The sequence below is a fragment of the Streptomyces sp. NBC_00631 genome (genome assembly GCF_045206895.1).
GTDB lineage: Bacteria > Actinomycetota > Actinomycetes > Streptomycetales > Streptomycetaceae > Streptomyces.
Genome location: NZ_CP107734.1, coordinates 4,737,684 through 4,853,026, shown reverse-complemented (window position 1 = coordinate 4,853,026; position 115,343 = coordinate 4,737,684). Strand labels below are relative to the sequence as shown.

Here is a 115,343-nt window from a genome sequence, read left to right as displayed (position 1 = left end):
GCAAAGGCACCGGATAAGGTTGCGGACATGACTCAGTCGCACCCCAGGATCAGCAAGGCTGTCATTCCCGCGGCCGGCCTCGGCACCCGGTTCCTGCCGGCCACCAAGGCCACTCCCAAGGAGATGCTGCCGGTCGTCGACAAGCCGGCGATCCAGTACGTGGTCGAGGAGGCCGTGTCGGCGGGGCTCGACGACGTCCTCATGATCACCGGGCGCAACAAGCGCCCGCTGGAAGATCACTTCGACCGCAACTACGAACTGGAGTCGGCGCTCCAGAAGAAGGGCGACGCCGGCCGGCTCGCCAAGGTGCAGGAGTCCAGCGACCTGGCCACGATGCACTACGTGCGCCAGGGCGACCCCAGGGGCCTCGGCCACGCCGTGCTGTGCGCGGCCCCGCACGTGGGCCACGAGCCCTTCGCCGTCCTGCTCGGCGACGACCTGATCGACCCGCGTGACCCCCTGCTCCAGCGCATGATCGACGTCCAGGAGCAGCACGGCGGCAGCGTGATCGCGCTCATGGAGGTCGACCCCGAGCAGATCCACCTCTACGGCTGCGCCGCCGTGGAGAGCACCGCCGACGGCGACGTCGTCAAGGTGACCGGTTTGGTCGAGAAGCCGGACCCGGCGGACGCCCCCTCCAGCTACGCGGTGATCGGCCGCTACGTCCTCGACCCGCACGTCTTCGACATACTGCGGCGCACCGAGCCCGGCCGGGGCGGCGAGATCCAGCTCACCGACGCCCTCCAGCAGCTCGCCCAGGACGAAAAGGTCGGCGGCCCCGTGCACGGCGTCGTCTTCAAGGGCCGCCGCTATGACACCGGCGACCGCGGCGACTATCTGCGTGCCATTGTCAGGCTCGCGTGCGAACGTGAAGACCTGGGCCCGGACTTCCGGACCTGGCTTCGCAGTTACGTAGCCGAGGAGATGCAGCAGAGTTGAGCAGCGCCGCGACCCGCCCCGCCGGCCCGGACCGCCTGTGGTCGGTGGACGAGCACCTGGAGGACATCCTCACCACGGTCCGCCCCCTGGAACCCATCGAGCTGCAACTCCTCGACGCCCAGGGCTGCGTCCTGGTCGACGACGTCACGGTGCCGCTCTCGCTGCCGCCGTTCGACAACAGCTCCATGGACGGGTACGCGGTACGGGTCGCGGATGTGGCAGGCGCGAGCGAGGAGTTCCCGGCCGTCCTGGAGGTCGTCGGGGACGTCGCGGCGGGCGCGGCCGAGCTGACCCCGGTGGGCCCCGGCCAGGCGGCCCGCATCATGACCGGCGCCCCGCTGCCGCCCGGCGCCGAGGCCGTCGTCCCCGTGGAGTGGACCGACGGCGGGCTGGGTGAGGGGCCGGTCGCCGGGATGCGGGCGCGCAGCCTCGCACCCGAGGGCGCCGAGGGGCACGTGCGCGTGCACCGGCCGGCCGAGGCACGCGCGCACGTACGCGCGCGGGGAAGCGACGTGAAGGCCGGCGACCTCGCCCTGGAAGCCGGCACTCTCCTCGGCCCGCCGCAGATCGGGCTGCTCGCCGCGATCGGCCGCGGCACGGTACGCGTGCGCCCGCGCCCGCGCGTGGTCGTCGTGTCCACCGGCAGCGAACTCGTCCAGCCCGGCGAGGGACTCGGCAGCGGGCAGATCTACGACTCGAACAGCTTCGCCCTCACCGCCGCCGCCCGGGACGCGGGTGCCATCGCCTACCGGGTGGGCGCCGTCGTCGACGACGCGGAGACCCTCCGTTCCACCATCGAGGACCAGCTCGTCCGCGCCGACCTGCTGGTCACCACCGGCGGGGTCAGCGTGGGCGCGTACGACGTCGTCAAGGAGGCACTGGCGCACGTCGGCGACGAGGACGAGCCAGGCGGCGGCATCGACTTCCGCAAGCTCGCCATGCAGCCCGGCAAGCCCCAGGGCTTCGGCTCCATCGGCCCCGACCACACGCCGCTGCTCGCGCTTCCGGGCAACCCGGTGTCGTCGTACGTCTCCTTCGAGCTGTTCGTCCGCCCCGTCATCCGCACCCTGATGGGCCTCGACGACGTGCACCGGCCCCGCACCACGGCGACCCTCCGGGCCGGCAAGGCGCTCGGCTCGCCCAAGGGGCGCAGGCAGTTCCTGCGCGGGGCGTACGCCGACGGCGAGGTGACCGCCGTGGGCGGCGCAGGCTCGCACCTGGTCGCGGCCCTGGCGCAGGCCGACGCGCTGATCGTCGTGCCGGAGGACGTGGAGGCCGTGGAGCCCGGCGCCGAGGTCGAGGTCGTCCTGCTCGGCTAGGGATGCCCGCCGGGCGGTCCTGCCCGGTGGAGTGCGCCCGCTTGGCGGTACCGTGTCGCGCACAGCAGGCCCGAGCGCCGCACCGCGACGGGCCCGGACCGGGAGCGCCACACAGCATGACTGAGCCCTTCCGGGGGGAGACCCCCGGACCCCCTGTGCCAGAGCGTCTGACGCACATCGACGACGCGGGCGCCGCCCGCATGGTCGACGTGTCGGGCAAGGACGTGACCGCGCGCACCGCCCGCGCGAGCGGACGCGTCCTCGTCTCGCCCCGCGTGGTCGAGCTGCTGCGCGGCGAGGGCGTTCCCAAGGGCGACGCCCTCGCCACCGCGCGCATCGCCGGGATCATGGGTGCCAAGCGCACCCCCGACCTGATCCCGCTGTGCCACCCCTTGTCGGTCTCCGGTGTGAAACTGGATCTGTCGGTCGCGGACGACGCGGTGGAGATCCTGGCCACCGTGAAGACGACGGACCGCACGGGCGTCGAGATGGAGGCCCTCACGGCGGTCTCCGTCGCGGCACTCACCGTGATCGACATGGTCAAGGCGGTCGACAAGGGAGCGGTCATCACGGACGTACGCGTGGAGGAGAAGACGGGCGGCAAGTCGGGCGACTGGAGCCGGACGTGACGGGCGGGCCTGCGGCCGGCAGCGCGCCGTACCGTGCGCTGGTCGTGACCGCCTCCAACCGTGCCGCCGCCGGCGTCTACGAGGACAAGGGCGGGCCGCTGGTCGCGGCCGGTCTCAAGGGCTTCGGGTTCGCCGTCGACGGGCCGCGGGTCGTGCCCGACGGGGAACCCGTGGCGGCCGCGCTGCGCGCCGGGGTCGAGGCCGGGTACGACGTCGTCGTCACCACCGGTGGCACCGGCGTCTCACCCACCGACCGCACGCCCGAGGCGACCCGCGCGGTGCTCGACTACGAGGTGCCGGGCATCGCCGAGGCCGTCCGCGCGTTCGGACGGGAGAAGGTGCCCACCGCCGCGCTCTCCCGGGGCCTGGCCGGAGTGGCGGGCCGGACACTGATCGTCAACCTTCCGGGGTCCACCGGCGGGGTGCGGGACGGTCTCGCCGTCCTGGAACCGCTGCTGGCGCACGCCGTCGACCAGATCCGCGGCGGCGACCACCCCAGAACCGGCAGCAGTGGGGGTGCGAGCTGAACAGCCCGTCCTGGCCCGTCGTGCTGGTGGACGGCGACGTCGTCCTCCGGCCCATAAGGGTGCGCGACCAGCGGGCGTGGCGTGAGGTCAACCGCCGCAACCGCGACTGGCTGCGCCCGTGGGAGGCGACCATCCCGCCGCCCACGCCCAGCGGGCCGATCGCGCACCGGCCGACCTACCGGCAGATGGTCCGGCACCTGCGGTCCGAGGCGAACGCGGGCCGCATGCTGCCGTTCGTCATCGAGTACCAGGGGGAGCTGGTGGGGCAGTTGACGGTCGCCGGGATCACCTGGGGGTCGATGTGCTCGGGGCACGTCGGCTACTGGGTGGACCAGTCGGTGGCCGGCCGCGGGGTGATGCCGACGGCCGTCGCGCTCGTGGTGGACCACTGTTTCCGCACCGTCGGTCTGCACCGCATCGAGGTCTGCATTCGCCCGGAGAACCGGCCCAGCCGCCGGGTCGTGGAGAAACTCGGATTCCGTGAGGAGGGGCTGCGGCCGCGTTATCTCCACATCGACGGCGCCTGGCGCGACCACCTGGTCTTCGCCCTCACCGCGGAAGAGGTGCCCGAGGGGTTGCTCGGCCGCTGGCAGCGGGCACGCTCCCAGAGCGCGTCCGCGAAGGCGCCTGGGCCGACGGGTACTCCTCCGCACGTGCCCCGCAATCCGCAGAACACCCCAGGGAATCCCGGCTAGCCGAGCAAATTGAATGCTTGTTCGAAATTGATCGGTTCTTGACCGTCTCAGGGCAATGAATTCGCGGCTCGGGCGGCCTGCTGATCGCATCGGTCACAAAAAAAGCTCGAAATATCAGCCGGATCGTGCGACACACCGACGCAATTGGCAGATGGCCCCACGCAAACCCCTCTACCGTGTGAGGCGTGAGCAGCAGCGGCCTCATCTACGCAGTCATTGTCGGGGCCTGGGCCGCCTACTTGGTGCCGATGTGGCTCCGTAGGCAGGACGAGCTGAACGAGGCCCGTCCGACGGAACGCTTCAGCACCGCCATCCGGCTGCTGTCCGGACGGGCGGGGATGGAGCGCCGGTACGCCAGGGACCTGCGGGCGCGCTCCGCCTCGGAGGGGGAGCAGGACGCCGGTGATCCGGACGTCACCAACTCGGTGGACGTCCGGGCCTTCGCCATGCCTCCGACCCGCCGTCAGGTCCGGGCCGAGGTGGAACCGGAGGCGCCCGGGCGTCAGGAACCGGGGCGTGACCACGCGGTCGCGCCGGCGGGCAAGTCCCCGTCCGCACCGCCCCGTCAGGCGGGCGCGGCGCCCGCCTCGGCGTCGGCAGCCGTCTCGGCGCCCGTCTCCACGTCCGCGCCCAAGTCCGGCTCCGTGTCCGGGCGCAGGCAGATTCCCAACCCACGGCGTCCGCCCTCCGCGCAGGCGGCCGCGGAACGTGCCCGGCGCTCGAAGGCGCTCGCGCGCCGTCGGCGCACCACCGTTCTGCTCTTCGTCGCGTTCACGCTGGGCACGATCGTCGCCGCCGTCGGGGGATTCGCGTTCCTGTGGGCACCGGGTGTGCCCGCCGTCATGCTCAGCGCCTACATCGCCTACCTGCGCGCGCAGGAGCGCCGGCGCTTCGCCTACCAGATGGACCGGCGTCAGGCCGAGGTCGCCGCACAGCGGTTGCGGGAGCGCCAGCCGCGCCGGCGCCCGCCCGTCGACCCCGCGGCCGGCGCGGACGAGCCGGAGGAGGGACCAGGGACCGGGACCGACCCCGGCCTGTCCGCCCTCGCCGCCGACCGGCGCGCCCTCGTCGAGCAGACCGACCACGCCGAGTGGGTCGACCAGCAGCGGGAGCGGCAGCGCCGCCCCGGGCACGGCGACAGCTGGGACCCGGTGCCGGTGCCCCTGCCGACCTACGTGACCGCGCCGGTCGCGCCGCGCGCCACCTCCGACGTGGACCTGGGGGCGCCGGACGCGTGGAGTTCGGCGCGGTCCAGCGCCGTCGCGCCGGAGCAGGAGGCCAAGCCGGCGGCGTCGGAGGCCGAGGCGGAGACGGAGGCGGCGGCCGCCGACGACAAGACGGCTGACGGCCGGACCGACGCCCGGCGTGCGGCCTCCGCGCGCCGCGCCCGCGAGCGTGGCCGCACGCCCCTCTTCGACCAGTACGAGGACGGCGAGCGCCCGCGCGCGGCCAACGAGTGACCTGGGACAGCGGGCGCGGGACGCCTCGGTACCCGCGCCTGACCAGTCAGGGAACGGATTTCCAAGCACCCCGACGGGGATGCTAGAGTTTCACTCGTTGCAAGGGCCTGTGGCGCAGTCCGGTAGCGCACCTCGTTCGCATCGAGGGGGCCAGGGGTTCGAATCCCCTCAGGTCCACTGCACGGTGAGACCCCGCATGATCGTGAAGATCGTGCGGGGTCTTCGTCGTTTCCGACGCCCGTTCAGCCCCGAGCGGCGGGGGCGTCCGACTCGGCGGGCTGGTACGCGGCTTGGGCCGGACGGACCGGGACGAACGCTGCGGCGAGATGGTCGAGCAGGGGCGTCGCGCGGGGGTGAGGGGTGCGGCGCGGTGCGATCGCGTAGATCCCACGGGCCGGGGGATCCACGAGGGGCACGGTGGTGATGCCGGTCCGCAGCGCGCACGTCAGCACCCCCGGAATCAGCGCGATGGCGTGACCGGTTGCGACCAGGGCCAGCTTGCCCAGCAGGTCGGCCGCCGTGAGGTCGATGCGGGCGCTGAACCCGGCGCGGGCGGCGTGCCGGCGCAGGAGAGCCGCCGAGCCGTCGTTGTCCTCGACCCAGGTCTGGTCGGCCAGCGCCTGCATGTGCACGGGACCGCGGCCGGCCTGAGGATGGCCCACGGGCAGCGCGACGACCATGTCGTCCAGCCCGAGGAACCGGCGTTCGACCCGCTGGTCGTGGGGCAGCCCGGGGGGTGCGTCGGTGACGACGGCGATGTCGAGATCGCCGGTGATCACTCGGTCGTACAGCTGTGCGCTCAGGCCGGGGAGCAGGCTCCAGCGGATGGACCCGGTCTGCTCCAGGAGGGCCCGGATGGCCTCGGGGACGATCCCCGCGGCCAGAGAGGGGGTCGCACCGACGGCCAGTGGCCGATCGAACGCCCCGTCACGGACATCGCGCACGGCGCGAACCGCGCGGTCGGCCTCGTTGAGCGTGGCCAGCGCATGGTGCCGGAACACCTCGCCGGCGGGCGTCGGACGCACGCCGCGCGCGTGGCGCTCCATCAGCGGCACGCCGAGCTGCCGCTCCAGTCCGGCGATCTGCCGGGAGACGGCCGACTGCGTGTGATGGAGTTCGGCGGCCGCCGCCGACAGCGACCCGAGCCGGCACACGGTCACGAAGGTCCGCCACACCGTCAGCTCCATGGCACGAGTCCAGCCAGCCGGTATGCGGGCTCAGCAGGGCTGACGTGCGAGATCCGCGCTTGTCGCAGCCATCCCGCTGCAGCACTGTGGCGCCTATGACCGCACCCCTCATCGGCCGGAACCGGAACGTCGTGGTCGAGTCCGGCATCGCCATGGCCGCCACCGACCCCGCCGCCGACGCCGCCGTGCTCGAACCGCTCCACGCCTACATCCGCGGGCACGCCACCGGTGACCCCGCCCACTTCCGCGACGCGTTCCTGCCCACCGCCCACATCGAAGGGATCCGGGACGGTGCGTTCGTCTCGTGGTCCCTGGACCAGTACTGCGCCCTCTTCCCGGGCAGGGCCGCCCGGGACGAACCGACGCGCTCCCGCCGCATCGACGCCGTCGATGCCCACGGCACCGTCGCCACCGCGACCATGACGCTCTTCCACGGCCCGGACACGTTCACCGACCTCCTCCTGCTGGTCCGCGACGACGACGGCTGGCGCATCGCCAACAAGGCTTATCACCGGCACTCCTGAAGACCCGTCTCATCCGCCGGGATGGAAACGCCACCGGCCTTCGGAAACGACATCCACCTTGCCGTCCCTGACGCGAACGGCCGTCTCGTCGTCGATGAAGTAGATCGGGAAGTCCGCCCGCGCGGCGATGCGGTCAGCCCAGGCGTCGTCCCGCTCGGGGAAATTCGGCGAGTACAGGTGGGGCTTGAGATACCAGTCGAAGAGGCCGAACGGCGGCTCCACGGTCGTCGCGCCGAGCACGTGGAGGTCCGCGGCGTCCCCGATGACGTCGGCGGAGTGGCCGGTGAGATTCCGGCTGAAGATCATCGATCCGGCGCTGACCCCCACATAGACCCGGTTCTCCAGCGCCTTCAGGAAGCCGTCGGTCAGGCCGTTGCCGGTGATGCTGCGCGCGAGGTGGTAGTGGCTGCCGCCCTCGACGTGGACGACGTCGGCGTGGAGCAGCCGGTCGAGCACCATCTGCCGGGGCAGGCCGTTCAGCTCCAGGACGTCGAACTCCCGCCAGCCGAGGCCGTACAGCCGGTTCATGTCCGCGACGAACCATCCGTGGTCCCCGGGCTCGGCGACCGACGCCGTGGGAACGTACACGACGTTCGCCGAGCCGAACGGCTTTCCCAGCATGTCCCGCAGCGCATCCCGCAGCGTCTCGTTGCGCAGACCGCTCGCCGTCAACAGAAAGTTCATCGGACGACCCAAGCACGACCGGCGGACGCGCGCAACGAACCAGGGACCCACCGAGAGTGCACCCACCCGGCAGGTGCGCGAAGGGGGCCGGCGCCTACAGCTCCGCCGGTGCGTCCGCCCGCAAGGCCTTCGCGAAGCAGCGGCTCGACTCGTAGTGGCGGTAGTAGCCGAACTTGGTGCACGGTTCGTAGCCGCTGGAGGTGTACAGGGCGATGGCCTCCGGCTGCTTGGTGCCGGTCTCCAGGACCATACGGAGGCGGCCGGCCGCGCGGGCGTCGTCCTCCAGGGCCGCGAGCATGCGCCGGGCCAGGCCCCGGCCGCGCATCGCCTCGATGACGAACATGCGCTTGAGTTCGGCGTCGCCGTCCTCGTTGCCCTCGCCGTTCGCGTCCTGGCTGCGCCAGCCGCCGGTGGCCACGGGGCGGCCTGACTCGTCGTACGCGATCAGGTAGACGCCGTTCGGCGGGGCGAAGTCCGCCGTGTCGAGGACGGTGGCGTCGCCGCCGTCGCCGTAGCGCAGCTGGTACTCGGCCTGCACCTCGTCGTTCAGCTTGACGGCGTCGGGGTGGTCGAAGGCGACCGGACGTATATTCATGTGAGGCATCGTATATTCGTGCGGGCGGTCAACGCGGTGGACTTCGGGACTCCGTCCAGTGTGCCGGTATCGTTCCGGCGTGCTGACTGTGACCTCGGTGAATGTGAACGGGCTGCGGGCCGCCGCGAAGAAGGGCTTCGTGGAGTGGCTCGCCGAGACCTCGGCGGACGTGCTCTGTCTGCAGGAGGTGCGGGCGGAGCCCCAGCAGCTGCCGGAAGAGGTGCGCGCCCCCGGCGGATGGCACGTGGTGCACGCCCCCGCGGCCGCCAAGGGGCGAGCGGGCGTCTCCCTGTACACCCGGCGTGAGCCGGATCACGTGCGCGTCGGCTTCGGCTCGGACGAGTTCGACACGAGCGGGCGCTATGTCGAGGCCGACCTGCCCGGCGTCACCGTCGCCTCCCTCTATCTCCCCTCCGGCGAGGTGGGTACCGAGCGGCAGGACGAGAAGTACCGCTTCATGGGGGAGTTCCTCGCCCATCTGAAGGAACTGCGCGAGCGGGCCGCCGCCGACGGGCGCGAGGTCGTCGTCTGCGGCGACTGGAACATCGCCCACCAGCAGGCCGACCTCAAGAACTGGCGCGGCAACACCAAGAACTCCGGCTTCCTCCCGCAGGAGCGGGAGTGGCTCGGCGCCGTCCTGGACCCGGCCGGCGGCGGGTACGTCGACGTCGTGCGCGCGCTGCACCCGGAGATGGAGGGGCCGTACACCTGGTGGTCGTACCGGGGGCGGGCCTTCGACAACGATTCGGGATGGCGCATCGACTACCAGATGGCCACGCGCGGGCTCGCCGACAAGGCGGTCAAGGGTTTCGTGGAGCGGGCGGCCACGCACGCGGAGCGCTGGTCGGACCATGCGCCGGTCACCGTCGTCTACGACCTCTGACCGCCCTCCGCTGCCGCGGCTACGGCTTCTTGCGCAGCCGGCGGTCCAGGGCCAGTGACACCTCGGCCTCCACCACGCTGCGGGCCAGGGGGCGCAGGCGTTCCAGGTCCTCCTCGGGGCCGTGGCGCAGGACGAGTTCGGCGAAGAGTTCGGCGAGTGCGTCGGCATGCTCGCGGACGCTGCGGCCGGCCGCCAGGACCTCCGCGAGCGGGAAACCCTCGCGGACCAGGGCCGAGGAGGCGTCCAGCAGGCGGCGGCTGATGTGGACGATGTCGTCGCCGTCGGTGCCGAGGTAGCCGAGCTCCATGGCGGCGGCGAGGTTCTCCGGGGTGACCTCGCCCTCGAAGCGGGCGGCGAGCTCCTCGGGGGTCAGCCGGACCGGCTCCTCCTCGGTGGGGGTGTCGACCCCGAGCAGTTCGGCGACATCCCGGCCGTGGTCGAAGGCCTCCGCCAGCTCGGCGATGCCGTTCAGGGTGTGACCGCGTTCCAGGAGCGCCGAGATCGTGCGCAGCCGGGCCAGGTGGTGGTCGTCGTACCAGGCGATACGGCCCTCGCGGCGGGGCGGCGGGATCAGCTTGCGCTCGCGGTAGAAGCGCAGGGTGCGCACGGTGATGCCGGCCAGGGCGGCCAGTTCCTCCATGCGGTACTCGCGAGCGCCGCCCTGGTCGGAGGCCGTGGAGGTGGTTCGTCCGCCGTCGTCCGTCACGTGCGCAGCCTATGTTGTACCGCCGGTAACTTTAATCCGTCCGGGGCCTACCCATCAGTACGAGGCTGCTCTACAGTCCAACCGTGCCAGTGTTCACTGGCGTAATCGCGGGCGAGGTGTGGAGGCTCCGGGATGGCCCAGCACGAGCATGTACGGGTGGCGGTGATCGGGTCCGGCTTCGGCGGGCTGGGAGCGGCCGTGCGGTTGCGCAGGGAGGGGATCACCGACTTCGTCGTCCTGGAACGGGCCGGCAGCGTCGGTGGTACCTGGCGGGACAACAGCTATCCCGGGTGCGCCTGCGACGTCCCCTCCCACCTGTACTCCTTCTCCTTCGCGCCCAACCCCGACTGGCCGCGCACCTTCTCCGGGCAGGAGCACATCCGCGCCTATCTGGAGCACGTCACCGACCTGTTCGGGCTCCGGCCCCACCTCCGCTTCGACGCCGAGGTCAAGCGGATGACCTGGGACCCGGAGGCGCTGCGCTGGGACATCGAGACCGCCGCCGGCCCCTTCTCCGCCGACGTCGTCGTCTCGGCCACCGGACCGCTGTCCGACCCGAAGATCCCCGGGATCCCGGGGCTGGACTCGTTCCCCGGCAAGGTCTTCCACTCGGCCCGCTGGGACCACGACTACGACCTGCGCGGCAAGCGGGTCGCCATGGTCGGCACCGGCGCCTCGGCCATCCAGATCGTGCCCGCCGTCCAGCCCGAGGTCGCGCGGCTCACCCTCTTCCAGCGCACCCCGCCGTGGGTGATGCCGCGGGTGGACCGGGCCATCAGCGCGGCCGAGCGCCGGCTGCACCGGGCGCTGCCCTTCACCACCCAGGCCCGGCGCGGGCTCCTGTGGGGGATCCGCGAGCTCCAGGTCCAGGCGTTCACCAAACGGCCCGACGAACTCGGCCTGGTGGAGAGCCTCGCCAGGCGCAACATGGCCCGCGCGATCAAGGACCCGGCACTTCGCGCCAAGCTCACCCCGGACTACCGCATCGGCTGCAAGCGGATCCTGCTCTCCAGCTCGTACTATCCGGCGCTGGCCCAGCGGAACGTGGAGGTGGTGGCGAGCGGGCTCAGCGAGGTGCGCGGGTCGACGGTCGTCGCCGCCGACGGCAGCAGCGCCGAGGTCGACGCGATCATCTTCGGCACCGGCTTCCACGTCACCGACATGCCCATCGCCGAGCGGGTCGTCGGCGCCGACGGGCGGACCCTCGCGGAGGTCTGGAAGGGGGGCATGGAGGCGCTGCGCGGCGCCTCGGCCGCCGGGTTCCCCAACTGGATGACGATCATCGGGCCCAACACCGGCCTCGGGAACTCCTCCATGATCCTCATGATCGAGTCCCAGCTGAACTACATGGCCGACTATCTGCGCCAGCTCCGCGTCCTCGGGGGGCGGGCCGCCCTGGTCGCGCGCCCCGACGCCGTGGCCGCCTGGAACCACAAGGTCCAGGAACGCATGAAGCGCACCGTGTGGAACACCGGTGGCTGCACCAGCTGGTACCTGGACGCGAGCGGCCGCAACACCACCATCTGGCCCGGTACCACCACGGAGTTCCGGCGTGCGACCCAGCGGGTGGACCTCGCGGAGTACGACGTGATCCGCGCGCCCCTGCCGAGCGGCACCGGCGGCGAGCGGGCGGCGGACGCGGAGGTGGGCGCGTGAGCCGGCTCACCCACGTGACCACCGGGCCGTACGCCCCGCCCGTCCCGGCGCGTGAACTCACGGTCGTCTCCGCCGACGGCGCCCGCCTGCACGCCGAGGTGCACGGCCCCGAGGACGCGCCCCCCGTCGTCCTCGCCCACGGCTGGACCTGTTCGACCGCCTTCTGGGCGGCGCAGATACGGGAACTGGCCGTCGGCCACCGGGTCATCGCGTACGACCAGAGGGGGCACGGACGCAGTCCCGCGAGCCCCGCGTGCACCACCCAGGCGCTGGCGGACGACCTCGAAGCGGTGCTCGCGCAGACCCTCGCACGCGGGGAGCGTGCCGTGATCGTCGGCCACTCCATGGGCGGCATGACCGTCATGGCGGCCGCCGCGCGACCCCGCTTCCGCGAGCACGCCGCCGCCGTCCTGCTGTGCAGCACCGGCAGTTCCCGGCTGGTCGCGGAGGCGCTGGTCCTGCCGTTGCGCGCCGGTGGCCCGCGTACCTGGCTCACGGCGCGTGTGCTGGCCTCGCGCGCCCCGCTGGGACCGGTCACGCCCCTCGCGCTGCGCATCCTCAAGTACGCGACCATGGGCCCGGGTTCGGCCCCGCACATGGTGGAGGCGTGCGCCCGGATCGTGCACGCCTGCCCGCGCGCCGTGCGCCATGCCTGGGCGCGTGTCCTCGCCGAACTTGATCTCGACCACGGCGTACGGGAGTTGCGTGTACCCACCGCCATCGTCACCGGCACGGCCGACCGGCTCACGCCGCCCGTGCACGCCCGCGCGCTGGCCGCCGCGCTGCCGCACTCCCTGGGCCTCACCGAGCTGCCGGGCATGGGCCACATGACGCCGGTCGAGGCACCCCGGCTGGTCAACGAGAAGATCCGGGAACTGGTCGCCGCGTACCTGACCGGAACCCCCGAAGAAGCCGGCGCCGACGGGCCGGAGCGGATCAAGGAGGGCTCATGAGCAGGGTCGGACTCGAAGGACAGGTCGCGGTCGTCACCGGAGCGGCGCGCGGCGTCGGCGCGTTGCTCGCCCGCAAGCTCTCCGCGCGCGGGGCGAGCATCGCCCTGGTCGGCCTGGAGGAGGAGGCCCTCAAGGAGGTTGCCTCGCGGCTGCACACCGACAGCGCGCACTGGTACGCCGACGTCACCGACCACGAGGCGATGAGCCGGGTCGCGCGGGAGGTGAAGGAGCGGTTCGGGAAGGCCGACATCGTGGTGGCCAACGCCGGGGTGGCGAACGGCGGTCCGTTCGCCGACTCCGACCCGGTGGCCTGGCGGCGGGTGATCGAGGTCAACCTGGTCGGTTCGGCGGTGACGGCGCGCGCGTTCCTGCCGGTCCTCACGGAGAGCCGCGGCTACCTGCTGCAGATCGCGTCGCTGGCCGCGATCACACCGGCGCCGATGATGACGGCGTACTGCGCGTCCAAGGCGGGCGTGGAGGCGTACGCGCACAGCCTGCGCGCCGAGGTCGGCCACCAGGGGGTGCGGGTCGGGGTCGGATACCTGTCCTGGACGGACACCGACATGGTGCGCGGCGCCGACCAGGACGAGGCGATGCGGGAGCTGCGGCAGCGGCTGCCGTGGCCGGCGAACAAGACGTATCCGCTGGGGCCGGCCGTGGACCGGATCGTGGCCGGCATCGAGCGGCGCTCGGCGCATGTGTACGGGCAGTGGTGGCTGCGCGGGATGCAGGGAGTGCGCGGGTATCTGCCGGCGCTCATCGGCACGGTCGGGCAGCGCGAGATGAAGCGGTTCGCGCCCCGCTTGCAGGGCGTCCGCACGGGGCTCGTCGGTGCAGGTGGGGCGGCCGACGAGGAGGCGCGCGCTACGCACCGTCATTGATCGAAATGCGCGCGTAGTCGGCCCGTGTGAATCTGGTCGAGGCCCCACTGAGGGCCGATTCCCCTCACCCTCCACGGGAGTGAACCCACATGGGTATGAAGGACAAGGCCGGTAAGACGCAGGGACAGGCCAAGCAGAAGATGCACGAAGGCCAGCAGCAGGCCCAGAAGGCCCAGCAGGGCCAGCAGGGCCAGCAGGGCCAGCCGGGCCAGCAGGCCCAGGAGCGTGGCCAGCAGACGCAGCAGCGGGGCCAGCAGGCCCAGGAGCGTGGCCGGCAGACGCAGGAGCGTGGCCGGCAGATGCCTGAGCGCGGTCGCCAGAACCTGGACGACACCGAGCAGGAGATGCGGGACCGGTTCGACCAGGACTACGACGCTTAGTCGTTGCACTTGGCTTGACCGACAAGCGTGGGGCGCCCTTCGTCACGGAGGGTGCCCTGCGTTTTGTGCGCCCAAGGGGGTGCGGTGGGTCGGCGGGTGCGGCTGTGTGGGGGTGATCGCGCAGTCCCCGCGCCCCTGGCGGGGCGCTCATGCTGACGGGGCGTTCAAGTGGCCGTCGGCCTCGGGGGCAGCTTCGGGCGGGCTCTGTTCGGGGCTTCGCTGTAGTCCGGGGGGATCGCTGCCGGGTGGTCGGTCAGGAGGTCCAGGGCCAGTTGGATGGCGTCGTCCATCTCGACGTGGCGGCCCTCCGCCCAGTCCAGGGGGGTGCGCAGGACCTCCACGTCGGGGGCGACGCCGTGGTTCTCGACGGACCAGCCGTAGTCCTCGAACCAGGCCGCGTTCATCGGCACCGTGATCACCGTGCCGTCGCCCAGTTGGTGCCGGCCGGTCATGCCGACCACTCCGCCCCAGGTGCGCTGGCCGACGACCGGGCCGAGCCTCAGCAGCTTGATCGCGGCCGTGATCATGTCGCCGTCGGAGGAGGTGGCCTCGTCGGTGAGCGCGACGATCGGGCCGCGCGGGGCGTTGGAGGCGTACGACACCGGCTGGGCGTTCCTCGTCAGGTCCCAGCCGAGGATGGTCCGGGTGAGCTTCTCCACGACGAGTTCGCTGATGTGGCCGCCCGCGTTGCCGCGCACGTCGACGATGAGCGCGGGCCGGGAGACCTCTCCGCGCAGATCCCGGTTGAACTGGGCCCAGCCCGAGCCGCCCATGTCCGGGATGTGCAGGTAGCCGCACTTGCCGCCGCTCATCTCCCGTACCACCTCGCGGCGTTTGGCCACCCAGTCCTGGTAGCGCAGCGGCCGCTCGTCGATCAATGGCAGGACGGCGACGCGGCGCGGCGGCCCCGGCTCGCCCTCGCCCGGGGCGAACGTCAGCTCCACCGTCGTGGCCCCCGCCCCCGCGAGCAGCGGGAACGGCCCGGTCACCGGGTCCACCGGCCTGCCGTCCACGTGGGTGAGCACCGCGCCCTCCCGGATGCCGGTGCCGGCGAGCGGGGAACGCGCCCTGGAGTCGGAGGAGTCGCCGGGCAGGATCCGCTTGACCGTCCAGCCGCCGTCCCGGTGGACGAAGTTGGCGCCGAGCAGGCCCTGGAGGCGCTGGTAGTGCGGCGGGCCCTCGTTGCGGCGGGCCGGGGTGACGTAGGCGTGCGAGGTGCCGAGTTCGCCGAGGACCTCGCGCAGCAGGTCGGCGAAGTCGTCGGGGGAGGCGACCCGTTCGACCAGCGGGCGGTACTGGTCGAGCACCCCGTCCCAGTCGATGCCGCACATCCCGGGGTCCCAGAAGTAGTCGCGGATCAGGCGGCCGGCCTCGGCGTACGCCTGGCGCCACTCGGCGGACGGGTCGACCTCGTGCAGGATGCGGCGCAGGTCGATCCAGACGGTCGTGTCGCCGTCACCGGACTCGGTCGACGGAACGGCCCGCAGCTCGCCCTCGTCCACCACGACCAGCCGGCTGCCGTCGCCGCTGACCGTGAACCAGTCGAGGTGGTCCACGAGTTCGGACTTCTTCGCCTTGCTGATGCTGAAGTACTCCAGGGTGGGCCGGCCGCTGGTGTCGGCCGGGTTGACGAAGGTCTCGCCCAGCGCGCCGGAGATCGGCCAGCGCAGCCAGACCAGACCGCCGCCCGCGACCGGGTACAGCGCCGAGTACTTGGAGGCGGTGACCGGGAACGGGGTCACCCGGCTCTCCAGGCCCTCGACCTCGACCGTCACCGCGCCGCCCTCGCCGGGCTCCTCGTCCTCGGCGGGGTCCAGGCCGCCGGCGGCCGGGCGTCCGTCCGGGTTGAGGGCGAAGGGGGAGGGGGTCGCCGAGGAGAGCGGGACCAGGTAGGGGCGGCAGCCGAGCGGGAAGGACAGGTCGCCGGTGTGCACGTCGTACACCGGGTCGAAGCCGCGCCAGGAGAGGAACGCGAGGTAGCGCCCGTCGCGGGTGAAGACCGGGTTCTCGTCCTCGAAGCGGCCGTTGGTGACGTCGATGACGATCCGGTCGCTGATGCGGGCCATCTTGATCTGCCGGAGCGTACGCCCGATGCCCGGATGCGACCAGGTCAACCATGACCCGTCCGGGGAGAAGGCCAGATCGCGGACCGGTCCGTTGATCGACTGGATCAACTCGGTGACCACGTCGTCGGAGTCCGTGCCGTCAACAGGGTCAATGTCGGCAGGCTCGGCTCCGTCAACCTGGTCAATGTCGTCAACATCGTCAATGGCCGCGTCGATGAGCAGCAGCCGGCCGTCGTGGGCCGCCACGGCCAGTCGCTCGCCCAGGGGGTCCGAGACCAGTTCGAGCACCCGGCCCACCTTCCCGCAGGCCAGCCGTCGCGGTGGGCGGGCGCCGGTCGCCCGGGGCAGGTGGGCGATCTCGACCGCGTCCTCGCCCCCGGCGTCGGTGACGTACGCGATCTGCCCGGTCGAGCCGAGCATCTCGGGGAGCCGCACCCGTACCCCCGGGGTGTCCGCGATGGTGCGGGCGGGGCCGTCGCGGTGGGTGAGCCAGTACAGGCTGCCCCGTACGACGACGGCGCTGGCGCGTCCGGTCTCGTCGACCGAGACGCCGTCGACGTGCTGGGCGGCCGGCACCTGGTAGGGCCGGCGCCCCGCCCGGGGCCCGGAGAGGCGTACGTCGAGCCTGCGCGGAGCCGCGTCCGGGCCGAGGTCGTCGACGAGCCACAGATCGCCCGCGCACTGGTACACCACCCTGGTCCCGTCACTGGAGGCGTGCCGGGCGTAGAAGGCGTCGTGGTCGGTGTGCCGGCGCAGGTCGGTGCCGTCGTAGGCGCAGGAGTAGAGGTTGCCGACGCCCTCGTGGTCGGAGAGGAAGGCGATCCGGCCGCCGACGAACATCGGGGAGCACAGGTGGCCGCCGATGCCGTCGAGCAGCCGCTGCCCGTGCAGCCACAGCCGGCCCATGGCTCCGCCCCGGTAGCGCTTCCAGCCGGCCGGTTCGTGCGGCGGGGTGCCGGTGAGCAGCAGGGTCCTGCGTTCGTCCGCGATGTCGGCGACCTGGATGTCGGCGACCGGCCCCCAGGGCAGCTTCCGCCCCGGGTCGCCGTCGGGGGACACCTTGTAGGCCCAGGTGAAATAGGAGAACGGCTGCCCGTGCGAGGCCACCGCCAGGATGTCCGCCGTGCCCTCCCGGTCGGGGGGCGTCCAGCCGCACACCTGGGTGTCGGCGCTGCCCCAGTACGTCAGCTGCCGGCCGGGTCCGCCGTCGACGTCGGCCAGGTGGATCTCGGGCACGAGACTGCGCCAGCTCGTGTACGCGATCCGGCGGCCGTCGGGGGAGAAACGCGGATGACCCACTTTGGTGCGGTCGACGGTGAGCCGCCAGGCGCGGCCCGGGGTGTCCAGCGAGGTCAGCCAGAGGTCGTCCTCGGCCACGAAGCACAGCAGGTCGCCGCTGAGATGGGGCAGGCGCAGATAGCTCACCTCCCCATGCTTTTCCGGGGGCGGAGGGCCAGCAACTCGTGGGAGCTCATCTGTTTCTCAGACACGTGAGACAGCACACGTACGAAACGGTTTCGTTTCTGTAGATTGCAGGGTATCTTCGAGGTGTACACACGAAGATGCCGGCGGAGCAGTGAAGGGTGAGCGGAATGACTGAGATCGCAACGGCGCGTCGCAGTCGCATCACGCCCGAGCGCGAGGCCGAGCTGTACGAGGCCGTGCTCGACCTGCTCCGTGAGGTCGGCTACGACGCCCTCACCATGGACGCCGTCGCCGCCCGCACCAAGTCCAGCAAGGCCACCCTCTACCGCCAGTGGGGCGGCAAGGCCGAGCTGGTGGCCAGGGCGGTGCGGTACCAGAAGCCGGGGGGTGTACCCGGCGAGATCGACACCGGGTCGCTCCGGGGCGATCTGCACGCTCTCACGCTGCGCTCGGACGACTGCGAGATGGAGCAGAACTCCGCGCTGATGCGGGGCCTGGCCATGGCGATCCACGGCAACCCGGATCTCCTGCAGGCGTTCAAGGAGCATCTGATCGAGCCCGAGATGGCCGGGTTCCGCCAGGTGCTGCAACGGGCGATCGACCGGGGCGAGGTCCGTGCGGACAACCCGGCGATCGAGTTCGTGATGCACATGATGATCGGTGGATTCGCCGCTCGCTCGCTGATCGACGAGCAGCCGCCCACCCAGGCCTTCCTGCTGTCGTACATCGACGCCGTGGTGCTCCCCGCCCTCGGCGCACCCACCTGCTGACCCTTCCCCGCAGCCAGCCCACCTGACGCCTCCGCTCACGTCGTCGGGCCGATCACGCCTGCCACCCACCAGGCCGATCACCCCTGCCCTGAAAACCCCACGACCTGACCGGGAGTACGCCCTCGTGGCCACGTTCCTCTACAAACTGGGCCGGCTCGCCTTCAGGCGACGGCACTTCGTCGCCCTCCTGTGGGTGGCGCTGCTGACCCTCGCCGGTGTCGCCGCCGCCTCCGCCCCCGCCGCCGGCTCCAGCTCCTTCTCGATCCCCGGCACCGAGGCCCAGAAGGCCTTCGACCTGCTGGACCAGCGCTTCCCCGGCTCCAGCTCCGACGGCGCCACCGCGCGCGTGGTCTTCAAGGCGCCGGCCGGCGAGAAGATGACGGACAAGCTCAACAAGGCGACCGTCAGGAAGACCCTGAAGGAACTGGCCGACGGCTCGGAGGTCACCTCCGTCACCGACCCCTACAAGCAGCACGCCGTCAGCAAGAACGGCACGGTCGCGTACGCCTCGGTGCGCTACGACGTCTCCGGCACGGAGCTCAAGGACTCCTCCCGCGACGCGCTGGAGGCGGCCGGCCACGACGCCCAGAAGGCCGGACTGACCGTCGAGGTCGGCGGTGACGCGCTCCAGTCCGGGGCCGAGGCCGGCGGCGCCGGTGAGGCCATCGGTCTGGCCATCGCCGCCGTCGTCCTCGTCATCACCCTGGGCTCGCTGGTCGCGGCCGGACTGCCGCTGCTGACGGCGATCATCGGCGTCGGCATCGGCGTCTCCACCATCACCGCCCTCGCCAAGACGCTCGACCTCGGTGACACCACCTCCACACTGGCGCTGATGATCGGTCTCGCGGTCGGCATCGACTACGCGCTGTTCATCGTCTCCCGTTACCGCGGCGAGCTGGCCGAGGGCCGCGACCGCGAGGAGGCCGTCGGCCGCGCCGCCGGTACGGCCGGCTCGGCGGTGGTCTTCGCGGGCCTCACGGTCGTGATCGCGCTCGCGGGTCTCTCGGTCGTCGGCGTGCCGATGCTGACCAAGATGGGCCTCGCGGCGGCGGGCACGGTCGTGGTCTCCGTCCTCATCGCGCTGACCATGATCCCGGCGATGCTCGGCTACGCCGGCCGGCGGGTCAGGCCCGCGGGCGAGAAGCGCCGGACTCGCTCGCGTGCCGCCCGGCAGGACAGGCCCGGCCTGGGCGCCCGCTGGGCGAGCTTCGTGGTCCGCCGCCCGGCAGCCGTGCTGCTGCTCGGCGTGGTCGGCCTTGGCACGATCGCCCTCCCGGCCACCCAGCTCGAACTGGGCCTGCCCGACGACGGCTCGCAGCCCACGTCCACGACCCAGCGCCGGGCGTACGACCTGCTGTCGGAGGGCTTCGGCCCCGGCTTCAACGGGCCCCTGATGATCGTGGTCGACGCCAAGGACAGTGACACCCCCAAAGCCGCGGCCACCAGGGTGGCCGACGACATCAAGGGCCTCAAGGACGTCGTGACGGTGACCCCGGCGGCCTTCAACAAGGCCGGCGACACCGCGACGATCACGGTGATCCCGGACTCCAAGCCGTCCTCCGTGCAGACCGAGGACCTGGTGCACGCCATCCGCGACCAGGGCGCCGACGTCAAGGCCGACACCGGCGCGCGGGTCCTGGTCACCGGCACCACCGCGATGAACATCGACTTCTCGCAGAAGCTCAACGACGCGCTGATCCCGTACCTGGCGCTGGTGGTCGGACTCGCCTTCCTCCTCCTGATCGCGGTCTTCCGCTCCATCCTGGTCCCGCTGAAGGCGGCCCTCGGCTTCCTGCTCAGCGTGCTCGCCGCGCTCGGCGCCGTCGTCGCGGTCTTCCAGTGGGGCTGGCTCGGCGGCCTGCTCGGCGTCGAGCAGACCGGCCCGATCATGTCGATGATGCCGATCTTCATGGTGGGCGTGGTCTTCGGTCTCGCCATGGACTACGAGGTGTTCCTCGTGACCCGGATGCGGGAGGCGTACGTCCACGGCGAGACGCCCGGCCAGGCCGTGGTGACCGGCTTCCGGCACAGCGCGCGGGTCGTGGGCGCCGCCGCGATCATCATGATCGCCGTCTTCAGCGGCTTCATCAGCGCCGGCGAGTCCATGATCAAGATGATCGGCTTCGGCCTCGCCATCGCCGTCTTCTTCGACGCGTTCGTCGTCCGCATGGCGATCGTCCCGGCGGTGCTCGCCCTGCTCGGCAAGCGCGCCTGGTGGCTGCCGAAGTGGCTGGACCGGGCGCTGCCCAACGTCGACGTCGAGGGCGAGGGCCTGCGCACCCTCGCCGTCGAGAAGGACGAGGACGACGAGGACCGGGAGCTGGTACGCGCCTGACGTACGGCTCGTGACAGACCGCCGGTGAGGGTCCGTGGGGACGGGGCGCCCTCACCGGCTTCGTCGTGCCCGCAGCCCCTTGACCACTCTTAACCACTCGCCGTCACTTCCCCGCTTGGCTAGCGTGCCCCCATGACGACGACAGCCGCCACTGACGCCGACACCGGGGGCACCGGTGCCCATCCTCGATTCGCCGCCGCTCTGCAGGAGCTCGGCCTCGCGGAGCTGACCACCCGGATCCGGCGGTTCCCGGACGCCACCAGTACCGCGGCCGAGGCCGCCGCCGCGGTCGGGTGCGAGCTGAGCGAGATCTGCAAGTCGCTGATCTTCGCGGCCGACGGGGTGCCGGTGCTGGTGCTGATGGACGGCGCCTCCCGGGTCGACGTGGAGCTGGTCCGCGCGGAACTCGGCGCCGGGAAGGTGACGAGGGCCAAGGCGGACGTCGTACGCGAGACGACCGGGTACGCCATCGGCGGCGTGCCGCCCTTCGGGCACCGCACCCGTACCCGCGTCCTCGCCGACCGGGCGCTGCTGCGGCACGACGTGGTCTGGGCCGCCGCCGGCACCCCCCACGCCGTCTTCCCGATCGCGCCCGCCGCCCTGGTGGCACACGCCGGCGCCACCGTCGTGGACGTACGCGAGCCCACCGCGTGACCCCTGCCGTCACCGCGGCCGTCCTGCTCGCCGCGGTCACGCACGCCAGCTGGAACGCCATCGCCCACCGGATCACCGACAAACTCGTCGGCTCCTCGCTGATCGCCGGCGGAGGCGTGCTGATCGGGCTGCTGCTGATGCCGTTCTCCGCCGTGCCGGCGGCCGGCGCATGGCCGTACCTGACGGCCTCGGCGGTGGTCCATGTCGCCTACTTCGCGCTGCTGATGCTCTCCTTCCGGCTCGGGGACTTCGGGCAGGCGTACCCCATCGCGCGCGGCACCGCGCCGCTCCTGGTCACGCTGTTCGCCGCCGTGTTCGCGCACGAGGTGCCCTACGCCCCGGCGGCCGCGGGCATCGCCGTGTCCTGCGCCGGACTCACCGGGGTCGCCCTGTGGGGGCTGCGCGGCCGCCGCCCCGACTGGACGGCGATCGGCGCCGCCCTCGCCACCGGCCTGACGATCGCCACGTACACCGTCCTGGACGGCCTCGGAGTCCGGGCCTCGGGATCCTCCGTGGGCTACATCGCCTGGCTGGTGGCCCTGCAGGGCCTCGCGATCCCGGCGTACGCCCTGTACCGCAGACGCGGCGAACTGCTCACCGCGGCGCGCCCCTTCGCGGCCCTGGGGCTCTTCGGCGCCCTGCTGTCCGTCTTCGCCTACGGACTGGTCCTGTGGGCCCAGACCCGCGCCGAACTCGCGCCGGTCGCCGCGCTGCGCGAGTCGTCGATCATCGTCGGCGCGGCCATCGGAGCGGTCTTCTTCAAGGAGCGGTTCGGGGCACCCAGGATCGCGGCGGCCGGCCTCGTGGTCGTCGGGATCGGGCTGATGCTGCACGCCGGATAGCCGGATAGCCGGATAGGCGACCTAGCCGTACGGCCCAAGGGCGTCCATGAGTTGTCCGGATTTGGCCGGAAGTCGTCTCCTCCTGTCCGGACTTGCCGTTGCCTTGACGAACCGTTCGACCGGCGTTCAGGCAATTGTCTGTGGCTGGGTTGTGTGTCGTCCATAAGGTCCCTGCGGATTGCGGAAGAAGGGACGCATGGGACTCATGGACACACTCCGCGCAGTCCGGGCCCGCGGCATCACCAAGTGCTTCGGCGACGTCGTCGCGCTGGACGCCGTGGACCTGGACGTGACGCAAGGTCAGATCCACGGCCTGGTCGGGCCGAACGGCGCCGGCAAGACGACGCTGCTCGGCCTGCTGCTGGGGCTGGCCGTCGCCGACGCCGGCCGGCTGGAGATCCTGGGCACGCCGGTCGAGCGGGCGCTCACCGCGCCCGACGGCGTCGCCGGTTTCGTGGACGCGCCCGGTCTCTACCCCTCGCTCACCGCACGGCAGAACCTGGCCGCGCTGGCCGCGCTGCGCGGTCTCGGCACCGGGACCGCGGGGATCGACGACGTGCTCGCCGAGGTCGGGCTCACCGACGTCGCCGACGACAAGGCCCGCGGCTTCTCCCTCGGCATGCGCCAGCGGCTCGGCCTCGCCGCCGCCCTGCTCACCCGGCCCCGGCTGCTCGTGCTCGACGAGCCCGCCAACGGCCTCGACCCGGCCGGCAAGAGACAGGTGCACCGCGTCCTCACCCGGCTCGCCGCCGACGGCACCGCCGTGGTGCTCTCCAGCCACCGGATGGACGACCTGGAGGCGCTGTGCTCCGAGGTCACCATCCTCGCCACCGGACGGGTGGTGTTCTCCGGCCCGCTGGGCAAGCTGGCCGCCGAGAACCGCGAACTCGACTACCGGCTGCGCACCTCCGACCCCGCGACCGCGCGCCGGCTCGCCGCCGGCACGGCCGGCCTCCGTATCGCCGGCGACACCGGCCCCGGCCTGCGGCAGGACCCCGACGTGCTGGTCGTACGCGGCCTGGTGCCCGCCCTCGACGAACTCGTCGCCCAGGTCGTGCGCGCGGGCGTCGCGGTGCGCGAACTCGCCCCCGTCGTGTCCCCGTTGGAAGCCGCGTTCCTCGCCCTCACCGAGCACCAGGAGACCGGCCGATGACCACGACCACCGCCCCCGCCGTCGCCGAACCCGCCGTCGCCCGCCGGGTCCCGGTGTCGCGCGGCTACCGCTTCGAGCTGGTGAAGCTGGTCTCGCAGTGGCGGATCCGGCTGCTGGTGCTCGCCTGCTGGATCGCGCCGGGGCTCTTCGTCGCCGGGGTCAGCCGGCAGAGCACGCTCCCCGCCGACACGCTCTTCGGGCGCTGGATGCACGCCACCGGCTGGGCCGGGCCGCTGGTGATCCTCGGTTTCGCGGGCACCTGGGCGCTGCCGCTGCTGACGTCGGTGGTCGCCGGTGACGTGTTCGCCGCCGAGGACCGGCTCGGCACCTGGCGCCACCTGCTGGTGGCGGTCCGCTCGCCCGCACGGATCTTCGTGGCGAAGTCACTGGCCAGCCTCACCGTCATCCTGCTGCTGGTGGCCGGACTGGTCGCCTCCAGCACGCTCGGCGGGCTGGCGTCGGTCGGCAACCAGCCGCTGGCCGGCCTCGACGGCCACCTGCTGTCCCCCGGTGACGCGGCCGGCCGGGTCCTCCTCGCCTGGCTCGCGGCCCTCGCCCCGACCCTCTCCCTCGCCGCGATCGGACTGCTCGGCTCCATCGCCCTCGGCCGCTCCCCGATGGGCCTGCTGCTGCCCCCGATCGTCGCCCTCGCGATGTCGGTCGCCCAGATGCTGCCGCTGCCCGTCGTCGTCCGCCTCGCCCTGCCCGGCTACGCCTTCATCTCCTGGAACGGCCTGTTCATCAGCCCCGCTCAGCTCGCCCCGCTCCTCATCGGCGTCGCGGTGAGCCTGGCATGGGCGGTGCTCGCCACCGCCCTGGCGTATGTGCTGTTCGTACGGCGGGACTTCACCAACCCGGCCTACGACGGCTCCGGGCGCCGCGCGCTCACCCTCGGCGTGCTGCCGCTGGCCGCGCTGACCGCCGTCACCGTCGGCGCGGTCGCCGTGGCCACCCCGTCGACGGGCTCCGGGATCGAACAGGCGAAGGTGCAGAAGTCCCTCGCCACGGTCTTCGCCCACCTCTACCGGCTGCAGACCGAACAGCTGCACCGGCCCGCCGTCACCGAGGCGCAGCTGAAGGCCACGGCCGCCTGCACCAAGAGCGACGGCCAGGCCGCCCAGGAGGGCGCGGGCAACGACTGGCGGTGCGTCGTGAGCTGGCACCTGCCCGGCGTCCCGGTCACCGGGACCGCGATCTATCAGCTCGACATCACCTCGGACGGGCGGTTCGTGGCCGACGGCGACGGTCCCAAGGAAGTCAATGGCTACTTCCTCGTACGGACCTCGACCGGCGACGCCCCGAATCCGCTGTGGCAGTTCGACGGCAACGTCGACCTGCTCGACACCCAGTGAAGGGAAACAGTTCCGTGCAGGTAACACGCCAGCGCCGGATCAACGAGAAGAAGCAGTTCCGCCTCTTCGGCAGACACGTCGGCCGCCGCACGCTGCTGGTGACGTCGGGTATCGCCGTCGCCCTCGGTGTCACGGGCACCGCGGTCGCCTCGACCTACCAGTTCGGCACCCAGCAGGTCGGCCAGACCACCGCCAACGGTCAGGTCGTCTCCGCCGACCAGTACATCAACCCCTACGGCACCCGCAGCGTCATCAACGACGGCAAGATCATGTCGTCGACGGTCAGCCCGGACGGCACCCACCTCGCCGCCTCGATCGCCGACGGCGACGCCTCCCTGGTCGTCGTCGACCTGGCATCCGGCCAGGTCAAGCAGAAGATCGGCACCTCCGCCGCCGACGACCTGCGCATCAGCAGCGGGGCGGTCGGCCAGGAAGGCCCGACCTACTCGCCCGACGGCAAGCAGCTGTGGCTGGGCCAGGCGAACGGCTACACCAGGTTCACCGTCAACGCCGACGGTACCCTCGCCAACCCGACGGCCGTCAGCATCCCGGCCGACGGCTCCAAGCAGGCCCTGGTGGGCGCGGCCGTGTTCTCCGCCGACGGCTCCACCGTGTACTCCGCCGTCAACGGCCAGAACAAGGTGGTCGCCATAGACGCGGCGACCGGAACGATCGAGCAGACCTGGGCGGTCGGCAACGCCCCGCGCGGTCTCGCCCTGGTAGACGGCAAGCTCTACGTCAGCAACGAGGGCGGGCGCCCGGCCAAGGCCGGCGACACCACCATCAACTCCTACGGCACCGACGTCGTGGCGAACCCGAAGACCGGCGCCAGCACCACCGGCACCGTCAGCGTCATCGACACCGCGGACCCGTCCGCCGCCGTCTCCACCGTCGACGTCGGCCTGCACCCGACCGCCGTGTACGCGAGCAAGGGCGCGGTGTTCGTCACCAACACCGCCGACAACAGCGTGTCGGTCATCGACAGCCGCAAGGACAAGGTCGTCCAGACCATCGCCACCCAGCCGTGGCCCGAGGCGTCCGTCGGCTACGAGCCGAACGCGGTCACCCTCACCGACGACGGCCGGCTCCTGGTGACCCTCGGCCGCGCCAACGCCGTCGCCGTCTACCGCTACAGCTCCCCGCAGCAGCCCGCCCGCTACGTCGGCCTGCTCCCCACCGACTACTACCCGTCGGGGATCACCGCCATCGGCAAGAAGATCGTCGTCGCCAACACCCGTGGCATCGACGCCCTGCGCCCCGACGCCGCCGGCCACAACACGCACGACACCACGTCGAGCCTCACCCAGTTCACGATGGCGAGCGACCAGGTCGTCAGGTCCGAGACGGCCAAGGTGTTCAAGCAGAACGGCTGGACGTCCAACTCGGTCAGGACCGCCAAGAGCAACAGCCACAAGAAGGCCGTCCCGGTCCCGAAGCGGATCGGCGACCCGTCGACGATCAAGCACGTCTTCCTGCTCGTCAAGGAGAACCGCACCTACGACCAGGTCTTCGGCGACCTCCCACAGGGCAACGGAAACTCCTCGCTCACCCAGTTCGGCGAGAACGTCACGCCGAACCAGCACGCGCTGGCCCAGCAGTTCGGCCTGTACGACAACTTCTACGACATCGGCACCAACTCCGCCGAGGGCCACAACTGGCTGATGCAGTCGGACAACCCGGAGTACACCGAGTCGTCGGCCGGCGAGTACACGCGCAGCTACGACACCGAGGACGACGTCCTCGGCCACCAGAAGACCGGGTTCCTGTGGACCGGCGCGCAGGCGGCCGGCCAGACCGTCAAGGACTTCGGCGAGTTCCAGTCGTACGAGAGCAAGCCGGCTGGCGCGACCTGGCAGAACCTGTACTGCGACAGCAAGAACATGGCCGCCACCGGCGCGCAGACCGCCTACCCCATCAAGACGGGCTCGGCGATCCCCTCGCTCAACGACGTGTCGGTGCAGGGCTTCCCGCTGTTCGACCTCAACGTCCCGGACATCTACAAAGAGCAGATCTGGAAGCAGGACTTCGAGAAGAACGGCCCGGCGAACCTGAACATGTTCTGGTTCTCCAACGACCACACCGGTGGCCCCGCGAACGCGGCCGCCGAGGTCGCCGACAACGACCTCGCGGTCGGCCGGATGGTCGACGAGATCACCCACAGCAAGTACTGGAAGGACTCGGCGATCTTCGTCGTCGAGGACGACTCCCAGGCCGGCCTCGACCACGTCGACGGCCACCGCGCCCCGGTCCAGGTGATCAGCCCGTACGCCCAGCACGGCACGGTCGACGACCGCTACTACTCGCAGATCACCATGGTCCGCACCATCGAGCAGATCCTCGGGGTGCACCCGATGAACCAGCTCGACAGCGCGGCCACCCCGATGTTCGGGGCGTTCACGAACAAGGCGGACGACACGCCGTTCACGGCGGTCCCGAACCGGACCTCGCTGACCCTGGGCGTGAGCCCGCAGCCGGCCTGCGGCTCGGACACCCCGGCGGCCCAGGACGCCCACGCGGCGGCCGCGCCGACCTCGGTCTCCGTCCCGGCGGCCGAGGCCAAGGTCGCGGCGCAATGGAAGACGTGGGCCTCGCACCAGCGGCTGACCGGCAAGAACGCGGTGCCGGACTACGCGAACCCCACCCAGATGAACCGTTACACCTGGTACCAGACCCACAACTGGACCAAGCCCTACCCCGGCGACAAGAAGATCTACACGCCGGACGACGTGCCGGGCGCCTACCTCCCGTCCGCGGAGAACGACGGCTGACCCAGCCCGGCCCGCCCGTCTCAGGGGACCCCGGTCGGCGGACCGGGGTCCCCTGCGTTTTCCGGCGCGCAGCGGGGATACCTGGGTGCCGCGCGCCCGGCCGGCCCGCGGTACGCCAAGCTGGCTGCGGAACGTACGAGGACAGGGAGACGTCATGACCGACAAGCCGACCGTCGGCGTGCTGGGCACCGGCATCATGGGTGCCGCGATGGCCCGCAACCTGCTGAAGGCCGGGCACACCGTCCGCGCCTGGAACCGCACCCGCGCCAAGGCCGAACCCCTCGCGGCCGACGGCGCCCAGGTCACCGGGACCCCGGCCGAGGCCGTCGAGGGCGCCGACGTCGTCCTGACGATGCTGTACGACGGTGCCACCGCCCTGGAGACCCTGCGCGAGGCGGCCGGATCGTTGCGTCCCGGGGCCGTCTGGGTCCAGTCGACCACCGCGGGCCTCGACCAGATCCCCGAACTGGCCGCGTTCGCCCGCGAGCACGGCCTGGTCTTCTACGACGCCCCGGTCCTCGGCACCCGCCAGCCCGCCGAGGCGGGACAGCTCACCGTCCTGGCCGCGGGGCCCGAGGAGGGCCGGGAGAAGGTCACGCCCGTCTTCGACGCCGTCGGCGCCCGCACGGTGTGGACCGGCGACGACGGGTCCTCGGCCGCCGCGACCCGGCTCAAGCTGGTCGCCAACAGCTGGGTCCTCGCGGCCACCGCGGCGACCGGCGAGGTGGTCGCGCTGGCGCAGGGCCTCGGCGTGGACCCGCAGCGCTTCTTCGACCTGATCGCGGGCGGCCCCCTCGACATGGGCTACCTGCGGGCCAAGGCCGGGCTGATCCTCGACGGCGGGCTGACTCCGCCGTCGTTCGCGGTGGACACCGCGGGGAAGGACGCCCGGCTGATCGTCGCCGCCGGCACCAGCCACGGCGTGCGCCTGGACGTCGCCGAGGCGGCCGCCGAACGCTTCGCCCGCGCCGCCGCCCAGGGGCACGCCGACGAGGACATGGCCGCCGCGTACTTCGCCAGCTTCGAGGACAGGTAGCGGACGGCCGGCAGCGGGCCGAAGCGCCTGGGCCGACGTGACGGTCCGGGCCTTCGAGGAGCACCCTGGAAGCAGCGATTCCGGAGGTGGTCCCGTGATGAACATGATGAATACCGCTGTGGGATGGCATGTCGAGCTGGAGTTCCTGGAGGACGACACGCACACGCGCGCGGTGGCCCTGGTCCGCCTGCCCGACGGCACCGAGGTACGGGCGCACGGCCACGCGAGCCGGCACGAATCCGACAGCAACCAGCCCAGAGTCGGCGAGGAGATCGCCGGCGCCCGCGCCCTGAACGAACTGGCCATGCAGTTGCTGTCCAAGGCGCACGGCGAGATCGACGCGTTGTCGGGGCGGCACTCGCACCCGATCAACGTGTGAGCGGCAAGCGGGCAAGCGCGGGTGCGTGCGGCGGTTACGACAGCGCCGTGCGCACCGCGCGCACCAGCGCCTGCGCCCGCGGGTCCGCCGTCACGCTCTTGCGGAACCCGTTGGTGACATAGCCGAAGGCGATGCCCGACTCGGGGTCCGCGAAGCCGAGCGCGCCGCCGCGGCCGGGGTGGCCGAAGGACGCGGGGGAGAGCAGCGGGGACGCGCTGCCGTGCAGCATGTAGCCGAGCCCGAAGCGGGTGGCGACGACCAGCACCCGGTCGGGACCGGCGGACTGCTCGGCGCGGGCCAGCTCCACGGTCTCGGGCGTGAACAGCCGCCTGCCGCCGTCGGTCTCGCCGATCAGGCAGGCGTAGAAGCGGGCCAGGCCGTCGGCGGTGGCGATGCCGTTGGAGGCGGGCAGGGCGGCCGCGCGGTAGGCGGGGTCGTTCTCGTCCGGGAGCGGGCTGATCGCGCCGAACGCCCGGCGGGTCAGCGATCCGGGGTCGGCGTACGCCTCGGAGACGGCGCGCTTGGGCCGGGTGCGCAGCGCGCCGGCGGTCTCGGGCGCCGCCACGGGCCCCACGCGCCCCACGCGCGCCCGCTCCGCCGCCGGCAGCCCGAGCCACAGCCCGGCGCCGGCCGGCCCGGCGATCTCGTCCGCGATCCACTCGCCGACAGCCCGCCCGGTCACCCGCCGCACCAGCTCACCGGTCAGCCAGCTGTAGGTCTGCGCGTGGTAGCCGTGGTCGGTGCCCGGCTCCCACACCGGCGCCTGCGCCGCCACGGTGGCCGCGCCGAGATCGGGGTCGGCGGCCTCCGCGGGTGTGAGCGGCCGGTCCAGCACCGGCACGCCCGCCCGGTGCGCGAGCAGCTGCCGCACCAGCGTCCGCTCCTTGCCCGCGGCCTTGTACTCCGGCCAGTACTCACCCACCGGCGCGTCCAGGTCCAGCTCCCCGCGCTGGTGCAGGAGCAGCAGGACGGCGGCGGCGACGCCCTTGGTCGCCGAGCGCACGATCTGGGCGGTGCCGTGCTCCCACGGCGCGTCGCCGGCGTCGCCGTCGAAGTCCCGGGCGCCACCCCACAGGTCGACGACCCGGTGCCCGTCCCGGTACACGGCGACGGCCGCGCCCCGGTCCCCGAGCAGCTCGAAGTTGCTCGCGAACGCGTCCCTGACCGGCTCGAAGCCCTCGGCCACAGTGCCGTGCACGTCCACGTCCGGATCCCTCCACCCACTCGTCTGGCGACGGTGAGTGAAACATGGCCGTGCGGCCTCGGATTCCGCGGCAGGACGTGGTCTGCGGCACGTCCCCGGGGGTCAGCCGAGCACGATCGTCACCTCGATGTTCCCGCGCGTCGCGTTCGAGTACGGGCACACCTCGTGGGCGGCGTCCACCAGCTTCGCCGCGATGTCCGCGTCCAGCACCGGGAGCGAGACGCTGAGGGCGACCGCGAGGCCGTAGCCGCGCTGCTTGTTGGGGCCGATGCCGACCTTCGCGGCGACCGTGGAGCCGGTCAGGTCGTAGCCCGCGCGGTTGCCGACGAGGATCAGCGCGTTGTGGAAGCACGCGCTGTAGCCGGCCGCGAACAGCTGCTCCGGGTTGGTGCCGTTGCCGTCCCCGCCCAGCGCCGGCGGCATCGCGACCTTGAGGTCGATCTGGCCGTCCTGACTGCTGACATACCCGTTCCGGCCGCCGTGCGCGGTCGCCTCGGCGACATACATGATCTTCGTCGGACGAGAGTCGACGGTGGCGCCTTCGATCACGGCGGACCTCCCCCAGGGCGGAAACGGTGGTGGGCAACACGGCAGTGTGCAAGCACATCGTGCACAAGGTACCGACCGGTAGGAAGCCTGGGGAGGGGCAGGGGGGTGGAAACCGTGGGTAACAGGTGTCGGCTAGGACGGCCGGGAGGCCGCCCGGCCCGCCCGCTCCGCGAGCTCCCGCAACTCCTCGCGCAGCCGCGCCACGCCGGCCCCGTCGAGCCCGGTCGCGGTGAGCAGGGCGCCGGGGACGCGCGCCGCGCGCTCCCTCAGTTCCTCCGCGCGCCCGGTGCAGGCGACGAGCACCGAGCGCTCGTCCCGCTCCGAGCGCTCCCGGCGCACCAGACCCGCCCCCTCCAGCCGCTTCAGCAGCGGCGACATCGTGCCGTAGTCGAGCCGGAGCGCCGCCGCCAGCTCCTTCACCGTGGTCTCGCCCCGCTCCCACAGGACGAGCAGCACGAGGTACTGCGGGTAGGTGAGCCCGAGTTCGTCGAGGAGCGGGCGGTAGGCGGCGGTCACGGCGCGCTGCGCCGCGTACAGCGCGAAGCACAGCTGGTCGTCCAGCCGTGGCGGCTCGGCGAGCGGCTCTGCGGCCCGGCCGTCGGCCGGGCCGGCGTCCTCTTGATGCGTCACGCGCCCATTGTCCCGGACCCGCGGACGCGCGGGACGGCCGTCACGCAATCGCGTCACACGCTTCCGGGCCGGGTGCCCCCGCGCCCCCCGTCGCCGCGCGCGGGTCGAAACCGAAGGGCAGTTCCAGCCGGTGCGCGCGCATCAGGGCGTCGTCGGCGAGCAGTTCGGCGGTGGGCCCGTCGGCGGCGATCGTGCCGTCGCTGAGGACCAGGGAGCGCGGGCACAGCTCCAGGGCGTACGGCAGGTCGTGGGTGATCATCAGGACCGTCACGTCCAGGGAGCGCAGGATGTCGGCGAGTTCGCGGCGGGAGGCCGGGTCGAGGTTGGAGGAGGGCTCGTCCAGGACCAGGATCTCCGGCTCCATGGCGAGGACCGTGGCCACCGCCACCCGGCGGCGCTGCCCGAACGACAGGTGGTGGGGCGGACGTTCGGCGAAGTCGCCCATGCCGACGCGCTCCAGGGCGGCACGCACGCGTGCGTCCAGTTCCGCCCCCTTGAGGCCGGCCGCCGCCGGTCCGAACGCCACGTCCTCGCGGACCGTCGGCATGAACAGCTGGTCGTCCGGGTCCTGGAAGACGATGCCGACCCGGCGCCGGATCTCGGCCAGGTGCCGCTTGCCGACGGGCAGCCCGGCCACCGTGACGGTGCCCGGACCGCCGCTCAGGATGCCGTTGAGGTGCAGCACGAGGGTGGTCTTCCCGGCGCCGTTCGGCCCGAGCAGCGCCACCCGTTCGCCGCGCGCGACGGTGAAGTCGACGCCGAACAGGGCCTGGTGCCCGTCGGGATAGGCGAACGCGAGGCCGGAGACCTCCAGGGAAGCGGGAACAGTGGTCACAAGATCCATCCCAACAGGCAGACGACAAGGGCGGACGACGGCAGCGCGAGGGCGTACGACCATTCGGCCCGGGACGCGGTCACCTCGTCGATGACCGGCATCGAACCGGAGTAGCCGCGGCTCACCATGGCCAGGTGGACGCGCTCGCCGCGTTCGTAGGAGCGGATGAACAGCGCGCCCGCGGACTTCGCGAGCACACCCCAGTGCCGCACGCCCCGCGCCTCGAAGCCGCGCGACTGACGGGCGATCCGCATCCGGCGCATCTCGTCGGTGATGACGTCGCCGTAGCGGATCATGAAGGACGCGATCTGGACGAGCGGCGGCGGCAGCTTCAGCCGCTCCAGGCCGAGCAGCAGTTCGCGCAGTTCCGTGGTGGCCGCCAGGAGGACGGAGGCGGCGACGCCCAGCGTCCCCTTGGCCAGCACGTTCCAGGCGCCCCACAGACCGTTCACGCTGAGCGAGAGGCCCAGTACCTCGACGCGCTCGCCCTCCGCGACGAACGGCATCAGCACCGCGAAGGCCACGAACGGCACCTCGATCAGCAGCCGCCTCAGCAGGAGACCGGCGGGCACGCGCGCGTGGTGCGCGACGACCGCGAGCAGCACGGCGTACAGCGCGAACGCCCACATCGCCGTGCGCGGGGTCGAGACGACCACGACCACGAAGGCGAAGGCGGCGGCGAGCTTGGTGTGCGGCGGCAGCGCGTGCACGGGGGAGTGCGCGTGGCGGTAGAGCCGGTGAACTCCCCCACGCTCGAATTCGCTCGCGCGGGAGGTACCCCCGTCCGCGCCCACGTCAGCGCGCCCCGGCCGGGGCGCCGGCACGGCGCCTGCGCACCGCCCAGAACACCGCGGTGCCCGCGACGACGGTCGTACCGACCCCGATGACGCCCGCGAGGCCACCGGAGAGCCGGGGGTCGGAGACGTCCTCGACGCCGTAGTCGGCGAGCGGGGAGCCGGCCGCGGCGTGCTCCTCCGTCTTCGTGTCGATGCCCTGGTCGCGGGCGACCTTCTCCAGGCCGTCGGGGCTGGCGGAGGCGTAGAAGCTGACGAACCCGGCGAGCACCAGGGAGGTCACCAGACCGCTGATCCACAGCGCACGGCGGGAGGTGCGCGCCGCCACGGGCGCGGTCGGCTCCGGCGCGTCCACCAGTTCGCCGTGCACGCGCAACTTCAGCCGCTGCCGCAACCCGCGCGCCCCGTACACCAGATCGGGGCGTACGGCGATGACCGCGCCGACCGTGAGCGCGGTGATCGCGGCCTCGCCGACGCCGATGAGGACGTGCACCCCGATCATCGCGCCGGCCACCCTGCCGATGGCGACGTCGGTGGTGCCGCCGACGGCGTAGAGGAGCGTGAAGGCGACGGCGGCGGCGGGCACCGAGAGCAGGGCGGCGACGAAGGCGGCGCCGGTCACCGAGCGCCGGGAGCGGGGCAGGATCTTCAGCAGGCCGCGGAAGACGGCGTACGCGACCACCGTCGTCACGAACGCCATGTCGGTGATGTTGACGCCGAGCGCGGTCAGCCCGCCGTCCGCGAACAGGACGCCCTGCATGAGGAGGACCACGGACACGCACAGGACGCCCGTGCAGGGGCCGACGAGTATCGCGGCGAGCGCGCCGCCCAGCAGATGGCCGCTTGTTCCGGCCGCTACGGGGAAGTTGAGCATCTGGACGGCGAAGATGAAAGCCGCCACCAGGCCGGCCAGCGGTGCCGTGCGCTCTCCCCCGTGCTCGGCTTCGCTCGCGCGGGAGGTGCCCCCCTGTTCGCGGCGTGCGCCGCGCAGGCCGACCGCCAGGGCGCCGGCCGCGACGGCCGCGGTGACCGCGGAGGTGGGCGCGTCGATGAATCCGTCAGGTACATGCACGGTTCGATTTTAGAGGTCTATTGCGAAGCTTTTGCAAGAGCGAGAAGGTCGCCGCATCGGGGTCGGGTGCGGGGCGAGGCGGCCCCGCAAGCGCATTCCGGAAAATGTGCGACATTGGAGGGGAAGCGGATGCACAGCTTTCGCACAGATCACGGAGCGTAAAGGGCAGTCCGATGTCTGTAGTCGAGCAGTATGCGCGAGCCCACATCGTCACGGACGAGGACGCGCGGGACGAGCCGCCCGCGGTGCCCGTCGTCCTGCGCTACGACCCCGACGCCGACCCGCGATTGGTGCAGGTCGGCCTGCCCGGCACGGACGAGTGGACGTTCTCGCGCTCGCTGCTGGAAGAAGGCCTCAGGGCGCCCGCGGAGAGCGGTGACGTCCGGGTGTGGCCGCTGGGCCGGGTCCAGGCCGTGGTGGAGTTCCACTCCGACCACGGCACATCGGTGGTGCAGTTCGAGTCGAAGGCGCTGCTGCGCTTCCTCAGGCGCACCTACATGGCCACTCCCGTGGCCGGCTGACGCGCCCGGGCCGACACGCCCCGTCGAACCTAGAGGGACGAGCCGAGCTTCAGCAGCGCCGCCACGATCGGCCCGGCCGTGTCGCCGCCGTGGCCGCCCGCCTGGACCACGCCCGCGGCGGCGAAGTCACCGCAGTACGCGGTGAACCAGCCGTTGGGCTTCTTCTGACCGTCGACCTCGGCCGACCCCGTCTTGGCGCCGCAGCTCGAACTCAGGCCGGACATCGCCTTGGCCGCCGTGCCGTACCCCGCGGTGTACTGCATGACCTCCTTCAGCTGCGACTGCGTCTTCGACGACATCGTCCGCGAGGCCTTCGCGATCGTCCGGTTGTCGACGCTCGGGGCGACCAGGTACGGCTGGTGGAAGGTGCCGGTGTCCACCGTGGCCGACACCGACGCCATGTTCAGCGGGTTCATGCGCACCCCGCCCTGCCCGATCAGCGAGGCGCCCATCTGCGCGCCGCTCTGCACCGGGACGGAGCCGTCGAAGGTCGGGACGCCGATGGCCCAGTTGTTCATGCCGAGGCCGTAGACCTGCTGGGCCTCGGTGGTCAGGTCACTGTTGGAGAGCTTGGGCGCGAAGTCGATGAAGGCGTTGTTGCAGGAGGCGCCGAAACTCAGCTTGAACGAGCCCTGCTTGATCTCGGAGTCGTCGTCGTTGTGGAACGTCCAGCCGGCGAGCTTGTACGTCTTCGGGCAGGGGTGCGACGCGTCCGGGGTGATGAGCCCCTTCTCGAACAGCATCGTCGACGTGATGATCTTCATCGTGGAGCCGGGGGCGAGGGAGCCCTGGAAGGCCACGTTGAAGCCGTGGCTGGAGTTGGCGACGGCGAGGACCTCGCCGGTCGAGGGGCGCATCATCACGACCGAGGCGTTCTTCTGCGTGGTGACCTGCTTCTCGGCGGCCGCCTGCAGGGTCGGGCTGAGCGTGGTCTTCACGGTGCCCGGCGTGCCCTTGCTGAGCTCCAGGAGCGTCTTGTCGGAGAGCTTCGCCTTCTGGGACGCGGTGCCGCGCACCACGCGCAGTTCGACGCCCGCCTTGCCGCCGGCCTTCTTGCCGAACTTCTCCCGCAGCCCGTCCAGGACGGAGCCCAGCGACGGGTACTTGGCGGTGGTGATCTCCCCGCCGTCGCGGTCCAGGGCCTTGATCGGCGGGGTCCCGGACTCGCCGGTGACCAGGGTGTCGCCGTCCGAGAGGTCCGGGTGGACGACCGCGGCGTGCCAGTTCACCACCGGCTTGCCGTCGCTGGTCCGGCGGATCACGGTGAACGCGGAGTCGTACGACAGGGGCTTGCTGACGCCCTTGTACGACACGGTCGCCTTGACGGAGAACGGGACCTTGTCACCGGTGCGGGTGCCCTCGGTGAGGGTGACGCCCGTGACGTGGGCGTCCTTGGTGTAGCCAGTGAGGAGCTTGATGCAGGCCTTGCTGTCGTCCGTGACGGCGGCGGCCTGCGTGACCTTGCCCAGCTGCCAGGACGACAGGAAGGTGCGCGCCGTCGTCTGCACCTCGGTGGCGGACAGCGGGCCGGTCTTGACGGGCTTGTGGTCGGCCGTCCTCGTCGACGCCGCGTCGGCCGCCCCGCCGCCGTACAGGGCGTAGAGGCCGAAGCCCGCGCCGCCGACGACGACGGCGATCATCCCGCCGATGACGGCGGGTCTGTGCTTCCGTCGCTCATCGACGCGTCTTCTCTTGCCCACTGGTCCGTTCCTCCGCGCATTCCCCAGGGTCCCCGCCGCCCCGTAGCCCTCACGCTCCCCAACGACGGCACAAGCCTAGAGTCCCGGTCTGTGGGAGTGACGTCAGCCACCGATCCGTAGCACACTCGCGACAATCGGACCGGCCGCGTCGATGCCGTGGCCGCCGTCCTGGGTCATGGCGGCGGCCGCGACGTCGTTGCGGTAACCGGCGAACCAGCTGTTCGACTTGGACTGGCCGTCGACCTCCGCCGACCCCGTCTTGGCGCCGATGCTGCCGCTGAGCCCCCGCATCACACCGGCCGCGGTGCCGCTGGTCGCGGTGCGGTTCATCATGGCGCGCAACTGACCGACCGTGGTGGACGAGAGTCCCTTGGCGGTGGCCAGGTCACGGCCGTCCAGCTTCTGCGGGACGAGCACCGGCTGCCGGAAGGTTCCCGTCATCGCGGTCGCCGCCACGGAGGCCATGTTCAGCGGGGACATCTGCACCTGGCCCTGGCCGATCAGGTTGGCCGCCGTGTCCGGGCCGCCGGAGGCCGGCACGCGCCCGTCGAAGCTCGGGATGCCCACCTTCCAGTTGTTCTTCCCGAGCCCGAAGCCGTCCTCGGCCTCCTTGGTGAGCGAGTCGACCTGGACCGAGTCCGCGTACTTCACGAACGCCGTGTTGCAGGAGCGCGCGAAGCTGTCCGAGAGGGTGGCCTTCTCGTCGGGCTGAAGTCCCTTGAGGTTGCTGAAGGTCTGGCTCTGCCAGGTCGCGGTCGGCGGGCAGGGCGCCGGGCCGTTCGCCGTCGTCAGCCCTGTGTCGATGAGGGTGGCCGCGCTGATGATCTTCATGGTGGAGCCGGGCGCCAGCTCGCCGAGGAACGCCGCGTTGAACCCGTCCTCGCGGTGGTTGGCGACCGCCAGCACCTCGCCGGTGCTGGGCTTGACGGCCACCACCGACGACTCGGCGTACTTCGTCACCGCGGTCTCGGCGGCGGCCTGCACGCGCGCGTCGAGCGTCGTCCGCAGCTTGCCGGCCCTGCCCTCGGCGAGGGTCAGCAGAGTGGTGTCGGCGGACTCCGCGGACGCGTGCTGGACGACCAGTTCCACGCCGGGGGTGCCGCCCGCCTTGTCGCCGTACCGGCTGCGCAGTTCGTCCAGGATCGGGCCCAGGGACGGGTACTTGTCCTTGCTGAGGACCTGGCCGTTGCGGTCCACGGCCTCGATCGGCGGGCTCGCCGCCTCGCCGGTGGACAGGGTGTCGCCGCGCTTCAGCTGCGGGTGGATCACCGACGGATCCCAGTCGACGAGCGCGCGGTGCGTGGTCTCGCCGCGCACGACGGTCAGACGGCTCTTGTAGGCGAGCGGTTTCGACTTCCCGCCGTAGGACACGGTCGCCTTCACGCTGTACGGCACGGTGGCGCCGGTCGCCCTGCCGGGCGTGATGTGCACGTCCTTGATGTGCGCCACGTCGTTGAAGGACGTGAGCACGGGTTCGGCGTCGGCGGAGTCGTTGGTGTACGACGCCGCGGTCACCGACTGGCCCTTCTCCCACGCGGTGAAGAACTTCTGGCTGGTGTCCTTTATCTCGTCCTTCGTGGGCGGCCCCGTCCGTACGGTCGGTGTGCCGTCGCCGTGCAGCGCCGACAGGACGGTGTAGGCGCCGTACCCGCCCCCGCCCAGCACAGCGGCGCAGACGCCGCCGACCAGGGCACCCTTGACCCCCTTGCGCATGGTGCGAAAATCCCTCCCCGTGAGCTTTTGCCGCATTTTGTGAACGCGTTCAAAAGCTGGCTGTGACTCGCACTTTAGGTCGTTGTGGGGCCCCTGTGGCAGGGGTTGACCGATTGTTGGCCGAACTGTTGGCCGAACGGAGATCAGGGATCTGGCTCAGACCCAGGTGTCGAGCCACATACGTGAACGCCAGGAATCTATGGGGATCGCTGTGCCCGTGTACAGCGGCCAGAAGTAGATGAAGTTCCAGGCGATCAGCAGCACCAGGACACCCGCGCTCGACGCGCCGACCAGCCGGCGGGTGTCGCTGGAGCCCGGCGGGCCGATGATCGCGCCGATCATCATCGCCACCGCGAGACAGAGGAACGGCACGAAGACGACTGCGTAGAAGAGGAAGATCGTGCGCTCCTGGTACATGAACCAGGGCAGGTAGCCGGCCGCGATGCCACAGGCGATGGCGCCGGCCCGCCAGTCGCGGCGGAACGCCCACCGGTACAGGATGTAGACGATCGCGAAGCAGGCCGCCCACCACAGCAGCGGGGTGCCGATCGCGAGCACCTCACGGGCGCACTTCTCGCCGGCGTCGGACGGGCAGCCGTCCACACCCGGGGACGGCGACTCGTAGTAGTACGACACCGGGCGGCCCAGTACCAGCCAGGACCACGGGTTCGACATGTAGGTGTGCGGCGTCGACAGGCCGACGTGGAACAGGTACACCTCGTGCTCGTAGTGCCACAGGCTGCGCAGCCAGTCCGGCAGGAACGTCCAGTGACCGCCCTTGCCGGCGGTGGCCGCCCAGTTGCGGAAGTAGCCGCCGGTGCCGTCGGTGGGGGACAGGATCCAGCCGATCCAGGAGGTCAGGTAGACGGCGACCGCCACCGGGACCGTCGCCAGGAACGTGATCCCCGTGTCGTGGACCAGGGCCGCCCGGTACGGGTGCCGGGCACCGGCCACCTTGCGGGCACCGACGTCCCACAACACCGCCATCACGCAGAACGCGACCAGGATGTAGAGGCCGTTCCACTTGGTGCCGATCGCGAGGCCCAGCAGCACACCCGCGGCCCAGCGCCAGGGACGCCACCCGAAGCGGAGACCGTCGGCCACGCGCGCGTCCGGGCGGACCCGGCCGGACGCGTCCGGCGGCAGCGCGGCCGCGAGTTTCTCCCGCGCCTTGTCCCGGTCGATGACCAGGCAGCCGAACGCGGCCAGCACGAAGAACATCAGCACCCCGTCGAGCAGCGAGGTGCGGCTCATCACGAAGTGCAGACCGTCCACCGCCATCAGCCCGCCCGCCAGGCAGCCCAGGAAGGTGGACCGGAAGATGCGGCGCCCGATCCGGCACAGCAGCAGCACGCTCAGCGTGCCCAGCAGCGCCGTCATGAAGCGCCAGCCGAACGGGTCGAAGCCGAAGATCAGCTCCCCGAGCCCGATGACGTACTTGCCGACCGGCGGGTGCACGACGTACGCCGCGTCCACCGGGATGCCGACGTGGCCCGCCTTCTGCAGGATCAGGTCGTTGGCGTTCTTGTCCCAGTTGACCTCGAAACCGCGGTGGACGAGCGCCCACGCGTCCTTGGCGTAGTACGTCTCGTCGAATATCACCGCCTTGGGGCTGCCCAGGTTCCAGAACCGCAGCAGACCCGCCACCAGCGTCACCAGGAGCGGCCCGCCCCAGCCCGACCAGCGGGTGATCCGCTCGGCGAGCCCCGGGGGCACCCCCAGGGCGAGCCACAGCCGGGAGCTGGGCTCGGCGTACGGCGGCACCAGGCGGTCGACGACCTCGGCGGGCGTGCCGGAGCCCGCGGCGCCTCTGTCGCCGGGGGTGTGCGCCGGGCTGGCCGTGTAGCCGAACCGGCGCAGCCGCTGCTGCCACGCCGGCCGCTCGTCGAGCGCCGCCTGGCCCTGCCGGGTGTCCGTGGAGGACGCGGTACTGGTCACCGCGCCATCGTAGGGAACCGTTCTGTGTGAGTCCCGTGCAATGGGGCTTCACGGTCGGTTCCTTTGCGTTCGGCGCTGTCAGTGGCGGCTGCGAGGATGGAGCCGTGACTGGAACCCTTGTCCTCGCAGGCACCCCCATCGGCGACGTCGCGGACGCCCCGCCCCGGCTCGTCGCGGAGCTGACCGGCGCCGACGTGATCGCGGCCGAGGACACCCGGCGGCTGCGGTGGCTCACCCAGGCACTGGGCGTGACCCCCAAGGGGCGCGTGGTGTCGTACTTCGAGGGCAACGAGGCCGCCCGCACCCCGGAACTGGTCGAGGAACTCGTCGGCGGCGCGCGCGTGCTGCTCGTGACCGACGCCGGGATGCCGTCCGTCTCCGACCCCGGCTACCGGCTGGTGGCGGCCGCCGTGGAGAAGGAGATCCGGGTCACGGCCGTCCCCGGGCCGTCCGCCGTGCTCACCGCGCTCGCGCTGTCCGGGCTGCCCGTCGACCGGTTCTGCTTCGAGGGATTCCTGCCGCGCAAGGCGGGTGAACGGCGCTCCCGGCTCCAGGAGGTGGCCGAGGAGCGCCGCACCCTCGTCTACTTCGAGGCCCCGCACCGCCTCGACGACACCCTCGCCGCCATGGCCGAGGTCTTCGGCGCCGAGCGGCGGGCCGCCGTCTGCCGTGAGCTGACCAAGACGTACGAGGAGGTACGGCGCGGTCCGCTGGCCGAGCTGGCGGTGTGGGCCGCCGACGGGGTGCGCGGCGAGATCACCGTGGTCGTCGAGGGCGCCCCGGAGCGCGGCGCCGAGGAACTCGACGCGGCGGAGCTCGTGCGGCGGGTGCGGGTGCGGGAGGAGGCCGGAGAGCGGCGCAAGGAGGCGATCGCCGCGGTGGCGGTGGAGGCGGGGATTCCCAAGCGGGTGGTGTTCGACGCCGTGGTCGCCGCGAAGCGGGCGGAGGGGTAGCGTCGTCGAGCGCCGTCGTGGTTGCTCTTGTGTGGTCGTGTGCGGGGCGGTGGGGGCTGGCCGCGCCCACGCGGCGGAAGCCGCATATCGAATGCAGCCCCGCGCCCCTGACGGGGCGCCTCGGGACCGGCGTTGCGAGGGGGCGCTCCTTGATCTCTGAGCGGGTCGCTTCTCGACTGAGCGTGCGCCCCTGACCTGCGGTGATGTGTCCTCTGAGCGGGGTGCGACTCCTCTGAGCGCGCGCCCCACGGCACGGTAAAGCGAGGGCGGGAAAGGCAAAGCCAATCCCCCTGCCGAAAGGCCGATTCGGCAAGCGGAGTCCAAATCGCCTCCAACAGTCGGCAGGCCTGTCGCATTCGCGCCGGTGAAGGCGTCCACTGGTCAGCAGGGACGCACCCGTCCCTCACCCCCATGGGATTCCGGGGGGAATCCCCGCGCCGGGGGTGCGTGCTTGTCCGAGCGGACAAGAGGAGCTGGCATGAGTGAGATCGCAGGGCAGACCGGCCTCCGCGGTGCGGCCGCAGCAGTCGTCCACGAGTCGTATTCCTTCGCCTGCATGCGATGCGGGCACGGCTGGGAGCAGTCGTACGAGATAGAGCACCACACCGACGCCGACAACCACGAGTTCGTCAGGTACGTGGCGAACGGCCGGGTCGTTCCGTCGCCGCTGAGCCGGCCCTCGTGCCAGAACTGCGACGGCCAGGTCCTGCGGATCATGCGCGCGGGGCAGGTCTCGTCGGTGCGCGACGCGGCCCAGCGGTCGCACCAGCCGCCGGTGCGGGACCGTTCCGCCGGGCAGGCCGACGCGGGGACCGGGCCGGTCGCGGAGGCCCCCGCCGAGGTCGGTGAGCCACACCACTGGCACCTGTCGGATCTCCTGCACCCCTTCCAGCGCAAGGCGAGCTGACCCGGGCCCGGATCCGGCGGGCATGCCCCTTTCGTAGGATCGGGGCATGCCTTCGAACGCCTCCGCTACGGCCTCGCGCACGGCCGACAAGAACGCGGCGCCGCCGCTCCCGGAACCCCTCCGGGTGCCCGTCGCCGACTCGCACACCCACCTCGACATGCAGTCCGGCACGGTCGAGGAGGGCCTCGCGAAGGCCGCGTCGGTGGGCGTGGCGACCGTCGTCCAGGTCGGCTGCGACATCAAGGGCTCGCGGTGGGCGGCCGACACCGCCGCCGCGCACGAGAACGTCCACGCGACCGTCGCCCTGCACCCCAACGAGGCCCCGCGCATCGTGCACGGCGATCCCGACAGCTGGTCACGGCAGGGGGCGCGGGCGGCGGGCGGTGACGCCGCGCTGGACGAGGCGCTCGCCGAGATCGACCGGCTGGCCGGGCTGCCCCAGGTGAAGGGCGTCGGTGAGACCGGCCTCGACTACTTCCGTACCGGGCCCGAGGGCAAGGCCGCCCAGGAGCGCTCCTTCCGCGCCCACATCGAGATCGCCAAGCGGCACGGCAAGGCCCTCGTCATCCACGACCGCGACGCCCACGCCGACGTCCTGCGCGTCCTCAAGGAGGAGGGCGCCCCCGAGCGGACGGTGTTCCACTGCTACTCCGGGGACGCCGAGATGGCCGAGGAGTGCGCCCGCGAGGGCTACTTCATGTCCTTCGCCGGCAACGTCACCTTCAAGAACGCCCAGAACCTGCGGGACGCCGTGGCGGTGGCGCCGCTCGAACTGCTGCTGGTGGAGACCGACGCGCCCTTCCTGACCCCGGCGCCGTACCGCGGACGGCCCAACGCCCCGTATCTCATTCCGGTCACGGTGCGCGCGATGGCCGCCGTGCGCGGCATCGACGAGGACGCGCTGGCGACGGCCCTGAGCGCGAACACGGCCCGCGCCTTCGGCTACTGAGCGTGTATCGATCATAACTGGCGCATAACGTTCGCAGGGGCACGCCTCGGGTTCGCCCGCGACCGTGGGTAGTCGTGCCGCTTTGGAGAGTGACGGGTGCTCCGCTAGGTTCTGGTGCCCGATCCGGACCCCTCTGGCCCTCTGGAGCGTGTCGGCGTGAGCCCATCGCAGTACGAGACGTCTGGGGCGTACGACCCCTACCGTGCGCCCGGAGCGCACGGCGTGCACGACGCCCGGACGCTGGGCTACGGCACGGCGTACGGCGGTGACACGTACCGGCCGGCGTACGAGGTCGCGGCGCAGCAGGCGTACGGGAGTGAGTCGGTGCTGCCGCGGCAGGGCGAGCGCGGTGTGGAGAAGGAGCCGCGTGCGGGGGGCGCCCACGCGGTGGCGGGACGGCGTGCCGCGCGCCGGCGGAAGGCGCGGTACTCCAGGCGCCCGGAGTCCGCCGTGCGCCGTCTGCTGCCGCAGGCGCTCGTCGTCGCGTTCCTCGCGGGTGGCACCACCGCGTTCCTCGCCAAGGACAAGGCGATCGAGCTGACCGTGGACGGCAGGCCGCGCATGCTGCACACGTTCGCGGACGACGTGACCGGCCTGCTGGCCGAGGAGGGCGTACCGGTCGGGGCGCACGACGTGGTGGCGCCTGCCCCCGGCACGCCGCTGGCCAGCGGCGACGAGGTCGCGGTGCGCTACGGCCGCCCCGTACGGCTCACGCTGGACGGCGAACGGCGCGAGTTGTGGACGACGGCGCGCACGGTGGACGGGGCGCTCAGGCAGCTGGGGGTGCGTGCCGAAGGCGCCTACCTGTCGGCCTCGCGCTCCCAGAGCATCGGACGCGCCGGGCTCGCGCTCGACGTGCGCACCGAGCGCACGGTCACGATCCTGGCGGACGGCCGGACCCGGACCATCCGCACCAACGCCGCGACCGTCGGCGAGGCCGTCGAGGAGGCCGGGATCACCCTGCACGGCCAGGACACCACCTCGGTGCCCCAGTCCGCCTTCCCGCGCGACGGCCAGACGGTGACCGTGCTGCGCGTCACGGGCAGCAGGGAGGTGCGCGAGGAGATCATCCCGTTCGAGGTGCGGCGGACAGCCGATCCGACGCTGTTCAAGGGCGTCGAGGTGGTCGAGCAGACCGGGCGGCCGGGGCTGCGCCGTGTGACCTACTACCTGCGGACCGTCAACGGAGTCCGGCAGAAGCCGCGCCGCGAGACGTCCGAGGTGGTACGGCAGCCGCGCACCCAGCTCGTCCAGGTCGGGACCAGGCCGCACCCGGACTCCCCGAAGGGCGCCGACGGCCTGAACTGGCACGGTCTGGCCGCCTGCGAGTCCGGCGGCCGCGCGCACGCGGTGGACCCCTCCGGGACGTACGGCGGCCTGTACCAGTTCGACACCCACACCTGGCACAGCCTCGGCGGCAGCGGGCGCCCGCAGGACGCCACGGCCGAGGAACAGACGTTCCGCGCGAAGAAGCTCTACGTGAGCCGCGGCTCCACACCCTGGCCCCACTGCGGGGCGCGGCTGCACAAGTGACCGCGGGGACCGCGGGGAATGTGCGGCTGCCGTCGGGCGACCGGCCGGAGGTGCCGTCGGCGGCCCGTACCCTTGTCCCGTGAGCAGCCCCACCCCCGACGCCCTCCTCGGTCCGGCCGACATCCGTGAACTCGCGGCAGCGCTCGGTGTACGCCCCACCAAGCAGCGCGGCCAGAACTTCGTGATCGACGCCAACACGGTCCGCCGTATCGTCCGCACCGCCGAGGTCCGCCCTGACGACGTCGTCGTGGAGGTCGGCCCGGGGCTCGGGTCCCTCACGCTCGCGCTCCTGGAGGTCGCCGACCGGGTCACCGCCGTCGAGATCGACGACGTCCTGGCCGGCGCCCTGCCCGCGACGATCACGGCGCGCATGCCGGCGCGCGCGGACCGGTTCGCGCTGGTCCACTCCGACGCGATGCACGTCACCGAGCTGCCCGGCCCCCCGCCGACCGCGCTCGTCGCGAACCTGCCCTACAACGTCGCCGTCCCCGTCCTCCTCCACATGCTCGACACCTTCCCGAGCATCGAGCGGACGCTGGTGATGGTGCAGTCCGAGGTCGCCGACCGGCTCGCCGCCAAGCCCGGCAACAAGGTGTACGGCGTGCCGTCCGTGAAGGCCAACTGGTACGCCGAGGTGAAGCGTGCCGGCGCCATCGGGCGCAACGTCTTCTGGCCCGCGCCGAACGTCGACAGCGGGCTCGTCTCCCTCGTGCGGCGCGCGGAACCGCTGAAGACGACGGCCTCGAAGCGCGAGGTCTTCGCGGTCGTCGACGCGGCGTTCGCGCAGCGCCGCAAGACCCTGCGGGCGGCGCTCGCCGGCTGGGCCGGGTCCGCGGCGGCCGCGGAGGCGGCGCTGGTCGCGGCCGGGGTCTCCCCGCAGGCCCGCGGAGAGGCGCTGACGGTGGAGGAGTTCGCGAGGATCGCCGAAGCCGCGTCCGTGCGGGGGACACAGCATCAGACGGCCGCTGCGCGGCGGGCCGCACCCCCGACGGAGGAGCCCGCCAAGTGAGCGTCACGGTACGCGTCCCCGCCAAGGTCAACGTCCAGCTCGCCGTGGGTGCCGCGCGCCCCGACGGCTTCCACGACCTGGCCAACGTCTTCCTCGCCGTCGGCCTGTACGACGAGGTCACCGTCACCCCCGCCGACGAGCTGCGCATCACCTGCGAGGGCCCGGACGCCGGCCAGGTCCCCCTCGACCGCACGAACCTCGCGGCACGGGCCGCGCTCGCGCTCGCCGGGCGCCGGGGCATCGAACCGGCCGTGCACATCCACATCGCCAAGGACATCCCGGTCGCCGGCGGCATGGCCGGGGGGAGCGCGGACGGGGCGGGCGCGCTGCTCGCCTGCAACGAACTCTGGCGCGCCGGCGCCTCCCGCGCCGAACTCCTCGCCATCTGCGCCGACCTGGGCAGCGACGTGCCCTTCAGCCTGGTCGGCGGCGCCGCCCTCGGCACCGGGCGCGGCGAGCGGCTCTCGGTCCTCGACGTCGGCGCCACCTTCCACTGGGTCTTCGCGATGGCGGGGCGCGGGCTGTCCACCCCGGCCGTCTTCCGCGAGTTCGACCGGCTCGCCGAGGGACACGACATCCCGGAGCCGGTCGCCTCCCGCGGCCTCCTCGACGCCCTCGCCAAGGGCGACGCCGACGCGCTCGCCGCCGCCGTCTCCAACGACCTCCAGCCCGCCGCGCTCTCCCTCTTCCCGGAACTCGCGGACACCCTCGCCGCGGGCCGCGCGGCCGGCGCCCTCGCCGCGCTGGTCTCCGGCTCCGGGCCCACCACGGCGTTCCTGGTCCGCGACACCGCGTCGGCGCGGAAGGTCTCCGAGGCCCTCGTCGCCTCCGGCACCTGCCGCACGGTCCGCACGGCGACGGCACCCGCGCCGGGCGCACGCGTCATCGCCTCGGCGCACGACATCAGCGCTCACACCGGGGCGTGACACCAGCGCTCACGCCGGTGCGCGTCGGGGCGACGGGCGCCTGAGGCCGTACCGGGCACGAAGCGGGCGGGCCGGCGGAGAGCGGCTCCCGGCCGGACGGCCTCCCGGGGCGCATTACGCTGGGAGGCTGACCGTCCCCGTGCGCAGGAGTGAAATGGCCGTCAACCTGGTCAATGTCGAGAACGTCAGCAAGGTCTACGGCACCCGTGCCCTGCTGGACGGCGTCTCGCTCGGCGTGTCGGAGGGCGACCGCATCGGTGTGGTGGGCCGCAACGGCGACGGCAAGACCACCCTCATCCGGATGCTCGCCAGGCTGGAGGAGGCCGACACCGGCCGCGTCACGCACTCCGGCGGACTGCGCCTCGGCGTCCTCACCCAGCACGACTCCCTCGACCCGGCCGCCACCGTCCGGCACGAGGTCATCGGTGACATGGCCGACCACGAATGGGCCGGCAACGCCAAGGTCAGGGACGTCCTGACCGGTCTCTTCGGCGGCCTCGACCTGCCGGGCTTCCCCAAGGGCCTGGACACCGTCATCGGACCGCTCTCCGGTGGCGAGCGGCGGCGTATCGCGCTCGCCAAGCTGCTCATCGAGGAGCAGGACCTGCTCGTCCTGGACGAGCCCACCAACCACCTCGACGTCGAGGGCATCTCCTGGCTGGCCAGGCACCTGCGCGAGCGCCGCTCGGCGCTGGTCTGCGTCACCCACGACCGCTGGTTCCTCGACCAGGTCTGCACCCGCATGTGGGACGTGCAGCGCGGCGCCGTCTACGAGTACGAGGGCGGCTACTCGGACTACGTCTTCGCCCGCGCGGAGCGCGAGCGGATCGCGGCCACCGAGGAGACCAAGCGGCAGAACCTGGTCCGCAAGGAGCTCGCCTGGCTGCGCCGCGGGGCCCCCGCCCGTACCTCCAAGCCGCGCTTTCGCGTGGAGGCCGCCAACGAGCTGATCAGGGACGTGCCGCCGCCGCGCGACAGCTCCGAGCTGATGAAGTTCGCCTCCTCCCGGCTCGGCAAGACCGTCTTCGACCTGGAGGACGTGACCGTCCAGGCCGGGCCCAAGGTGCTGCTCAAGCACGTCACCTGGCAGCTCGGCCCCGGCGACCGCATCGGCCTGGTCGGTGTCAACGGCGCCGGCAAGACCTCGCTGCTGCGCGCCATGGCCGAGGCGGCGCGGACGGAGGGCGAGGTGCAGCCGGCGGGCGGCCGGGTCGCGGTCGGCAAGACCGTCAAGCTGGCCTACCTCTCCCAGGAGGTCGCCGAACTGAACCCCGCCACCCGGGTCCTGGAAGCCGTCCAGCAGGTCCGCGAGCGCGTCGACCTCGGCAAGGGCCGGGAGATGACCGCCGGGCAGCTGTGCGAGACGTTCGGCTTCAGCAAGGAGAAGCAGTGGACGCCGGTCGGCGACCTGTCCGGCGGTGAGCGCCGCCGCCTCCAGCTGCTGCGCCTGCTCATGGACGAGCCGAACGTGCTCTTCCTCGACGAGCCCACCAACGACCTCGACATCGAGACCCTCACCCAGCTGGAGGACGTCCTCGACGGCTGGCCCGGCTCGATGATCGTCATCTCCCACGACCGGTTCTTCGTGGAGCGGACCACCGACCGCGTCTTCGCCCTCCTCGGCGACGCCACCCTGCGGATGCTGCCGCGCGGCATCGACGAGTACCTGGAGCGCCGGCAGCGCATGGAGGAGGCCGTCGCCGCCACCGCCGCGGCCTCCAAGGCGCCCTCGGCCGACCGCAGCGCCGCCGACCAGCGTGCCGCCAAGAAGGAACTCCAGAAGGTCGAGCGCCAGTTGGACCGGATCTCCGAGAAGGAGACCAAGCTCCACGACCAGATCGCCGCGAACGCCACGGACTTCGCGAAGGTCGCCGAACTCGACGCGCAACTGCGCGACCTGGCCGGCGAGCGGGATGAACTGGAGATGCGCTGGCTGGAGTTGGCGGAGGACGCGTAGCGCCCACCGGCGTGAATGAGCCCACCGCCGTCCCGCTGCAACCCCCTTGCGCGGGCCGGGTGAAGGGGGCGTGAAGGCGCGTAACGGCGGCATCACGGGCCGGTTCTCCCTTGGGAACAGCGGCAGATGTGGGCCCGTGGGCTGTCGGTGCCGGGTGGTAGAAAGGTCGGTCTGAGAACTGCCTGAGTGCGGCCAAGGGCCCGTCACCAGCCTCAGGCGTGGCTCAAAATCAGTGAACGAGGGGGAGAACGCTGATGACACAGCCGCCCGGCCGGCCGCCGCAGGGCGCTTTCGGAGCACCGCAGGACCAGCCGCCGCCCGGCGGCGGTTTCGGCGCCCCGCAACAGCCGCCCGCCCAGGGAGGTTTCGGCGCCCCGCAACAGCCGCCCGCCCAGGGAGGTTTCGGCGCCCCGCAACAGCCGCCCGCCCAGGGAGGTTTCGGCGCCCCGCAACAGCCGCCCGCCCAGGGAGGTTTCGGCGCCCCGCAACAGCCCGGTCACGGCCACCCGCAGCAGCCCGCCCCCGGCCCCTACGCCCAGCCGGCCGGCCCGTACGGCGCACCGGCTCCGGCGGGGCCGTACGGACCGCAGCCCGGGTACGGCTTCCCTCCGCAGCAGCCGCAGTACCCCGGTGGCCCCGGCGGACCGGGGGCGACCCCGCCGCCGGGCGGCGGAGGCGGCGGGCCGGTCAGGGGCAAGCCCGCGCTGATCGTCGCGGCGGCGGTGGCGGGGCTGCTGGTCGTCGGCGGCACGGTGTACGCCGTGACCGGCGGCGGGGACGACGGCAAGAAGCCGGTCGCCCAGCAGTCCGGCGATCCGAAGGCCTCGGACACTCCGGCCGATCCCGGTGACGGCAGCGGCGACGGCGGTCAGGACCCGCAGAACCTCAACGCGGGCCGCAAGCCCGGCGAGGCCAAGGTGCTCTGGTACAGGTCGGCACCCGACGCGCCCGCCTCCGGCGCCGACGCACCCGGCATGTGGATCACCGCGAAGACGGCGGTGAAGGCGGCGTACAAGCAGGTCTTCGCCTACCGGGTGGGCAACGGCGACCAGGCCTGGGCCCCGATCGCGTTCCCGCAGAAGATCTGCGCGGCCACCTCGCAGAAGTCGGCGGACGACAAGATCGTCGTGGCCTACATGAACGGCACCAGCGACCGCGCCAAGTGCAACCAGCTGCAGGAGATCGACCTGGACACCGGCAAGAAGGGCTGGACCGCGACCGTCGCCGACGGCGGGCTGTTCGACAGCGCGCTCAGCATCGAGCTGACGATCAGTGGAAAGACGCTGATGGTGGGCCGCTCCGAGTCGGGCACGGCGTACGACCTCGGCAGCGGCGCCAAGTTGTACGACAAGAAGAAGTACGGCGCGGCCTGCTTCCCGACGGCGTTCGCGGGCGGCACCGACCGGCTGGTCGAGGTGGCGTCCTGCGGCGCCGGCGGCAGCACCGCGCACGACGAGATCTCGCAGCTCGACCCGGCCACCGGCAGGGTCGAGTGGACGCGGCCGGTGAAGAAGGGCTGGTCGGTCGAGCGGACCTATTCCGTCGACCCGCTCGTGGTCTACATGACCAACGAGGAGAAGCAGGCCTGGAACATCTCGGTCCTGGACGGCAAGGGCACGTTCCGTTCCGAGGTGAAGGTGGACGAGAAGTTCGCGCCCCAGTGCGGTTTCGCGGGCCTCGACCGTGACCTGCAGGGCTGCCAGGGCGTGGCCGCCGACGCCGGCACCCTCTACCTGCCGACCGACGTGAGCAGCGGCGGCAACGAGATCGTCGCGATCAGCCTCACCGACGGCACGGCGAAGTGGCGTGCGAAGTCCCCGACGGACGAGCCGATGTACCCGATCGAGGTCGAGGGCGGCAGACTCGTCGCGTACGTACGGCCTTCGTACGACGCCGGCGGCCAGGTCGTGTCGATCCCGACCACGGGCTCCGCCCACCCCACCACCAGGCTGCAGCAGAACCCGCAGCACACCGCCGACATCGAGGACGGCTTCTACGACGGCGCGGTCGCCTGGGCCGACGGCCGCCTCTACCTCTCCGCCACGCGGCTGACCGGCAGCGACGACGCGAAGGAGAAGCTGATGATGGCCTTCGGCAACTGAGCGGGGCCCGTCCCGTGCCGTCCAGCGCTCCACGCCGTCCCCAGCCGTCTCCCACGCCGTCCTTCGAGGTACCCCCGCCATGACCCAGCCGCCCCCGCCCCCGCCCAACCAGCCCCCCAACCCGTACGCCCAGCAGCCCGGGTACGGCTATCCGCAGCAGCCGCCCCAGCCCGGGTACGGCTATCCGCAGCAGCCCCCGGCCCAGAACCCGTACGCCCAGCAGCCCGGTTACGGCTACGGCTACCCGGGCGGCCAGCCAGGCCGGCCGGGCGGCCCCGCTCCGGCCCCCGGGGGCCGGAACAACGCCGCGCTGCTCATCGTCGTCGCCGCGGTGGCCGCCATCGCGCTGATCGTCGGCGGCGGGATCTGGTACGCCAGGTCCTCGGGTGGCGACGGCAGGAAGGACGACACCGCGAACTCCGGCGGCAGCACCGGCGGCAAGGACGCGAACGGCGGCAAGAGCGGCAAGGGCACCGAGAAGGTGCCCGCGGACACCACCTCCAAGGTCCTCTTCCAGGTCCCGCTGCCCACGGCGAAGGACACCACCGTCACCGCGGGTTCCTGGCTCACCGGCAAGGTGTACGCGAAGAGCGGCGTCGCGGAGATCACCGGCTACGACCCCGGCACGGGCGCCAAGCTGTGGACGGTCCCGCTGTCCGGCCCGGTCTGCCGAGCCACCGGGCACGTCAGCGCCGACGGGCTGACCGCGGTCGTCTTCCAGCCGAAGATGCCCGCCAAGGGCTCCACGGCCGGCTGCACCCAGGTCGCCGCGATCGACCTGAACGCCGGCAGGAAACTGTGGACCAGGACGATCAAGTCCGGCGATGTCCCGGTCAACTTCGACAATGTGACGGTCGCTCAGCAGACGGTCGCGGTCGGCGGCAGCAGCGGTGGCGCCGCCTTCGACCTCGCCTCCGGCACGGTCCGCTGGCAGCCGAAGCCGGGTGACAGCTGCTACGACGCAGGCTACGGCGGCGGCGCCAAGCTGGTCGCGGTCCGCAGGTGCGGCAGCGGCGACAGCGGCCAGCTGCGCATCCAGACCCTCGACCCGGTCTCCGGCAAGGTGCTCTCCGAGTACAGGATGACCTCGGGCATCGACTACGCGAGCGTCGTGTCGACCGACCCGCTGGTGGTGGCCGCCGACGTCAACGACAGCGCCGGCGACGGCAGCGGCTTCTCGGACGTCTTCTCCATCGACAACAGGACCGGCGCCCTGCGCACCCGTATCTCCACACCGGGCAGCTCCTACGCGGCCCGCTGCGACGGCATCTACGAACTGGAGAAGTGCACGGGCGTGGTGGTCGGCAACGACCGGCTCTACCTGGCGACCGAGGAGCACGACGGCGACGGGGACTACACGAAGACCAACGAGATCGTCGCCTTCGACCTGGCCACCGGCAAGCAGACCGGCCAGCGCGCCGACGCCGGGAACAACTACACGATCACGCCGCTGCGCATGGACGGCCCCGATGTGATCGCGTACAAGAACGCCCCGTACGACAAGGGCGCTCAGGTCGTCAGTATCGACGGCGGTTCCTTCAAGGAGACCAAGCTGCTGGAGAACCCGGCGACCACGGCGGTCAAGGCGGTGGAGACCAGCATGTCACCGGAGTACGCGGAGGTCCGCTACGCCCAGGGGCGCCTCTACCTGTCCGCCGTGTACGCCCATGCTCCCAGTTCGTCCTCGTCGGGCAGGGAGTACCTGGTCACCGCCTTCGGTGCGGGTGGCTGATACGCGCTCTTCACCCTCGAATACGAGAAAACCCCGAGATTCCTCCGATCCGGGGCACTTCTCATCAGTAGGGGCAGCGCGACGTCGAACAAGCGTGTAGCTTCCGGGGGCATGAAGGACGGGGTGCCGGGGGGCCCTCTGTCCATGTGGACCAGTGGGGATCCATAGTGGGGCATCCATTGGGGGGACTGGGGGGTTGCTCTATGGGAGTGCGGCTCATGGTGGTCGACGACCACCGGTTGCTCGCGGAGGCGCTGGCCTCGGCGCTGAAACTGCGCGGCCACCGGGTGCTGGCCGCGGCGGCACCGGCGGCGGGCGCGGCCGAGCTGGTGATCACACGGGCGCCCGAGGTGTGCCTGCTGGGTACGGCGACCCCGGCCGAGCCGGGCATCTTCGACCCGGTGGTGCGCATCAAGAAGGAGCGGCCGCAGGTCGCGGTGCTGGTCCTGGGCCCGGTGCCGTCCCCGCGGGGCATCGCGGCGGCCTTCGCCGCGGGCGCCTCCGGGTACGTCCGGCACGACGAGCGGATTGAGGGCGTCGAGCGGGCGATCATCAAGGCCCGGGCCGGGGAGGCCGCCGTGGCGCCCGCCCTGCTCCAGGGCGCCTTCGGTGAACTCCTCAACCCGGCCGCCCAGCCCGACGACGAGGGCCAGCGCCTCCTCCAGATGCTCACCCCGAGGGAGGTGGAGGTCCTGGTCCGCGTCGCCGACGGCGAGGACACCCGCCTCATCGCCGCCGGCATGGGCATCGCCCCGAGCACGGCCCGCACCCATGTGCAGAGGGTCCTGATGAAGCTGGGGGTGGGGTCGAGGCTGGAGGCAGCGGCCCTGGCGGCACGAACAGGCCTGCTGGACAGGGCGGGCCCTCTCAACGGCGGCACCCAGGCGCCCCTTTAGGGGCGCGGGGCTGTGTCAATGTGAGGCTCCGCCGCGCGGGCGCGACCAGCCCCCACGCACCCGCACCCGAAGGACGACCTACTCCGCCTCACCCTCTCCTTCCACCGGAGGCACCGGCGGCGGAGTCGGCCGCAGCCACAGCCACACCAGGAAGAACACCCCCAGCAACAGCATCCCGATCCCGGTCCACAGGTTGATGTTGATCCCCTGTGCCTTGTCGATCTGGGCCTGCGAGTCCGTGATCCCGGTGATCGTGACGATGACCCCGTACAGGACGAACAGCCCGCCGATGATCCGCCGCAGGTCGAAGATCCGCGCGGCGGTCGTGGACCGGCCCTCCAGCTCGGTGACCTCCCGCTGGACGTCCTGCTCGGAGTAGTGGAACCCGGAGTGCCCGGAGTCGTCGGTCATGGTGTCTCCATTCTCCAGCGACGGCGATCAGAACGAGAAGGGGATGTAGCAGAGGGCCGCGAGGACCACCGCACCCCACCCCAGCAGCGCCGGCCGCCGGTACCAGGCCTCGTCGCCGGGCGCGGGCGCCTCGGTCATGCCGGGGGACGTCGTGCCGTAGACGAGGCCCGCCAGCTCCGCCTCGGGCTTCGGCGCGGTGAACAGGGACACGATCACCATCACCACCGCGCCGGCGACGAACCCGGCGATCGCGGAGACGAAGTTGGCGCCCTGGTCGGAGGGGATGTCGATGATGTGCCGCTTGTAGAGGACGAAGTAGTTGACCATCGCGGTCACCGTGCCCGCGAGCAGCCCCCAGAAGCCGGATTTCGCCGATGCGCGCTTCCAGAACATGCCGACGATGAAGACGACGAACATCGGCACGTTGAAGAAGGAGAACAGCGTCTGGAGGTAGCTCATGATGTTCGAGAAGGACGACGCCAGGAACGCGGTTCCGATGGACGCGCAGACGCCGATCGCGGTGATGAGGCGGCCGAAGCGGACGTAGTAGCCGTCCTCGCGGCCCCGGACCACGTACTTCGCCCAGATGTCCGTCGTGAACACGGTGTTGAAGGACGACACGTTGGCGGCCATGCCGGCCATGAACGCGGCCAGCAGCCCGGTGACCGCGATGCCGAGGACACCGTTGGGCAGCAGCTGCGACATCAGGTAGGGGATCGCGTCGTTGTACTGGAGGCCTGACTTCGCGGTCCCGATGTTCGGCACCAGCGCGGCGGCGACCAGACCCGGGATCATCACCAGGAAGACGATGAAGATCTTCGGGTAGGCGGCGATCAGCGGGGTGCGCTGGGCGGCGGAGAGGTTCTTCGCGGACAGGGCGCGCTGCACCTCGGCGAAGTTCGTCGTCCAGTAGCCGAAGGAGAGCACGAAGCCGAGGCCGAGGACGATGGTCAGCCAGTTCGCGCCGAGCGGGTTGACCGAGCCGATGCCGGTGCCGCCCCAGGCGGTGGTGAAGTTGTGGCCGTGGGTGGCGGTGAGCTTGTCGACGAGGCCGTCCCAGCCGCCGACCTTCTTCAGGCCGAGCACGGACAGCGGGATGAGCGCGGCCAGGATCACGAAGAACTGCAGCACCTCGTTGTAGATGGCCGAGGAGAGACCGCCGAGGGTGATGTACGCCAGCACGAACGCGCCGGCGACCACGATCGCCACCCACTGCGGCCAGCCCAGCAGCGCCTCCACGACGATCGCCAGGGCGTACAGGTTCACACCGGCGATCAGAATGGCCGCGAAGGCGAACAGGATCGAACTGAGCAGGTGTGCGGCTCTGTCGAAGCGGAGGAGCAGCATCTCGGGGACCGAGCGGACCTTGCTGCCGTAGTAGAAGGGCATCATCACCAGGCCGAGGAAGACCATGGCCGGAACGGCGCCGATCCAGTACCAGTGCACGGTGTACGCGCCGTACTGCGCGCTGTTGGCGGCCATGCCGAGGATCTCGGTCGCGGCCAGGTTCGCCGAGATGAAGGCGAGACCGGTGATCCAGGCGGGCAGCGACCGTCCGGAGAGGAAGAAGTCGAGGCTGGTCTTCACCGAGCGACGGGCCGCGAAGCCGATGCCCAGCACGACGACGAAGTAGATCGCCAGGATCGTGTAGTCCAGGCCGTTGGTCGGGAGCCGCAGCCCCGCCGCGAGGTCCGTGGTGAGATCCGTCGCGAGGTATGTGGGGGATACGGGGGCATCTGTGGGGTTCTGCACCCAGTAATTCAACACTTTCGTTGTCTCACCTTGATTGATTGCGATGTTGACTGGCGTGGTGAGTTGTGTTTTGGTGTGTTCGGTTCTGTTTGATGGTTGGCTGGCTCGATCAATGGGAGTCCGCAGTGAAGAAGACCTCGACCCGGCTGGCCGACGGTCGCGAACTCATCTACTACGACCTGCGCGACGACACCGTGCGGGACGCGGTGGACCGCCGTCCGCTGGAGCGGACGCACACCACCTCCGAGGTCCGCCGTGATCCGCTGCTCGGCGACCAGGTCGCGATCGCCTCGCACCGGCAGGGCCGCACCTACCACCCGCCGGCCGACCAGTGCCCGCTGTGCCCGACCGAGGGCGACCGGCTGAGCGAGATCCCGGACTCGTCGTACGACGTCGTGGTCTTCGAGAACCGTTTCCCCTCGCTGGCCGGCGACTCCGGGCGCTGCGAGGTGGTCTGCTTCACCTCGGACCACGACGCGTCCTTCGCGAGCCTCACCGAGGAGCAGGCGCGGCTGGTCCTCGACGCGTGGACCGACCGGACCTCGGAACTGTCGCATCTCCCCTCCGTCGAGCAGGTGTTCTGCTTCGAGAACCGCGGCGAGGAGATCGGCGTGACGCTCGGTCACCCGCACGGCCAGATCTACGCCTACCCCTTCACCACCCCGCGCACCGCCCTGATGCTGCGTTCACTGGCGGCGCACAAGGAGGCCACCGGCGGGGAGAACCTCTTCGACGCCGTCCTGGCGCGTGAACTCGCCGACGAGCGGGTCGTCCTTGAGAGTGAACACTGGGTCGCCTTCGTGCCGTACGCGGCACACTGGCCCTACGAGGTCCACCTGTACCCGAAGCGCCGCGTCCCCGACCTGCTCGGGCTCGACGAGGCGACGCGCTCAGAGTTCCCCCAGGTTTATCTGGAACTCTTGAGGCGCTTCGACCGTATCTTCGGCGAGGGTGAGCCTTCCACGCCCTACATCGCCGCCTGGCACCAGGCGCCGTTCGGGACGCTGGAGGAGTTCGAGGGTGTCACGCGCGACGACTTCGCGCTGCACCTGGAGCTTTTCACCATCCGCCGAACGTCCGGCAAGCTGAAGTTCCTCGCGGGTTCCGAGTCGGGCATGAGCGTGTTCATCAACGACGTGCCGCCGGAGCGCGCGGCCGAGCGACTGCGAGAGGTAGCGAGTTGATGAAGTACCTGGTGACGGGCGGGGCGGGTTACGTCGGCAGCGTGGTCGCCCAGCACCTGCTGGAGGCGGGCCACGAGGTCACCGTCCTCGACAACCTGTCCACGGGCTTCCGGGAGGGCGTCCCGGCGGGCGCCGCCTTCGTCGAGGGCGACATCCGCGACGCCGCCAAGTGGCTGGACCCCTCCTACGACGCGGTGCTGCACTTCGCCGCGTTCTCCCAGGTCGGCGAGTCGGTCGTGAAGCCCGAGAAGTACTGGGACAACAACGTCGGCGGCACCATGGCGCTGCTCGCCGCCATGCGCGAGGCCGGCGTCCGCAAGCTCGTCTTCTCCTCCACGGCGGCCACCTACGGCGAGCCCGTCCACACCCCGATCACCGAGACCGACCCGACCGCCCCCACCTCTCCCTACGGCGCCACCAAGCTGGCCGTCGACCACATGATCACCGGCGAGGCGGCGGCCCACGGCCTGGGCGCGGTCTCCCTGCGCTACTTCAACGTGGCCGGGGCGTACGGCGCGCAGGGCGAGCGCCACGACCCCGAGTCGCACCTGATCCCGCTGGTCCTCCAGGTCGCCCAGGGCAGGCGCGAGGCCATCTCCGTCTTCGGTGACGACTACCCGACGCCCGACGGCACCTGCATCCGCGACTACATCCACGTCGCCGACCTGGCCGACGCCCACCTGCTGGCCCTCACGGCCGCACGGCCCGGCGAGCACCTGATCTGCAACCTCGGCAACGGCGAGGGCTTCTCGGTCCGCGAGGTCATCGAGACCGTCCGGCAGGTCACCGGCCACCCGATCCCCGAGGTCGTGGCCCCGCGCCGGGGCGGCGACCCGGCGGTCCTGGTCGCCTCGGCGGCCACCGCCCGCGAGAAGCTGGGCTGGAACCCGACCCGCGCGGACCTCGCGGGGATCGTCGCGGACGCCTGGGAGTTCGCGCAGAACATCGCAAGGGAGCAGTAGTGGGGGCAGCAACAGAGGTCGGAGCCGCCTTCGAGGAGCTGTACGGCACGGCTCCCGACGGCGTCTGGGCGGCGCCGGGCCGGGTCAACCTGATCGGCGAGCACACCGACTACAACGACGGCTTCGTGATGCCGTTCGCCCTGCCGCACGTGGCGACGGCCGCCGTCGCCCGCCGCACCGACGGTGTGCTGCGGCTGCACTCCTCCGACGTCGAGGGCGGGATCGTCGAACTCGCCCTCGACGCCCTGGAACCCGGCACCGACCAGGAGTGGACGGCGTACCCGGCGGGCGTGGTCTGGGCGCTGCGGGAGGCCGGACACCCGGTCACCGGCGCCGACGTGCACCTCGCCTCCACCGTCCCGACCGGCGCCGGCCTGTCCTCCTCCGCGGCCCTGGAGGTGGTGATCGCCCTCGCCCTCAACGACCTCTTCGAACTGGGCCTGCAGCGCTGGCAGCTGGCCCGCCTGTGCCAGCGCGCGGAGAACGTCTACGTCGGGGCACCGACCGGCATCATGGACCAGACGGCGTCGGCGTGCTGCGAGCAGGGCCACGCCCTGTTCCTGGACACCCGCGACCTCTCGCAGAAGCAGATCCCCTTCGACCTCGCGGCCGAGGGCATGCGCCTGCTGGTCGTCGACACCCAGGTCAAGCACGCTCACAGCAACGGCGAGTACGGCAAGCGCCGGGCCGGCTGCGAGAAGGGCGCGGCCCTGCTGGGCGTGGACGCGCTGCGGGACATCGCCTACGACGACCTCGACGCGTCGCTCGACCGCCTCGGCGACGAGGCGGAGGTACGGCGTCTGGTCCGCCACGTCGTCACCGAGGACCACCGCGTCGAGCGCGTCGTCGCCCTCCTCGAAGCGGGCGACACCCGGGCCATCGGCCCGGTCCTCACCGAGGGCCACGCCTCGCTGCGCGACGACTTCCAGGTCTCCTGCCCCGAGCTGGACCTGGTCGTGGAGGCGGCGAACGCGGCCGGCGCGCTGGGCGCCCGGATGACCGGCGGCGGCTTCGGCGGCTCGGCGATCGTCCTCACCGAGGCGGCCGACGTCGACACGATCACCAAGGCGGTCGAAGAGGCCTTCGCGGCGGCCGGATTCAAGGTCCCGCGGGTGTTCGAGGCGGTGCCGTCGGCGGGCGCCCGGCGGGAGAGCTGAGGCTCAGCCCAGCTTCTTCACCAGCGTGTACTCCGTGATCCCCGGCGGATAGTCGGGGATCACGCACACCACGTCGTACCCCTGCTTCCGGTAGAACTCCGGGGCCTGGAAGTCCCAGGTCTCCAGGCGGGCCGCGGTGCAGGCGCGGTCCGCGCGGGCGATCCGCTCGGCCTCCGCGAGCAGGCCGCCGCCGAGGCCCGTGCCGCGGTGGCGGGCGTCCACCCAGAGGTAGGTGACGTGCAGCCAGGACGCCCAGCTGTGCCCGACCAGCCCGCCGGCCATGTCGCCCGAACTCTCGTCCATCGCCCACAGGTGCAGCGGCACGTCGCGTTCGGCCGGCGTGCCGCGCAGAGCCGCGAGGACCGGAGAGGCCGCCGTGTTGGTGGCCAGCAGCCGCGCGCGGAGCAGATCGCGTCGTTCCTTGTCGACTTCCGCCTCAATACGAAACATGCGGCACACCATAAACGCGCCGGCCGGGCAGTTCTGCAAATTGCCTTCCGCTCCCGGCGACCGGCCGTACTCTGATGAGCAGTACCGGTGGGGGCCGGTGCTGATCAGGGGGCGAGACAAGTCGGATACGACGCCCGCGGTGGGGGTAGCAGTTCAGGCACGGCGGCGGCCGTGCGGTTCCGTCCTCCTGCGGGTGTCGTGTCCGCGTGGGTCGTCGTTCTCCGGACCTTGGGGTATCCCCTGCTCGTGAAGAGCATTGGGGAAGGGGGTTTCGTGGTTCGTATCCGAGTCCTGGTCGTCGACGACCATCGCATCTTCGCCGAGTCGCTGGCCGCCGCGCTGGCGGCCGAGCCCGACGTCGACGTTTCCGCGGCCGGCAGCGGTCCGGCCGCGCTGCGCTGCCTGGAGCGCGCGGTCGCCGAGGGCCGCCGCTACGACGTGCTGCTCGTCGATGCCGACCTGGGCGGTCAACTGCCCGGCGGCCGGGCGGCCGTGCCGGTGCAGGAGGCCAACGAGGAGGGGCTGGTCGACGGCATATCGCTGGTCGCGGGCGTCCGCTCGGCCCAGCCCGCGGTCCGGGTCGTCGTCCTCGCCGAGAAGGACGATCCGCGGCGCGCGGCCCTGGCCCTGCAGGCCGGTGCCTGTGGCTGGGTGGCCAAGGACTGCTCGCTGTCCCGGCTGCTGAACGTCATCCGGGGCGTGCTGCGCGACGAGACGCATCTGCCGCCCGCCCTGCTCACGGGCGTGCTGCGGGAGCTGACGGCGGCCCGCAAGCACCGTACCGAGAGCGAACGCCTGGTGGAGTCCCTCACCCCGAGGGAGCGGGAAGTGCTCCGGTGCATGGTGGCGGGCCTGGGGCGCAAGGCCGTCGCCGAGCGCCTCTTCCTGTCCCCGCACACCGTCCGCACCCACATGCAGAACGTCCTGGGCAAACTCGGCGTCCACTCCACCCTGGCCGCGGTCGCGCTGGCGCGCCGGGCCGGGGTGGGGCCGGTGGACCTGGGGCCCGCCGGGCGGATCATGCCGGAGGAGAGCAGCAGCGCCTGATCAGCGCCAAGCGCTCCGCTGGAAGTGCCGCGCCATGCCGTATGCCGACTGCGGCGCCGTCGTGGCTGGTCGCGCAGTTCCCGCGCCCCTTCGGGGCGCTGCCTAGCCGGGGATGTTGTCGAACGGGGCGGTCAACTGGCGTAGCAGTCCGGCGAGTTCGGATCGTTGGATGGGGGAGAGTTCGCCGAGGATCGCTCTTTCCTGGGCGAGGAGACCTGCCAGGGCCTGGTCCGCCCGGTCCTGGCCCTCGGTGGTCAGCCGTACCAGCACGCCCCGCCGGTCGCTGGGGTCCGGCAGCCGTTCCACCAGGCCCTTCTTGGCCAGCCGGTCGATGCGGTTGGTCATCGTCCCCGAAGTGACCAGGGTCTGCGTCAGCAACTGCCCGGGGGAGAGCTGATACGGCGTGCCCGCGCGCCGGAGCGCGGTGAGCACGTCGAACTCCCAGGGCTCCAGGCTGTGCTCGGCGAAGGCCAGCCGACGTGCCCGGTCCAGGTGCCGTGCCAGCCGGCTCACCCGGCTGAGCACCTCAAGCGGTTCCACGTCGAGGTCCGGGCGCTCCCGGCGCCACGCAGCCACCAGCCGATCGACCTCGTCCTCCATGGCGATCAGTGTAGTGGTTGTGTCGACATGAAGTCTCTTGATATCGAGTTTCTTGACATCGAGATATTTGCCCGGGGAAGGTGGAGGACATGACGACTCCTGCCTGGGACCCCGCCCAGTACCTCCGTCACTCCGGCCACCGCGCCCGCCCCTTCGCCGACCTCCTCGCCCGGGTCCCCACCCTCCCCGGCGAACCCCCGGCCGTCGCCGACCTCGGCTGCGGCCCCGGCAACGTGACCGCCGTCCTCGCCGAGCGCTGGCCCACCGCGCACATCACCGGCTACGACAACTCGCCCGCGATGCTCGACAAGGCCCAGGTCGAGCACGCCGGACCCACCCCCGGCGGTGGCCGCCTCGACTTCGCCCACGCCGACCTGCGCACCTGGGCGCCCGAACGGCCGTACGACCTGATCGTGTCCAACGCGGCGCTCCAGTGGGTCCCCGGCCACCTCGACCGCTTCGCCGGCTGGCTCGACGCGCTCGCTCCCGGCGGCAGCTTCGCCTTCCAGGTGCCGAACAACATCGACGCGCCCCTGCACGCCCTGATGCGCGAGCTCGCGGCCACGCCCCGCTGGAAGGTCCGGCTCGCCGACGTCCTGCGCCACGAGGACTCCGTCCACCCCCCGGCCGTCTACCTCGACCGGCTCGCCCGCCTCGGCTGCGCCACCGACGTCTGGGAGACCACCTACCTGCACGTCCTGGAGGGCGAGGACCCCGTCCTGGACTGGGTCAAGGGCACCGGTCTGCGCCCCGCGCTCACCGTCCTCGGCGACGACCCCGAGGCCCGGGACGCCTTCGTCGCCGAGTACCGCGACCTGCTGCGGGAGGCCTACCCGAGCGCCCCCTACGGCACGGTCCTGCCCTTCCGCCGCCTGTTCGCGGTCGCCCGCAAGGAGGACGCCTGATGCTGACCGCCCTCGACCACGTCCAGCTGGCCGTACCGCCGGGCTCGGAGGACCTGCTGCGTGCCTACTACGTCGATCTCCTCGGCATGACCGAGATCCCCAAGCCGCCCGTGCTCGCGGCGCGCGGCGGCTGCTGGTTCCGGGCCGGGACCGTGCACCTGCACCTGGGGGTCGAGGCGGCGTTCCGTCCCGCCCTGCGGGCTCACCCGGGACTCCGGGTCACGGACATAGAGGCGTACGCCGAACGGCTCACGGCCGGCGGCGCCCTCGTCACCTGGGACGACGACCTCCCCGGACACCGCCGCTTCTACTCCCAGGACCCGGTCGGCAACCGCCTGGAGTTCCTGGAACCGGTGCGCTGAGCCACCGTTTGCCCCGGCCCGCCTCTGGTTACCCGGGGCAATGACCCCACGCACGTATCCGCGTCAGGAGGGATTGGCTGTGTCAGGACATCAGAAGGCCAAGGGCAAGAAGGAACAGATGAAGGGCAAGGCCAAGGAGGTCGGCGGGCGCGCGACGCGCGATCTGCCGTTGGAGGCCGAGGGCCGCCTGGAGCAGTCGAAGGGCGACGCGCGCCAGGCCAAGGAGAAGACGAAGGACATCTTCAAGCACTGAGCACCCGGGCTCAGGCCTTGCGGTGCCCTATCAGCCGCGGCTTCTGCTCCAGGCCGTCCAGGCCGTGCCAGGCCAGGTTCACCAGGTGGGCGGCGACCTCCGCCTTCTTCGGGCGGCGCACGTCGAGCCACCACTGGCCGGTCAGGGCGACCATGCCCACCAGCGCCTGCGCGTACAGCGGGGCCAGCTTGGGGTCGAAGCCGCGGCTCTTGAACTCGCGGCCCAGGATGTCCTCCACCTGGGTCGCGATGTCCGAGATGAGCGAGGCGAAGGAACCCGTCGACTGCGGGATGGGGGAGTCCCGGACCAGGATCCGGAAGCCGTCCGTGTACTCCTCGATGTAGTCGAGCAGCGCGAACGCGGCCTGCTCGCACAGCTCCCGCGGATGACCGGCCGTGAGGGAGCCGGTCACCATGTCCAGCAGGCGCCGCATCTCCCGGTCGACCACCACCGCGTACAGCCCCTCCTTGCCGCCGAAGTGCTCGTACACCACCGGCTTGGAGACCCCGGCCTTCGCCGCGATCTCCTCCACCGAGGTGCCCTCGAAACCCTTCGAGGCGAAGAGGGTGCGACCGATCTCCAACAGCTGCTGGCGGCGCTCCGCACCGGTCATACGGGTACGACGCGCCCGCCGCTGCTTGTCCGGACTGGGAGTGCTGGAGTCGGTCGCCACGGCGTCAATCATGCCGCCTTCGCGGCCTCGGCCCCCTGCCGGGAGCCGCCTTCCCCGGTGTTACGGCGCGAATCGATACGTGAGCGTGACGGCCAGCGCACGTCGTACGCCCAGCCCAGCTGCTCGCACCAGCGGATGATCCGTGCCGAGGAGTCCAGCTGCCCGCGCTCCACCCCGTGCCGCGCCGAGGTCGGGTCGGCGTGGTGCAGGTTGTGCCAGGACTCGCCGCAGGACAGCACAGCCAGCCACCACACGTTGCCCGAGCGGTCCCGGGACTTGAACGGCCGCTTGCCCACCGCGTGGCAGATCGAGTTGATCGACCACGTCACATGGTGGAGCAGCGCCACCCGGACGAGTGAACCCCAGAAGAACGCGGTGAACGCACCCCACCAGGACATCGTCACCAGGCCGCCGATCAGCGGCGGCAGCGCCAGCGACAGCACCGTCCAGTAGATGAACTGCCGGGAGATCGCCCGGATCGCCGGGTCCTTGATCAGATCCGGCGCGTACTTCTCCTGCGAGGTCTGCTCCTCGTCGAACATCCAGGCGATGTGCGCCCACCACAGGCCCTTGATCAGCGCCGGCACGGTCTCCCCGTACCGCCACGGCGAGTGCGGGTCGCCCTCCGCGTCGGAGAACTTGTGGTGCTTGCGGTGGTCGGCCACCCAGCGCACCAGCGGGCCCTCCACCGCCATCGAGCCCGCGATCGCCAGCGCGACCCTCAGCGGCCGCTTCGCCTTGAACGAGCCGTGCGTGAAGTAACGGTGGAAACCGATGGTCACGCCGTGACAGCCCAGGTAGTAGAAGAACACCAGCAGGCCCAGGTCGAGCCAGCTCACGCCCCAGCCCCACGCCAGCGGCACCGCCGCCAGCAGCGCGAGGAACGGTACGACGATGAACAGCAGCAGGGTGAGCTGCTCGATCGAACCCTTCTGCTCGCCGCCCAGTGTGGCGGACGGACCAGGAGAGCCGGCCGGCTTATGGGCGTCTTCGATCACATCGGAACTAGACGAGGTCATGCGCGTCCCCTGTGGGGTCGAGGGTTGGAGAGGTGCCGATTCCGCGGCGACCGAATGGGACGATAGAGGTACTTCCCTACGGTTCCGTAACCTACGGCGACGTAAGTATGGCAGTGAGGCGTCTCGCGGCAAGAGCCCCAGAACCTGCGCGTCCTCATGGACACCTATCCTTGGATCGGTCGGACAGCGCGGTCCGCTCTGTTTCCTTCCCGGATGCCCGGCCCGTATGCGGACAGGCCCCGCCTGCCGCCCGGCCGCCTGACGGGTTCCCTCCAGACGAGCTTCAACACTGCAAGGAGCCGCACCTGTGAGCAGTGCCGACGACCAGACCACCACGACCAATAGTGAGCTGCGAGCCGACATCCGGCGACTGGGTGACCTCCTCGGCGAGACCCTCGTCCGGCAGGAGGGCCCCGAGCTGCTGGAGCTCGTCGAGAAGGTCCGCCGCCTCACCCGCGAGGACGGCGAGGCCGCCGCCGAACTGCTGCGCGGTATCGAACTGGAGACCGCCGCCAAGCTGGTCCGCGCCTTCTCCACCTACTTCCACCTCGCCAACGTCACCGAGCAGGTGCACCGTGGCCGTGAGCTGCGCGCCCGCCGCGGCGCCGAGGGCGGTCTCCTCGCCCGCACCGCCGACCGGCTCAAGGACGCCGACCCCGAGCACCTGCGCCAGACCGTGCAGAACCTCAACGTCCGCCCGGTCTTCACGGCACACCCCACCGAGGCCGCGCGCCGTTCGGTCCTCAACAAGCTCCGGCGCATCGCCGCGCTCCTGGACACGCCGGTCATCGAGTCCGACCGCCGCCGCACCGACATCCGCCTCGCCGAGAACATCGACCTCGTCTGGCAGACCGACGAGCTGCGCGTCGTACGCCCGGAGCCCGCCGACGAGGCCCGCAACGCCATCTACTACCTCGACGAGCTGCACGCCGACGCCGTCGGCGACGTCCTGGAGGACCTGACGGCGGAGCTGGAGCGGGTCGGCGTCAAGCTCCCCGACGACACCCGTCCGCTGACCTTCGGCACCTGGATCGGCGGCGACCGCGACGGCAACCCCAACGTCACCCCCCAGGTCACCTGGGACGTCCTGATCCTCCAGCACGAGCACGGCATCAACGACGCCCTGGAGATGATCGACGAGCTCCGCGGCTTCCTCTCCAACTCCATCCGCTACACGGGCGCCACCGAGGAACTCCTCGAGTCCCTGCGGGCCGACCTGGAGCTCCTCCCCGAGATCAGCCCCCGCTACAAGCGCCTCAACGCCGAGGAGCCCTACCGCCTCAAGGCCACCTGCATCCGGCAGAAGCTGACCAACACCAAGCAGCGCCTGGCCACCGGCACCCCGCACGAGCCCGGCCGCGACTACCTCGGCACCGCCGAGCTCCTCGGCGACCTGCGGCTGATCCAGACCTCCCTGCGCGAACACCGCGGCGGCCTGTTCGCCGACGGCCGCCTGGCCCGGACGATCCGCACCCTCGCCGCCTTCGGCCTCCAGCTCGCCACCATGGACGTCCGCGAGCACGCCGACGCCCACCACCACGCCCTCGGCCAGCTCTTCGACCGCCTCGGCGAGGAGTCCTGGCGCTACGCCGACATGCCCCGCGAGTACCGCGCCAAGCTCCTCGCCAAGGAGCTCAGGTCGAGAAGGCCGCTCGCCCCCACCCCGGCACCCGTCGACGCGGCCGGCGCCAAGACCCTCGGCGTCTTCGAGACCGTGAAGAAGGCCCTGGAGGTCTTCGGCCCCGAGGTCGTCGAGTCTTACATCATCTCCATGTGCCAGGGCGCCGACGACGTCTTCGCCGCTGCCGTCCTCGCCCGCGAGGCGGGCCTGGTCGACCTGCACGCCGGCTGGGCGAAGGTCGGCATCGTGCCGCTCCTGGAGACCACCGACGAGCTCAAGGCCGCCGACACCATCCTGGAGGACATGCTCTCCGACCCGTCGTACCGCCGTCTGGTGGCACTGCGCGGAGACGTCCAGGAGGTCATGCTCGGCTACTCCGACTCCTCCAAGTTCGGCGGCATCACCACCTCCCAGTGGGAGATCCACCGCGCCCAGCGCCGGCTGCGCGACGTCGCCCACCGCTACGGCGTACGCCTGCGCCTCTTCCACGGCCGCGGCGGCACCGTCGGCCGCGGCGGCGGCCCCTCCCACGACGCCATCCTCGCCCAGCCCTGGGGCACCCTGGAGGGCGAGATCAAGGTGACCGAGCAGGGCGAGGTCATCTCCGACAAGTACCTGATCCCCTCCCTGGCCAGGGAGAACCTGGAACTGACGGTCGCCGCGACCCTGCAGGCCTCCGCCCTGCACACGGCACCCCGCCAGTCCGTGGAGGCCCTGGCCCGCTGGGACGCCGCCATGGACGTCGTCTCCGACGCCGCCCACGCGGCCTACCGCCGCCTGGTGGAGGACCCGGACCTGCCGACGTACTTCCTCGCGTCGACGCCGGTGGACCAGCTCGCCGACCTGCACCTGGGCTCCCGGCCCTCCCGCCGCCCCGGCTCCGGCGTCTCGCTCGACGGCCTGCGCGCCATCCCCTGGGTGTTCGGCTGGACCCAGTCCCGGCAGATCGTCCCCGGCTGGTTCGGCGTCGGCTCCGGGCTGAAGGCGCTGCGCGAGGCCGGCCTGGACACCGTCCTGGACGAGATGCACGAACAGTGGCACTTCTTCCGCAACTTCGTCTCCAACGTCGAGATGACCCTCGCCAAGACCGACCTGCGGATCGCCCAGCACTACGTGGACTCGCTCGTCCCCGACGAGCTCAAGCACGTGTTCGACACGATCCGCGAAGAGCACGAGCTGACGGTCGCCGAGGTCCTGAAGATCACCGGTGAGGCCGAACTCCTGGACGCCACCCCGGTGCTCAAGCAGACCGTCGCCATCCGCGACGCCTACCTGGACCCGATCTCCTACCTCCAGGTCACTCTGCTCAAGCGCCAGCGCGACGCGGCGGCAGCGGGCCGGCAGCCCGACCCGCTGCTCGCCCGCGCCCTGCTGCTCACGGTCAACGGCGTGGCGGCGGGCCTGCGCAACACCGGCTGACCACGGCCGGACACGGCGGTGCCCCCGGGGTCGTACACCCCGGGGGCACCGGTCGTCTCACCGCACGGCTCGTCTCACTGCACCGCGGCGAACGCCGCCGTGAGCAGCGCGAGCCCCGAACCGCCCAGCACCCACGCCACCCGCCGCAGCCGCAGGCCCCCGGCCACCACCACCGACGCCAGCAGCAGCGCACCGCCGAACGGCACCCACGCGTACAGGATCCCGGCGGGACCGGACCGGACCACGTCATCGGTGCCGGGCTTCACGATCACGTCGTACGTCTGCCCCCTGCGCACCGCGACCGACTTGCCGATCACGACGGTGGCGCGCGCCGGCGCACCCGCCGACACCGGGGTGAACGGCCCCGTGCAGGTGTCCGCACCGCACGCCGCCACCTTGACCGTGCCCCGCTCCTTGCCCTTCGTCAGCATCACGTGCTGCGCGGTGCCCCAGGAGCCCCACACCCCGGCGACCAGGATCAGCACGGCGACCGCGCCCATCGACACGACACGCAGCGCGTCGACGGGGGCCGTACGGGAGGAGGCGGCGGAGGCAGCAGGCATGGCCGGGATCATTGGCCATGTCCCTACGGCCGGTCAACTGCCGTGGGGGACAAGTCAGGAGTTGTACGAGCTTTGCGCCCGCTCCAGCCCCTCGCTGACCAGCGCCTCCACCGCGTCGGCGGTCCGGTCCACGAAGTAGTCCAGCTCCTTGCGCTCGGTGGCGGAGAAGTCCTTCAGCACGAAGTCGGCGACCTGCATACGACCCGGAGGCCGGCCGATCCCGAACCGCACCCGGTGATAGTCCGGCCCCATCGCCTTCGTCATCGACTTCAGCCCGTTGTGCCCGTTGTCCCCGCCGCCCAGCTTGAGGCGGAGCACGCCGTAGTCGATGTCCAGCTCGTCGTGGATCGCCACGATGTTCGCCACCGGCACCTTGTAGAAGTCGCGCAGCGCGTTCACCGGACCGCCGGAGAGGTTCATGAACGACATCGGCTTGGCCAGAACCACCCGCCGGCTGCCCGGCCCCGGCGCCCCCAGCCGCCCCTCCACGACCTGCGCCTGAGCCTTCCCGGCCCGCTTGAACTTCCCCCCGATCCGCCCGGCGAGCAACTCCACGACCATGAACCCGACGTTGTGCCGGTTCATCGCGTACTCCGGCCCGGGATTACCGAGCCCGACGATCAGCCAGGGAGCGTTGGCGGGGGCGCCGCCTGCGGGGGTGGTCACGTCCATCTCTCCTTGATACGCGCCAGCCGCCGCTCCCGGGAAAGGGGACGGCGGCTGGAGCTCAGCTGCTGTGTGCCGGGCGCCTGTTCAGCAGCCGGCACCTGAACCGAGGACTCAGGCCTCGGCGGCTTCCTCGGACGTGGCCTCGCCCTCGGTCGCCTCCTCCGCCTGCGCGGAGAGGACCTGGAGGACGACCGCGTCCTCCTCGACCGCCAGGGTCACGCCGGACGGCAGGGTGATGTCCTTGGCGAGGACGGAGGCGCCGGCCTCCAGGCCCTCGATGGAGACGGAGACGGACTCGGGGATGTGGGTGGCCTCGGCATCGACCGGCAGCGCGTTCAGAACGTGCTCCAGCAGGTAGCCACCGGGGGCCAGCTCGCCCTCGGTGTGCACCGGGATCTCGACCGTGACCTTCTCGCCCCGCTTGACCAGCTGCAGGTCGACGTGCTCAAGGAAGCCCTTGATCGGGTCGCGCTGCACGGACTTCGGGATCGCCAGCTCGTTTGACTTGCCGTCGATGTCCAGGGAGATCAGGACGTTCGGCGTACGCAGCGCGAGCAGCAGGTCGTGGCCCGGCAGGGTCAGGTGGATCGGGTCCGAACCGTGGCCGTACAGGACACCGGGGACCTTGCTGTCACGGCGGATACGGCGCGCGGCACCCTTGCCGAACTCGCTGCGCGTCTCGGCGGCGATCTTCACCTCGGACATGGTGATCACTCCTCGTAGAGGTAGATGCGATGGGGGTCCCCCCCGCTCGAGCGGAGTCGAGAGTGGGGGAGGTCACCCGGCCACGAACGGCCTGCTACGAAGAGCGCGTCGATAACGGAGGCGTGGCCTCCCTCGCCGAGCAACCTGAGCAGTCTACTCGGAGGGGGAGGCCGTACCCAAAAGGATCTTCAGCGGCGGTCAGCGCAGTCGGCGCAGAAACCTCACTGCTCGTCGAAGAGGCTCGTCACCGAACCGTCCTCGAAGACCTCACGCACCGCGCTCGCGATCGTCGGCGCGATCGACAGGACCGTGATCTTGTCCAGATCCCGGCTCAGCTCACCCGGCGTCGGCAGCGTGTTCGTCAGCACGAACTCGCTCACCCGCGAGTTCTTCAGCCGGTCCGCCGCCGGACCCGACAGCACACCGTGCGTGGCGGTGACGATGACGTCCTCGGCGCCATGCGCGAACAGCGCGTCGGCCGCCGCACAGATGGTGCCACCCGTGTCGATCATGTCGTCGACCAGGACGCACACCCGGCCCTTGACCTCACCCACGACCTCGTGGACGGTGACCTGGTTCGCCACGTCCTTGTCGCGCCGCTTGTGCACGATGGCGAGCGGCGCGCCGAGCCGGTCGCACCACCGGTCCGCCACCCGCACCCGGCCGGCGTCCGGGGACACCACCGTCAGCTTTTCCTTGTCCACCTTCCCGCCCACGTAGTCCGCGAGCAGCGGAAGCGCGAACAGGTGGTCCACCGGGCCGTCGAAGAAGCCCTGGATCTGGTCGGTGTGCAGATCCACGGTCAGGAGCCGGTCCGCGCCGGCCGTCTTCATCAGGTCCGCGACCAGCCGCGCCGAGATCGGTTCACGACCCCGGTGCTTCTTGTCCTGCCGCGCGTAACCGTAGAACGGCACGATCACCGTGATGGACCGCGCCGACGCACGCTTCAGCGCGTCGATCATGATCAACTGCTCCATGATCCACTGGTTGATCGGAGCCGTGTGGCTCTGGATCACGAAGCAGTCGGCACCACGCGCCGACTCCTGATAGCGGACGTAGATCTCACCGTTCGCGAAGTCGAAGGCCTTCGTCGGGACGACCCCGATACCCAGCTGCTGGGCGACCTCCTCGGCAAGCTCGGGGTGGGCGCGGCCGGAGAAGAACATCATCTTCTTCTCGCCGGTCGTCTTGATCCCGGTCACAGCACTGTCTCCTCAGAGGTGTCTCAGCCGTACAGCTGGATCTCCAGCGCCCTGTGTGCCGGGCACGGAAGGCCGAATCAGCTGGTTAGGTGCGGGTGTGCACTTATCACGGTACGACGTCTTCGGCGCACCTGTTTCCGGTCAGTCCTCGCTCGCGCCCCGCCGGGAAGCCGCCTCGGCGGCCTTCGCCGCCGAACTCCCCGGACGCTTGCGAGCCACCCAGCCCTCGATATTCCGCTGCTGACCGCGGGCCACGGCCAGCGAACCGGGCGGTACGTCCTTCGTGATCACAGACCCGGCAGCGGTGTACGCACCGTCCCCGATCGTGACAGGCGCCACAAACATGTTGTCCGAACCCGTCTTGCAGTGCGACCCGACGGTGGTGTGGTGCTTGTTCTCCCCGTCGTAGTTCACGAACACGCTCGCCGCACCGATGTTCGAGTACTCGCCGATCGTCGCGTCGCCCACATAGGAGAGATGCGGAACCTTCGTCCCCTCCCCGATCGACGCGTTCTTCGTCTCCACGTACGTACCGATCTTGCCCTTCGCCCCCAGCCGCGTCCCCGGCCGCAGATACGCATACGGTCCCACGGACGCGTCCGCACCGACATGAGCGGAATCGGACACCGTGTTGCTCACCCGCGCCCCGGCGCCCACCCGGGTGTCCTTCAGCCGGCTGTTCGGCCCGACCTCGGCACCCTGCGCCAGATGCGTCGCACCCAGCAACTGCGTCCCCGGATGCACGACGGCATCCTGCTCGAAGGTCACGGTCACATCGACCCACGTGGTGGCCGGATCCACGACCGTCACACCGTCGAGCATCGCGCGCTCCAGCAGCCGGTCGTTGAGGATCCGCCGCGCCTGGGCCAGCTGCACCCGGTTGTTGATCCCGGCGATCTCCCGGTGGTCGCCGGCCACCGACGCCCCCACCCGGTGCCCGGCCTCCCGCAGGATCCCGAGGACGTCCGTCAGGTACTCCTCGCCCTGGCTGTTGTCGGTCCGCACCTTCCCCAGCGCGTCCGCGAGCAACTGCCCGTCGAACGCGAACACCCCCGAGTTGATCTCCCGGATCGCCCGCTGCGCGTCGGAGGCGTCCTTGTGCTCGACGATGGCCGTCACGGCCCCGGAGGCGGCGTCGCGCACGATACGGCCGTAACCGGTCGCGTCCGGCACCTCGGCGGTCAGCACGGTCACGGCGTTGCCGTCCCCGTGATGCGTCCCGGCAAGCGCCTTCAGCGTCTCCCCGGTCAGCAGCGGGGTGTCCCCGCACACCACGACCACGGTCCCCTCGACCGCCCCGCCCAGCTCCTCCAGCGCCATCCGCACGGCGTGCCCGGTGCCGTTCTGCCGCTCCTGCACGGCGGTACGGACGGTCGCGTCGACCTCGCCGAGATGCGCGGCGACCTGCTCGCGCGCGTGCCCGACGACGACGACCAGGTTCTCGGGGTCCAACTCACGGGAGGCGGCGAGCACATGACCCACCAGGGAACGGCCACAGATCTCATGCAGGACCTTCGGTGTGGCCGACTTCATACGGGTGCCCTCACCCGCTGCGAGAACGACGACGGCTGCCGGGCGAATGGCGCTCACGGAGTTGCCCTTCGGCTTTTTGGACGGCTGGGGGTGACATCCGCAGGATACCGGGGCGTTTCATGGGGGACATGAGAGCGGGCCCTGACGGTGCTGTCAGGGCCCGAACCGAACGCGCATGGCTCCCCCGCCAGGACTCGAACCCGGACAGATGGCACCAAAAGCCACAGTGCTGCCAATTACACCACGGGGGAACATTATCGACTGAACCGGACATTTAGTCAGGTCGTCGAGTGGCGCCTCCTACTATGCCGTACCACCGGCCCTCGATGCGACGGTACAACTCGGCTCCACCCCTGCCGTCGACGCGCAGACACCCTGGTCGACACCCGTGGCCGTCCCGGGCAACTCGGCCGATTCGATGCCGACATGCTCGGCCCCTCCCTGTTGGCTGAGTACCGGGAGATTTCGGTGTTGTTCGGTTACGGAGTGTGGTGTAGGCGAGTAGACGAAACTCACCGGAAAAGCCCACCCCTGCGCCCGTAGGCTGGAGGCATGACCACGACGGGGGCAGACCACGCGACGGCCTTGAGCGGGCCGTGGTGGTGGTCACGGTGGCGTGGCGCGGTGCTGGACGTGGGGCTCGCGCTGGTGTCGGCGCTGGAGTGCGCCGCGGAGGGGATTCCGTTCGCGCGGGACGCGGGGATCCCGGTGTCGGCGGGGATCGTGTTCGGTCTGCTGGCCGGTTCCGTGCTGGTGCTGCGCCGGAAGTGGCCGATCGCGGTGGTGCTGGTCGCGATCGCGATCACGCCGGCCCAGATGGGTTTCCTGATGGGCATCGTCGGCCTGTACACCCTCGCCGCGGCGGAGCTGCCGCGGCGGATCATCGTGGCGCTGGCGGGCATGTCGCTGGTGGGCACGATGATCGTGACGTTCGTGCGGGTGAAGCAGGACATGGCGCGGGGCGATCTGACGCTGGGGGACTGGTTCGTGCCCTTCGCGGCGGTGGCGACCTCGCTGGGCCTGACCGCTCCGCCGGTGCTGCTGGGGCTGTACGTGGGTGCCCGGCGGCGGCTGATGGAGAGCCTGCGGGAGCGGGCGGACAGCCTGGAGCGGGAGCTTCAGCTGCTCGCGGAGCGGGCGGAGGAGCGTGCGGAGTGGGCCCGGGGTGAGGAGCGGACGCGGATCGCGCGTGAGATGCACGACGTGGTCGCGCACCGGGTGTCGTTGATGGTGGTGCATGCGGCGGCGTTGCAGGCGGTGGCCCGTAAGGACCCGGAGAAGGCGGTGAAGAACGCCGCGCTGGTGGGGGACATGGGGCGCCAGGCGTTGACGGAGCTGCGGGAGATGCTCGGCGTGCTGCGTTCGGGGGAGGGCGATCGGCGGCGTACGGCGCCGGCTTCCGTCTCGGTCTCGGTCGCCGCGTCGGCTTCGGCGCCGTTGGCCGCTGTGGGGGCGGCGGCCGCGGCGGCGGCTTCCCGGATGGCGGCGGAGGAGGAGGGGCCGTGGCTGTCGGAGCTGGAGGTGCTGATCGGGCAGTCGGCGGCGGCGGGGATGGTGGTGGATCTGTCGGTCGAGGGTGCGGTGCGGCCGTACGCGGCGGAGATCGAGCAGACGGCGTTCCGGGTGGTGCAGGAGGCGTTGACGAACGTCCACAAGCATGCGGCGGGTGCGAAGACGCATGTGCGGCTGGCGCACCGGGTGGCGGAGATCGCCATGCAGGTGGAGAACGAGCCGCCGCCGGAGCCGGCGTCGGCGGCGTCCGCCGGGCTGCCCTCGGGTGGGAACGGTCTGGTGGGGATGCGTGAGCGGGTGCTGGGGCTGGGCGGGGTGTTCGTGTCGGGGCCGACCGACGCCGGGGGGTTTCGGGTGTCGGCGGTGATTCCGGCGGTCTGACCGCCCGGTTACGCCTGGGTGGTGAGGCGCTGGGGTTCGACGCCCGCGATGAGGGTGGTCAGGGCGTGGTCGATGTCGGGGCCGAGGTACCAGTCGCCGGTGTGGTCGAGGGTGTAGATGCGGCCCTCGGCGTCGATGGCGAGGAGCGAGTGGGTGTCGGTCTCCGCGCCGAGGGGGCTGACCTCGGTTCCGAGGGCCCGGCCCAGGTCGCCGAGGGTGCGGGCGAGGTGCAGGCCGTGCAGGGGGTCGATGTGGAGTGTGGCGGGGGCGATCTGGCGGCCGGTGCCGGTCGGGTTGATGTACAGGCCGCCGAACTCGGCCCAGGCCTCCACGGCGGCGGGGAAGACGGCGTGCCGGTGTCCGGCGGGTGAGGCGTGGTCGCGCAGGGCGTCGGCCCAGACCTCGGCCTGCCTTATGTCCCAGCGTCCGGGGAGCCAGCCGGCGGCACGCAGGGCCGCGTCGACGGGCACGGAGAAGCGCGTGGAGGAGGTGCGGTCGGCGTGCATCTGCCCTTCGTTCGTGTGTGGTGCGGGTGCGGGTGCGGGTGCGGGTGCGGCTGTGTGGCGCGTGGGGGTGGTGGGTGCGTCAGGCGTCGGTGGTGGGGTCGACGACGCGGACGCCGAAGTGGGCGGTGAGGGCGGCGCAGGCCCGGCAGGGGGCGGCGAAGCTGCCGTGCAGGGGGTCGCCGTCCTCGCGTATGCGGCGGGCGGTGAGTTTGGCCTGCTTGAGGGCTCTGCGGGCCTCGCCGTTGGTCATGGGTCTGCGGCTGGCGCGTTTGCTGCGGTCGGCGTCGGCGGCGCTGATGTGCCGTGAGATGAGGATGGCCTCGGCGCAGCGGCCGGTGAAGCGGTCGCGCTGTCCGCTGGGGAGGGTGTCGAGGAACTCCTGGACCAGCGGGTGCAGCGGGGGCGGCTGGTCGCCGCGGGCGGCGGTGCCGGTGAGGGTGGCGCCGCGTACGGAGAGGGCGGCGGCGACGGTGGGCAGGATGCCGTCGCGGCGGTGCTGGAGGGCGGGGACGGGGGGTGTCTCGGCGCTGCTCCAGCCGATGCGGGGGTCGCCGTCGGAGGCGCCGTGGATGGCGCCGGACATGGCGGTGTGCGGTCCCGTCTGTGTGGCGTTCATGATCGTCTTCCCCTCCACGGCATCCCCCCGAAAGTCACAGACTGCCAAATCCCGTGGCGGGTGTGGTAGCTGGGGCGGTGCGACACGCCCGGGTTTGGGCACGCTGTCACGGCGGGGTGACGGCTGGTCACGGAACCGGAGGGCCGGTGACCGGGGTTCACGTACCGCATAGGCTGTCGGCACCGCGATGGGCGCGGTCGACGCGTCTGGGACGTGGGAGAGACAGCCGGATACGGGCCGTGGCGCGCCGCAGGGGTGTGGCACCGGTTCGTACAGAGTGCCGCAGGGGGCATCCGTCATGACGACAGGTCGGCTCGGGCTGGGGGCACCGCCCAGCGGCCAGGCCGGGGGACAGGCCGTGCCGCCGAACGCGGCCTATGCCGGGCAGGTCGTGCACTTCCCGGATCCGGTCCGGGCGGCACGTCACCCGAGAGGGGTACGGGTCGACGAGCGTGGCTACCCCGACTTCTCGCCGTACGCGCGCGCGGCGGCGGAGATCGCCGATCCGCCGGAGGGTTTCGGTGTCGACGAGTTGCGGCTGACGGACTTCGTGTCCGCGAACGCGGTGCTGGCGGCTTCGGGCCATGACCTGTGGGACACGGTGCCGGCGGTGGCGACGCCGCACGGCTGGACGTGGCACCACGTGGTCGGGTCGCGGCGGCTGGAGCTGGTCCCGGTCGAGGTGAAGGCGTTGCTGCGGCATCACGGCGGGGTGGCGACGGCTCGGGTGGACCATGGCAAGCGGGGGACGCGGCCGTTGCAGGAGACGCGTCCGGCGCACTTCGGGCTGCCGAAGTCGGCTGTGGCGGTGTCGGAGTCGCAGGTGCAGGGGGTCGAGGAGGACCTCGGGTACCGGCTGCCGGGCGCGTACCGCTCGTTCCTGAAGGCGGCGGGCGGTTGCGCGCCGGTGGGCACGGCACTGGACGCCGGCCTCGGGCTGCTGCTGGACCAGCCGTTCTTCACGGTCCGCGACGAGGCGGCGGTGAACGACCTCGTGTACGTCAACAAGTGCCTGCGCGACCATCTCACCAAGGACTACCTGGGCGTCAGCTTCGTGCAGGGCGGCCTGCTGGCGGTGAAGGTGAAGGGCGAGCGCCCGGGTTCGGTGTGGTTCTGCGCGTACGACGACGCGCGTGACGTGGATCCGGGGTGGCCGCCGGCGGAGCGGGTGGAGCGTCTGCTGCTGCCGTGCGGTGAGGACTTCGACGTGTTCCTGTCGCGACTGGCGGGATCCCCGCCGGAGTTGGAGACGGTGGCGAACCTGATGGCCGACGGTGGTTTCGCGCGTGCCGTGCCGGTGTCTTCCGACGGTTCGGGGGAGTGAGGTCCGGCATGGTGACGTTCGCGCAGGCGCAGGAGCGCGCCGAGGAGTGGATCAACGGTGACGTGCCGGCGTACCAGCATCGTGAGGTGCGCGTACGGGAGTTCGGTCTCGGGTTCGTGGTGTGGGGTGAGGACCGGGCGGAGGGCCCGCGGTCGGACGCGGGCGGGCAGCGGCTGGTCATCGCCCGGGACAGCGGCGAGGCCACGCTGTGGCCGGCGCTGCCGGTGGGCGAGGTGATCCGCCGGTACGAGGAGGAGTACGGCCGTGAGGCGGAGATCGCCGACGCGGTGCCGGCGCCCGCGGCCCGGGTGGACCTGAACCAGACGTCGTTCCTGCTGAGCCCCCCGGAGTGGCTCCAGGAGGCGGCGGACAAGCTGGGTATTCCGGATCGGCGGTCGGGGGGTGACGGGGCGCCGGCCGGTGCTGGTGCGGGTGCTGCTTCCGGTTCCGGCTCCGGTGGGCTTGCCGAGACGCGGGCCGGGGTGCCGGGGGCTGCCGGTGGGGCCGGTCCGGCGGGGAGCGGTGGTGCCTCCTGGCCGCCGGCCGCGGCGGGCGCCGGGGCGGGGGCGGCTGGTGCGGCGCACGGTGTGCCGAGTGCGCCGGGCGCGCACGACGTGCCTGCCGGTGCGACTCCTTGGGCCGGTACCGACACGAACGCCGACGCCGGTGAGGACCGTTCCGTCCCGCTGCCCGCGACGGTCTTCGCACCGCCGCTGAACGATGCCGACGACGGTGCCCTGCAGGACGCCGAGACGGCACTGATGGCGGGGGGCAGCCAGCTGCCTCGTACGGCGGTGTCCCCGGCGCTCGACGACGCGAGTGCGCCGGGCGTGCCGGGCGCGCAGGACGTGCGGGGCCGTGCGCCGCAGGGCGGCACGCCTCCGCCGCCTCCGCGGGACGCCCCGTCGTACGGCTACCCGCAGGGACCGGCGGCTCCGGGCACGCCCGCTCAGCCGCAACCGCCCGCGCCTTCTTACGGTTACCCGCAGGCGCCGCCCGCTCCGAGTTACGGCTATCCGCAGGCACCGGCCGGTGCCGCTCCGGGTGCGCCCCAGCCTCCGGCGAATCCGGCGGGGCCCCCGAATCCGGCCCCGCCGGCCGGTCCGGCCGCTCCCGGCCGGCCTCTCGCACCGAACGCCGGTGACATAGCGGACGCCGCGACGAGCAGGGCCGCGCCTCCTCCGCGCAGGGCGCGTGGCGGGGCCGGTGCGCCGCCTCCGCCGCCGGGCGTCCCGGGAGCGCCGGGCGCCCACCCCGGGGGCACGCCTCAGCCGCCCGCGCCGGCGGCTGGGTACGCGCCGACCCAGATGGTGTCGGCGTCGGGTCCCAAGGGACCTGAGGCGCCGGGGCAGGTGCCGGGCGCGCAGAGCCCGCCGGGCGCCCGAAACGCGCCCGGCACGCCGGGTGTTCCGGGCGGCATGCCGCCGGGCGATGCTCATCGCGCGGCCACGATGCTGGCCGGCCCGAGCGGGGTGGGCGCCGGTGCGCAGCAGCCTCCGGCCACTCCGGGTGTGCCTCCCGCGCCGGGCGCACCTCAGCCTCCACCCGCCCCCGGTATGCCTCCCGCGCCCGGCGCTGCCGCTGGTGCGGGCGGAGCGACGGTGCACCATGCCGAGACGGTGCTGGCGGCACCCCCGGTGGGTGCGCCGGGCGCCCCCGGTATGCCGCCGGGCGCTCCGCAGGCGCCGCCGCAGATGCCGCCTCCGATGCCGGCCGGTGCGATGCCGCCGCCTGGCCAGCCCATGCCTGGCCAGCCCCTGCCCGGGCAGCCCCTGCCGGGGCAGCAGCCGCCGGCGTACGGCTACCCGCAGCAGGGGCAGCCGACGGTGGGCCCCGGCTACCAGGCCGTGCTGCGCTACCGGGCGCAGGACGGTTCGGAGCAACAGCTGATCCGGCGTTCGGCGCCGGGCACCCCGCATCCGGAGTGGCAGATCTTCCACGAGCTGCGGGCGATGAACGTGCCGCCGGACCAGGTGCTGGAGCTGCACACGGAGCTGGAGCCGTGCGAGCTGCCGGGTGCCTACTGCGCGCGGATGATCCGGGAGCAGTGGCCGCAGGCGCGGCTGGCGAGCATCGCGCCGTACGGGACGGATCACGCGAGCCGGCAGCAGGGGATGCACCAGTTGCTGGCGCATCAGGGCGAGTTGCACCAGGTGGCGGCGGGTCCCGCGCGGCCCGCGCCGGTGCGGGCGCCGTTGCCGCAGGTGCAGGCGGCGCCGCCGATCCCGCCGGAGGCGATCGCGCAGGAGCTGGGGGCGGCGTTCGGTCCCGGTGTGTTCCGGTTCGAGCAGGCGGCCGTGTCGCGGCAGGGCGTACCGCCGATCGTGGCGCACACGCTGGTGGCGGCTGGGCTCCCGCTGGACATGGGGCCGTTCTTCTGGGCGCAGGCGCAGCCGGGCCGTCCGGTGCCGACGCTGGCGGAGCTGGCGCAGGAGCGCGGCTTGCCGCCGGCGCCGGACGCGGCGTCGTACCTCGTCATGGGGACCGACTTCGGCAAGGCGATCTGTGTGCAGTACGGCACCGCGAACATCGTGGCCGTGCCCGTGGAGGCGGGGCCGGGCGGGGCGTCCGTGCCGCCGCAGTTCGTGAACACGGGGCTGCCGGAGTTCGCCCGCTGTCTGGCCCTGCTGGGCCGGATGTGGCGGCTCAGGTTCGGCCTGAACCAGGAGCAGGCGGGCCGCTGGACCGTCGACTTCCAGGCCCAGCTGGCCTCCCTGGACCCGGCCGCGCTCGGTTCGCCGGAGAGCTGGTGGTCGGTGCTGCTGGAGCAGATGTGGGACGGGCTGTTGTGACGCGAGGGTAGGAAACGGCCGTCACGAGGGCCGGTCGGGTCGGAAGACCGGACCGGCCCTCAGACGTGCCCGCCGGGCGTTCCTGCCCCTGACGCGCTTCCCCTCACCTGGCACGGCGTGCGGTGTTTCCGGCGCCGCATGCGGAGTGTCGCGTTATGAACACTTACGTCCGATCCATCAAGATGTCCGCGAAATCATCATTTCGTGCGGGTCCGGCGGAGAGGGGTTCCAGGTGAGCAGCGCATCGATGTCGCCGTACGAGTTCATGACCGTCCGGGGGCGTGGCTACCGCCCCGATCAGGTCGACACCTTCTTGGTGGCGCTCTGCGAGGACCGGGACGCGGCGTGGGAGCGTGCCGCGCGGCTCACCGTGCTCGCCAAGGAGATGGAGGCCGAGTCCGAGCGGCTGCGCGCCGTGGTCGAGCAGCTGGCTCCGCAGACGTACGAGGCGCTCGGGGACCGTGCGCACCGGGTCTTCCGGCTCGTGGTGGAGGAGGCGAAGGCCCTGCGCGAGGGTGCCCGGCGTGAGCTGACGGAGGGGGTCGTGGAGGCCGCGGAGCGTGCCGAGAGCGCGCGCTGTGCGGTGCAGGAGCAGGCCGACGCGCTCCGCGCGGAGACCGAGGAACGCGCCCGCCAGTGGCTGCTCGCCGCGCGTGCCGAGGCGGACGACATTCGCATCGGCGCCCGCCTGGAGGTCAAGGAGCGGCGGGGCGAGGCCCTTTCGGCGCTGCGCGAGGTGCGGCAGCGGACCATCGGGATGCTCGCCGAGCTGGCCAAGGAGCACGCCGAACGCTGGGCCGAGGAGGAGCGCGAGGAGGCCGCGCGCGCCGCCGCGGTCGACGCGCACAACGCCGAACGCATCGCCCGTGCCGAGGCCGCCCTGGCGGAGGCGGAGAAGGCTCTGGAGGAGGCCGGGGAGTCGGCGCGCCGCTCCGAGGAGGAGGCGCACGCGCGTGCCGCCGAGGTCCTCGCGGAGGCCCGGGCCCACGAGGAGCGCATCGCCCGGGAGACCGAGCAGGTGCTGCGCGAGCACGGCGAGACCTGGGACGACGTGCAGGCGCACATGGACCACATGCGGGACAGCCTCATGACCCTGACGGGGCGCGCGGCGGCGGAATAGCGTCTTGGCGCCGAGATTCCCTCTGCTTCATGCCGCGATCGGTTCACCTGGTCGGGCAGGGAGAGGAGGGAGCGGGGGACGCACGTTACCCGCAGGTGTCCGGGACGCTCGCTGTTTTCCTCGCTGTTTTCTCCGAACTGGGCACTCCGGGAGGGGAGTCAGTCCTTGAGGACCGGGAAGCGCCGTGGTGCCACGAACAGCAGCATCAGGAACGCCAGTGCCGCCGCGCACGCCGCCCCGAAGTACACCGCGTGGACGGCGTCCGCGATGGCGTGGCGGGTGGACTCGGAGGCCGTCCCGTCGTCCAGCGCGCGGGTCACGGAGTCGAGGTCGCCCGCGCCGCCCAGCCGGGCGGCCAGCACCCCGTTGGCGACCGCACCGAACACCGACGCCCCGATCGTCTGGCCGGTCTGCCGGCAGAACAGCACCGACGCGGTCGTCGTGCCCCGCTCCTCCCAGCCCACCGTCGACTGCACGCCCACGATCAGCGGCAACTGGAACAGGCCCAGTGCTGCGCCCAGCAGGAGCATCAGCAGCGTCGGCTGCCAGGCCGACCCCGGGTAGGGCAGGAACGGGAACGCGAACAGGATCACCGCGGCCGTGCCGATGCCGAGCAGCGCGGTGTCGCGGAAGCCGATCCGCCGGTACACGTGCTGGCTGAGGGCCGCCGAGACCGGCCAGGTCAGCGTCCACACCGACAGCACGAACCCGGCGGCCACCGGCGCCAGCCCGAGCACCGACTGCGCGTACGTCGGCAGGAACACCGTCGGCGCCACCATCAGCAGGCCGAGCGCGCCCAGCGCCAGGTTGACGGCCGCGATCGTACGGCGCCGCCACACCCACCCCGGGATGATCGGCTCGGCCGCCCGGCGCTCGATCCACACCACGAGCCCCGCCAGCGCGAGCCCGGTGGCGAACAGCGCGCACGACGGCGCGGACCACCACGCCCACGCCACCCCGCCCTGCACGAGCGCCGTCAGCAGCACGCCTCCGCACGCGAAGACCGCCAGCGCACCCGCCCAGTCCACCCGCGGGGGCGTGCGCGGCGCCCGCTCCGGCTCGTGGAGGTGACGCACTATCAGCCACAGCGCCGCCGCGCCGATCGGCAGGTTGATCAGGAAGATCCACCGCCAGTCCGCGTAGGCGGCCAGCACCCCGCCGAGCCCCGGCCCGGCGACCGCCGACACCGCCCACACCGTGGACAGCTTCGACTGGATCTTCGGGCGCTCCTTGAGCGGGTACAGGTCGGCCGCGAGGGTCTGCACGGTGCCCTGGAGCGCCCCGCCGCCGAGGCCCTGCACGATCCGGAACGCGATCAGCGCGCCCATGTTCCAGGCGACGGCGCAGAGCAGCGACCCGAGCAGGAACACCGCGGCGCCCGCCACCAGCACCGGCTTGCGGCCGAAGGTGTCGGAGAGCTTGCCGTACACCGGCAGCGTCACGGTGACGGCCAGCAGGTAGCCGGAGAAGAGCCAGGAGAAGACCGAGAAACCGCCGAGGTCGCCGACGATCTGGGGTACGGCGGTGGAGACGACGGTGGAGTCGAGCGCCGCCAGCGCCATGGCGAGCATCAGGGCGGCCACCACGGCTCCCCGCCGGCCCGTCCCGGCCTCGCGCCCCGCCGCGCGTATCGCGGGTCTCGTGTTCTCCACGCCGGATCCCCTCCCCGTGCGGCCACCATGTATCTATGTCGCGCGCAACAGCTTCCCATCCGCCCCGGCACGGTGGGAGTGCGCGTCCACCTGGTGGGAACGCGCGGGAGTGCGCGTCCGCTTGACCCTCACGCGACGAGAGGGTGGACGCTTCCTGGGGCGGTGGGTGGAGGCCGCCCCCGAGAAGGACTCCACCCGGCGGTGGACGTCCCCTAGGGGGTCCTCCGTACTACGGCTCGGGGAGGGTTCGTACTGCCGGAGGACGAGGCGGCACCTCGTCCGTCCTTAACCTGGCTTTACGCCGCCGGGGGGCGGTTGACCGAACCGGCGGGGGTGGGGTTTTCCCCCGGGCAAGACGGGGCTTCGCACCAGCGCGGAGCAACCCCGCCGACCGCGAGACTCGTCGTCGTACCGAAACGCTGCACAGCAAGGCGCGGCACCACGCTGCCCGTTCGCTGACCGACTTAGGAGACATACCGTGACATCGGCTGTGACCATTCCCAGGCACGGGGGTACTGGAGGGCGTACGGCCGTTGCCGCGCGGGCGCGGCAGGTCGTCAAGGCGTACGGGGCCGGGGAGACCCGGGTCGTCGCCCTGGACCACGTCGACGTGGACATCACGCGGGGGCAGTTCACCGCGATCATGGGCCCCTCGGGGTCCGGGAAGTCCACCCTGATGCACTGCCTCGCCGGACTCGACACCGTGACGAGCGGTCAGATCTACCTGGACGAGACCGAGATCACCGGCCTGAAGGACAAGAAGCTCACCAAGCTGCGCCGGGACCGGATCGGGTTCATCTTCCAGGCGTTCAACCTGCTGCCGACGCTGAACGCGCTGGAGAACATCACGCTCCCCATGGACATCGCCGGGCGCAAGCCCGACAAGGAGTGGCTGGGGCGCGTGGTGGACACCGTGGGGCTCGCGGACCGCCTCAAGCACCGCCCCACACAGCTCTCGGGCGGTCAGCAGCAGCGCGTGGCCGTGGCGCGCGCCCTCGCCGCCCGCCCCGAGATCATCTTCGGTGACGAGCCGACCGGAAACCTCGACTCCCGCGCGGGCGCGGAGGTCCTCGGCTTCCTGCGCCGCTCCGTCGACGAGCTCGGCCAGAGCATCGTGATGGTCACGCACGACCCGGTCGCCGCCTCCTACGCGGACCGCGTGCTCTACCTCGCCGACGGCCGGATCGTCGACGAGATGTTCAAGCCGACCGCGGACACCGTCCTGGACCGCATGAAGGACTTCGACGCGCGGGGGCGTACGTCATGACCGTCCTGAAGACCTCGATGCGCAACTTCTTCGCGCACAAGGGGCGCATGGCCCTGTCGGCGATCGCCGTGCTGCTGTCGGTGGCGTTCGTGTGCGGCACCCTGGTGTTCACCGACACCATGAACACGACGTTCGACAAGCTGTTCGCGGCGACCTCGGCCGACGTCACGGTCAGCGCCAAGGGCGCCTCCGACACCGGGGAGACGACCTCCGACAACGGCAGGCCGCCGGTCATGCCGGCCTCGGTGGTCGGCAAGGTCCACGCGGCGGACGGCGTGAAGGCGGCCGAGGGGACGGTCTTCTCGACGTCCGTGACCGTTGTGAACGCCAAGAAGGACAGTCTGTCGCCGACCAGCGGCGGGCCGACCATCGTCGGCAGCTGGAACTCCAACGACGCCCGCACCATGCAGATCACCTCCGGTGCGGCGCCGAAGAACTCCGGCCAGATCATGGTGGACGCCGACACCGCCGACAAGCACCACCTGAAGCTCGGCGACGAACTCGCCGTCATCAGCGCGGTCGGCACGCACACCGCGAAGATCTCCGGCATCGCCGACTTCACCGTCACCAACCCCGGTGCCGCGATCTTCTACCTGGACACGAGGACCGCCCAGCAGACGCTCGTCGGGCGGACCGGCGTCTTCACCGACGTCAACGTGACGGCCGCGGCCGGCGTGACCGACGCACGGCTGAAGCAGAACGTCAGCGGCGAACTCGGCACCGCCTACAAGGTGCAGACCGCCAAGGAGACCGCCGACGCCAACCAGAAGGACGTCGAGAGCTTCCTGGACGTCATGAAGTACGCGATGCTCGGCTTCGCCGGAATCGCCTTCCTGGTCGGCATCTTCCTGATCATCAACACCTTCTCCATGCTGGTCGCCCAGCGCACCCGTGAGATCGGCCTGATGCGCGCCATCGGCGCCGGCCGCCGCCAGGTCAACTGTTCCGTGCTCGTCGAGGCCCTGCTGCTCGGCGTGGTCGGCTCGGTCCTGGGCGTCGGCGCGGGCGTCGGCATCGCGGTCGGCCTGATGAAGCTCATGGGCTCCATGGGCATGCACCTGTCGACGAGCGATCTGACGATCGCCTGGACGACCCCGGTGCTCGGCCTGATCCTCGGCGTCGTCGTCACCGTCCTCGCCGCCTACCTGCCCGCGCGCCGCGCCGGCAAGGTCTCCCCGATGGCCGCGCTGCGCGACGCGGGCGCCCCCGCCGACGCCAGGGCGGGCCGCATACGCGCCCTGGTCGGCCTCGTGCTGACCGGAGCGGGCGGCTACAGCCTCTACCTGGCCTCGGCCACGGACCAGGCCAAGCAGGGCTCGGCCTGGCTCGGCCTCGGCATCGTCCTCTCCCTCATCGGGTTCGTCGTCGTCGGCCCGTTGCTCGCGGGCGGGGTCGTACGCGCCCTGGGCGCCGTCCTGCTGCGGATGTTCGGCCCGGTCGGGCGCATGGCCGAACGCAACGCGCTGCGCAACCCGCGCCGCACCGGCGCCACCGGCGCCGCCCTGATGATCGGGCTCGCGCTGGTCGCCTGCCTCTCGGTGGTCGGCTCCTCCATGGTCGCCTCCGCCGGCGACCAGCTCGACAAGACCGTCGGCACCGACTTCATCATCCAGTCCGACAGCGGCCAGCGGATCACCCCGCAGGCGGTCAAGGCCGTCAAGGACGTGCCCGGACTCGCCCGGGTCACCGAATACCGCACCACCACCGCCGACTACACCACCCCCGACGGCAGGACGCTCAAGGACACCGACATCACGGCGGCCGACCCGACGTACGCGACCGACCTGCGTACCAAGACCGTCGCCGGTGACCTCAAGGACGCCTACCTGCCCGACTCGATGTCCGTGCACGACAAGTTCGCCAAGGCGCACGACATCCACCTCGGCTCGAAGATCGCCGTGAAGTTCAAGGACGGCGGTACGGCCCACCTGACCGTCCGGGCGATCACCAGCAGCGACGGCCTCATCGACGCCGGCTCCAAGTACACGAACATCACCACGCTCGCCAAGTACGTGCCGGCCGCCAAGATGCCGCTCGACGACCTGGTATTCGCCACCGCCAAGGACGGGCAGCAGGACGCCGCGTACAAGTCGCTCAAGTCCGCGCTGCACGACTACCCGCAGTACACGGTGCGCGACCAGACCGACTACAAGAAGGCGCTCAAGGACCAGATCGGCCAGCTGCTGAACCTGATCTACGGCCTGCTCGCCCTGGCGATCATCGTCGCCGTCCTGGGTGTCGTGAACACCCTGGCCCTGTCGGTGGTCGAGCGGACCCGGGAGATCGGTCTCATGCGCGCCATCGGCCTCTCCCGCCGCCAGCTGCGCCGCATGATCCGCATGGAGTCCGTGGTGATCGCCCTCTTCGGCGCCCTGCTGGGCCTCGGCCTGGGCATGGGCTGGGGCGCCACGGCCCAGAAACTGCTCGCCCTGCAGGGCCTCAAGGTCCTGGAGATCCCCTGGCCGACGATCATCGGCGTCTTCGTCGGCTCGGCCTTCGTGGGCCTGTTCGCCGCCCTGATCCCGGCGTTCCGCGCGGGCCGCATGAACGTCCTGAACGCGATCGCCACGGACTGAGGGGCGGCCGAGACCACCGCATACGGGGGTTGCGGGGGAAACGCCCGGCGCCGGAGAGCCTGAGGGTTCTCCGGCGCCGGGCGCGTCTTGTCCTGCTGTCCGGGCCCGGCCTGTCTTTCGAGTCCCGCTTTTTCACTCACCGGGTCGGGTGGTGGGTGAGCATAGGCTTCGGGTGTCCTGGGGGCGGAGCCCCCTGGGACGGCCACCGTGGCGCAGGACACCCCACAGGGCGACGGAGGTTATCCACAGCCCCGGCACCCGCGCCCGCGTAGTCGTACGCTGGAGACCCCCCGGTCGCAGCCCGCGCCGGGCACTTCGCGTTGCCCACCCCCCGACGAAAGCCGCCCTGAATGAGCCTGCACGGTCTGCTAGACGCCGTCGTCAAGGACCCCGCCCTCGCGGAAGCGATCAAGGCGGCCGCGGACGGCAACCGCATGCACGTCGACCTGGTCGGCCCCCCCGCGACCCGCCCCTTCGCGGTCGCCGCCCTGGCCCGCGAGACCGGCCGCCCCGTCCTCGCGGTCACCGCGACCGGCCGCGAGGCCGAGGACCTGGCGTCGGCGCTGCGCACCCTGCTGCCGTCCGAGGGCGTCGCCGAGTACCCCTCCTGGGAGACGCTCCCGCACGAGCGCCTCAGCCCCCGCAGCGACACCGTCGGGCGCCGCCTCGCGATCCTGCGCCGCCTCGCCCACCCCAGCCCGGACGACCCCGAGACCGGCCCGGTCTCCGTCGTCGTCGCGCCCGTACGATCCGTGCTCCAGCCGCAGGTCAAGGGCCTCGGCGACCTGGAGCCGGTGGCGCTGCGGACCGGGCAGAGCGCCGACCTGAACGAGATCGTGGAGGCCCTCGCGGCCGCCGCCTACGCGCGCGTGGAGCTCGTCGAGAAGCGCGGCGAGTTCGCCGTACGCGGCGGCATCCTGGACGTCTTCCCGCCCACCGAGGAACACCCCCTGCGCGTCGAGTTCTGGGGCGACGACGTCGAGGAGATCCGTTACTTCAAGGTCGCCGACCAGCGCTCCCTGGAGGTCGCCGATCACGGCCTGTGGGCACCGCCCTGCCGCGAGCTGCTGCTCACCGAGGACGTGCGCGCACGCGCGCGTGCCCTCGCCGAGGAGCACCCGGAGCTCGGCGAGCTGCTGAACAAGATCGCCGAGGGAATCGCGGTGGAGGGCATGGAGTCCCTCGCCCCCGTCCTGGTCGACGACATGGAGCTGCTGCTCGACGTGCTGCCCAAGGGCGCGATGGCCGTCGTCTGCGACCCGGAGCGGGTACGCACGCGCGCCGCCGACCTCGTGGCCACCTCGCAGGAGTTCCTCCAGGCGTCCTGGGCGGCCACCGCGGGCGGCGGCGAGGCGCCCATCGACGTCGGCGCGGCCTCCCTGTGGTCGATCGCGGACGTCCGCGACCGCGCGCGCGAGCTGGACATGATGTGGTGGTCCGTGTCGCCGTTCGCGGCCGACGAGGAGCTGTCCGCCGACACCCTCAAGCTGGGCATGCACGCCCCGGAGACCTACCGCGGCGACACCGCGAAGGCCCTCGCCGACACCAAGGGCTGGCTGGCCGACGGCTGGCGCACTGTCTTCGTCACCGAGGGCCACGGCCCCGCCTCCCGCACGGTCGAGGTGCTCGGCGGCGAGGGCATCGCGGCCCGCCTGGACGTCGACCTGGGCGAGCTGAGCCCCTCGGTCGTGCACGTGTCGTGCGGCTCGATCGACTACGGCTTCGTCGACCCGGCGCTGAGACTCGCCGTCCTCACCGAGACCGACCTGTCCGGCCAGAAGGCGGCCGGCAAGGACGGCGCCCGGATGCCGGCCCGCCGCCGCAAGACCATCGACCCGCTCACCCTGGAGTCGGGCGACTACATCGTCCACGAGCAGCACGGTGTGGGCCGCTACATCGAGATGGTGCAGCGCACCGTCCAGGGCGCCACCCGCGAGTACCTGGTCGTGGAGTACGCCCCCGCCAAGCGCGGCCAGCCCGGCGACCGGCTGTACATCCCGACCGACCAGCTGGAGCAGATCACCAAGTACGTCGGCGGCGAGGCCCCCACCCTGCACCGGCTCGGCGGCGCGGACTGGACGAAGACCAAGGCGCGCGCCAAGAAGGCCGTCAAGGAGATCGCGGCCGACCTGATCAAGCTCTACAGCGCCCGCATGGCCGCCCCCGGACACGCGTTCGGCACGGACACGCCGTGGCAGCGCGAGCTGGAGGACGCGTTCCCGTACGCGGAGACCCCCGACCAGCTGACCACGATCGCCGAGGTCAAGGACGACATGGAGAAGTCGGTCCCGATGGACCGCCTGATCTGCGGCGACGTCGGCTACGGCAAGACCGAGATCGCGGTGCGGGCCGCTTTCAAGGCCGTACAGGACGGCAAGCAGGTCGCCGTCCTCGTCCCCACCACCCTGCTGGTGCAGCAGCACTTCGGCACGTTCTCCGAGCGGTACTCGCAGTTCCCGGTGAGCGTGAAGGCGCTCTCCCGCTTCCAGAGCGACAGCGAGGCGAAGGGGACCCTGGAGGGCCTGCGCGAGGGAGCCGTCGACGTCGTCATCGGCACCCACCGGCTGTTCTCCTCGGAGACCAGGTTCAAGGACCTGGGTCTGGTCATCGTCGACGAGGAGCAGCGCTTCGGCGTCGAGCACAAGGAGCAGCTGAAGAAGCTCCGTGCCAACGTCGACGTGCTGACCATGTCGGCCACGCCCATCCCCCGCACCCTGGAGATGGCGGTCACCGGCATCCGCGAGATGTCCACGATCACCACGCCTCCGGAGGAGCGCCACCCGGTGCTCACCTTCGTCGGGCCGTACGAGGAGAAGCAGATCGGCGCCGCCATCCGCCGTGAACTGCTGCGCGAGGGCCAGGTCTTCTACATCCACAACCGGGTGGAGTCCATCGACCGCGCGGCGGCCCGACTCCGCGACATCGTCCCCGAGGCGCGCATCGCGACCGCCCACGGCCAGATGTCGGAGTCGGCCCTCGAACAGGTCGTCGTCGACTTCTGGGAGAAGAAGTTCGACGTCCTCGTCTCGACCACGATCGTCGAGTCCGGCATCGACATCTCCAACGCCAACACCCTGATCGTCGAGCGCGGCGACACCTTCGGCCTGTCCCAGCTGCACCAGCTGCGCGGCCGGGTCGGCCGCGGCCGGGAGCGCGGGTACGCCTACTTCCTGTACCCGCCGGAGAAGCCGCTGACCGAGACCGCGCACGAACGGCTCGCCACCATCGCCCAGCACACCGAGATGGGCGCAGGCATGTACGTGGCGATGAAGGACCTGGAGATCCGTGGCGCCGGAAACCTGCTCGGCGGCGAGCAGTCCGGGCACATCGCGGGCGTCGGCTTCGACCTGTACGTCCGCATGGTCGGCGAGGCCGTCGCGGACTACCGGCGGCAACTGGAGACCGGCGGGATCGAGGAGGAGCCGCCGCTCGAAGTCAAGATCGAGCTGCCCGTCGACGCGCACGTCCCGCACGACTACGCGCCGGGCGAGCGGCTGCGGCTGCAGGCGTACCGCTCCATCGCCTCCGCCAACTCGGAGGACGACATCAGGGCGGTCCGCGAGGAACTCACCGACCGCTACGGCAAGTTGCCCGAGCCGGTGGAGAACCTGCTGCTGGTCGCCGGGCTGCGGATGCTCGCCCGCGCGTGCGGGGTCGGCGAGATCGTCCTCCAGGGCACCAACATCCGCTTCGCGCCGGTGGAGCTCCGTGAGTCGCAGGAGCTGCGGGTCAAGCGCCTGTACCCCGGGACCGTCATCAAGCCGGCCGTCCACCAGCTGCTGGTACCCCGCCCGAAGACCGCCAAGGTGGGCGGCAAGCCACTGGTCGGCCGGGACCTGCTGGGCTGGGTGGGGGAGTTCCTCGCCTCGATCCTCGGCTCGTGACCCGAGCCGGAGCCGGAGCCGGAGGCGCGGCGCGTACGGATCGGTGAACCGGCGCGCCCGCGCGATGGGCCTCGGGATCGTCCGGGACCGTCCGGCGGTCCCGGACCCTCGGACAGGGGCGCGGACAGCGGTACGGGAGCCGCCTGCGGCGGGCCCCCGACCGCATCGCCGGGAACCCCCGCCCGTGGGGTCGTCCAGGACCGTTGGCCCAGCCACTTCCCGTTCCGTGCGGCCCCGTCGGGGTCGGCCGGGGCCGGCCGGGTCACGTCCGCCTTCCACAGCTTCGGCCCGCGGACGCTTCGAGAGCCGCGGCTGGCGCCCCGAGGAGTGGGTGGCCGGGCGCGAACGCCTGGCCGCACGCGGCCTGGTCGACGCGGACGGTACGGCCACGGAGGCGGGCCGCGACCTGCGCCGTGCGAGCGGCGCGCCGACCTGCTGGCCCTCGCCCCCCTGGCAGGCCCTCGGCCCCACCGCCACCGACGCCTCGCCGAACTCCTCGGCGACCACTGGGTCGCGATGCTCTCCTCCGGGCTGCTGCCCACGGAGTCGACGCTGGGGATCGGCAGGGTGTGAGGCACACCGGTGGGAGGCGTGCGTCCCCCGACGGTGTGAACGGGCGCACGGCCGTGGCACCCGAGCTTCCTCCGCCGTGCCAAAGCCCCGACTACCCGAAGGGGTTGCGGGCATCCGTCCTCTGAGGCCCTGCCGGGTCCGGATCACCCGGTCATTACGGTGGGGCAGGCAGAGACCCGCCCGTACGGAGGCGGCAGAGGGAGACATGGGGGCGTACGTGGCGCGTCTGAGGGGCGGGGCGGTCACCGCTGTCGTCGTGATCCTCGCCGTGGCGGGGTGCAAGGACCTTCAGGACAAGGGGACTTCGGGAGCCCAGGGCACGGGTGGCGGGGGCGCGGCGCTGACCGCCGCCGAATCGCTGACCGTCAAGGGCCGGGCGCCGAAGACCGGATACTCCCGGGCCAAGTTCGGCTCGGCGTGGGCGGACACCGACTCCAACTCCTGCGACACCCGGGTTATCTCTATGCTGCGCGGCGTGTTCGCGGTGTTTTCGCAGCTCATCCAGGGGGCAGTGCGCTATGCGTATTGAGAGGGACATGAGGCACAGTGTCGGGGGGCGGCCTGTTGTTGTGGCATCCGTCGCACTGGCGGCCGGCGGAATCCTGATCGCAGGCTGCAAGGACATTGCTCCACCTGAGGGCAGTGGCTCATCCGGTTCTGCCGTCTCGACCACCGGTGACGGCCGGGCCGTGAACCCGCTGAACAATCCGGACGGCACGAAACCGGGGCTGGGGGCGATCACGTCCACCGCGGACATGGCGAAGGCGCGGTCGCTGATCGAAAAAGTGGCGACGAAGGGACGCGGGCCGAAGACGGGGTATGAGAGGGACAAGTTCGGCTACGCCTGGATGGACTCTGCTCCAGGCGGCATACCCTTTGCTCACAATGGCTGTGACTCGCGAAACGATCTTCTGAAACGCGATGGCGAGAAGGTCCGTTTCCGGGCCGGATCCGACTGCGTCGTCGCCTCCATGACGCTGCACGATCCGTACACGGGTAAGACCATCGAGTGGACCAAGTCTCACGCCACGACGGTGCAGATAGACCACGTCATGCCGCTGTCGTACGACTGGCAGATGGGTGCGGCCCGTTGGCCGAAGGACAGGCGGGAGGACATCGCCAACGACCCGCTCAACCTGATTCCCGTGGACGGCCCCACCAACGGCGCCAAGAGCGACTCGGGGCCCGCGACCTGGCTGCCCCCGAACAAGCAGGTCCGCTGCTCCTACGTGGTGCGCTTCGCCCAGGTGTCGTTGAAGTACGGCCTTCCGGTGACGGGCGCGGACAAGCGGATGATGCTGACGCAGTGCGGCGGCTGACAAGGCCGACGCGGTCGGCATCAACCGCGGGCCGAAGGAACCGTGGTGCTCGTTGAGGGCCATTCCAGGACGGTCAGCTCAGGCCATTGCTCGCGCCACCGTGCCGCCTTGGCCTCGTAGACCGACCGCGGCGCGAGCACCGGGTTCGGTCGGACGACGAGGTTGAACACGTCCGACAGCCCATGCGGCGCATATACACGCCACTTGCTGTCCGCCTCGGCACGCACCCCTAGACAGCACGTGGTTGCGGCAAAGCTGTCGATCGCCGCCTCGGTGGACTGGTACGGAGGACACGCCACCCCGAACCTGTCCTCGTACCAGAGGTGCACCCGAGCCTCGTTCCGGATCTCAACCTCTGCGGGCAGACCGGAGAAGACCTCCCGTCCTGCCTTGATCGCAGCGTCCTCCGCCCCCCAGGACAGATCGCCGGCGTCGAAGTAGAAGACGTCATAGTCCTTGATGCCGCTGGTCGGCGGCTTGCCCGTGGCCACGTTCCATACGGTCTGGAACAGGCACCCGGCAGTCACGTACCACCCGGGCAGACCCAACGTCGCCGTGCGCGCCAGTACCTCCGTCAACACCTCGTTTCGGGACAACGTCTCACGCAGGCACTCAAGCTGCTCGTCAAGGGGGAGGCGGCCGATCACGAACCCTGCCTACCACAACATGGTCTGCGGCGGGTCTGATACCGGTTCCCGCCATTGGTCACTTAGAAGGCACCGCCCGCATCGCGCGGCGAAGACTTGCCCTGGCGGCGGTGAGGTCGTCCTCCGCCTCCTGCAGGCGTCGTTCTGAATCAGTCAGGCGGTCCCCGGCCTCTGACAGCTCACGCCTCAGCTCCGTGTTTTGCTGTTCCAGCTGCCGGATCCGCTCGACCAGCTGACCGCGGCCCACATCGTCCAGTTCCGCGCCCAGAGAGAGCCGTACGCGCTCCCGGAGACGGTCCCGCTCCTTCTTCAGGTCCTTGATCTCTTGTCGGGCCAGGGCGAGTTCGGTCTGCAGGCCGGCGGGTGTGACCTGCCCCGAGCTTGGCCCGGTGACGGTCCGGCGTCCGTGCTGACGCTGTTCGTGCATGGCGGCTTGGATGGCATCCTGCACCTGCGGTTTGTTGTAGACGAACCAGGTAGATACCGAGGCTTCGCGGGCGACGCGAGCACAGGTGATCCGCTGCCCGGAGGCGAAGAGGTCGCGGAGGACGTCCAGGGTGCGAGCCGTCTTGGCTTCACTGTCCTGGGCACGGGCGGCACGAAGACGCCGGATCCGCGCTTCGTTGCCTGCGGTGGCATTCGGGGAGGTACGGGTCATGAGGTCTTCCGGAAGGTCAGAGACTGGACCGGGATGAAAGCGGCGGCTGAGCGGACTTTGCGCAGTTCGCGTGAGGCGGCCTCGACTGTGGCCCGTTCCTCCTCCGGCATCTCTTCAAGTTGTCGCCGCATCCTGTCGGCCGACTTGGCGTACGCCCGGATCTGATCGTCGAAGTTGCGTACCACCCAGTCCGCCGTCTCCATGGCCAGGGCTGCCTCTCTGTCCGCTCTCAGATCCGCGACCTGTTGCTCCAGCGCGGGCAGGTAGGAGGGATCGGGCCGGTAGAAGTCGCATCCGGCGCACTGGAACCGGATACGGCAGTGTCCCCCGCCCGCTTTGACGTTGCTGGGCTCGGTGCAACCTCCGTAGGGGACCGCGACGCTCTCGACCTCATAAGCCAGGGGGTCTTCGAAGCGCTTGGGAGATCCGTGCCGGTCGACGGCGAAGCGGGCGACTGTCCTGACGGCTTCCTGTTTTCTGCCGAGTGAGACCTTGTAGTAGCCCATCGTGACGTCGAGGGAGCGGTGGTCCATGAGGTCTCTGAGGACATCGGGGCGGGTGCCGGCGTCCGCGTGGCGCTGCGCGTAGGCATGGCGGAATCCGTACGGGATGATCTGGGTGCGGTCGTATGACAAGGGCTCGCCGTCGTCGCCCAGGCGCTCGTCGACGAGTTCGGGAATGAGCTCGTCGACCCAGTCGCGGAAGATCCGGTTGCAGAACTGCGCGGTGGTGAGGTGACCGCGCCGAGGGCGGTTGCGCTGGCCTGGTGACGGAAACAGCCATTGCTCACATGCCGGGACCTGCGCCAGACGCTGAAGCTCCTTCTGCCAGAACTCGATCTCCTGGGCGGTTGCCTCGGTGATGGGCAGGCGGCGGCCATGTCGGCGCCGCTTGTGGTTGTCGTAGATCAGAGTCGGTTTGCCGTCGACCCACTCCAGACAGTCGCGATGCAAGCTGGTCACCTCACCAGGGCGCCGACCGGTGTCCCGGAGGATCCTGTATGCCGCTTGGTACATCCTCGCGAAGTCGGAAGCAGTCCAGCCACCGCTCTCGTACCTGGTCGATGTTCCGAGCAACTCGATGTGAAGGTCGAGTTGAGCGATGACGTGCTCGGGGATTGCGCGGCCGATCTCGTCCTCGGAGACCTCGAGCGCGGCGATGGTGTGAAGCTTCGGGTTCAGGGCGAAACCGCCGGGAACGTGATCCATCAGCCCAGCCTGCCGTGCGTACTCGAGGAACGCGCGCCACAGGCGAAGCAGCGCCCGCCGGTGGCCCGTCGAGTAGGCATGGCCGTCTTCGGGACGCCTGGCGATACGAAACTCGTCCACCACGATGCTCATGTCGGCCATCGACAACTTTTCCGGCCTGTCCCCATGGGGGCGGTTGGCCAGGGCGTTGGACGCCAGCGTCACGGCGTACACGGTCTGACGCAGGTCGAAGACATTGGGGCGGACAGTGCGCCCGTACTCCTTGACCAACTCTCGTAGCCACGACTGGCGGACCGGCCGGAAGTCGATGACGCCATGCACGGCCGGGTACTTCCGGCCCCGTCCGGCCGTGAGTCCCACCAGAGCGGATTCCCAGACATCTCCCGAGGTCGGATCAGTGCCGTCGTACTCCAAGCGCACGCGTCGGACGTGCTGCAAGATGCCGTTCAGCATCCCGGCGAGGTCCGCCGGCAAACCATGCACGAACGACTCGTCGAGGTCCAGTAGGGTGGCCAGCCCGGAGGGGAGAGCAGCGATGGCACGGCGGATACGCTGGGGAACCAGGGTGATCCCGGCGGCGTCACGCTGCTGGAGGCCGTACAGAACCTCCTGTCGTATGGCCAGCGACACCTCGGCCAAAGAGAATTGGGACACTCCGAGAGCAGCAGCGCCCGCGCTGTTGGGCCTGCGCCGAGCCTCAAAAGGAACGTAAGCCGAGTCGAAGTCCACCGGGTGTCCCTGGCATACGCGGGCACGACGGCAGGACTCGCAGCGGCTGCCGTTGCTCGCCACATGCGTCGAGCATGCCGCCACTACACAGGTGAACACACTCGTCGAGGGGTTGCCGGGGTCTGCTGTGTAGCGCGATACGGTCGGGTCCCACTCCTTCGTCCGCCACCCGGGAACCAGCCGTTGCTCAAGCCATTCGGCCCATGCGGGGTCCCGTGGGCGGGACTCACTCGAGGTGGCTGCGCCGATCATTCGGTTCATCGCTCCGCCCCCGTGGAGGTGCCGTCGACGGCCGCGCGGAGGTCATCGTCCCGGGCGTGCAGGTACACAGCGGTGCTTGCCGGTGACGCGTGCCCCAGAAGCACCTGTACGACGTCAGGGGCGACTCCGTTGCGAATCCAGTTGGTTGCCGCCGTATGCCGCATCATGTGGGGGCGCGTGCGAAAGCCGCACCGTCTGCCGATCCGTTCGACGATCTGCTTGGCGTTGGAGTACGTCGTAGGCCTGCCTACGTGGGCGCCGAACAAGTTCACGAAGACGTAGTCGCAGCGGGAGGCTTCGGGCACAGTCTCGCGCTCGGCGAGATGGTCGCGGTACCGGTGAACAGCGTTTCCCGTGAGCGGCACCATGCGGTGCCGCCCCGCCTTCGCGCGCGCCCCGTTGACGTTGCCCTGACGCGGCCGCACGTGCAGGTGCGCGCCACGTGTTCGGCAGCCCAGGTGGGTTGAGTCGGGCAGCAGGTGCATGTCCTCGCGCCGCAGCCCGAGAGCCTCGCCGATCCGCAACCCGCCTTCCACGAGCACAGTAAGGAGCAACCGGTCGCGAGCGGTGGGCGCCGCATCGAGCACCTGGGCCACCTGCGACGCGGTGAGTGTCGCAGGCGCCGTCTCGATCTCGGGCGCTTTCAGTACCCGGGCCTTCACCATGAGGTGCTGGCCGCCTTCACCAGGATCGAAGCCGACTGGTGGCGATGTCAGGAAGCGCGGCTCGCTCAGTCGCGCGGCGACGTCATGGGCAACGTGACCCTGGACGGCGCAGAAGCGGATGAACTCGCAGACGGCGGTGAGAACGGCGTTGACTGTCTTACCTGACGGCAGTTGCCCCCGCCGGATGGGTGTCCGCTCGGTATGGAACTTGAATCTCGTCATGTCGCCGAGTCCGACGGTCTTCCAGTCGGTGCCCCGCCCGGCACACCAGTTGAGGAAGCGTCCGATACGAGGAATGTAGGCGCGCTGCGTCTGTGGCGAGCGCCTTGCACCCCACAGGTAGAGCGAGAACTCCCGTGCCTCGGGGTGAGGCCGGTACGTCTCCTCGTCGACGAGCAACCAGGTGACCTCTCCCGTGGTGGGCGAGACGGCCTTCTCCGTACGTAACACCATTGATCCGCCCCCTGTCTGAGCATGTCGCTCATGTGCCTCTTGGCATGACTGATAACGGCGAGGCACGACGAGGGGACACGGCTGTCACTCACGTAAATCGCAGGGAAGAAGGGGATGTAGATAACCCGGGACGACATACTCAAGCGCGACCTGAAGGACGTGAAGTACACCGACGGCGACTGCAAGGTCTCCTACGGCGTGCTGGAGCCGGACCCCTACTCCGGCAAGGAGGTCACCTACCGGCGCGGCCGCAGCCTGGTCGACATCGACCACCTCGTCGCGCTCTCGGACGCCTGGCAGAAGGGCGCCAAGTACTGGGACGCCGGCAAGCGCATAGCCCTGGCCAACGACCCGCTCAACCTCCTCGCCGTCGACGCGAGCGCCAACCGCGGCAAGGGTGACGGCGACACCGCCACCTGGCTGCCGCCCGACAAGTCCTACCGCTGCACCTACGTCGCCGCGCAGGTGGCCGTGAAGAAGAAGTACGGCCTGTGGGTCACCGGCGCCGAGAAGAACGCGATGAAGAAGGTCCTCACCACCTGCCCGGGCCAGAAACTCCCCTCGGGCGGCAACCCGACCGAGGCGCCGGCACGCTTCAAGGCGCGCTGAACCGGCCCGCCCCCGACGCGTGCGTCACCGCCGCCTGCGTCACCGACCCATGGCGTGGCCGCGCGGCGCGGGTGCCGGGCAGCCCGCCTTCTCCCAGGCGACGAAGGTGTTGGTGCGAGCGAAGACGAACGCCTTGACCGGGTTGGCGGAGTACGTCCACGGCGCGCTGCCGACGTATCCGCCGACCGCCCGGAACTGCTCGACGGCCTCCGCGTACCGATCCGTCTGGAACAGCGCGTCCGCCAGCAGGTGCCGCACCGTCGGCAGCCGGTGGTGCCCGGCCGGCGTACGGTCCACGGCGTCCAGGGTGGCGTCCACGGCCGCCTGCACGAACGGCTGGCTGTACACGGGCGCCTTCGGCTCCCGCGACGCGTGCTCCATCAGCGCCTCCAGGCGCAGTACGGGCAGCAGGCTGCCCTGCGGCGCCGAGGCCGCGGCCTGCTCGGCGAACGCGTACATCAGCTCGTGCGAACCGCGCCACTTGGCGCACCAGTACTGCAGGGCGCTCATGTGCGCTCCGAAGTGGTGCGGATCGCGCGCCGTGATCTCGGCCCACAGCGCCCGGAAGTCGTCGTGCGACCAGCCGAGCCCCAGCGCGATGGAGATCTGCGCGATCCACGGACACGGGTCCTCGGGTGCCGTCCAGGCGGCCTCCTGGCAGGCGGGCAGTGCCTCGGCCAGCAGCCGGTGAAAGCCCTCGAACTGCTCCGCGGTGGTGTGTTTCGCCTGGTTCGCGCCGCGCACCTTGTGCGCGAGCACGACCAGCGCGTCGGCGTGCACCAGGGCGGCGGCCGGGTCGCCGGGGTACTCGGTCCGCCACGCCCTGAGCCAGGTGTCGTCCTCGGCGGCCGCGTGGGTGAGGATGCCCAGCCGGTACCACCGCAGGTCCCAGTCCCGGCCCGCCCCGGCCAGGTAGCCGGCGGCGCGCCGCCAGTCACCGGCGAGGGCGGCCGCCGCGACCGCGTCCGCCTCGGGATCGGGGCCCGCGAAACGCTTGTCGAGCTGAGCGGCGGGCACCAGCCCGTACTTGGCGGGGTCGATGTTGACCGGCGCCTTGGCCTTCGCCTCCGCCCGGAGCGCCCGCGCCTTGCGGGCGTTGCGCGGGACGGTGACGGCCGCGTAGAGGAGGGCGCCGGTACCGGCTATGTCGATCAGGACGTTCATACCGGGTCTTTCGGGTAGAAGCCGCCGAAGGGGGCGGTTGACGAGATGTGCGCAGGGGTTGTGGGAGCGTAGCCGCCGCCGGACAGCAGCAGAGCCCGCAGGGGAGCCGTGCCGGGCGGCTCGGCGACCACGTGGTCCAGGGCCTGCTCCAGCGCCTCGGCGAACCGCTCGGGTGCCACCACCCGCACCGCGGGCCCGGACCAGCACAGCTCCCACCGGCACAGCCCGGTGTCCAGCGCGGCGAGCAGGGCGAGCCGGCGCAGGGCCGAACGGAAGGCCGTCCTGCCGAACTCGCGTGCCGCACGCCCACTGCTCCGGCCGGCCTGCTCCGACCTGGGCAGCCAGTCGGCGAGGTCGTGCAGCAGGCCGTGGTCGACCAGGTCCAGGAGGCGGCCGAGATGCGTGACTCCGGATACCCCCGATACCCCGTACACCCCGCATGCCCCGGATACGGCGATGCCTCTCGCGCCGGCCACCTGGGCCATGGCTTCCAGCAGCGGTGCGGCTTCCCGCGCCCAGCTCTCGCGCCGGGCCCGGGCGGGCAGTTCGGTCCAGGGCACCCGCCGCCAGGACAGCGTCTCCCGGGGCAGTACGGCTCGCTCCAGTCCGGCGAAGACGCGGTCCGGCTCCCGGAGCAGCGCGAGGGCGGGGCGCGTGGTGTCGCGTCGTCCGTCGCCGGGGAGTCCGGGGAGTTCGGGGAGTCCGGGGAGTTCGGACAGCTCGGGGAGCGCCTCCAGCGCCGCGATGCGGGCCGCCGTGGGCGGGTGGCTGTCGTACGGCGAGCTCTCCTCGGAGATCACCTCCGGGAGCGGTCCGCCGGCCCACGCATCCAGTTCCGTCCGGCGTCCGGGGTCCGCCAGCAGGAGGGCGAGCCCGCCGTGGAACTGTCCCTCCGGCGGCAGCAGGCCGGCATCGTGGCCCAGCAGGGCGTACTCGCGCAGATAGAGGTCGTCGGCGGCTTCTAGCGCGGTGATACGGCGCAGGGCCGCGGCCATGGTGCCCCGTCCGGCGACCCGGGCGGCCACCAGGTCGGCCGCGTACTCCTGCCGGCGGCTGACGGCCTCGGTCAGGCGCAGACACCACCGCGCGTACGCGGAGAAGACGAGGGCCAGGTAGTGGTCCGGGCCCCGCGTGGGCTCCCGCTTCAGCGGTGGCGGCTTGCCGGCCGCCCGGCGCCGTGCGGCCCGTGCGGCGGCCCTCGCCTTCTCCTCGGCCTCCTCGCGCGCGGCCCGCTGCCGCAACGTGTGTGCGGTGTGCAGCAGTCTGCCGTGCAGCGCCCAGAGCAGGCCGCCCAGCCGGGTGTCCTCGTGCGCGTAGTGACCCAGTTCGTGCCCGAGCACGGCGTGCAGCTCGTCCTCCGGCAGGCCGATCAGCAGCGCCGCGCCGAGGAAGAGCCGCCGCTCGCCCGCGACCAGCCCGAGCCACCGGCCGTCCTCCCGCACCATGGCGTTGGCCCCCGGGATCACCCGGATCTCCGTGGGTGGCTGAGTGCCCACCCGCTCGGCGAGGTCCCGCACCCGCCGCCACAGCTCGGGCTGCTCACGCGGCGTCAGCGGCACACCGGGCAGCTCGTCCTGCCCGTCCCCGGGGCCGCGGGTGAGGAGGACGACCCGCACCACGCACCAGGCGATCGCCAGCGAGCCGACATAGCCCTCGACGGCCATGACCGTGAAGCCCGGGCCCCGGGCCAGGAAGACGTCCAGGAGCGCGAGCGCGACAAGGATGAGCAGGGCCAGCAGGTAGAACCCGAGGAGCAGGCCGAGAACGAGCACGGCACGCAGCGGCGCTCCGGGCACGCCGTGTTCTCGTACGGCGGTCTCCCCGGTGGCAGCCCGGCCGGCGGGACGGGACCTGAGGCGCATCGGCATCCTTCACGGGAACGGAACTGGGCGGGACGGGACGGGACGGATCGGTGGCTACTTCTTCAGCGCCGACAGGATCGTCGTCGTCACCTTCCTCGCGGACGCGGCGCCGTTGTCGGCGCCCGCGGTGGACAGCACGGTGACCACGGAGCTGCCGGAACGAGCCGCGATCAGCGTGGTGCCGTTCTCCCAGTAGCCGCTCGTCAGCGTCATCATGTAGGCCTCGTCGCCGAGTCCGGCCGTGGCTGTGCCGGTGAGCTTCACCTTGGCGTGCGCGTCGGTGTCCGTGTACGTGGCGCACTCGTCGGCCACGGTCCGCAGCGCCTTCATCACGGCGGCCGCCGTGGCGCCCTGGAAGGCGTCGATCTCCTGGTCCACCTCCGCGGTCTTGTTCGCGTAGCCGTTCTGCGCGAACGACACCCCGCCCTTGTAGCCGGACACCTGGATCCAGGACGTGGTCTCCAGCCTGGTGCAGTCCGGCTTCCCCGCCTTCCTGTCGGCCGGGGAGAGGAACTGGCCACCGCTGTCCGCGGAACCGTCGGACTCAAGGGCGAGCCCGGCCGGGAAGGCCGAGGCGGGCGCCAGCGCCTTCTTCAGCCGGGCGCCCGTGAGCAGGCCGGAGTCGGGGTCCTTCGCCTTGGCCGGCTGGGTGCTCGTGCCGGTGCCGGAGTCGGTGGTGGATCCGGTGGATCCGGTGGAGCAGGCCGTCAGGGCCAGCGGAAGGGCCGCGACGGCTATCAGCATCACGGCACGGGACGGGAGACGCATCAGAAGTCCTTCGATGGTGGATGAAGCGGTGGGTCAATAAGAGCAGAGCCTGTGAACCGAGTCAACACGGTTCACGCGGGCAGTGGTGTACACGCCGTGAAGCGATGGATCTTGCGTGCGTCGGTATGCTCGGTGCACACATGGGACGACGGGAGGGAGGCCGCGTGCAGGACAACGCCACAGAGGTGACCGCGGCCGGCATCGCGCGGCTGGCCGGGGTGGGCCGCGCCGCCGTCAGCAACTGGCGCCGTCGGCACGCCGACTTCCCCAAGCCGGTCGGCGGTACCGAGACCAGTCCGTCCTTCGCGCTCGCCGAGGTCGAGTCCTGGCTGCGCAACCAGGGCAAACTCGCCGAGGTCCCGCTGCGCGAGCGGGTCTGGCAGCACCTCGCCGGGCACCCCGACGGCGCGCTGACGGCGCTGGTGCACGCCGGCTGCGTGCTGCTGCTGATCCACGAGCGCCCCACCGTCTGGCTCCACGCGAGCGCCGGCTCGGACGAGCGCCTGGCCGCGATGCTGCCGGCCGCGCTGGAGGAGGTGCTGACCGCGCGCCTCGGCGGCGCGGCGGAGCGCACGGTTCACACCGGCCGGTCCGCGGGCATCGCCGATGCTGTGAACAGCCCTGGCGGCGCGGAGGGTGTGAACAGGCCCAGCGGACCGGAGGGTGTGAACACTGCACCCACCCCCGCCAACACCACCCCCGCCAACACCACTCCCGTCGTCCGCACCCCCACGGGCCCCCAGCTCCTCCCCTCCGTCCCGCTCCTGCGCGGCGCCGCCGAACTGGCCGCCGAGGCCGGGGCCCGGCAGGCCTTCGAGTTCCTGCTGGGCAGGCACCTGGACGCCAACCCCCGCCAGTACACGCTCACGCCGGCCGAACTCGCCGGTCTCATGGCCGATCTGGCAGGCCCCGCCCGCACCGTGCTGGACCCGGCCTGCGGAACCGGCGCCCTGCTGCGGGCCGTCGACATCCGCCCCGGCCAGGAGCTGTACGCCCAGGACAACGCTCCCGACCTCGCCGCGCTCACCGCGCTGCGGCTCGCGCTGCACTCCCGGGCCGGGGTGCACGGCGCCGCCGGCGACACCCTGCGCGCCGACGCCCACCCGGAGCTGCGCGCCGACGCGGTGCTGTGCCACCCGCCGTTCAACGAGCGCAACTGGGGCCACGACGAGCTGGCGTACGACGCACGCTGGGAGTACGGCTTTCCCGCGCGCACCGAGTCGGAACTGGCCTGGGTGCAGCACGCCCTGGCCCGGCTCGCCGACGGCGGTACCGCGGTCCTGCTCATGCCGCCGGCCGTCGCGTCCCGCCGTTCCGGCCGCCGGATCCGCGCCGACCTGCTGCGCCGGGGCGCGCTCAGGGCGCTCGTCGCGCTGCCGGCCGGGGCGGCGCCGCCGTACAGCATCCCGCTGCACCTGTGGGTGCTGCGCCGGCCCGACCGGACGCCGGCCACGCCCGAGGTGCTGCTCGTGGACACCGGGAGGTTCGCCGGGGAGGGGCGGGGCGGTCCGGACTGGACGGCGGTACGGGACGCCGTCCTGGACGCCTGGCGTGCCGTCGAGCGCGACGGGGGGCCGGTGGAACGGCCGGGGCTGGCCCGTTCGGTGCCGGTCATCGAACTCCTCGACGACGACGTGGACCTCGCACCCGCCCGCCATCTGCCCCCGGCCGCCGGGGCCGACGGCGCGGAACAGCTCACGGCGGTCCGTGATCGGCTCGGCGAGACCCTGCGCCTGACCGTGGACCTCACTCCGCCGCCGGCCGATCAGGCGTCGCCCGCGCGCTGGCCGCTCACCACCGTCGGTGAACTCGCGCGCGGGGGCGCGCTGATGCTGCGCACGGGCGGGAACGGCGGCCACGCGCGCCTGCCCGTGCTCACCGACCACGACGTCCTCGCCGCGGCGGAGCCCTCGGGCACGCTTCCCGAGAGCGACGAGGAGGCCGTGCTGACCGAGCCGGGCGATGTCGTCGTACCGGTCCTCGGCGGCGGCTCGGTGGCGCGGGTGATCGACGCGGCGACGGCGGGCGCCGCCCTGGGGCGCAACCTCGTGCTGCTGCGCCCCGATCGCACGGCCCTCGACCCGTGGTTCCTCGCCGGCTTCCTGCGCGGTACCGCCAACAACCGGCAGGCCAGCAGCTATGCCTCCACGGCGACCCGGCTGGACGTGCGCCGGCTGCAGCTGCCCCGGCTGCCTCTGGAGGAACAACGGCGCTACGGCGCGCGCTTCCGCGCACTCGACGAGTTCGAGCGTGCGCTGCGCCACGCGAGCCGACTGGGGGAGCACCTCGTGCGCGGGATGTACGACGGCCTCACCGACGGTACGGTCGCGCCCGACTGATCCCCGATCGTCCCGTGGCCGGCCCGTGGTCGGTGCCTGGCCGGTGCGTCCCCGCAGCCGGTCCGACAACGGTTCGGTACAACCCGAACCGGTTGTCCGTGCCGGGCCATATGCTCGAACCGACCATCGCGCGACCGGTGTCGTCCCCGGACGGACCGCGCCGGGCGGGCACGTACGCCCTTTTCAGGCAACACAGGAGCGATCATGCAAGGCCAGGGCCATGCGCAGCCGGTGCGGCGGCCGCCGCACGAAGCCGTACTGGTCCTGTTGCGCGTGGTGTTCGTGGCGATGGGCGTGTTGAGCGTCGGCTTCCTGGCGTGGGTGATGATGCTGCGGCTGGCCGCGGTGACCCGCAGATCTGCGGACTGGGGCCTGCTGGTGGCGGTGGCCGCGTCCGACGTCCTCAGCCTCGTGCTGCTGGGCAACGAACCCGGCGACGACGTGCACACCCCCGGCGGCTACCTGGGAATCACCCTGCTGTTCGGCACGCTGCTGGCCACGAGCGTCTACTACCTCGTGGCCGACGTACGCCACTTCCAGCGGCAGCGCGCGGCGTACGCGGCGCAGGGATACGGCTACCCGCCCCCCGCCTCGCCGTACGCCACGGGGACGACACCCCTGGGCGCACAGCCCCCGCACACCCCACCCCCGCACACGGTTCCCCCGCTGCCCGGGCCGCCGCTCTCGCAACCCCCGATACCCGCGCCGCCCCAGCGCCCGGCGCCCGCCCGGATCGAGCAGGTGCGCGCCGAACTCGACGAGCTCAGTGACTACCTGCGCAAACACGACGGGCACCGCGAGGGCGGCTACGAGAGCGACTACGAGGGCGGACGGTGACCGTGGCGACAGGACGTGTCGTCGCCGGCCGCTACGAGCTGTCCACGCTCATCGGGCAGGGCGGCATGGGCCAGGTGTGGACGGCGTACGACCAGCGGCTGGACCGGCGGGTGGCGGTGAAGCTGCTGCGCCCCGACAAGGTGGCGGGCGCGGAGGCGGAGGAGCTGCGCCGGCGGTTCCTGCGGGAGTGCCGGGTGACCGCGCAGGTCGACCACCCCGGGCTGGTCACCGTGCACGACGCGGGCAGCGAGGGCGAGGAGCTCTTCCTCGTCATGCAGTACGTGGACGGTGCCGACCTCTCCGACCACCTGGCGGAGCACGACCCGTACCCGTGGCAGTGGGCGGTGGCGGTGGCCGCGCAGCTGTGCGCCGTGCTGAGCGCCGTGCACGCCGTGCCGATCGTCCACCGTGACCTCAAGCCGCGCAACGTGATGGTGAAGCAGGACGGCACGGTCACCGTGCTCGACCTGGGCGTGGCCTCCGTCATGGACACGGACACCACCCGCCTCACCCACACCGGCTCCCCGATCGGCTCGCCCGCCTACATGGCGCCCGAGCAGGCGATGGGCGGCGCGGTCGGCCCGTACACCGACCTGTACGCGCTCGGTGTGCTGCTGCACGAACTGCTCAGCGGGGAGGTCCCGTTCGCGGGCTCCACGGCGCTCGGCGTGCTGCACCGGCACCTGTACGAGCCGCCGCTGCCCGTGCGCCGGATCCGCCCCGAGGTCCCGGAGCCGCTGGAGAGCCTCGTACTGCGCCTGCTCGCCAAGGACCCGCAGCACCGTCCGGCGTCCGCGCAGGAGGTCTACGAGAACCTGTCGTCGCTCCTGCCCGCGCGCGGGACGCCCTCCGGGGCGCCTCTGGACCCCACGCGCCCCTTCCTGCGCCCGCACGCCCCCTGGCCGGACCGGGCGCGGACGCCCGCACACCAGCCCGCCGCCCCCGTGGCCGTCGTACCGGAGAAACCGGATGTCGCCGCGGCCGTCGACGAGGTCAAGCGGCTGCTCGGGGAGGGGCGCATCACCCAGGCCGTCGACATCCTGGGCGCGATCCTGCCCGTCGCCGCCGACCGGCACGGCGAGCGCTCCACGGTCGTACGGACCCTGCGCAAGCAGTACGCGGCCACGCTGATGGACGACGGGCAGTACCGGCGCGCGCTGCCCGAACTGCGCCGGCTCGCCGAGGAACGCGCCGCCGAGGCGGGCCAGGCCGACCCGCAGGCCCTGCGCTTCCGTTACGAGACCGCCCAGTGCCTGGAACAGCTCGGCGAACCGGCCGCGGCGCTCGCGGAGTACCGTGCGCTGCTGCCCTACTACGAGAACCAGTACGTGGCCGGCGATCCGCAGCTCGCGCACGACGTGCGCCGCCGCATCGGGCATCTGCTGCTCGCCCTCGGCGACCGGCCCGCCGCGCACGACACGCTGGCCCGGCTGCTGATGGACGTGGAGCGGCTGCACGGGCCCGGGCATCCGATGGCGGCGGAGGTCAGGCGCACGCTGCAGTGGCTGGGGCAGATGCGCGGCTAGGTCCCGCGCAGTGCATACTGCATCTACTTTTCGCACAACTTGCCGCACAGCAAAGACACAGGGGTGGGGTCGGGCATGTCCAGCCATCGGCAGTCGAGGAAGCGCAGATACATCACCTGGGGCGTCGCGGGTGCCGCCGTGGTCGCCGGGGCCGGGATCGCCGCGCAGACCTCCATGGCGGCCACCACCTGGCCCGCCCAGAAGACGTTCACCGGCCGCGCCTTCGACACCTGTGCCGCGCCCTCGCTCGCCGCGATGAAGGCCTGGAACACCGGGTTCTACGGCGCCGCCGCCGTCTACATCGGCGGCAAGAACCGCGGCTGCGCCCAGCCCAACCTCACCGCCTCCTGGGTCAAGTCGGTCTCCGCGCTGGGCTGGAAGCTCGTCCCGCTCTACGTCGGCGCCCAGCCGTCCTGCGGATCCGGCGGCTCCGTGAAGATCAGCGCCGCCACCGCCGCCTCCGTGGGCAAGTCCGAGGCGGACGACGCCGTCACCAAGGCCGCCGCGCTCGGCATGAAGGCGGGCAGCCCGATCTACCTCGACATGGAGGCGTACGACACCACGAACACGTCGTGCAACAACGCCGTGCTGACGTACGTCCGCGCCTTCGACAAGGAACTGCGCGCGAAGACGTACCGCGCGGGCTTCTACGGCTTCACCAGCTCCAGCGCCAAGGCGATCGCGAACGCCACGGACGAGACGGACCTGCCGGGCAACCTCTGGTACGCGCTGTGGGACAAGAAGAACACCACGACCACGGACTGGCCGTTCGGCTCGACCCAGTACACCGGGCACAGCCGGGGCCACCAGTACATGGTGAACAGCAAGGAGACGCACGGGAGTTACACGATCACCGTGGACCGTGACGCGTGGGACGGCCCGGTGGCGATCACGGGCTGAGCGGAACCCGTACCGCAAACCCTTCCGGAGGGTGGTGCGGCGGTGCCGGATACGCGTGTGAATCGTTGGTCGAATGGGTTGGCCAGAGCTTGCCCACTGCCTACCATCGATCACCGCAAGACTTTGTGCACCGTCGCACAATCTCCTCGGGAGGCACCCTTGCACCGCCGCCGTCGCACCGCGCTCGTCCTCTCCGCCGCGATCGCCGCCGCGGCCCCCCTCCTCACCGCCTGCGGAAGCGACGCGCACCCGGGCGCGGCGGCCGTCGTGGGCGGGCAGCGGATCACCGTCTCGCAGCTGGAGAACCGCGTGAACGAGGTGCGCCAGGCCCAGCGCGCCGCGGTGCCGGACGGGACGCAGTACCAGCAGGTCCTCGCCTCCACCAGCAGCCTCACCCGGGACACCCTGTACAACATGGTCCTCGACCGGGTGCTGCACCGGGCCGCCCAGGACGCGGGCGTCGGCGTCACCCGCAAGGAGGTCGAGAAGATGCGCTCCGGCCTCGAACAGCAGGCCGGCGGCTCCGCGGCGCTGCAGACCGCCTGGCTGCAGAAGTACGGCATCGCCCCCAAGCGCCTGGACGACAACCTGCGCTTCCAGGTGGAGGCCAACAAGCTCGCCCAGGCGCTCGGCACCGACACCTCGCAGCTCGCCTTCTGGAAGGCCCTGGCCAACGCCTCCAAGGAACTTCACGTCGACCTCAACCCGCGCTACGGCGCCTGGGACGTCCAGAAGAGCAGCCGGGTGGACGCCAAGACGCCGTGGGTACGGGAGGTCACGTCGGCCGGGACACAGGTGTCGGCGTAGCGCCTCCCCGGCGCGGGGTGAAGCGTGCGGTCATACGATCACTTGATCGTCCCCACCCTGTGGACAAAGCGCGAGGTCGGCGGCGGTGGTGCGTTACGTTCGGAGCGTGAACACCACCAGGCCCGAACCCACCACTCCGGAACCCTCTCCGGCCTCCCGGTCCGACGCCGGCCGGGTCGTCCTGCTCACCACCAGCCACCGGGTCGCCCCCGGCCTGCTCTCCTGGCCCGCCTGGCAGGCGCTGCGCGCGGCGGACCGCGTGCTGTGCGCGGACGGCGCCCACCCGCAGCTGCCGTATCTGCGGGAGGCCGGGACGGCCGTGGACGAGGCCGCCCCCACCGCCGAGGAGCTGATCGACGCCTGCGCCGGCGGCCGGACCGTGGTGGTCGTGGCCACGGGCGAGGGCGAGCCCGCCCTCACGGACGGCCTGGCCCGGCTCGCCGGCTCAGGCCGTGTGCGGATGCCCGAGCTGGAGCTGCTCCCCGCCTCCTACGACCTGCCCGGCGCCCGCCTCCTCGACCTCGTCCAGGTCATGGACCGGATCCGCGCGGAGTGCCCCTGGTCCTCCCTGAAGACCCACGAGGGCCTGGCCAAGTACGCCATCGAGGAGGCGTACGAACTCGTCGAGGCGATCGAGGCCGGCGACCGCGACGAACTGCGCGAGGAACTGGGCGACGTGCTCCTCCAGGTCGTCTTCCACGCGCGGATCGCGGAGGAGGACCCCGACGCCCCCTTCTCCATCGACGACGTGGCGGGAGGCATCGTCACGAAGCTCATCCACCGCCACCCGCACGTCTTCGGCGACGAGACCGCCTCGACTCCGGAGGAGGTCAAGGAGCACTGGCTGCGCACCAAGGCGATAGAGAAGCAGCGCGAGTCGGTGACGGACGGGGTGCCCCTCGCCCAGCCGGGTCTCGCACTGGCGGCGAAGCTCGCCTCACGGGTGCGCACGGCAGGGCTGGACGTACCGCTGCCGCAGGCACAGGGCGTCGGCTACGAGCTGCTCGCGCTCGCGGCCCACGCGGAGGCGGAGGGCGTCGACCCCGAGACGGCGCTGCGGGCGGCGGCCCGGGCGTACCGGAACGCGGTGCGGGCGAGGGAAGGGGTGGAGAACTGAGCGGAGGCAGGCGCGGGGGCGCAGGATCGGCGAACGCCGGTCGAGTGCCACCCGGCCGCTGCGGATACCGTCGGGGAGTGACCGACCAGTTCAACTCCGACACCGCCGCTCCCGAACTCTTCACCTGGGAGTTCGCGACGGACCCCTACCCCGCCTACGCATGGCTCCGCGACAACGCCCCCGTCCACCGTGCGACTCTCCCCAGCGGCGTGGAAGCCTGGCTGGTCACCCGCTACACCGACGCCAAGCAGGCGCTCGCCGACCCGAGGCTCTCCAAGAATCCGGCGCATCACGACGAGCCCGAGCACGCCAAGGGGAAGACCGGCATCCCCGGGGAGCGCAAGGCGGAGCTGATGACGCACCTGCTGAACATCGATCCGCCGGACCACACCAGGCTGCGGCGGCTGGTCAGCAAGGCGTTCACGCCACGCCGGGTGGCCGAGTTCGCGCCGCGGGTACGGGAGCTGACCGATGAACTCATCGACGGGTTCGCGGCCACCGGGTCCGCCGACCTCATCCACGACTTCGCCTTTCCGCTCCCCATCTACGCCATCTGCGACCTGCTCGGCGTCCCGCGCGAGGACCAGGACGACTTCCGGGACTGGGCGGGGATGATGATCCGGCACGGGGGCGGCCCGCGGGGCGGGGTCGCGCGGTCGGTGAAGAAGATGCGGGGATACCTGGCCGAGCTGATCCACCGGAAGCGCGAGGCGCTGTCCGCCGAGGCCGGTCCCGGCGAGGACCTCATCTCCGGGCTCATCCGGGCCTCGGACCACGGTGAGCACCTCACCGAGAACGAGGCCGCGGCCATGGCGTTCATCCTGCTGTTCGCCGGGTTCGAGACGACCGTCAACCTGATCGGGAACGGGATGTACGCGCTGCTCACCCATCCTGGGCAGCGGAACCGTCTGCAGGAGTCCCTGGCCGCCGGCGAACGCGGGCTGCTGGAGACCGGTGTCGAGGAACTGCTGCGCTACGACGGGCCGGTGGAGCTGGCCACCTGGCGGTTCGCCACCGAGCCGGTCACCGTCGGCGGGCAGCACATCGCGCCCGGCGACCCGGTCCTGGTCGTCCTGGCCGCGGCGGACCGGGACCCGGAGCGGTTCGCCGAGCCGGACACCCTCGACCTCGCCCGGCGCGACAACCAGCACCTCGGGTACGGCCACGGCATTCACTACTGCCTCGGCGCCCCGCTCGCCCGCCTGGAGGGGCAGACCGCGCTCGCGGGTCTGCTCACCCGCCTCCCCGACCTGCGACTCGCGGTGGACGAGAGCGAGTTGCGGTGGCGTGGTGGGCTCATCATGCGCGGACTGCGCACGCTCCCCGTGGAGTTCACGCCCGCCGGCCGCTGAGCCCTGCCGAGGCCCGTACCGCCCCGAACAGCCAAAGGTGACCAGCGCTCAAGTCTGTGATCTTCACGTGATCTGCGCGGCATTAACTTGTGACAAGTGATCGTCTGCCGATACGTTCACCCATCAGCGCGGCGCCCCTGCGGGACCCGCCGCGCCGGTCACCGCTGTCGCTCGAAAGGTTTCCGCATGCTCTCCGGGAACGGTCGTCACCGTCGCCCCCGTCAGGCTCCGGCCCTCCTCGTCGCGGCCGGGGTGACCGGCTCCGCCATCGCCATCCCGCTCCTCGGCGCGGTGAGCGCGCACGCTGCCGACGGCTCCACCTGGGACCAGGTGGCCGAGTGCGAGAGCGGTGGCTCCTGGAGCGCCGACAACGGCAACGGCTACTACGGCGGCCTCCAGATGTCCCTGGACGACTGGGAGAAGTACGGGGGCACGGAGTACGCCACGACGCCCGACCAGGCGAGCCGTTCGCAGCAGATCGCGGTCGCCGAGAAAATACTCGCCGACCAGGGCACCAAGCCCTGGCGGACCTGCGCCCTGCTGGCCGGGCTCTCCTCCGACGACGCCTCGGTGAACGTCGACACGGGCCTTGGCGGATCGGCTGACTCGTCCTCCTCCGACTCGTCGGACACGTCCTCCGGGCTGTCGGACTCGTCGTCCTCCTCCTCCGACTCCGGTTCCTCCTCGGGCGCCGCGGACTCCGGGGACGACTCCAGCACTCCCTCCCCGAGCGCGAGCGCGGGCAGTGACTCCAAGACGGACACCCCCAGCAAATCCACCAAGACGGACAAGTCGGAATCATCCGGCTCCGGCACCGGCTCCGGTACCTCGAAGGCGAGTGAGAATCCCGTCACCTCCGAGGCTGACGACTCGGACAATTCGTGGCAGACCGGAGGCTCTTGGAGTCTGGTCGACACGGGGGCCGTCGGTGGCGGCGGCAAGCATCGCGGCGGCTCGGCGGACGAAAGCGTGACAAACGGTCAGGATGCCACCTCCTCCGCCCGTCACGCCTCCCGCGACAGCGGCACCTACACCGTCCGTGAGGGCGACACCCTCGCCTCCATCGCCGACTCCCTTGACCTCGACGGCGGATGGCGTGCGCTCTATGCCGCGAACAAGGCCGACATCGGTACCGACCCGAACGCCATCACCCCCGGTCAGACCCTGAAACTCGGCAGCGAATCGGACGAAAAGTAGCGGGAGTTGACGCCCCGCTTCGAGGGCTAATGTCCGTTTTGGCGAAAGTGTGGGATGAGTCTCAGAAGCCCTGATCATCTTTGAAATTCGCCGGATGCCCTGTTTACGGTCAAGGCCGCTCGTCACCACGAGCCCCGGCTGTCGCAACGCCGAGTCCTGCCAGCGGCCGTCCGGGAACAGTCGTCGCGTCAAGCGCCGTAGGCAGGAGCGGGGGACCCAAGGTAAGTGCCGGGACCGGCAGTCGAGGCTGCCGATCCGGCTCGGGGTGAAGCCGCGCACCGACACACGGGTGTGCGGCCGGGCAACTCAACCGGCCCGAACCCGACAGCTCACCTCGCAGGCGTCGGTGAGGGGATCGATCCATGCTGTTTTCCGGCAAGGGCAAGCACCGTCGTCCGTCCAAGGCCGTCCGCGCCATCGCTGTCGCCGGTGTCACCGGCGTCGCCGTCGCCGCTCCGCTGATGGCGGCCGGCAGCGCCTCGGCCGCCACCGCCTCCGAGTGGGACGCCGTCGCCCAGTGCGAGTCGGGCGGCAACTGGGCCATCAACACCGGCAACGGCTACTACGGCGGTCTGCAGTTCTCCGCCTCCACCTGGGCCGCGTACGGCGGCACGCAGTACGCCGCGCAGGCGAACCAGGCCACCAAGGCGCAGCAGATCCAGATCGCCGAGAAGGTCCTCGCCGCGCAGGGCAAGGGCGCCTGGCCGGTCTGCGGCACGGGCCTGTCCAGCGCCGCCTACACCGGCGGCGGCTCCAGCAGCTCCTCCAGCTCCAGCTCGTCGAGCAGCAGCACCAGCACCCGCTCGACCGGTACCCAGGCCGCCTCCCGCTCCGCCGAGCGCCCGGCTGCCAAGAAGACCGTCACCACCCCGACCGGCAAGAAGGTCAAGAAGGGCGACGGCGAGTACAAGGTCGTCAAGGGTGACACCCTCAGCTCGATCGCCGAGAAGCACAAGGTCAAGGGCGGCTGGCAGGCGCTGTTCAAGCTGAACAAGGACATCGTCGACGATGCCGACTTCATCTACCCGGGCCAGCAGCTCCACCTGAAGTAAAGGCGCGGGCGCGGTGCGGCGCGTGCCGCAAGTACTAAGCGGCGCCCAGCTGAAGCACAGCCCCCACACAACCGTGGTCCCCATAGTGGAGGCCACGTGAGGGCCACCCCCGTCCCCCACGGCTCCCCGCTCCGGTGCGTTTCCCCCCGTACGCACCGGGGCGGGGTTTCTCTTTGCCGTCCTCCTTCCGGTCCCCTTCTTGGCCCGCTCTTCTTCCGTTCTTCATCGGGACCCCCTTTGTTCCGCGCATGAACAATGAGTACCGTCAGTGTGTCCACGGGTCGGTCGGTCGTGCCGGCCGACGGGCCCGGGACGGTTAGGCTCTAGTCGCAAGGCTGAGCAAGGGCCGGCCAGGCCCACGTGCGCCCCGCACAACCAGCGTCACATCCCAAGAAGGAGATGCTCGTGCCGTCCATCGACGTCGTCGTAGCCCGGGAAATCCTGGACTCCCGAGGCAACCCCACGGTCGAGGTCGAGGTCGGCCTCGACGACGGCAGCACGGGTCGTGCCGCCGTCCCGTCCGGCGCCTCCACCGGTGCCTTCGAGGCCATCGAGCTCCGTGACGGCGACCCCAACCGCTACCTGGGCAAGGGTGTCGAGAAGGCCGTCCTCGCCGTCATCGAGCAGATCGGCCCGGAGCTGGTCGGCTACGACGCCACCGAGCAGCGCCTGATCGACCAGGCCATGTTCGACCTGGACGCCACCGACAACAAGGGCTCGCTGGGCGCCAACGCCATCCTCGGAGTCTCCCTCGCCGTCGCGCACGCCGCCTCCGAGGCGTCCGACCTCCCGCTCTTCCGCTACCTGGGCGGCCCGAACGCGCACCTGCTGCCGGTGCCGATGATGAACATCCTCAACGGCGGCTCGCACGCGGACTCCAACGTCGACATCCAGGAGTTCATGATCGCCCCGATCGGCGCGGAGTCCTTCTCCGAGGCGCTGCGCTGGGGCGCCGAGGTCTACCACACCCTCAAGAAGGTCCTGAAGAGCAAGGGCCTGTCCACCGGCCTCGGCGACGAGGGCGGCTTCGCCCCCAACCTGGAGTCCAACCGCGCCGCGCTGGACCTCATCCTGGAGGCAGTCAAGCAGGCCGGTTACGTCCCCGGCGAGCAGATCGCGCTCGCGCTCGACGTCGCCGCGTCCGAGTTCTACAAGGACGGCAAGTACGAGTTCGAGGGCAAGTCCCGCTCGGCCGCCGAGATGACCGAGTACTACGAGGAGCTGGTCGCGGCGTACCCGCTGGTCTCCATCGAGGACCCGCTGTTCGAGGACGACTGGGCCGGCTGGAAGGTCATCACCGACAAGCTCGGCGACAAGGTCCAGCTCGTCGGCGACGACCTGTTCGTCACCAACCCGGAGCGCCTCGCCCGCGGCATCGAGGAGGGCACCGCCAACGCCCTGCTGGTGAAGGTGAACCAGATCGGTTCCCTGACCGAGACGCTGGACGCCGTCGAGCTCGCCCAGCGCAACGGCTTCAAGTGCATGATGTCGCACCGCTCCGGCGAGACCGAGGACGTCACCATCGCCGACCTCGCCGTCGCCACCAACTGCGGCCAGATCAAGACCGGCGCCCCGGCCCGCTCCGAGCGCGTCGCCAAGTACAACCAGCTGCTGCGCATCGAGGAGATCCTCGACGACGCGGCGGTGTACGCGGGCCGCAGCGCGTTCCCCCGCTTCAAGGGCTGACCCCAACCTGGGGTAACGCTTAGCCAGTCGTACGTACGTCCCCGTACCCGGTCCCGTACCGTGTCCGGGGACGTACGCACGTATCAGGGAGGCGGGGACATGGCAGTGAAGGACCGGGACCGGTTCTCCACCGCGACCAGGCTCAAGCTGCTCGGCGAGCAGACGGCGGCCCGGGTCTACCGCTCCCAGACCCGGCGCCAGGCCCGCCGCTCCCGGCTCACCGGCCGCGCCGCGCTCCTCGCGATCGTGCTCTGCACGATGGTCGTCGCGCTCGCCTACCCGATGCGGCAGTACGTCTCCCAGCGCGCCGAGATCTCCGACCTGGAACGCCAGCAGCAGCAGGCCCGGCAGCGGGTCGAGCAGCTGCGGGACCTCAAGGCGCGGTGGCAGGACGACGCGTACGCCGAGCAGCAGATCCGGGAGCGGCTGCACTACGTGATGCCGGGGGAGACCGGCTACATCGTGATCGACCCCGGTGTTGCCAAGCAGGCGCACGCCTACCTCGGGGCGGCCGACCGGCCCTGGTACGCGAACGTCTGGGACGGCGTCGACAAGTCCGACGCGTCCGACCAGTGAGCAGCAGAGCAGCAGTGGCGCAGCAGAGCAGTAGTAGCGCAGCAGAACAGAAAGACAGGCATGGAAACGGCTCCTCCCTCCACTCCGCGTACCGAGCCGACCGACGCGGACGTCGAGGCCTTCAAGCAGCAGCTCGGGCGGCCGCCGCGCGGACTGCGGGCGATCGCGCACCGGTGCCCGTGCGGCCAGCCGGACGTCGTGGAGACCGCGCCGCGGCTGCCGGACGGGACGCCGTTCCCGACGCTGTACTACCTGACGTGCCCGAAGGCCGCGTCCGCGATCGGCACGCTTGAGGCCAACGGCGTGATGAAGGAGATGACGGCGCGGCTGGAGAGCGATCCGGAGCTGGCGGCGGCGTACCGGGCCGCACACGAGGACTACATCCGGCGCCGGGACGAGATCGAGGAGCTGACGGGCTTTCCCAGCGCCGGCGGTATGCCGGACCGGGTGAAGTGCCTGCACGTGCTCGTGGCGCACTCCCTGGCCGCCGGCCCCGGCGTGAACCCGCTCGGCGACGAGGCGATCGCCATGCTGCCGGAGTGGTGGGCCAAGGGGGCGTGTGTGGTGTCCACGGCCGAGCACTGACCGACGGACAGGTCGCCCTCCCGGAGGCTCCGCCCCGGGCCCCCGGGTCCCTCGCCCACCCACCACCCGACTCGGTTGATCGAATGGTTGCCGTCCCGACCCGGTCCGTCGAGCAGGTGCCGCCCGGCTCGGCCCGGTCCGCCGACAAGTCACGAACAGACAAGGAACCCGCCACCCATGACCCGCGTCGCCGCCATCGACTGTGGCACCAACTCCATCCGGCTGCTCGTGGCCGACGCGAACCCGGAGACCGGAGAACTCGTCGACCTCGACCGGCGGATGGTGATCGTGCGGCTCGGGCAGGGGGTGGACCGGACCGGGCGGCTCGCGCCCGAGGCGCTGGCGCGGACGTTCGCGGCCTGCCGGGAGTACGCGGCGGTCATCAAGGAGTACGGGGCGGAGCGGCTGCGGTTCGTGGCCACGTCCGCGTCCCGTGACGCCGAGAACCGGGACGAGTTCGTGCGCGGCGTGCTGGACATCCTCGGCGTCGAGCCGGAGGTCATCAGCGGCGACCAGGAGGCCGAGTTCTCCTTCACGGGCGCGACGAAGGAGCTGACCGGACGCGACGACCTCGCCAAGCCGTTCCTCGTCGTGGACATCGGCGGCGGCTCGACGGAGTTCGTCGTCGGCGACGAGCACGTGCGCGCCGCCCGGTCCGTGGACGTCGGCTGTGTGCGGATGACCGAGCGGCATCTCGTGCACGAGGGGCACGTCAGCGACCCGCCCACCGAGGCCGAGACCGCCTCCATGTGGGCCGACATCGAGCGCGCCCTCGACCTCGCGGAGGAGACCGTCCCGCTGCGCGAGGCGCACACCCTGGTCGGTCTCGCCGGCTCCGTCACCACCCTCTCCGCCATCCACCAGGATCTGCCGGAGTACGACTCCGCGGCCATCCACCACTCCCGCATTCCCTACGCCCGGGTCCGGGAGATCACCGAGTGGCTGCTGCGCTCGACGCACGCCGAGCGGGCGGCGATCCCCTCCATGCACCCCGGCCGCGTCGACGTCATCGGCGCCGGCGCCCTCGTCCTCCAGTCGATCATGGAGCGGGTGGGCGCGACGGAGGTCGTGGTGAGCGAGCACGACATCCTCGACGGGATCGCCTGGTCCGTCGCCCAGCCGTCCAACGGGCGTCGGCCATTGCCCAACGGCCTCGGATGAGCAGGTGGGACAACGGGTGAGCACCCGGAACGGCCGGTGACACCCCGTGCCACGACGTCCCGGCGGAAAACTTCGTGAAGTTCTTCACAAGGAATTCGGTGCAGGTGAGGGGTCCGGTGGGGGCTCTTCGGCCGTTCGGGGGCTCAACGGCCCCGAGTGCGTGCTCAGGAGAGCGATTCGAAGGTGATTCGGGAGGTACTCGTGAGGGTGACATCGGGTGCCCTCACGGTGCCCCCGGAAGCCTGGAGAGGCAGCTCACGCGGCATTGACAACGGGTCGTATCGGAAGTGGGTTCCCGCCGCCGACCATGACCTGTGTCACGTGGGCGGCGGAGTGTAGCACGACCTCTGTGGAAGCTTGTGAAGGGGCGCACGAGCGGCCCCCTCGGGGCGGGTGGATACTCGATGCCATGAGCACCACGGAGCGTCCCAGGATCCTCGTAGTAGGCGGTGGGTAC

Annotated in this window: 96 protein-coding genes, 2 tRNA genes, 4 pseudogenes and 1 riboswitch (1 of these 103 only partly in view); of the genes and pseudogenes, 66 read left to right on the top strand and 36 right to left on the bottom strand. The window is 71.5% G+C overall.

The window, feature by feature from the left end; translation table 11 throughout:
* The first annotated feature begins 27 nt into the window (after positions 1–27).
* The 7 genes from galU (at position 28) to OHB00_RS22140 (ending at position 5,746) form a co-directional block, all read left to right on the top strand.
* Positions 28–939, top strand: coding sequence for a UTP--glucose-1-phosphate uridylyltransferase GalU (gene galU / locus OHB00_RS22170; protein ID WP_406436807.1), 912 nt, complete (start codon positions 28–30; stop codon positions 937–939).
* Positions 936–2,258, top strand: a complete 1,323-nt coding sequence (glp, locus tag OHB00_RS22165; RefSeq protein WP_406436805.1) for a gephyrin-like molybdotransferase Glp — start codon at positions 936–938, stop codon at positions 2,256–2,258. Before galU ends, glp begins: the two co-directional genes overlap by 4 nt.
* A 116-nt stretch (positions 2,259–2,374) precedes the next feature.
* Positions 2,375–2,887, top strand: coding sequence for a cyclic pyranopterin monophosphate synthase MoaC (gene moaC, locus OHB00_RS22160; protein WP_406436803.1), 513 nt, complete (start codon positions 2,375–2,377; stop codon positions 2,885–2,887).
* The gene (locus OHB00_RS22155) at positions 2,884–3,414 is read left to right on the top strand and encodes a molybdenum cofactor biosynthesis protein B (protein ID WP_406436801.1); all 531 of its coding nucleotides are present in this window, start codon (positions 2,884–2,886) and stop codon (positions 3,412–3,414) included. Before moaC ends, OHB00_RS22155 begins: the two co-directional genes overlap by 4 nt.
* Positions 3,415–3,434: 20 nt before the next feature.
* Positions 3,435–4,109 carry a GNAT family N-acetyltransferase gene (locus tag OHB00_RS22150; protein ID WP_406436799.1) on the top strand — a complete coding sequence of 225 codons (675 nt, stop codon included), beginning with the start codon at positions 3,435–3,437 and terminating at the stop codon, positions 4,107–4,109.
* Positions 4,110–4,294: 185 nt separating this feature from the next.
* On the top strand, positions 4,295–5,569 hold the full coding sequence (gene glpR, locus OHB00_RS22145; RefSeq protein WP_406436797.1) for a gephyrin-like molybdotransferase receptor GlpR: 1,275 nt from the start codon (positions 4,295–4,297) through the stop codon (positions 5,567–5,569).
* A 103-nt stretch (positions 5,570–5,672) separates the two neighbouring features.
* Positions 5,673–5,746, top strand: a tRNA-Ala gene (locus OHB00_RS22140).
* A gap of 65 nt (positions 5,747–5,811) precedes the next feature.
* Here the strand turns inward: OHB00_RS22140 and OHB00_RS22135 are convergent.
* Entirely contained in the window at positions 5,812–6,756 is a 945-nt protein-coding gene (locus tag OHB00_RS22135; RefSeq protein WP_406436795.1) for a LysR family transcriptional regulator, read from the bottom strand.
* A 137-nt stretch (positions 6,757–6,893) separates the two neighbouring features.
* Between OHB00_RS22135 and OHB00_RS22130 the strand changes: the two are divergent.
* A pseudogene (locus tag OHB00_RS22130) lies at positions 6,894–7,280 on the top strand (nuclear transport factor 2 family protein); the annotation flags it as partial.
* Positions 7,281–7,289: 9 nt separating this feature from the next.
* Here the strand turns inward: OHB00_RS22130 and OHB00_RS22125 are convergent.
* Together OHB00_RS22125 and OHB00_RS22120 are read right to left on the bottom strand one after the other, a co-directional pair.
* Complete coding sequence (locus OHB00_RS22125; RefSeq protein WP_406436794.1) at positions 7,290–7,964, bottom strand: Type 1 glutamine amidotransferase-like domain-containing protein; 675 nt, start codon at positions 7,962–7,964, stop codon at positions 7,290–7,292.
* A 94-nt stretch (positions 7,965–8,058) separates the two neighbouring features.
* On the bottom strand, positions 8,059–8,559 hold the full coding sequence (locus OHB00_RS22120; RefSeq protein WP_406436792.1) for a GNAT family N-acetyltransferase: 501 nt from the start codon (positions 8,557–8,559) through the stop codon (positions 8,059–8,061).
* Between the two features lie 79 nt (positions 8,560–8,638).
* Here OHB00_RS22120 and OHB00_RS22115 point away from each other — a divergent pair, with 79 nt between their 5' ends.
* Positions 8,639–9,442, top strand: a complete 804-nt coding sequence (locus OHB00_RS22115) for an exodeoxyribonuclease III (RefSeq protein WP_406436790.1) — start codon at positions 8,639–8,641, stop codon at positions 9,440–9,442.
* Between the two features lie 19 nt (positions 9,443–9,461).
* Here OHB00_RS22115 and OHB00_RS22110 read toward each other — a convergent pair whose 3' ends face one another.
* Positions 9,462–10,082, bottom strand: a complete 621-nt coding sequence (locus OHB00_RS22110; RefSeq protein WP_406445934.1) for a MerR family transcriptional regulator — start codon at positions 10,080–10,082, stop codon at positions 9,462–9,464.
* A gap of 198 nt (positions 10,083–10,280) precedes the next feature.
* On the opposite strand from OHB00_RS22110, the gene OHB00_RS22105 reads away from it, so the two are divergent.
* From OHB00_RS22105 to OHB00_RS22090, 4 genes are all read left to right on the top strand, one after another.
* Complete coding sequence (locus OHB00_RS22105) at positions 10,281–11,804, top strand: flavin-containing monooxygenase (protein ID WP_406436788.1); 1,524 nt, start codon at positions 10,281–10,283, stop codon at positions 11,802–11,804.
* Positions 11,801–12,757, top strand: coding sequence for an alpha/beta fold hydrolase (locus OHB00_RS22100; protein ID WP_406436786.1), 957 nt, complete (start codon positions 11,801–11,803; stop codon positions 12,755–12,757). The genes OHB00_RS22105 and OHB00_RS22100 overlap by 4 nt, the downstream gene beginning before the upstream one ends.
* Positions 12,754–13,638, top strand: a complete 885-nt coding sequence (locus OHB00_RS22095) for an SDR family oxidoreductase (protein ID WP_406436784.1) — start codon at positions 12,754–12,756, stop codon at positions 13,636–13,638. The genes OHB00_RS22100 and OHB00_RS22095 overlap by 4 nt, the downstream gene beginning before the upstream one ends.
* An 89-nt stretch (positions 13,639–13,727) precedes the next feature.
* Positions 13,728–14,018 (top strand): hypothetical protein, encoded by a 291-nt coding sequence (locus OHB00_RS22090; protein ID WP_406436782.1) that lies wholly within the window; start codon positions 13,728–13,730, stop codon positions 14,016–14,018.
* 164 nt (positions 14,019–14,182) lie between these two features.
* Here the strand turns inward: OHB00_RS22090 and OHB00_RS22085 are convergent, their stop codons facing one another.
* Positions 14,183–17,509, bottom strand: coding sequence for a S41 family peptidase (locus OHB00_RS22085; RefSeq protein ID WP_406436780.1), 3,327 nt, complete (start codon positions 17,507–17,509; stop codon positions 14,183–14,185).
* A gap of 167 nt (positions 17,510–17,676) precedes the next feature.
* On the opposite strand from OHB00_RS22085, the gene OHB00_RS22080 reads away from it, so the two are divergent.
* From OHB00_RS22080 to OHB00_RS22040, 9 genes are all read left to right on the top strand, one after another.
* The gene (locus OHB00_RS22080) at positions 17,677–18,279 is read left to right on the top strand and encodes a TetR/AcrR family transcriptional regulator (protein ID WP_406436778.1); all 603 of its coding nucleotides are present in this window, start codon (positions 17,677–17,679) and stop codon (positions 18,277–18,279) included.
* Positions 18,280–18,403: 124 nt separating this feature from the next.
* The gene (locus tag OHB00_RS22075) at positions 18,404–20,614 is read left to right on the top strand and encodes an MMPL family transporter (protein WP_406436776.1); all 2,211 of its coding nucleotides are present in this window, start codon (positions 18,404–18,406) and stop codon (positions 20,612–20,614) included.
* A 132-nt stretch (positions 20,615–20,746) separates the two neighbouring features.
* Positions 20,747–21,268, top strand: a complete 522-nt coding sequence (locus OHB00_RS22070) for a YbaK/EbsC family protein (protein ID WP_406436774.1) — start codon at positions 20,747–20,749, stop codon at positions 21,266–21,268.
* Positions 21,265–22,110: an EamA family transporter gene (locus tag OHB00_RS22065; protein ID WP_406436773.1), complete on the top strand. Its 846-nt coding sequence runs from the start codon at positions 21,265–21,267 to the stop codon at positions 22,108–22,110. Before OHB00_RS22070 ends, OHB00_RS22065 begins: the two co-directional genes overlap by 4 nt.
* Before the next feature lie 205 nt (positions 22,111–22,315).
* Positions 22,316–23,263: an ABC transporter ATP-binding protein gene (locus OHB00_RS22060; RefSeq protein WP_406445932.1), complete on the top strand. Its 948-nt coding sequence runs from the start codon at positions 22,316–22,318 to the stop codon at positions 23,261–23,263.
* The gene (locus OHB00_RS22055) at positions 23,260–24,615 is read left to right on the top strand and encodes an ABC transporter permease (protein WP_406436771.1); all 1,356 of its coding nucleotides are present in this window, start codon (positions 23,260–23,262) and stop codon (positions 24,613–24,615) included. Before OHB00_RS22060 ends, OHB00_RS22055 begins: the two co-directional genes overlap by 4 nt.
* A 14-nt stretch (positions 24,616–24,629) precedes the next feature.
* Entirely contained in the window at positions 24,630–27,383 is a 2,754-nt protein-coding gene (locus OHB00_RS22050) for an alkaline phosphatase family protein (protein WP_406436769.1), read from the top strand.
* Between the two features lie 154 nt (positions 27,384–27,537).
* Positions 27,538–28,419, top strand: coding sequence for an NAD(P)-dependent oxidoreductase (locus OHB00_RS22045; protein ID WP_406436767.1), 882 nt, complete (start codon positions 27,538–27,540; stop codon positions 28,417–28,419).
* A 103-nt stretch (positions 28,420–28,522) separates the two neighbouring features.
* Positions 28,523–28,798, top strand: a complete 276-nt coding sequence (locus OHB00_RS22040; protein ID WP_406445931.1) for a DUF1876 domain-containing protein — start codon at positions 28,523–28,525, stop codon at positions 28,796–28,798.
* Positions 28,799–28,832: 34 nt separating this feature from the next.
* On the opposite strand, the gene OHB00_RS22035 is transcribed toward OHB00_RS22040, so the two are convergent.
* The 6 genes from OHB00_RS22035 to OHB00_RS22010 all read right to left on the bottom strand — a co-directional run bounded on the left by OHB00_RS22035 (position 28,833) and on the right by OHB00_RS22010 (position 33,882).
* Positions 28,833–30,002 (bottom strand): serine hydrolase domain-containing protein, encoded by a 1,170-nt coding sequence (locus OHB00_RS22035; protein WP_406436765.1) that lies wholly within the window; start codon positions 30,000–30,002, stop codon positions 28,833–28,835.
* A gap of 102 nt (positions 30,003–30,104) precedes the next feature.
* Positions 30,105–30,509 (bottom strand): organic hydroperoxide resistance protein, encoded by a 405-nt coding sequence (locus OHB00_RS22030; protein ID WP_406445929.1) that lies wholly within the window; start codon positions 30,507–30,509, stop codon positions 30,105–30,107.
* A 174-nt stretch (positions 30,510–30,683) separates the two neighbouring features.
* Positions 30,684–31,181, bottom strand: a complete 498-nt coding sequence (locus tag OHB00_RS22025) for a MarR family winged helix-turn-helix transcriptional regulator (RefSeq protein WP_406436763.1) — start codon at positions 31,179–31,181, stop codon at positions 30,684–30,686.
* Between the two features lie 40 nt (positions 31,182–31,221).
* Positions 31,222–32,025 (bottom strand): energy-coupling factor ABC transporter ATP-binding protein, encoded by an 804-nt coding sequence (locus OHB00_RS22020; RefSeq protein WP_406436761.1) that lies wholly within the window; start codon positions 32,023–32,025, stop codon positions 31,222–31,224.
* A complete protein-coding gene (cbiQ, locus tag OHB00_RS22015) occupies positions 32,013–32,810 on the bottom strand; it encodes a cobalt ECF transporter T component CbiQ (RefSeq protein WP_406436759.1) in 798 nt (265 codons plus the stop codon). The genes OHB00_RS22020 and cbiQ overlap by 13 nt, the downstream gene beginning before the upstream one ends.
* 1 nt (position 32,811) lies before the next feature.
* Positions 32,812–33,882: an energy-coupling factor ABC transporter permease gene (locus OHB00_RS22010; protein ID WP_406436757.1), complete on the bottom strand. Its 1,071-nt coding sequence runs from the start codon at positions 33,880–33,882 to the stop codon at positions 32,812–32,814.
* Between the two features lie 173 nt (positions 33,883–34,055).
* On the opposite strand from OHB00_RS22010, the gene OHB00_RS22005 reads away from it, so the two are divergent.
* Positions 34,056–34,403: an SsgA family sporulation/cell division regulator gene (locus OHB00_RS22005; protein WP_406436756.1), complete on the top strand. Its 348-nt coding sequence runs from the start codon at positions 34,056–34,058 to the stop codon at positions 34,401–34,403.
* A 29-nt stretch (positions 34,404–34,432) separates the two neighbouring features.
* On the opposite strand, the gene OHB00_RS22000 is transcribed toward OHB00_RS22005, so the two are convergent.
* From OHB00_RS22000 to OHB00_RS21990, 3 genes are all read right to left on the bottom strand, one after another.
* A complete protein-coding gene (locus OHB00_RS22000; RefSeq protein ID WP_406436754.1) occupies positions 34,433–36,103 on the bottom strand; it encodes a penicillin-binding transpeptidase domain-containing protein in 1,671 nt (556 codons plus the stop codon).
* A 102-nt stretch (positions 36,104–36,205) separates the two neighbouring features.
* Positions 36,206–37,816: a penicillin-binding transpeptidase domain-containing protein gene (locus tag OHB00_RS21995; protein ID WP_406436752.1), complete on the bottom strand. Its 1,611-nt coding sequence runs from the start codon at positions 37,814–37,816 to the stop codon at positions 36,206–36,208.
* 156 nt (positions 37,817–37,972) lie between these two features.
* The gene (locus OHB00_RS21990; protein WP_406436750.1) at positions 37,973–39,754 is read right to left on the bottom strand and encodes a dolichyl-phosphate-mannose--protein mannosyltransferase; all 1,782 of its coding nucleotides are present in this window, start codon (positions 39,752–39,754) and stop codon (positions 37,973–37,975) included.
* 104 nt (positions 39,755–39,858) lie between these two features.
* Between OHB00_RS21990 and rsmI the strand changes: the two genes are divergently transcribed.
* The 10 genes from rsmI to OHB00_RS21940 all read left to right on the top strand — a co-directional run bounded on the left by rsmI (position 39,859) and on the right by OHB00_RS21940 (position 52,718).
* On the top strand, positions 39,859–40,707 hold the full coding sequence (rsmI, locus tag OHB00_RS21985) for a 16S rRNA (cytidine(1402)-2'-O)-methyltransferase (RefSeq protein ID WP_406436748.1): 849 nt from the start codon (positions 39,859–39,861) through the stop codon (positions 40,705–40,707).
* Between the two features lie 478 nt (positions 40,708–41,185).
* On the top strand, positions 41,186–41,614 hold the full coding sequence (locus tag OHB00_RS21980) for a hypothetical protein (protein WP_406436746.1): 429 nt from the start codon (positions 41,186–41,188) through the stop codon (positions 41,612–41,614).
* 46 nt (positions 41,615–41,660) lie between these two features.
* Complete coding sequence (locus tag OHB00_RS21975; RefSeq protein WP_406436744.1) at positions 41,661–42,563, top strand: TatD family hydrolase; 903 nt, start codon at positions 41,661–41,663, stop codon at positions 42,561–42,563.
* Positions 42,564–42,719: 156 nt separating this feature from the next.
* A complete protein-coding gene (locus OHB00_RS21970; protein ID WP_406436742.1) occupies positions 42,720–44,096 on the top strand; it encodes a ubiquitin-like domain-containing protein in 1,377 nt (458 codons plus the stop codon).
* A 79-nt stretch (positions 44,097–44,175) separates the two neighbouring features.
* Positions 44,176–45,105: a 16S rRNA (adenine(1518)-N(6)/adenine(1519)-N(6))-dimethyltransferase RsmA gene (gene rsmA, locus OHB00_RS21965; protein WP_406436740.1), complete on the top strand. Its 930-nt coding sequence runs from the start codon at positions 44,176–44,178 to the stop codon at positions 45,103–45,105.
* Positions 45,102–46,031, top strand: a complete 930-nt coding sequence (locus OHB00_RS21960; RefSeq protein WP_406436738.1) for a 4-(cytidine 5'-diphospho)-2-C-methyl-D-erythritol kinase — start codon at positions 45,102–45,104, stop codon at positions 46,029–46,031. Before rsmA ends, OHB00_RS21960 begins: the two co-directional genes overlap by 4 nt.
* A 154-nt stretch (positions 46,032–46,185) precedes the next feature.
* Positions 46,186–47,988 (top strand): ABC-F family ATP-binding cassette domain-containing protein, encoded by a 1,803-nt coding sequence (locus OHB00_RS21955; protein WP_406436736.1) that lies wholly within the window; start codon positions 46,186–46,188, stop codon positions 47,986–47,988.
* A gap of 254 nt (positions 47,989–48,242) precedes the next feature.
* Positions 48,243–50,090: a hypothetical protein gene (locus tag OHB00_RS21950; RefSeq protein WP_406436735.1), complete on the top strand. Its 1,848-nt coding sequence runs from the start codon at positions 48,243–48,245 to the stop codon at positions 50,088–50,090.
* A 79-nt stretch (positions 50,091–50,169) separates the two neighbouring features.
* A complete protein-coding gene (locus OHB00_RS21945) occupies positions 50,170–51,822 on the top strand; it encodes a PQQ-binding-like beta-propeller repeat protein (RefSeq protein WP_406436733.1) in 1,653 nt (550 codons plus the stop codon).
* 203 nt (positions 51,823–52,025) lie between these two features.
* The gene (locus OHB00_RS21940) at positions 52,026–52,718 is read left to right on the top strand and encodes a LuxR C-terminal-related transcriptional regulator (protein ID WP_406436731.1); all 693 of its coding nucleotides are present in this window, start codon (positions 52,026–52,028) and stop codon (positions 52,716–52,718) included.
* 78 nt (positions 52,719–52,796) lie between these two features.
* On the opposite strand, the gene OHB00_RS21935 is transcribed toward OHB00_RS21940, so the two are convergent.
* Positions 52,797–53,129 carry a hypothetical protein gene (locus OHB00_RS21935; protein ID WP_406436729.1) on the bottom strand — a complete coding sequence of 111 codons (333 nt, stop codon included), beginning with the start codon at positions 53,127–53,129 and terminating at the stop codon, positions 52,797–52,799.
* 27 nt (positions 53,130–53,156) lie between these two features.
* Complete coding sequence (locus tag OHB00_RS21930; RefSeq protein WP_406436727.1) at positions 53,157–54,881, bottom strand: sodium:solute symporter family protein; 1,725 nt, start codon at positions 54,879–54,881, stop codon at positions 53,157–53,159.
* 125 nt (positions 54,882–55,006) lie between these two features.
* Between OHB00_RS21930 and galT the strand changes: the two genes are divergently transcribed.
* The 3 genes from galT to galK are packed head-to-tail and all read left to right on the top strand — an operon-like array spanning position 55,007 to position 58,184.
* On the top strand, positions 55,007–56,065 hold the full coding sequence (galT, locus tag OHB00_RS21925; RefSeq protein WP_406436725.1) for a galactose-1-phosphate uridylyltransferase: 1,059 nt from the start codon (positions 55,007–55,009) through the stop codon (positions 56,063–56,065).
* Complete coding sequence (gene galE, locus OHB00_RS21920; protein WP_406436723.1) at positions 56,065–57,027, top strand: UDP-glucose 4-epimerase GalE; 963 nt, start codon at positions 56,065–56,067, stop codon at positions 57,025–57,027. Before galT ends, galE begins: the two co-directional genes overlap by 1 nt.
* Positions 57,027–58,184: a galactokinase gene (gene galK / locus OHB00_RS21915; protein ID WP_406436721.1), complete on the top strand. Its 1,158-nt coding sequence runs from the start codon at positions 57,027–57,029 to the stop codon at positions 58,182–58,184. Before galE ends, galK begins: the two co-directional genes overlap by 1 nt.
* Before the next feature lie 3 nt (positions 58,185–58,187).
* On the opposite strand, the gene OHB00_RS21910 is transcribed toward galK, so the two are convergent.
* Positions 58,188–58,646 (bottom strand): GNAT family N-acetyltransferase, encoded by a 459-nt coding sequence (locus tag OHB00_RS21910; protein ID WP_406436719.1) that lies wholly within the window; start codon positions 58,644–58,646, stop codon positions 58,188–58,190.
* A gap of 261 nt (positions 58,647–58,907) precedes the next feature.
* On the opposite strand from OHB00_RS21910, the gene OHB00_RS21905 reads away from it, so the two are divergent.
* The gene (locus OHB00_RS21905; protein WP_384040918.1) at positions 58,908–59,681 is read left to right on the top strand and encodes a LuxR C-terminal-related transcriptional regulator; all 774 of its coding nucleotides are present in this window, start codon (positions 58,908–58,910) and stop codon (positions 59,679–59,681) included.
* Positions 59,682–59,783: 102 nt separating this feature from the next.
* Here OHB00_RS21905 and tamR read toward each other — a convergent pair whose 3' ends face one another.
* Entirely contained in the window at positions 59,784–60,281 is a 498-nt protein-coding gene (gene tamR, locus OHB00_RS21900) for a MarR family transcriptional regulator TamR (RefSeq protein WP_406436717.1), read from the bottom strand.
* An 89-nt stretch (positions 60,282–60,370) separates the two neighbouring features.
* Here tamR and OHB00_RS21895 point away from each other — a divergent pair, with 89 nt between their 5' ends.
* The 3 genes from OHB00_RS21895 (at position 60,371) to OHB00_RS21885 (ending at position 61,801) form a co-directional block, all read left to right on the top strand.
* The gene (locus OHB00_RS21895) at positions 60,371–61,186 is read left to right on the top strand and encodes a trans-aconitate 2-methyltransferase (protein WP_406436715.1); all 816 of its coding nucleotides are present in this window, start codon (positions 60,371–60,373) and stop codon (positions 61,184–61,186) included.
* Positions 61,186–61,548, top strand: a complete 363-nt coding sequence (locus OHB00_RS21890) for a VOC family protein (RefSeq protein WP_406436713.1) — start codon at positions 61,186–61,188, stop codon at positions 61,546–61,548. The genes OHB00_RS21895 and OHB00_RS21890 overlap by 1 nt, the downstream gene beginning before the upstream one ends.
* A gap of 79 nt (positions 61,549–61,627) precedes the next feature.
* Complete coding sequence (locus tag OHB00_RS21885; RefSeq protein WP_406436711.1) at positions 61,628–61,801, top strand: CsbD family protein; 174 nt, start codon at positions 61,628–61,630, stop codon at positions 61,799–61,801.
* A 10-nt stretch (positions 61,802–61,811) separates the two neighbouring features.
* On the opposite strand, the gene OHB00_RS21880 is transcribed toward OHB00_RS21885, so the two are convergent.
* Together OHB00_RS21880 and OHB00_RS21875 are read right to left on the bottom strand one after the other, a co-directional pair.
* Positions 61,812–62,486: a TetR family transcriptional regulator gene (locus OHB00_RS21880; protein ID WP_406436709.1), complete on the bottom strand. Its 675-nt coding sequence runs from the start codon at positions 62,484–62,486 to the stop codon at positions 61,812–61,814.
* Entirely contained in the window at positions 62,483–63,493 is a 1,011-nt protein-coding gene (locus OHB00_RS21875; protein WP_406436707.1) for an acyl-CoA desaturase, read from the bottom strand. Before OHB00_RS21875 ends, OHB00_RS21880 begins: the two co-directional genes overlap by 4 nt.
* A gap of 307 nt (positions 63,494–63,800) precedes the next feature.
* Here OHB00_RS21875 and ppc point away from each other — a divergent pair, with 307 nt between their 5' ends.
* Positions 63,801–66,533 (top strand): phosphoenolpyruvate carboxylase, encoded by a 2,733-nt coding sequence (ppc, locus tag OHB00_RS21870; RefSeq protein ID WP_406436706.1) that lies wholly within the window; start codon positions 63,801–63,803, stop codon positions 66,531–66,533.
* 74 nt (positions 66,534–66,607) lie between these two features.
* On the opposite strand, the gene OHB00_RS21865 is transcribed toward ppc, so the two are convergent.
* The 6 genes from OHB00_RS21865 to OHB00_RS21840 form a co-directional block, all read right to left on the bottom strand.
* A complete protein-coding gene (locus tag OHB00_RS21865; protein WP_406436704.1) occupies positions 66,608–67,108 on the bottom strand; it encodes a hypothetical protein in 501 nt (166 codons plus the stop codon).
* Between the two features lie 42 nt (positions 67,109–67,150).
* A complete protein-coding gene (gene pth, locus OHB00_RS21860) occupies positions 67,151–67,768 on the bottom strand; it encodes an aminoacyl-tRNA hydrolase (protein ID WP_406436702.1) in 618 nt (205 codons plus the stop codon).
* A 108-nt stretch (positions 67,769–67,876) separates the two neighbouring features.
* A complete protein-coding gene (locus OHB00_RS21855; RefSeq protein ID WP_406436700.1) occupies positions 67,877–68,470 on the bottom strand; it encodes a 50S ribosomal protein L25/general stress protein Ctc in 594 nt (197 codons plus the stop codon).
* A gap of 221 nt (positions 68,471–68,691) precedes the next feature.
* On the bottom strand, positions 68,692–69,672 hold the full coding sequence (locus OHB00_RS21850) for a ribose-phosphate diphosphokinase (protein ID WP_406436698.1): 981 nt from the start codon (positions 69,670–69,672) through the stop codon (positions 68,692–68,694).
* 141 nt (positions 69,673–69,813) lie between these two features.
* The gene (glmU, locus tag OHB00_RS21845) at positions 69,814–71,262 is read right to left on the bottom strand and encodes a bifunctional UDP-N-acetylglucosamine diphosphorylase/glucosamine-1-phosphate N-acetyltransferase GlmU (RefSeq protein WP_406436696.1); all 1,449 of its coding nucleotides are present in this window, start codon (positions 71,260–71,262) and stop codon (positions 69,814–69,816) included.
* A 119-nt stretch (positions 71,263–71,381) separates the two neighbouring features.
* Positions 71,382–71,456: transfer RNA gene (locus OHB00_RS21840), tRNA-Gln, on the bottom strand.
* A gap of 301 nt (positions 71,457–71,757) precedes the next feature.
* Between OHB00_RS21840 and OHB00_RS21835 the strand changes: the two genes are divergently transcribed.
* The gene (locus OHB00_RS21835; protein WP_406436694.1) at positions 71,758–73,098 is read left to right on the top strand and encodes a sensor histidine kinase; all 1,341 of its coding nucleotides are present in this window, start codon (positions 71,758–71,760) and stop codon (positions 73,096–73,098) included.
* A gap of 8 nt (positions 73,099–73,106) precedes the next feature.
* Here OHB00_RS21835 and OHB00_RS21830 read toward each other — a convergent pair whose 3' ends face one another.
* Both OHB00_RS21830 and OHB00_RS21825 read right to left on the bottom strand, forming a co-directional pair.
* Positions 73,107–73,604 carry an SUKH-3 domain-containing protein gene (locus OHB00_RS21830; RefSeq protein WP_406436692.1) on the bottom strand — a complete coding sequence of 166 codons (498 nt, stop codon included), beginning with the start codon at positions 73,602–73,604 and terminating at the stop codon, positions 73,107–73,109.
* Between the two features lie 79 nt (positions 73,605–73,683).
* Entirely contained in the window at positions 73,684–74,220 is a 537-nt protein-coding gene (locus OHB00_RS21825) for a YwqJ-related putative deaminase (RefSeq protein WP_406436690.1), read from the bottom strand.
* Positions 74,221–74,518: 298 nt separating this feature from the next.
* On the opposite strand from OHB00_RS21825, the gene OHB00_RS21820 reads away from it, so the two are divergent.
* The 3 genes from OHB00_RS21820 (at position 74,519) to OHB00_RS21810 (ending at position 79,456) form a co-directional block, all read left to right on the top strand.
* Positions 74,519–75,544, top strand: a complete 1,026-nt coding sequence (locus OHB00_RS21820; protein WP_406436687.1) for an SMI1/KNR4 family protein — start codon at positions 74,519–74,521, stop codon at positions 75,542–75,544.
* 8 nt (positions 75,545–75,552) lie between these two features.
* Positions 75,553–78,336: an SUKH-4 family immunity protein gene (locus tag OHB00_RS21815; protein ID WP_406436685.1), complete on the top strand. Its 2,784-nt coding sequence runs from the start codon at positions 75,553–75,555 to the stop codon at positions 78,334–78,336.
* Positions 78,337–78,601: 265 nt separating this feature from the next.
* Positions 78,602–79,456 (top strand): cellulose-binding protein, encoded by an 855-nt coding sequence (locus OHB00_RS21810; RefSeq protein ID WP_406445927.1) that lies wholly within the window; start codon positions 78,602–78,604, stop codon positions 79,454–79,456.
* Between the two features lie 158 nt (positions 79,457–79,614).
* Here the strand turns inward: OHB00_RS21810 and OHB00_RS21805 are convergent, their stop codons facing one another.
* Positions 79,615–81,108 (bottom strand): MFS transporter, encoded by a 1,494-nt coding sequence (locus tag OHB00_RS21805; protein ID WP_406436683.1) that lies wholly within the window; start codon positions 81,106–81,108, stop codon positions 79,615–79,617.
* Positions 81,109–81,586: 478 nt separating this feature from the next.
* On the opposite strand from OHB00_RS21805, the gene OHB00_RS21800 reads away from it, so the two are divergent.
* The 6 genes and pseudogenes from OHB00_RS21800 to OHB00_RS21775 all read left to right on the top strand — a co-directional run bounded on the left by OHB00_RS21800 (position 81,587) and on the right by OHB00_RS21775 (position 90,727).
* Complete coding sequence (locus OHB00_RS21800) at positions 81,587–82,375, top strand: ABC transporter ATP-binding protein (RefSeq protein WP_406436681.1); 789 nt, start codon at positions 81,587–81,589, stop codon at positions 82,373–82,375.
* A complete protein-coding gene (locus OHB00_RS21795; RefSeq protein ID WP_406436679.1) occupies positions 82,372–84,951 on the top strand; it encodes an ABC transporter permease in 2,580 nt (859 codons plus the stop codon). The genes OHB00_RS21800 and OHB00_RS21795 overlap by 4 nt, the downstream gene beginning before the upstream one ends.
* Before the next feature lie 350 nt (positions 84,952–85,301).
* On the top strand, positions 85,302–88,835 hold the full coding sequence (gene mfd / locus OHB00_RS21790; RefSeq protein ID WP_406436677.1) for a transcription-repair coupling factor: 3,534 nt from the start codon (positions 85,302–85,304) through the stop codon (positions 88,833–88,835).
* Positions 88,836–89,115: 280 nt separating this feature from the next.
* Positions 89,116–89,408, top strand: a pseudogene (locus OHB00_RS21785) (helix-turn-helix domain-containing protein); the annotation flags it as partial.
* A gap of 205 nt (positions 89,409–89,613) precedes the next feature.
* Positions 89,614–89,862, top strand: a pseudogene (locus OHB00_RS21780) (hypothetical protein); the annotation flags it as partial.
* A gap of 82 nt (positions 89,863–89,944) precedes the next feature.
* Positions 89,945–90,727 carry an HNH endonuclease family protein gene (locus OHB00_RS21775; protein WP_406436675.1) on the top strand — a complete coding sequence of 261 codons (783 nt, stop codon included), beginning with the start codon at positions 89,945–89,947 and terminating at the stop codon, positions 90,725–90,727.
* A 20-nt stretch (positions 90,728–90,747) separates the two neighbouring features.
* Here the strand turns inward: OHB00_RS21775 and OHB00_RS21770 are convergent, their stop codons facing one another.
* From OHB00_RS21770 to OHB00_RS21755, 4 genes are all read right to left on the bottom strand, one after another.
* Positions 90,748–91,374, bottom strand: coding sequence for a nucleotidyltransferase family protein (locus OHB00_RS21770; protein ID WP_406436673.1), 627 nt, complete (start codon positions 91,372–91,374; stop codon positions 90,748–90,750).
* Between the two features lie 58 nt (positions 91,375–91,432).
* A complete protein-coding gene (locus OHB00_RS21765) occupies positions 91,433–92,032 on the bottom strand; it encodes a DUF6262 family protein (RefSeq protein WP_406436671.1) in 600 nt (199 codons plus the stop codon).
* Entirely contained in the window at positions 92,029–93,969 is a 1,941-nt protein-coding gene (locus OHB00_RS21760; RefSeq protein ID WP_406436669.1) for a tyrosine-type recombinase/integrase, read from the bottom strand. The genes OHB00_RS21765 and OHB00_RS21760 overlap by 4 nt, the downstream gene beginning before the upstream one ends.
* Before the next feature lie 257 nt (positions 93,970–94,226).
* Complete coding sequence (locus OHB00_RS21755; protein ID WP_406436667.1) at positions 94,227–95,348, bottom strand: tyrosine-type recombinase/integrase; 1,122 nt, start codon at positions 95,346–95,348, stop codon at positions 94,227–94,229.
* Between the two features lie 123 nt (positions 95,349–95,471).
* Between OHB00_RS21755 and OHB00_RS21750 the strand changes: the two are divergent.
* Positions 95,472–95,957, top strand: a pseudogene (locus OHB00_RS21750) (HNH endonuclease family protein); the annotation flags it as partial.
* A 39-nt stretch (positions 95,958–95,996) separates the two neighbouring features.
* On the opposite strand, the gene OHB00_RS21745 reads toward OHB00_RS21750, so the two are convergent.
* Genes OHB00_RS21745 through OHB00_RS21735 form a run of 3 tightly spaced genes read right to left on the bottom strand, consistent with a single transcriptional unit; the run spans position 95,997 to position 99,751 of the window.
* The gene (locus tag OHB00_RS21745; RefSeq protein ID WP_406436665.1) at positions 95,997–97,121 is read right to left on the bottom strand and encodes a hypothetical protein; all 1,125 of its coding nucleotides are present in this window, start codon (positions 97,119–97,121) and stop codon (positions 95,997–95,999) included.
* Positions 97,118–98,983, bottom strand: a complete 1,866-nt coding sequence (locus tag OHB00_RS21740; protein WP_406436663.1) for a M48 family metalloprotease — start codon at positions 98,981–98,983, stop codon at positions 97,118–97,120. Before OHB00_RS21740 ends, OHB00_RS21745 begins: the two co-directional genes overlap by 4 nt.
* A gap of 54 nt (positions 98,984–99,037) precedes the next feature.
* Positions 99,038–99,751 carry a hypothetical protein gene (locus OHB00_RS21735; protein WP_406436661.1) on the bottom strand — a complete coding sequence of 238 codons (714 nt, stop codon included), beginning with the start codon at positions 99,749–99,751 and terminating at the stop codon, positions 99,038–99,040.
* Positions 99,752–99,915: 164 nt separating this feature from the next.
* Here OHB00_RS21735 and OHB00_RS21730 point away from each other — a divergent pair, with 164 nt between their 5' ends.
* The 14 genes from OHB00_RS21730 to OHB00_RS21665 all read left to right on the top strand — a co-directional run.
* On the top strand, positions 99,916–102,090 hold the full coding sequence (locus tag OHB00_RS21730) for an N-6 DNA methylase (protein ID WP_406436659.1): 2,175 nt from the start codon (positions 99,916–99,918) through the stop codon (positions 102,088–102,090).
* A 204-nt stretch (positions 102,091–102,294) separates the two neighbouring features.
* Positions 102,295–102,927, top strand: a complete 633-nt coding sequence (locus tag OHB00_RS21725) for a hypothetical protein (RefSeq protein WP_406436657.1) — start codon at positions 102,295–102,297, stop codon at positions 102,925–102,927.
* A 38-nt stretch (positions 102,928–102,965) separates the two neighbouring features.
* Positions 102,966–104,453: a protein kinase domain-containing protein gene (locus tag OHB00_RS21720; protein WP_406445925.1), complete on the top strand. Its 1,488-nt coding sequence runs from the start codon at positions 102,966–102,968 to the stop codon at positions 104,451–104,453.
* 75 nt (positions 104,454–104,528) lie between these two features.
* On the top strand, positions 104,529–105,353 hold the full coding sequence (locus tag OHB00_RS21715; RefSeq protein ID WP_406436655.1) for a glycoside hydrolase domain-containing protein: 825 nt from the start codon (positions 104,529–104,531) through the stop codon (positions 105,351–105,353).
* Positions 105,354–105,512: 159 nt separating this feature from the next.
* Entirely contained in the window at positions 105,513–106,160 is a 648-nt protein-coding gene (locus tag OHB00_RS21710; protein WP_406436652.1) for a SurA N-terminal domain-containing protein, read from the top strand.
* 106 nt (positions 106,161–106,266) lie between these two features.
* Positions 106,267–107,277 (top strand): nucleoside triphosphate pyrophosphohydrolase, encoded by a 1,011-nt coding sequence (locus OHB00_RS21705; protein WP_406436650.1) that lies wholly within the window; start codon positions 106,267–106,269, stop codon positions 107,275–107,277.
* 77 nt (positions 107,278–107,354) lie between these two features.
* Complete coding sequence (locus tag OHB00_RS21700) at positions 107,355–108,629, top strand: cytochrome P450 (RefSeq protein ID WP_406436648.1); 1,275 nt, start codon at positions 107,355–107,357, stop codon at positions 108,627–108,629.
* A gap of 186 nt (positions 108,630–108,815) precedes the next feature.
* Positions 108,816–109,826, top strand: a complete 1,011-nt coding sequence (locus tag OHB00_RS21695; RefSeq protein WP_406436645.1) for a transglycosylase family protein — start codon at positions 108,816–108,818, stop codon at positions 109,824–109,826.
* 183 nt (positions 109,827–110,009) lie between these two features.
* Positions 110,010–110,184: riboswitch (cyclic di-AMP (ydaO/yuaA leader) on the top strand.
* Positions 110,185–110,188: 4 nt separating this feature from the next.
* Complete coding sequence (locus OHB00_RS21690; RefSeq protein ID WP_406436643.1) at positions 110,189–110,878, top strand: transglycosylase family protein; 690 nt, start codon at positions 110,189–110,191, stop codon at positions 110,876–110,878.
* A 399-nt stretch (positions 110,879–111,277) separates the two neighbouring features.
* Complete coding sequence (gene eno / locus OHB00_RS21685) at positions 111,278–112,564, top strand: phosphopyruvate hydratase (RefSeq protein ID WP_406436641.1); 1,287 nt, start codon at positions 111,278–111,280, stop codon at positions 112,562–112,564.
* Between the two features lie 99 nt (positions 112,565–112,663).
* Complete coding sequence (locus OHB00_RS21680) at positions 112,664–113,140, top strand: septum formation initiator family protein (RefSeq protein WP_406436639.1); 477 nt, start codon at positions 112,664–112,666, stop codon at positions 113,138–113,140.
* 60 nt (positions 113,141–113,200) lie between these two features.
* Positions 113,201–113,725: a DUF501 domain-containing protein gene (locus OHB00_RS21675; protein WP_406436637.1), complete on the top strand. Its 525-nt coding sequence runs from the start codon at positions 113,201–113,203 to the stop codon at positions 113,723–113,725.
* Between the two features lie 177 nt (positions 113,726–113,902).
* Positions 113,903–114,886, top strand: a complete 984-nt coding sequence (locus OHB00_RS21670) for an exopolyphosphatase (protein ID WP_406436635.1) — start codon at positions 113,903–113,905, stop codon at positions 114,884–114,886.
* A 409-nt stretch (positions 114,887–115,295) separates the two neighbouring features.
* Positions 115,296–115,343: the 5' portion of an NAD(P)/FAD-dependent oxidoreductase gene (locus OHB00_RS21665; protein WP_406436633.1), read on the top strand. It continues 1,332 nt past the right edge of the window; the window shows 48 of its 1,380 coding nt (coding positions 1–48); the start codon lies at positions 115,296–115,298; its stop codon lies beyond the right edge, outside the window.

Coding starts and splice junctions, on each gene's coding strand:
- OHB00_RS21880 (WP_406436709.1), bottom strand. CDS start 62,486: ATGATTGACGCCGTGGCGACCGACTCCAGCACTCCCAGTCCGGACAAG.
- OHB00_RS22055 (WP_406436771.1), top strand. CDS start 23,260: ATGACCACGACCACCGCCCCCGCCGTCGCCGAACCCGCCGTCGCCCGC.
- OHB00_RS21810 (WP_406445927.1), top strand. CDS start 78,602: ATGACCGTCCGGGGGCGTGGCTACCGCCCCGATCAGGTCGACACCTTC.
- OHB00_RS21765 (WP_406436671.1), bottom strand. CDS start 92,032: ATGACCCGTACCTCCCCGAATGCCACCGCAGGCAACGAAGCGCGGATC.
- moaC (WP_406436803.1), top strand. CDS start 2,375: ATGACTGAGCCCTTCCGGGGGGAGACCCCCGGACCCCCTGTGCCAGAG.
- OHB00_RS21820 (WP_406436687.1), top strand. CDS start 74,519: ATGACGACAGGTCGGCTCGGGCTGGGGGCACCGCCCAGCGGCCAGGCC.
- OHB00_RS21670 (WP_406436635.1), top strand. CDS start 113,903: ATGACCCGCGTCGCCGCCATCGACTGTGGCACCAACTCCATCCGGCTG.
- OHB00_RS21825 (WP_406436690.1), bottom strand. CDS start 74,220: ATGAACGCCACACAGACGGGACCGCACACCGCCATGTCCGGCGCCATC.
- OHB00_RS21955 (WP_406436736.1), top strand. CDS start 46,186: ATGGCCGTCAACCTGGTCAATGTCGAGAACGTCAGCAAGGTCTACGGC.
- OHB00_RS22090 (WP_406436782.1), top strand. CDS start 13,728: ATGGGTATGAAGGACAAGGCCGGTAAGACGCAGGGACAGGCCAAGCAG.
- OHB00_RS21745 (WP_406436665.1), bottom strand. CDS start 97,121: ATGAACGTCCTGATCGACATAGCCGGTACCGGCGCCCTCCTCTACGCG.
- OHB00_RS21725 (WP_406436657.1), top strand. CDS start 102,295: ATGCAAGGCCAGGGCCATGCGCAGCCGGTGCGGCGGCCGCCGCACGAA.
- OHB00_RS21830 (WP_406436692.1), bottom strand. CDS start 73,604: ATGCACGCCGACCGCACCTCCTCCACGCGCTTCTCCGTGCCCGTCGAC.
- OHB00_RS21715 (WP_406436655.1), top strand. CDS start 104,529: ATGTCCAGCCATCGGCAGTCGAGGAAGCGCAGATACATCACCTGGGGC.
- OHB00_RS22120 (WP_406436792.1), bottom strand. CDS start 8,559: ATGAATATACGTCCGGTCGCCTTCGACCACCCCGACGCCGTCAAGCTG.
- OHB00_RS21865 (WP_406436704.1), bottom strand. CDS start 67,108: ATGATCCCGGCCATGCCTGCTGCCTCCGCCGCCTCCTCCCGTACGGCC.
- OHB00_RS21910 (WP_406436719.1), bottom strand. CDS start 58,646: ATGGTGTGCCGCATGTTTCGTATTGAGGCGGAAGTCGACAAGGAACGA.
- OHB00_RS21815 (WP_406436685.1), top strand. CDS start 75,553: ATGGTGACGTTCGCGCAGGCGCAGGAGCGCGCCGAGGAGTGGATCAAC.
- OHB00_RS22030 (WP_406445929.1), bottom strand. CDS start 30,509: ATGTATGTCGCCGAGGCGACCGCGCACGGCGGCCGGAACGGGTATGTC.
- OHB00_RS21835 (WP_406436694.1), top strand. CDS start 71,758: ATGACCACGACGGGGGCAGACCACGCGACGGCCTTGAGCGGGCCGTGG.
- OHB00_RS22045 (WP_406436767.1), top strand. CDS start 27,538: ATGACCGACAAGCCGACCGTCGGCGTGCTGGGCACCGGCATCATGGGT.
- OHB00_RS21950 (WP_406436735.1), top strand. CDS start 48,243: ATGACACAGCCGCCCGGCCGGCCGCCGCAGGGCGCTTTCGGAGCACCG.
- OHB00_RS22105 (WP_406436788.1), top strand. CDS start 10,281: ATGGCCCAGCACGAGCATGTACGGGTGGCGGTGATCGGGTCCGGCTTC.
- OHB00_RS21740 (WP_406436663.1), bottom strand. CDS start 98,983: ATGCGCCTCAGGTCCCGTCCCGCCGGCCGGGCTGCCACCGGGGAGACC.
- OHB00_RS21935 (WP_406436729.1), bottom strand. CDS start 53,129: ATGACCGACGACTCCGGGCACTCCGGGTTCCACTACTCCGAGCAGGAC.
- OHB00_RS21775 (WP_406436675.1), top strand. CDS start 89,945: ATGAGGCACAGTGTCGGGGGGCGGCCTGTTGTTGTGGCATCCGTCGCA.
- eno (WP_406436641.1), top strand. CDS start 111,278: ATGCTCGTGCCGTCCATCGACGTCGTCGTAGCCCGGGAAATCCTGGAC.
- OHB00_RS21875 (WP_406436707.1), bottom strand. CDS start 63,493: ATGACCTCGTCTAGTTCCGATGTGATCGAAGACGCCCATAAGCCGGCC.
- OHB00_RS22040 (WP_406445931.1), top strand. CDS start 28,523: ATGATGAATACCGCTGTGGGATGGCATGTCGAGCTGGAGTTCCTGGAG.
- OHB00_RS21940 (WP_406436731.1), top strand. CDS start 52,026: ATGGGAGTGCGGCTCATGGTGGTCGACGACCACCGGTTGCTCGCGGAG.
- tamR (WP_406436717.1), bottom strand. CDS start 60,281: ATGGAGGACGAGGTCGATCGGCTGGTGGCTGCGTGGCGCCGGGAGCGC.
- OHB00_RS22110 (WP_406445934.1), bottom strand. CDS start 10,082: ATGGAGGAACTGGCCGCCCTGGCCGGCATCACCGTGCGCACCCTGCGC.
- galU (WP_406436807.1), top strand. CDS start 28: ATGACTCAGTCGCACCCCAGGATCAGCAAGGCTGTCATTCCCGCGGCC.
- OHB00_RS22095 (WP_406436784.1), top strand. CDS start 12,754: ATGAGCAGGGTCGGACTCGAAGGACAGGTCGCGGTCGTCACCGGAGCG.
- galE (WP_406436723.1), top strand. CDS start 56,065: ATGAAGTACCTGGTGACGGGCGGGGCGGGTTACGTCGGCAGCGTGGTC.
- OHB00_RS21675 (WP_406436637.1), top strand. CDS start 113,201: ATGGAAACGGCTCCTCCCTCCACTCCGCGTACCGAGCCGACCGACGCG.
- OHB00_RS22005 (WP_406436756.1), top strand. CDS start 34,056: ATGTCTGTAGTCGAGCAGTATGCGCGAGCCCACATCGTCACGGACGAG.
- OHB00_RS22080 (WP_406436778.1), top strand. CDS start 17,677: ATGACTGAGATCGCAACGGCGCGTCGCAGTCGCATCACGCCCGAGCGC.
- OHB00_RS21735 (WP_406436661.1), bottom strand. CDS start 99,751: ATGCGTCTCCCGTCCCGTGCCGTGATGCTGATAGCCGTCGCGGCCCTT.
- OHB00_RS21755 (WP_406436667.1), bottom strand. CDS start 95,348: ATGGTGTTACGTACGGAGAAGGCCGTCTCGCCCACCACGGGAGAGGTC.
- OHB00_RS22125 (WP_406436794.1), bottom strand. CDS start 7,964: ATGAACTTTCTGTTGACGGCGAGCGGTCTGCGCAACGAGACGCTGCGG.
- OHB00_RS21795 (WP_406436679.1), top strand. CDS start 82,372: ATGACCGTCCTGAAGACCTCGATGCGCAACTTCTTCGCGCACAAGGGG.
- OHB00_RS22070 (WP_406436774.1), top strand. CDS start 20,747: ATGACGACGACAGCCGCCACTGACGCCGACACCGGGGGCACCGGTGCC.
- OHB00_RS22135 (WP_406436795.1), bottom strand. CDS start 6,756: ATGGAGCTGACGGTGTGGCGGACCTTCGTGACCGTGTGCCGGCTCGGG.
- OHB00_RS21690 (WP_406436643.1), top strand. CDS start 110,189: ATGCTGTTTTCCGGCAAGGGCAAGCACCGTCGTCCGTCCAAGGCCGTC.
- OHB00_RS21980 (WP_406436746.1), top strand. CDS start 41,186: ATGAGTGAGATCGCAGGGCAGACCGGCCTCCGCGGTGCGGCCGCAGCA.
- OHB00_RS21975 (WP_406436744.1), top strand. CDS start 41,661: ATGCCTTCGAACGCCTCCGCTACGGCCTCGCGCACGGCCGACAAGAAC.
- OHB00_RS22060 (WP_406445932.1), top strand. CDS start 22,316: ATGGACACACTCCGCGCAGTCCGGGCCCGCGGCATCACCAAGTGCTTC.
- OHB00_RS21895 (WP_406436715.1), top strand. CDS start 60,371: ATGACGACTCCTGCCTGGGACCCCGCCCAGTACCTCCGTCACTCCGGC.
- OHB00_RS21945 (WP_406436733.1), top strand. CDS start 50,170: ATGACCCAGCCGCCCCCGCCCCCGCCCAACCAGCCCCCCAACCCGTAC.
- OHB00_RS21890 (WP_406436713.1), top strand. CDS start 61,186: ATGCTGACCGCCCTCGACCACGTCCAGCTGGCCGTACCGCCGGGCTCG.
- OHB00_RS22020 (WP_406436761.1), bottom strand. CDS start 32,025: ATGGATCTTGTGACCACTGTTCCCGCTTCCCTGGAGGTCTCCGGCCTC.
- OHB00_RS21855 (WP_406436700.1), bottom strand. CDS start 68,470: ATGTCCGAGGTGAAGATCGCCGCCGAGACGCGCAGCGAGTTCGGCAAG.
- pth (WP_406436702.1), bottom strand. CDS start 67,768: ATGGACGTGACCACCCCCGCAGGCGGCGCCCCCGCCAACGCTCCCTGG.
- OHB00_RS21680 (WP_406436639.1), top strand. CDS start 112,664: ATGGCAGTGAAGGACCGGGACCGGTTCTCCACCGCGACCAGGCTCAAG.
- OHB00_RS21695 (WP_406436645.1), top strand. CDS start 108,816: ATGCTCTCCGGGAACGGTCGTCACCGTCGCCCCCGTCAGGCTCCGGCC.
- OHB00_RS21995 (WP_406436752.1), bottom strand. CDS start 37,816: ATGCGCAAGGGGGTCAAGGGTGCCCTGGTCGGCGGCGTCTGCGCCGCT.
- mfd (WP_406436677.1), top strand. CDS start 85,302: ATGAGCCTGCACGGTCTGCTAGACGCCGTCGTCAAGGACCCCGCCCTC.